This is a genomic window from Nonomuraea sp. 3-1Str, assembly GCF_031570565.1.
GTDB lineage: Bacteria > Actinomycetota > Actinomycetes > Streptosporangiales > Streptosporangiaceae > Nonomuraea.
Map to the genome: position 1 here is coordinate 1 of NZ_JALHBK010000034.1, position 106,421 is coordinate 106,421.

Annotated in this window: 92 protein-coding genes, 1 other RNA gene and 1 pseudogene; 38 read left to right on the forward strand and 56 right to left on the reverse strand. The window is 72.3% G+C overall.

What is annotated here, in order from left to right; all coding sequences use genetic code 11:
- Together MTP10_RS36205 and MTP10_RS36210 are read left to right on the forward strand one after the other, a co-directional pair.
- Positions 1-517 (forward strand): annotated as a pseudogene (locus MTP10_RS36205) (hypothetical protein); the annotation flags it as partial.
- A 53-nt stretch (positions 518-570) separates the two neighbouring features.
- Positions 571-1,959: a tetratricopeptide repeat protein gene (locus tag MTP10_RS36210; RefSeq protein ID WP_310715629.1), complete on the forward strand. Its 1,389-nt coding sequence runs from the start codon at positions 571-573 to the stop codon at positions 1,957-1,959.
- A gap of 39 nt (positions 1,960-1,998) precedes the next feature.
- Here MTP10_RS36210 and ald read toward each other — a convergent pair whose 3' ends face one another.
- Both ald and MTP10_RS36220 read right to left on the reverse strand, forming a co-directional pair.
- Positions 1,999-3,114: an alanine dehydrogenase gene (gene ald, locus MTP10_RS36215; RefSeq protein ID WP_310715631.1), complete on the reverse strand. Its 1,116-nt coding sequence runs from the start codon at positions 3,112-3,114 to the stop codon at positions 1,999-2,001.
- A gap of 60 nt (positions 3,115-3,174) precedes the next feature.
- Positions 3,175-4,557 carry an aspartate aminotransferase family protein gene (locus MTP10_RS36220; RefSeq protein ID WP_310715633.1) on the reverse strand — a complete coding sequence of 461 codons (1,383 nt, stop codon included), beginning with the start codon at positions 4,555-4,557 and terminating at the stop codon, positions 3,175-3,177.
- Between the two features lie 232 nt (positions 4,558-4,789).
- On the opposite strand from MTP10_RS36220, the gene MTP10_RS36225 reads away from it, so the two are divergent.
- Positions 4,790-6,145 (forward strand): dipeptidase, encoded by a 1,356-nt coding sequence (locus MTP10_RS36225; protein WP_310715636.1) that lies wholly within the window; start codon positions 4,790-4,792, stop codon positions 6,143-6,145.
- Between the two features lie 189 nt (positions 6,146-6,334).
- Positions 6,335-7,102, forward strand: a complete 768-nt coding sequence (locus MTP10_RS36230; protein ID WP_310715638.1) for an ankyrin repeat domain-containing protein — start codon at positions 6,335-6,337, stop codon at positions 7,100-7,102.
- 55 nt (positions 7,103-7,157) lie between these two features.
- Here the strand turns inward: MTP10_RS36230 and MTP10_RS36235 are convergent, their stop codons facing one another.
- On the reverse strand, positions 7,158-7,547 hold the full coding sequence (locus MTP10_RS36235) for a PPOX class F420-dependent oxidoreductase (protein WP_310715640.1): 390 nt from the start codon (positions 7,545-7,547) through the stop codon (positions 7,158-7,160).
- An 83-nt stretch (positions 7,548-7,630) separates the two neighbouring features.
- On the opposite strand from MTP10_RS36235, the gene MTP10_RS36240 reads away from it, so the two are divergent.
- Both MTP10_RS36240 and MTP10_RS36245 read left to right on the forward strand, forming a co-directional pair.
- Positions 7,631-8,137: a DinB family protein gene (locus MTP10_RS36240; RefSeq protein WP_310715642.1), complete on the forward strand. Its 507-nt coding sequence runs from the start codon at positions 7,631-7,633 to the stop codon at positions 8,135-8,137.
- A gap of 103 nt (positions 8,138-8,240) precedes the next feature.
- A complete protein-coding gene (locus MTP10_RS36245) occupies positions 8,241-8,693 on the forward strand; it encodes a hypothetical protein (protein WP_310715644.1) in 453 nt (150 codons plus the stop codon).
- Here the strand turns inward: MTP10_RS36245 and MTP10_RS36250 are convergent.
- A complete protein-coding gene (locus MTP10_RS36250) occupies positions 8,649-9,929 on the reverse strand; it encodes an acyltransferase (protein ID WP_310715646.1) in 1,281 nt (426 codons plus the stop codon). The genes MTP10_RS36245 and MTP10_RS36250 overlap by 45 nt on opposite strands.
- A gap of 139 nt (positions 9,930-10,068) precedes the next feature.
- Between MTP10_RS36250 and MTP10_RS36255 the strand changes: the two genes are divergently transcribed.
- Positions 10,069-10,707, forward strand: a complete 639-nt coding sequence (locus MTP10_RS36255; RefSeq protein WP_310715648.1) for an alpha/beta hydrolase — start codon at positions 10,069-10,071, stop codon at positions 10,705-10,707.
- A gap of 29 nt (positions 10,708-10,736) precedes the next feature.
- Here the strand turns inward: MTP10_RS36255 and MTP10_RS36260 are convergent, their stop codons facing one another.
- Positions 10,737-11,258: a cysteine dioxygenase family protein gene (locus MTP10_RS36260; protein WP_310715649.1), complete on the reverse strand. Its 522-nt coding sequence runs from the start codon at positions 11,256-11,258 to the stop codon at positions 10,737-10,739.
- Between the two features lie 116 nt (positions 11,259-11,374).
- Here MTP10_RS36260 and MTP10_RS36265 point away from each other — a divergent pair, with 116 nt between their 5' ends.
- Positions 11,375-12,235: a LysR family transcriptional regulator gene (locus MTP10_RS36265; protein WP_310715651.1), complete on the forward strand. Its 861-nt coding sequence runs from the start codon at positions 11,375-11,377 to the stop codon at positions 12,233-12,235.
- Between the two features lie 12 nt (positions 12,236-12,247).
- Here the strand turns inward: MTP10_RS36265 and MTP10_RS36270 are convergent, their stop codons facing one another.
- Positions 12,248-12,526 carry a hypothetical protein gene (locus MTP10_RS36270; RefSeq protein ID WP_310715653.1) on the reverse strand — a complete coding sequence of 93 codons (279 nt, stop codon included), beginning with the start codon at positions 12,524-12,526 and terminating at the stop codon, positions 12,248-12,250.
- A 91-nt stretch (positions 12,527-12,617) separates the two neighbouring features.
- Here MTP10_RS36270 and MTP10_RS36275 point away from each other — a divergent pair, with 91 nt between their 5' ends.
- Positions 12,618-13,253 (forward strand): LysE family translocator, encoded by a 636-nt coding sequence (locus MTP10_RS36275; RefSeq protein ID WP_310715655.1) that lies wholly within the window; start codon positions 12,618-12,620, stop codon positions 13,251-13,253.
- Here MTP10_RS36275 and MTP10_RS36280 read toward each other — a convergent pair.
- From MTP10_RS36280 to MTP10_RS36290, 3 genes are read right to left on the reverse strand one after another with little or no spacing between them, the layout of a single operon-like run.
- Positions 13,250-14,842, reverse strand: a complete 1,593-nt coding sequence (locus MTP10_RS36280; RefSeq protein ID WP_310715657.1) for an acyl-CoA synthetase — start codon at positions 14,840-14,842, stop codon at positions 13,250-13,252. The genes MTP10_RS36275 and MTP10_RS36280 overlap by 4 nt on opposite strands.
- Entirely contained in the window at positions 14,842-15,990 is a 1,149-nt protein-coding gene (locus MTP10_RS36285) for a thiolase domain-containing protein (protein WP_310715659.1), read from the reverse strand. The genes MTP10_RS36280 and MTP10_RS36285 overlap by 1 nt, the downstream gene beginning before the upstream one ends.
- A 1-nt stretch (position 15,991) precedes the next feature.
- A complete protein-coding gene (locus tag MTP10_RS36290; protein WP_310715661.1) occupies positions 15,992-17,011 on the reverse strand; it encodes a lipid-transfer protein in 1,020 nt (339 codons plus the stop codon).
- A 113-nt stretch (positions 17,012-17,124) separates the two neighbouring features.
- Between MTP10_RS36290 and MTP10_RS36295 the strand changes: the two genes are divergently transcribed.
- Positions 17,125-18,294, forward strand: coding sequence for an RNA-guided endonuclease TnpB family protein (locus MTP10_RS36295; protein ID WP_310715662.1), 1,170 nt, complete (start codon positions 17,125-17,127; stop codon positions 18,292-18,294).
- Between the two features lie 38 nt (positions 18,295-18,332).
- Here the strand turns inward: MTP10_RS36295 and MTP10_RS36300 are convergent, their stop codons facing one another.
- Together MTP10_RS36300 and MTP10_RS36305 are read right to left on the reverse strand one after the other, a co-directional pair.
- Positions 18,333-19,235 carry an OB-fold domain-containing protein gene (locus MTP10_RS36300; RefSeq protein ID WP_310715663.1) on the reverse strand — a complete coding sequence of 301 codons (903 nt, stop codon included), beginning with the start codon at positions 19,233-19,235 and terminating at the stop codon, positions 18,333-18,335.
- 44 nt (positions 19,236-19,279) lie between these two features.
- Positions 19,280-20,833, reverse strand: coding sequence for an acyl-CoA synthetase (locus MTP10_RS36305; protein ID WP_310715664.1), 1,554 nt, complete (start codon positions 20,831-20,833; stop codon positions 19,280-19,282).
- A gap of 242 nt (positions 20,834-21,075) precedes the next feature.
- Here MTP10_RS36305 and MTP10_RS36310 point away from each other — a divergent pair, with 242 nt between their 5' ends.
- Both MTP10_RS36310 and MTP10_RS36315 read left to right on the forward strand, forming a co-directional pair.
- A complete protein-coding gene (locus tag MTP10_RS36310) occupies positions 21,076-21,885 on the forward strand; it encodes a crotonase/enoyl-CoA hydratase family protein (protein ID WP_310715666.1) in 810 nt (269 codons plus the stop codon).
- Between the two features lie 43 nt (positions 21,886-21,928).
- A complete protein-coding gene (locus tag MTP10_RS36315; protein WP_310715668.1) occupies positions 21,929-22,081 on the forward strand; it encodes a hypothetical protein in 153 nt (50 codons plus the stop codon).
- Between the two features lie 21 nt (positions 22,082-22,102).
- On the opposite strand, the gene MTP10_RS36320 is transcribed toward MTP10_RS36315, so the two are convergent.
- Positions 22,103-23,209 carry a nitronate monooxygenase family protein gene (locus MTP10_RS36320; RefSeq protein ID WP_310715669.1) on the reverse strand — a complete coding sequence of 369 codons (1,107 nt, stop codon included), beginning with the start codon at positions 23,207-23,209 and terminating at the stop codon, positions 22,103-22,105.
- 193 nt (positions 23,210-23,402) lie between these two features.
- Positions 23,403-24,323 carry a DUF3068 domain-containing protein gene (locus tag MTP10_RS36325; RefSeq protein WP_310715670.1) on the reverse strand — a complete coding sequence of 307 codons (921 nt, stop codon included), beginning with the start codon at positions 24,321-24,323 and terminating at the stop codon, positions 23,403-23,405.
- Positions 24,324-24,480: 157 nt separating this feature from the next.
- Between MTP10_RS36325 and MTP10_RS36330 the strand changes: the two genes are divergently transcribed.
- Positions 24,481-25,206: a class I SAM-dependent methyltransferase gene (locus MTP10_RS36330; RefSeq protein WP_310715673.1), complete on the forward strand. Its 726-nt coding sequence runs from the start codon at positions 24,481-24,483 to the stop codon at positions 25,204-25,206.
- 104 nt (positions 25,207-25,310) lie between these two features.
- A complete protein-coding gene (locus tag MTP10_RS36335) occupies positions 25,311-26,474 on the forward strand; it encodes an acyltransferase (protein ID WP_310715675.1) in 1,164 nt (387 codons plus the stop codon).
- On the opposite strand, the gene MTP10_RS36340 is transcribed toward MTP10_RS36335, so the two are convergent.
- The 5 genes from MTP10_RS36340 to MTP10_RS36360 all read right to left on the reverse strand — a co-directional run bounded on the left by MTP10_RS36340 (position 26,395) and on the right by MTP10_RS36360 (position 34,413).
- Positions 26,395-30,579 carry an alpha-(1->3)-arabinofuranosyltransferase family protein gene (locus MTP10_RS36340; protein ID WP_310715677.1) on the reverse strand — a complete coding sequence of 1,395 codons (4,185 nt, stop codon included), beginning with the start codon at positions 30,577-30,579 and terminating at the stop codon, positions 26,395-26,397. The two genes, MTP10_RS36335 and MTP10_RS36340, sit on opposite strands and share 80 nt — an antisense overlap.
- Complete coding sequence (locus MTP10_RS36345; RefSeq protein ID WP_310715679.1) at positions 30,573-31,706, reverse strand: glycosyltransferase family 4 protein; 1,134 nt, start codon at positions 31,704-31,706, stop codon at positions 30,573-30,575. Before MTP10_RS36345 ends, MTP10_RS36340 begins: the two co-directional genes overlap by 7 nt.
- Positions 31,703-32,506 carry a glycosyltransferase gene (locus MTP10_RS36350; protein ID WP_310715680.1) on the reverse strand — a complete coding sequence of 268 codons (804 nt, stop codon included), beginning with the start codon at positions 32,504-32,506 and terminating at the stop codon, positions 31,703-31,705. Before MTP10_RS36350 ends, MTP10_RS36345 begins: the two co-directional genes overlap by 4 nt.
- 11 nt (positions 32,507-32,517) lie before the next feature.
- Positions 32,518-32,652, reverse strand: a complete 135-nt coding sequence (locus MTP10_RS36355; RefSeq protein WP_268959883.1) for a hypothetical protein — start codon at positions 32,650-32,652, stop codon at positions 32,518-32,520.
- 114 nt (positions 32,653-32,766) lie between these two features.
- Positions 32,767-34,413, reverse strand: a complete 1,647-nt coding sequence (locus tag MTP10_RS36360) for a hypothetical protein (RefSeq protein WP_310715683.1) — start codon at positions 34,411-34,413, stop codon at positions 32,767-32,769.
- A 99-nt stretch (positions 34,414-34,512) separates the two neighbouring features.
- Here MTP10_RS36360 and MTP10_RS36365 point away from each other — a divergent pair, with 99 nt between their 5' ends.
- Entirely contained in the window at positions 34,513-36,450 is a 1,938-nt protein-coding gene (locus tag MTP10_RS36365) for a hypothetical protein (protein ID WP_310715684.1), read from the forward strand.
- Between the two features lie 55 nt (positions 36,451-36,505).
- Here the strand turns inward: MTP10_RS36365 and MTP10_RS36370 are convergent, their stop codons facing one another.
- The gene (locus tag MTP10_RS36370; protein WP_310715686.1) at positions 36,506-38,710 is read right to left on the reverse strand and encodes an acyl-CoA dehydrogenase; all 2,205 of its coding nucleotides are present in this window, start codon (positions 38,708-38,710) and stop codon (positions 36,506-36,508) included.
- Positions 38,711-38,772: 62 nt separating this feature from the next.
- Positions 38,773-39,591: a hypothetical protein gene (locus MTP10_RS36375; RefSeq protein ID WP_310715688.1), complete on the reverse strand. Its 819-nt coding sequence runs from the start codon at positions 39,589-39,591 to the stop codon at positions 38,773-38,775.
- 719 nt (positions 39,592-40,310) lie between these two features.
- Here MTP10_RS36375 and MTP10_RS36380 point away from each other — a divergent pair.
- Positions 40,311-41,444, forward strand: coding sequence for a trypsin-like peptidase domain-containing protein (locus MTP10_RS36380; protein ID WP_310715690.1), 1,134 nt, complete (start codon positions 40,311-40,313; stop codon positions 41,442-41,444).
- Between the two features lie 20 nt (positions 41,445-41,464).
- Here the strand turns inward: MTP10_RS36380 and MTP10_RS36385 are convergent, their stop codons facing one another.
- Both MTP10_RS36385 and MTP10_RS36390 read right to left on the reverse strand, forming a co-directional pair.
- Positions 41,465-42,037, reverse strand: a complete 573-nt coding sequence (locus MTP10_RS36385; RefSeq protein ID WP_310715692.1) for an OmpA family protein — start codon at positions 42,035-42,037, stop codon at positions 41,465-41,467.
- Complete coding sequence (locus MTP10_RS36390) at positions 42,021-42,614, reverse strand: hypothetical protein (RefSeq protein ID WP_310715693.1); 594 nt, start codon at positions 42,612-42,614, stop codon at positions 42,021-42,023. The genes MTP10_RS36385 and MTP10_RS36390 overlap by 17 nt, the downstream gene beginning before the upstream one ends.
- 210 nt (positions 42,615-42,824) lie before the next feature.
- Here MTP10_RS36390 and MTP10_RS36395 point away from each other — a divergent pair, with 210 nt between their 5' ends.
- Positions 42,825-44,309 (forward strand): alpha/beta hydrolase, encoded by a 1,485-nt coding sequence (locus MTP10_RS36395; protein WP_310715695.1) that lies wholly within the window; start codon positions 42,825-42,827, stop codon positions 44,307-44,309.
- A gap of 10 nt (positions 44,310-44,319) precedes the next feature.
- Here MTP10_RS36395 and MTP10_RS36400 read toward each other — a convergent pair whose 3' ends face one another.
- Both MTP10_RS36400 and MTP10_RS36405 read right to left on the reverse strand, forming a co-directional pair.
- Positions 44,320-46,371, reverse strand: a complete 2,052-nt coding sequence (locus MTP10_RS36400) for an AAA family ATPase (RefSeq protein ID WP_310715697.1) — start codon at positions 46,369-46,371, stop codon at positions 44,320-44,322.
- Positions 46,372-46,609: 238 nt separating this feature from the next.
- Entirely contained in the window at positions 46,610-46,765 is a 156-nt protein-coding gene (locus MTP10_RS36405) for a hypothetical protein (protein WP_175587533.1), read from the reverse strand.
- A 215-nt stretch (positions 46,766-46,980) separates the two neighbouring features.
- Between MTP10_RS36405 and MTP10_RS36410 the strand changes: the two genes are divergently transcribed.
- Positions 46,981-47,823, forward strand: a complete 843-nt coding sequence (locus tag MTP10_RS36410; protein ID WP_310715699.1) for an alpha/beta hydrolase — start codon at positions 46,981-46,983, stop codon at positions 47,821-47,823.
- 37 nt (positions 47,824-47,860) lie between these two features.
- Here the strand turns inward: MTP10_RS36410 and MTP10_RS36415 are convergent, their stop codons facing one another.
- The 6 genes from MTP10_RS36415 to ftsE all read right to left on the reverse strand — a co-directional run bounded on the left by MTP10_RS36415 (position 47,861) and on the right by ftsE (position 53,986).
- Complete coding sequence (locus MTP10_RS36415; RefSeq protein ID WP_310715701.1) at positions 47,861-48,928, reverse strand: serine hydrolase domain-containing protein; 1,068 nt, start codon at positions 48,926-48,928, stop codon at positions 47,861-47,863.
- A gap of 225 nt (positions 48,929-49,153) precedes the next feature.
- Positions 49,154-49,537: a transfer-messenger RNA gene (ssrA, locus tag MTP10_RS36420) on the reverse strand.
- Positions 49,538-49,932: 395 nt separating this feature from the next.
- Positions 49,933-51,807 carry a penicillin-binding transpeptidase domain-containing protein gene (locus tag MTP10_RS36425; RefSeq protein ID WP_310715703.1) on the reverse strand — a complete coding sequence of 625 codons (1,875 nt, stop codon included), beginning with the start codon at positions 51,805-51,807 and terminating at the stop codon, positions 49,933-49,935.
- Positions 51,804-52,271: an SsrA-binding protein SmpB gene (gene smpB, locus MTP10_RS36430; protein WP_310715704.1), complete on the reverse strand. Its 468-nt coding sequence runs from the start codon at positions 52,269-52,271 to the stop codon at positions 51,804-51,806. The genes MTP10_RS36425 and smpB overlap by 4 nt, the downstream gene beginning before the upstream one ends.
- 99 nt (positions 52,272-52,370) lie before the next feature.
- Complete coding sequence (gene ftsX / locus MTP10_RS36435; protein ID WP_310715706.1) at positions 52,371-53,276, reverse strand: permease-like cell division protein FtsX; 906 nt, start codon at positions 53,274-53,276, stop codon at positions 52,371-52,373.
- 20 nt (positions 53,277-53,296) lie between these two features.
- Entirely contained in the window at positions 53,297-53,986 is a 690-nt protein-coding gene (gene ftsE / locus MTP10_RS36440) for a cell division ATP-binding protein FtsE (protein ID WP_185088544.1), read from the reverse strand.
- A 203-nt stretch (positions 53,987-54,189) separates the two neighbouring features.
- Between ftsE and MTP10_RS36445 the strand changes: the two genes are divergently transcribed.
- Entirely contained in the window at positions 54,190-54,381 is a 192-nt protein-coding gene (locus MTP10_RS36445) for a hypothetical protein (RefSeq protein WP_310715708.1), read from the forward strand.
- Here MTP10_RS36445 and prfB read toward each other — a convergent pair.
- A complete protein-coding gene (gene prfB, locus MTP10_RS36450; protein ID WP_310715710.1) occupies positions 54,378-55,493 on the reverse strand; it encodes a peptide chain release factor 2 in 1,116 nt (371 codons plus the stop codon). The genes MTP10_RS36445 and prfB overlap by 4 nt on opposite strands.
- 47 nt (positions 55,494-55,540) lie before the next feature.
- Here prfB and MTP10_RS36455 point away from each other — a divergent pair, with 47 nt between their 5' ends.
- Entirely contained in the window at positions 55,541-56,581 is a 1,041-nt protein-coding gene (locus MTP10_RS36455; RefSeq protein WP_310715712.1) for a hypothetical protein, read from the forward strand.
- 57 nt (positions 56,582-56,638) lie between these two features.
- Here MTP10_RS36455 and MTP10_RS36460 read toward each other — a convergent pair whose 3' ends face one another.
- The 3 genes from MTP10_RS36460 to MTP10_RS36470 all read right to left on the reverse strand — a co-directional run bounded on the left by MTP10_RS36460 (position 56,639) and on the right by MTP10_RS36470 (position 62,778).
- A complete protein-coding gene (locus MTP10_RS36460) occupies positions 56,639-61,582 on the reverse strand; it encodes an NAD-glutamate dehydrogenase (RefSeq protein WP_310715714.1) in 4,944 nt (1,647 codons plus the stop codon).
- Positions 61,583-62,026: 444 nt separating this feature from the next.
- Positions 62,027-62,224 carry a zf-HC2 domain-containing protein gene (locus MTP10_RS36465; protein ID WP_310715715.1) on the reverse strand — a complete coding sequence of 66 codons (198 nt, stop codon included), beginning with the start codon at positions 62,222-62,224 and terminating at the stop codon, positions 62,027-62,029.
- Positions 62,224-62,778 carry a sigma-70 family RNA polymerase sigma factor gene (locus MTP10_RS36470; RefSeq protein WP_310715716.1) on the reverse strand — a complete coding sequence of 185 codons (555 nt, stop codon included), beginning with the start codon at positions 62,776-62,778 and terminating at the stop codon, positions 62,224-62,226. The genes MTP10_RS36465 and MTP10_RS36470 overlap by 1 nt, the downstream gene beginning before the upstream one ends.
- Before the next feature lie 108 nt (positions 62,779-62,886).
- On the opposite strand from MTP10_RS36470, the gene MTP10_RS36475 reads away from it, so the two are divergent.
- From MTP10_RS36475 to MTP10_RS36500, 6 genes are all read left to right on the forward strand, one after another.
- On the forward strand, positions 62,887-63,531 hold the full coding sequence (locus MTP10_RS36475; RefSeq protein WP_310715717.1) for a DUF4142 domain-containing protein: 645 nt from the start codon (positions 62,887-62,889) through the stop codon (positions 63,529-63,531).
- Complete coding sequence (locus MTP10_RS36480) at positions 63,528-64,985, forward strand: DUF1996 domain-containing protein (protein WP_310715718.1); 1,458 nt, start codon at positions 63,528-63,530, stop codon at positions 64,983-64,985. The genes MTP10_RS36475 and MTP10_RS36480 overlap by 4 nt, the downstream gene beginning before the upstream one ends.
- Positions 64,986-65,210: 225 nt before the next feature.
- Positions 65,211-65,993, forward strand: coding sequence for a hypothetical protein (locus tag MTP10_RS36485; protein WP_310715719.1), 783 nt, complete (start codon positions 65,211-65,213; stop codon positions 65,991-65,993).
- Entirely contained in the window at positions 65,990-66,136 is a 147-nt protein-coding gene (locus tag MTP10_RS36490) for a hypothetical protein (RefSeq protein WP_310715720.1), read from the forward strand. Before MTP10_RS36485 ends, MTP10_RS36490 begins: the two co-directional genes overlap by 4 nt.
- On the forward strand, positions 66,133-67,629 hold the full coding sequence (locus MTP10_RS36495) for an NADH-ubiquinone oxidoreductase-F iron-sulfur binding region domain-containing protein (protein ID WP_310715721.1): 1,497 nt from the start codon (positions 66,133-66,135) through the stop codon (positions 67,627-67,629). Before MTP10_RS36490 ends, MTP10_RS36495 begins: the two co-directional genes overlap by 4 nt.
- A 161-nt stretch (positions 67,630-67,790) precedes the next feature.
- On the forward strand, positions 67,791-69,215 hold the full coding sequence (locus MTP10_RS36500) for an FAD-binding oxidoreductase (protein ID WP_310715722.1): 1,425 nt from the start codon (positions 67,791-67,793) through the stop codon (positions 69,213-69,215).
- Here the strand turns inward: MTP10_RS36500 and MTP10_RS36505 are convergent.
- From MTP10_RS36505 to MTP10_RS36515, 3 genes are read right to left on the reverse strand one after another with little or no spacing between them, the layout of a single operon-like run.
- Positions 69,183-71,171, reverse strand: coding sequence for an acetoacetate--CoA ligase (locus MTP10_RS36505; RefSeq protein WP_310715724.1), 1,989 nt, complete (start codon positions 71,169-71,171; stop codon positions 69,183-69,185). The two genes, MTP10_RS36500 and MTP10_RS36505, sit on opposite strands and share 33 nt — an antisense overlap.
- A 58-nt stretch (positions 71,172-71,229) precedes the next feature.
- Positions 71,230-72,087, reverse strand: coding sequence for a serine hydrolase (locus MTP10_RS36510; RefSeq protein ID WP_310715726.1), 858 nt, complete (start codon positions 72,085-72,087; stop codon positions 71,230-71,232).
- Positions 72,084-73,001 (reverse strand): LysR substrate-binding domain-containing protein, encoded by a 918-nt coding sequence (locus MTP10_RS36515; protein ID WP_310715728.1) that lies wholly within the window; start codon positions 72,999-73,001, stop codon positions 72,084-72,086. The genes MTP10_RS36510 and MTP10_RS36515 overlap by 4 nt, the downstream gene beginning before the upstream one ends.
- A gap of 86 nt (positions 73,002-73,087) precedes the next feature.
- On the opposite strand from MTP10_RS36515, the gene MTP10_RS36520 reads away from it, so the two are divergent.
- On the forward strand, positions 73,088-74,698 hold the full coding sequence (locus tag MTP10_RS36520; RefSeq protein ID WP_310715729.1) for a penicillin-binding transpeptidase domain-containing protein: 1,611 nt from the start codon (positions 73,088-73,090) through the stop codon (positions 74,696-74,698).
- A gap of 3 nt (positions 74,699-74,701) precedes the next feature.
- Here MTP10_RS36520 and MTP10_RS36525 read toward each other — a convergent pair whose 3' ends face one another.
- The 11 genes from MTP10_RS36525 to MTP10_RS36575 all read right to left on the reverse strand — a co-directional run bounded on the left by MTP10_RS36525 (position 74,702) and on the right by MTP10_RS36575 (position 83,555).
- Positions 74,702-75,394: a haloacid dehalogenase-like hydrolase gene (locus MTP10_RS36525; protein WP_310715731.1), complete on the reverse strand. Its 693-nt coding sequence runs from the start codon at positions 75,392-75,394 to the stop codon at positions 74,702-74,704.
- Positions 75,395-75,476: 82 nt separating this feature from the next.
- On the reverse strand, positions 75,477-76,103 hold the full coding sequence (locus tag MTP10_RS36530) for an HAD family hydrolase (protein WP_310715733.1): 627 nt from the start codon (positions 76,101-76,103) through the stop codon (positions 75,477-75,479).
- A gap of 94 nt (positions 76,104-76,197) precedes the next feature.
- Positions 76,198-76,647 (reverse strand): DUF2690 domain-containing protein, encoded by a 450-nt coding sequence (locus MTP10_RS36535; RefSeq protein ID WP_310715735.1) that lies wholly within the window; start codon positions 76,645-76,647, stop codon positions 76,198-76,200.
- Positions 76,648-76,746: 99 nt separating this feature from the next.
- Positions 76,747-77,328, reverse strand: a complete 582-nt coding sequence (locus MTP10_RS36540; protein WP_310715737.1) for a DUF6912 family protein — start codon at positions 77,326-77,328, stop codon at positions 76,747-76,749.
- A 54-nt stretch (positions 77,329-77,382) separates the two neighbouring features.
- Positions 77,383-78,030, reverse strand: a complete 648-nt coding sequence (locus MTP10_RS36545) for an HAD family phosphatase (RefSeq protein WP_310715739.1) — start codon at positions 78,028-78,030, stop codon at positions 77,383-77,385.
- Between the two features lie 158 nt (positions 78,031-78,188).
- Positions 78,189-79,550 (reverse strand): beta-N-acetylhexosaminidase, encoded by a 1,362-nt coding sequence (nagZ, locus tag MTP10_RS36550; protein WP_310715741.1) that lies wholly within the window; start codon positions 79,548-79,550, stop codon positions 78,189-78,191.
- A gap of 120 nt (positions 79,551-79,670) precedes the next feature.
- On the reverse strand, positions 79,671-81,398 hold the full coding sequence (gene ptsP, locus MTP10_RS36555; protein WP_310715742.1) for a phosphoenolpyruvate--protein phosphotransferase: 1,728 nt from the start codon (positions 81,396-81,398) through the stop codon (positions 79,671-79,673).
- Positions 81,395-81,652: an HPr family phosphocarrier protein gene (locus tag MTP10_RS36560; protein WP_310715744.1), complete on the reverse strand. Its 258-nt coding sequence runs from the start codon at positions 81,650-81,652 to the stop codon at positions 81,395-81,397. The genes ptsP and MTP10_RS36560 overlap by 4 nt, the downstream gene beginning before the upstream one ends.
- A 114-nt stretch (positions 81,653-81,766) precedes the next feature.
- Positions 81,767-82,213 carry a PTS glucose transporter subunit IIA gene (locus MTP10_RS36565; RefSeq protein ID WP_310715746.1) on the reverse strand — a complete coding sequence of 149 codons (447 nt, stop codon included), beginning with the start codon at positions 82,211-82,213 and terminating at the stop codon, positions 81,767-81,769.
- A gap of 11 nt (positions 82,214-82,224) precedes the next feature.
- Positions 82,225-82,461, reverse strand: a complete 237-nt coding sequence (locus MTP10_RS36570) for a glucose PTS transporter subunit EIIB (protein ID WP_310715748.1) — start codon at positions 82,459-82,461, stop codon at positions 82,225-82,227.
- Between the two features lie 59 nt (positions 82,462-82,520).
- Positions 82,521-83,555: an SIS domain-containing protein gene (locus tag MTP10_RS36575; RefSeq protein WP_310715750.1), complete on the reverse strand. Its 1,035-nt coding sequence runs from the start codon at positions 83,553-83,555 to the stop codon at positions 82,521-82,523.
- A gap of 118 nt (positions 83,556-83,673) precedes the next feature.
- Between MTP10_RS36575 and MTP10_RS36580 the strand changes: the two genes are divergently transcribed.
- The 3 genes from MTP10_RS36580 (at position 83,674) to MTP10_RS36590 (ending at position 86,672) form a co-directional block, all read left to right on the forward strand.
- A complete protein-coding gene (locus MTP10_RS36580) occupies positions 83,674-84,414 on the forward strand; it encodes a GntR family transcriptional regulator (protein ID WP_310715752.1) in 741 nt (246 codons plus the stop codon).
- A gap of 33 nt (positions 84,415-84,447) precedes the next feature.
- Complete coding sequence (locus MTP10_RS36585; protein WP_310715753.1) at positions 84,448-85,896, forward strand: PTS transporter subunit EIIC; 1,449 nt, start codon at positions 84,448-84,450, stop codon at positions 85,894-85,896.
- Between the two features lie 335 nt (positions 85,897-86,231).
- Positions 86,232-86,672 (forward strand): Rv3235 family protein, encoded by a 441-nt coding sequence (locus tag MTP10_RS36590; protein ID WP_310715755.1) that lies wholly within the window; start codon positions 86,232-86,234, stop codon positions 86,670-86,672.
- A gap of 87 nt (positions 86,673-86,759) precedes the next feature.
- On the opposite strand, the gene secA is transcribed toward MTP10_RS36590, so the two are convergent.
- Positions 86,760-89,552, reverse strand: coding sequence for a preprotein translocase subunit SecA (gene secA, locus MTP10_RS36595; protein WP_310715758.1), 2,793 nt, complete (start codon positions 89,550-89,552; stop codon positions 86,760-86,762).
- Between the two features lie 162 nt (positions 89,553-89,714).
- On the opposite strand from secA, the gene MTP10_RS36600 reads away from it, so the two are divergent.
- Both MTP10_RS36600 and MTP10_RS36605 read left to right on the forward strand, forming a co-directional pair.
- The gene (locus MTP10_RS36600; protein WP_310715760.1) at positions 89,715-90,038 is read left to right on the forward strand and encodes an HGxxPAAW family protein; all 324 of its coding nucleotides are present in this window, start codon (positions 89,715-89,717) and stop codon (positions 90,036-90,038) included.
- A 388-nt stretch (positions 90,039-90,426) separates the two neighbouring features.
- Positions 90,427-91,734 (forward strand): DNA glycosylase AlkZ-like family protein, encoded by a 1,308-nt coding sequence (locus MTP10_RS36605; RefSeq protein WP_310715762.1) that lies wholly within the window; start codon positions 90,427-90,429, stop codon positions 91,732-91,734.
- Here MTP10_RS36605 and MTP10_RS36610 read toward each other — a convergent pair.
- The 6 genes from MTP10_RS36610 to mtrA form a co-directional block, all read right to left on the reverse strand.
- Positions 91,727-92,425 carry a response regulator transcription factor gene (locus tag MTP10_RS36610; RefSeq protein ID WP_310715763.1) on the reverse strand — a complete coding sequence of 233 codons (699 nt, stop codon included), beginning with the start codon at positions 92,423-92,425 and terminating at the stop codon, positions 91,727-91,729. The genes MTP10_RS36605 and MTP10_RS36610 overlap by 8 nt on opposite strands.
- Positions 92,426-92,585: 160 nt before the next feature.
- Positions 92,586-93,263: a ribosome hibernation-promoting factor, HPF/YfiA family gene (gene hpf, locus MTP10_RS36615; protein WP_310715765.1), complete on the reverse strand. Its 678-nt coding sequence runs from the start codon at positions 93,261-93,263 to the stop codon at positions 92,586-92,588.
- 623 nt (positions 93,264-93,886) lie between these two features.
- Positions 93,887-94,582 carry a phosphoribosyltransferase family protein gene (locus MTP10_RS36620; protein WP_310715767.1) on the reverse strand — a complete coding sequence of 232 codons (696 nt, stop codon included), beginning with the start codon at positions 94,580-94,582 and terminating at the stop codon, positions 93,887-93,889.
- Between the two features lie 46 nt (positions 94,583-94,628).
- Positions 94,629-96,410 (reverse strand): LpqB family beta-propeller domain-containing protein, encoded by a 1,782-nt coding sequence (locus tag MTP10_RS36625; RefSeq protein WP_310715769.1) that lies wholly within the window; start codon positions 96,408-96,410, stop codon positions 94,629-94,631.
- Positions 96,397-98,139 (reverse strand): MtrAB system histidine kinase MtrB, encoded by a 1,743-nt coding sequence (mtrB, locus tag MTP10_RS36630; RefSeq protein WP_310715771.1) that lies wholly within the window; start codon positions 98,137-98,139, stop codon positions 96,397-96,399. The genes MTP10_RS36625 and mtrB overlap by 14 nt, the downstream gene beginning before the upstream one ends.
- A 21-nt stretch (positions 98,140-98,160) precedes the next feature.
- Positions 98,161-98,838 (reverse strand): MtrAB system response regulator MtrA, encoded by a 678-nt coding sequence (gene mtrA / locus MTP10_RS36635; protein ID WP_106236674.1) that lies wholly within the window; start codon positions 98,836-98,838, stop codon positions 98,161-98,163.
- Between the two features lie 267 nt (positions 98,839-99,105).
- Here mtrA and MTP10_RS36640 point away from each other — a divergent pair, with 267 nt between their 5' ends.
- Genes MTP10_RS36640 through MTP10_RS36660 form a run of 5 tightly spaced genes read left to right on the forward strand, consistent with a single transcriptional unit; the run spans position 99,106 to position 104,643 of the window.
- Positions 99,106-100,401 (forward strand): glycerophosphoryl diester phosphodiesterase membrane domain-containing protein, encoded by a 1,296-nt coding sequence (locus MTP10_RS36640; RefSeq protein ID WP_310715774.1) that lies wholly within the window; start codon positions 99,106-99,108, stop codon positions 100,399-100,401.
- Positions 100,402-100,412: 11 nt separating this feature from the next.
- Entirely contained in the window at positions 100,413-101,054 is a 642-nt protein-coding gene (locus MTP10_RS36645) for a DUF4129 domain-containing protein (protein WP_310715777.1), read from the forward strand.
- A 52-nt stretch (positions 101,055-101,106) separates the two neighbouring features.
- Complete coding sequence (locus tag MTP10_RS36650; RefSeq protein ID WP_310715778.1) at positions 101,107-102,300, forward strand: DUF4350 domain-containing protein; 1,194 nt, start codon at positions 101,107-101,109, stop codon at positions 102,298-102,300.
- Positions 102,290-103,270: a MoxR family ATPase gene (locus MTP10_RS36655; protein ID WP_310715780.1), complete on the forward strand. Its 981-nt coding sequence runs from the start codon at positions 102,290-102,292 to the stop codon at positions 103,268-103,270. Before MTP10_RS36650 ends, MTP10_RS36655 begins: the two co-directional genes overlap by 11 nt.
- The gene (locus MTP10_RS36660) at positions 103,270-104,643 is read left to right on the forward strand and encodes a DUF58 domain-containing protein (protein WP_310715782.1); all 1,374 of its coding nucleotides are present in this window, start codon (positions 103,270-103,272) and stop codon (positions 104,641-104,643) included. The genes MTP10_RS36655 and MTP10_RS36660 overlap by 1 nt, the downstream gene beginning before the upstream one ends.
- Before the next feature lie 35 nt (positions 104,644-104,678).
- Here MTP10_RS36660 and MTP10_RS36665 read toward each other — a convergent pair whose 3' ends face one another.
- A complete protein-coding gene (locus MTP10_RS36665; RefSeq protein WP_310715784.1) occupies positions 104,679-105,671 on the reverse strand; it encodes a stage II sporulation protein M in 993 nt (330 codons plus the stop codon).
- Positions 105,672-105,722: 51 nt separating this feature from the next.
- Between MTP10_RS36665 and MTP10_RS36670 the strand changes: the two genes are divergently transcribed.
- A complete protein-coding gene (locus tag MTP10_RS36670) occupies positions 105,723-106,379 on the forward strand; it encodes an RDD family protein (RefSeq protein ID WP_310715786.1) in 657 nt (218 codons plus the stop codon).
- Positions 106,380-106,421 lie beyond the last annotated feature (42 nt).

Here is a 106,421-nt window from a genome sequence, read left to right on the forward strand (position 1 = left end):
GAGGCGGAGGCCCCCCAGGCGGCCCACGGCCCAGCGGGGCCGGGCGAGGCGGGCGGCGGTGATGGCCGGGTTCGGGGCGGGCAGCGCGCCCGCGTTCGCGCTGCTCGGGTACGTCCTGCGGCGCGTCTCGCACACCCGCGTGGCCCGCCTCGCCGGGGTGGTGGCGCTGGCCGCCGGGCTGTGGACGGCCGGGTCGGGGCTCAACCTGGGCGGCTGGCTGCCCGGCGCCACGCCTCCGGCCGGCGCCGTCACCGGCGAGGAGGCGCCCGGCACGGGCCCCGTCACGGTGTGGGCCACGCGCGACGGCTTCCGTCCCGGGCTCGTGACGGCCCGGGCGGGCGTACCCGTGGAGATCGTGTTCAGGCTGGCCGACCCCGGCGGCTGCACTCGTACCGTCACCATCGAGGGCCGTGACGTGCCCCTCCCGGCGACCGTGCGGCTGCCTCCGCGACCACCCGGAACCCTGCGCTACGTCTGCGCGATGGGGATGTACACAGGCTTCATCAACTTCTCCTAGTGCTCTCGGCGATTACACTCCGCACCGACTCGATCACGTGCCACCCTGTGCGCATGGCGTGGTGGCAAGGTGAGGTGGCGGCACCGGCCGTTCCGGCGCCCCGGGTCGGCGACGAGCCCGAGCTGCTCCAGGCCGCGCAGGCGGGCGACCCGCAGGCCGCGCACCGGCTCGGCCGGCTCTGCGCCCAGCGCGGCGACCGCTCGGCGGCCCGGCACTGGTGGGAGCGGGCCGCGGTGAGCGGCAACGTCGACAGCGCCTACAACCTGGGGATCTGGCACGAGAAGCACGGCAGCCTGGAGGAGGCCGTGTCCTGGTACGAGCGGGCGGCGGGCCGGGGCGACGTCGAGGCCGCGGTCAACCTGGCCCCCCTGCTGCTGGAGCAGCGCGGCGACCCGGACGCCGCCCGCGGCTGGTTCGAGCGGGCGGCCCGCTCCGGCTCCCGGGCCGCGGCCCGCCGGCTGGCGCTGATCTGCGAGGACGCGGGCGAGCTGCCCGCCGCCCGGCAGTGGCACCGCAGGGCGGCCGGCGAGGGCGACCACGCCTCCGCGCACGACCTGGGCTTCCTCGCCTACGCCTGCGGCGACGAGGCCGAGACGGCCCGCTGGTGGGAGCACGCCACCCGGGGCGGCCACGCCGACTCCGCCTACCACCTCGGGCTGCTCCTCCAGGCCCGCCGCGACCCGGAGAGCGCCGAGGCGTACTACCGCCTCGCCGCCACCAGCGACCACCCGGGCGCGGCCTCGCAGCTCGGCGGCATCGCGCTGTCGCGCGGCGACCTGCGCACGGCCCGCGCCTGGTACGAGCGGGCCGCCAACGCGGGGCGGCTGGGCGACCAGCGCATGGCCGGGTTCGTGTGCGTGGAGCTCGGCGACCCGGCGGGGGCCAGCCACTGGTTCGGCCGGGCGGCGGCCGCGGGCGACGCCGGCTCGGCGTTCGGCTTCGGGCTGCTGCTCATCGCCGAGTACGGCGACCTGGCCGCCGGGCGGCACTGGTTCCGGGTGGCGGCGCTGGCCGGGCACCACCACGCGGCCGTGGAGCTGGGCGGGCTGCTGTCGGCCGCCGGGGAGTTCGCCGAGGCGGAGCGCTGGCTGTCCCACCCGCCGCCGCCCGGCTGGGACCGGGTGACCGAGCCGGAGCTGGCGGCGCGGGCCGAGCTGGCCGCCGCCGCGACCGGCCGCCGGGGCGGCGTGGCGCTGGCCGTACACGAGTTGTCGGAGCTGCTCGGCACGTGGGACCTCGTGACCAGGCCGCTGCGCGACCACACCGACGTCGTGCGGTGGCTGGTCGAGCGCAGCGGCCTGCACGCGAGCGCGGTCGAACACTTCGCGTCGGTCCGCGGCACGCTGCTGCGGCCCGGCAGCTCGCCCTGGCCGAGCCAGGGCGAGGTCGAGCACGTGCTGGCCACCGCCCGCGACCTGCGGCGCCGTCTCGGCGTCCGCTGATCGCCCGGCGCCGCCGCCGGCGGCTCCTCCGGCGGCTTCCTAGGAGGCGAGGACCTCGGTCACCGGCGTGTACGGCAGCCGCAGCGCCTGCGCGACCGGCGCGTTGGTGAGCTTCCCGTCGTGCGTGTTGAGGCCCGCCGCCAGGGCCGGGTCCTGGGCCAGGGCGTCGCGCCAGCCGAGGTTGGCCAGCTTCACCGCGTACGGCAGCGTGGCGTTCGTCAGCGCGTACGTGGAGGTGTTGGCCACCGAGCCCGGCATGTTGGCCACGCAGTAGAACACCGAGCCGTGCACCGTGTACGTCGGGTCGGCGTGCGTGGTCGGGCGGGAGTCCTCGAAGCAGCCGCCCTGGTCGATGGCGATGTCCACCAGCACCGAGCCCGGCTTCATGCGCGAGACCAGGTCGTTCGAGACGAGCGTCGGCGCCTTGGCGCCGGGGATGAGGACCGCGCCGATGACCAGGTCGGCCTGCAGCACCTCCTGCTCGATGGCGTACGAGGTGGAGACGAGCGTCTTGAGCCGGCCCTGGTAGATGGCGTCGATCTGGCGCAGGCGGTCGACGTTCGTGTCGAGCACGGTCACGTCGGCGCCCATGCCGACGGCGATCTGCGCGGCGTTCAGGCCGGAGACGCCGCCGCCGATGACGACGACCTTCGCCGGGGCCACGCCCGGCACGCCGCCCGGCAGGACGCCGCGGCCGCCGTTGAAGCGCATCAGGTTGTACGCGCCGACCTGCGGGGCGAGCCGGCCGGCCACCTCCGACATCGGCGCCAGCAGCGGCAGCGCGTTGCCGACCTGCACGGTCTCGTACGCGACGCCGGTGGTCCGCGCCGACAGCAGCGCGTCGGTGCACGGCCGCGACGCCGCCAGGTGCAGGTACGTGAACAGCACCAGGCCCTCACGCAGCCGGTGGTACTCCTCGGCGATCGGCTCCTTGACCTTGAGCACCATGTCGGCCTCGGCCCAGACGTCGTCGGCGCTGTCGAGCATCTTCGCGCCGGCCGCGAGGTACTCCTCGTCGGTGATGTGCGAGCCGAGGCCCGCGCCGCGCTGCACGGTCACCTCGTGGCCGTTGCGCACCAGCTCGTGCACGCCCGCCGGCGTGGCGGCCACCCGGTATTCATGGTTCTTGACCTCGGCAGGCACGCCGATCTTCATCGCGCAATCCTTTCGGGACGTGCTCCGGCACGGCGCGGGGCCGTGCCGGAGAGGGGGGTGTCAGAGGCGAGACCACGCTTCGGTGAGCACCGAGCGGAGGATCGAGCCGATCTCGTCGAACTCCCGCGGCCCCGCGATGAGCGGGGGCGCGAGCTGGATGACCGGGTCGCCCCGGTCGTCGGCGCGGCAGTAGAGGCCCGCGTCGAAGAGTGCCTTGGACAGGAAGCCGCGCAGCAGCCGCTCCGACTCCTCCGCCGTGAACGTCTCCTTGGTGGTCTTGTCCTTGACCAGCTCGATGCCCCAGAAGTAGCCGGAGCCGCGCACGTCGCCGACGATCGGCAGGTCCTTCAGGCCGTCGAGCGTGGCCTGGAACAGCGGCTCGTTCCTGGTGACGTGGCCGAGCAGGTCCTCGCGCTCGAAGATGTCGAGGTTGGCCAGCGCGACGGCCGCGGAGACGGGGTGGCCGCCGAAGGTGTAGCCGTGGGCGAACATGTTGTCGCCGTCCTTGAACGGCTCGAACAGCCGCTCGTGCGCGATCATGGCGCCGATCGGCGAGTAGCCGGAGGTCATGCCCTTGGCGCAGGTGATGATGTCGGGCACGTAGTCGAACTTCTCGCCGCCGAACATCGTGCCGAGGCGGCCGAAGGCGCAGATGACCTCGTCGGAGACGAGCAGCACGTCGTACTCGTCGCAGATCTCGCGCAGGCGCTGCCAGTAGCCGGGAGGCGGCGGGAAGCAGCCGCCGGCGTTCTGCACCGGCTCGGCGAAGACGGCGGCGACCGTGTCCGGGCCCTCCATCTCGATGGCGCGGGCCACGCGATCGGCCGCCCACAGGCCGTACTCCTCGGGCGTCATGCCCTTGACGCCGCTGATCTCGTCGGCGCGGTAGTGGTTGGTGTTGGGCACGCGGACGGAGCCGGGGACCAGCGGCTCGAACATCTGCTTGAACGCCGGGATGCCGGTGATCGACAGAGCGCCCTGCGGGGTGCCGTGGTAGGCGATCTGGCGGCTGATGACCTTGTGCTTGAGCGGCTTGCCGGTGAGCTTGAAGTACTGCTTGGCGAGCTTCCACGCCGTCTCGACGGCCTCGCCGCCGCCGGTGGTGAAGAAGACGCGGTTCAGCTCGCCCGGCGCCAGGGCCGCGAGCCGCTCGGCCAGCTCGACCGCCTTCGGGTGCGCGTAGGACCACAGCGGGAAGAAGGCCAGCTCCTGGGCCTGCTTGGCGGCGGCCTCGGCCAGCTCGCTGCGGCCGTGGCCGGCCTGGACGACGAAGAGCCCGGCGAGCCCGTCGAGGTAGCGCTTGCCGTGGATGTCGTAGATGTACGAGCCCTCGCCCCGGACGATCGTCGGGATCTCGGCCTGCTGATAGGCGCTATGCCTGGTGAAGTGCAACCACAGGTGGTCTTGCGCGGCCTTGTTGATGTCGTTGTCCGGCTGCGTCATGGTTATCTTCCCTTGCCTCTGACCTCCCCACAGTCTGCATGTTCACTTGGGGTTTGCCAAGCGAAAGCGTCGCGACACTCTGCAAGAAAACCGAGATCCGCAGAAGCTCTATGTAACCGCTACGAAATCCGCAGGTAGATTTGCGCGCGGGTCATGCCCGTTTCCCGCGGTGCGGGAGCGTCTGTGATCCAATGAGATGTTGACTACCGAAACGACCCCGGGGGACCGTCCCGTGACTCCTGACCAGATCGAGAACGCCGTCGCCGCGGCGATGCCGCAGGCCGTCGAGGAGCTCCGACGGCTCGCCGCCATCCCGTCCGTCGCCTTCCCCGGGCATCCCGAGGAGCCCGTGTACGCGGCCGCGGCCTACACCGAGGAGCTGCTGCGCTCGGCCGGGCTGCCGCGCGTGCAGCAGATACCCGTCGAGGGCAGCTTCCCCGCCGTGTACGGCGAGGCGCCCGCCCCTCCCGGCGCGCCCACCGTCCTGCTGTACGCCCACTACGACGTGCAGCCCGCCGGCGACCCCGCCGCCTGGCGCACCCCGCCGTTCGAGCCCACGCTCATCGACGGGCAGCTGTACGGCCGGGGCACCGCCGACGACAAGTCCGGCGTCATCTCCCACGTGCTCGCCCTGCGTTCCTTCCAGGGCCGCTTCCCCGTCGGCGTGAAGGTCATCATCGAGGGCCAGGAGGAGTACGCCGGGGAGCGACTCGAAGCCTTCGTCGACCGCAACCCCGACCTGCTGCGGGCCGACGCCATCGTGGTCGCCGACACCGGCAACCCGCGCGTCGGCGACCCCGCCGTCACCACGTCGCTGCGCGGCATGGCGGCGTTCACCATGGAGGTCCGCACGCTGCGCGAGTCCGTGCACAGCGGCCAGTTCGGCGGCGCCGCTCCCGACGCGCTCGCCGCGCTCATGCGCATGGTCACCTCCCTGCACGACGACAACGGCGACATCCGCGTGCCCGGCCTGCCGCGCGGCACGTTCCTCGGGCAGGGGCCGTCGGAGGAGGAGTTCCGCCGGACGGCCGGGGTGGTCGACGGCGTCTCGCTCGTCGGCTCCGGCTCGCTCGCCGACCGGCTGTGGGCGTCGTACGCCATCACCGTGACCGGCCTCGACGTGCCCACGGTCTCCGGGGCCATCAACGCGGTCCAGCCGATGGCCCGGGCCCGCGTCACCGTCCGCGTCCCTCCGGCCGGCGACCCGAAGACCACGGTCAACGCCGTCGTCGACTTCCTGCGCCAGGTGGCGCCGTGGGGGGCGCAGGTGTCGTTCGGCGACTTCACCGTGGGGTCCGGCTTCCAGGCCGACTCCGGCGGCAAGGCCCGCGCCGCCCTCAACCGGGCCATGGAGCGCGCCTTCGGCCGCCCGCCCCGCGACGTCGGGGCCGGAGGCTCCATCCCGCTGGTCAACACGCTGCTCAAGCAGTTCCCGGCGGCGGAGATCCTGCTCTTCGGGGCGGAGGACGAGGAGGCGGCGGTGCACGCCCCGAACGAGCGGGTGGACCTGGAGGAGCTGCGCCGCGTCGCCACGGCCGAGGCCCTGTTCCTGGAGGAGCTCGGCTCCCCGTCTGCGCTGGGCGTCTGACCCCGGGGTTCCTCGACCGTGGCTTGTGGGGGGGCTCCGCGCCCCCCACTTCCCCCTTGGCCACGGCGGTGTCGTCGTGCGGGACCGTGTCCGCCGGCAGGCGGGCGGCGACCACGCCTCCGTGAGGACGTAGTGCAGAGCGTTCAAACGAGTGGATCACGCGGGCGGTCTCGTACGAGACTGGCGCGCATGAGCGAGGATGCGGGTCTGGTGACGGCGGCGGCGCTGGGCGAGGCCGAAACGGTGCGGCGGCTGCTCCAGGGCGGCGCGCTCCCGGACGAGCCCGACGAGAACGGCAGCACCGCCCTCTACCGGGCCGCCGTGCAGGGCCACGCGGAGATCGTACGCGTGCTGCTGGAAGCCGGCGCCGACCCCGGCCGCGAGGGTGGGGACGACCACGAAGGGCTGCCGCTGTGCGCCGCCGCGGCCTGGGGGCACCTCGACGCCGTCGAGGCCCTGCTCGACGCCGGGGCCGACCCCGACCGGCGGGAGGACGTCGAGCGGACCGGGATGACGGCGCTGCACTGGGCCGCCGCGAACGAGCACCTCGCTGTCGTGCGCGCCCTCCTCGCCAGGGGCGCCACACCTGACCTGGGCGACTCGGCCGGCCGCACCGCGCTGTCCCACGCCGCCGGACACGGCTCGACGGCCGTGGTCAGGGCGCTGCTCGACCACGGGGCGAGCCCCGCCCACCGCGACGGCCAGGGCCGGACCCCGGCCGACCACGCCCGCCCGTACGCCGGGCGCGACATCGAGGCGGAGCTCCTGGCGCAGGCCGGGGCGGGACCGGGACGCCGTGTCACGGTCCGCGACGAGCGGTCGGAGGGCGGCGACGTGCGGATCGTGGCGGAGGTACGCGACGAGACGGGCGCGCTCCGCTCCGAACGCCGGCTCGGCACAGGCCACGCCGAGATCCTCCACCTGCTGGAGCCCCGACCGACCCCCGCCGACGAGTAGGCGCCGACCTGGTCGGGCCGGCGGGCCGAGCAGCGCCCGGTCAGTCGAGCGCCGATCACACCGTGCGGCTCGACCGAGCCCCGTCGAGCCCCCAAGAGATGATCTTGCTGGGGGTGATCTTGATGATCTCCCGTGAGAAGTACGGAACCGGCGGCTCGTGATCGGTCAGGGCCACCGCCGAGCCCCGGATCTCGATGCCGCGCACCACCCACGGGTCCACCGAGGCCAGGTCGTCCACGACGAGAGACACGGTGCTGCCCTGCTGGACGTTCCTGAACTTCTTCGACACCCCCAGCGCGTGCCCGCCTATGGTGATCGTGCCCGAGGCGGCGTCCACGAAGAACCCCACGGGATTGTTCTGAACGTGACCGGCGGGAGAGACGGTGGCCAGGCGGCCAAGATGCTGTCCGGCCAGATAGTCGAGTTCCGCCTGCGTGAAGATCATGCGGCCAAGTATGGAACCTTGACACTGACGTCAGTCAACGCACCGGATGCGCGGTGGGAGGGTGGCGGGGTACGTTGCCGCCCATGGCAGACAACCGTGTTGACCCGCCGCTGGCCGCCGATGAGCGGGTCACTTTGAGCACGTTCCTCGACTGGCAGCGTGACACCCTGGCGCTCAAGTGCGAGGACCTGACCGATGAGCAGTTGCGGCTGCCGGCTGTGGAGCCGTCCGGCATGTCGCTGCTCGGGCTGGTACGGCACCTGGCGCACGTGGAGCGGGCGTGGTTCCGGCACGTGCTCTGCGACGAGGACGTGCCGCTCCTGTGGGGCAAGGAGACCAACCGGGACGCCGACTTCGAGAACGTGGACGACACGTCCGCCGAGGAGGCGTTCGCGGTCTGGCGGGCCGAGGTCGAGCACGCGCGGGAGGTGTCGGCCGGGCTGCCCCTCGACGCCCTGGGCAAGCGGCTTCGCCACGGCGAGAGGTTCTCCCACCGCTGGATCCTCGTGCACATGATCGAGGAGTACGCCCGCCACAACGGCCACGCCGACCTGCTGCGCGAGCGGATCGACGGCACCACCGGGGAGTGAGGAACGGGTCGATCGGTGGTGGCCGTGCGCTCACCGGGGGCGGGTCCGGCCGGCGCCCTGACCCCGGGGTCGAGTCGTCGGCGGAGCTGGCAGGATCTCCGGCATGTCCACCGAAGTCAGCGGGATGATCGAGTGCCGACCGGGCGCCCGTCTTTGGGGCCCCGACGACGAGGACTCCGTCTGGCACGCCGCCATCGACCTCTCCCTGCTCAATACGGGCAACGCCTACGACGCCCTCGCGTGCCTCTTCGGAATCCGCAACTCCTTCGGCTTCCACCCTCTCGCCGAGGGCCGCGGATTTCCAGGTGACGCGTCCGAGAGGCTGAGCAGCGATCACGCCGCTCACGGCGGGCCTGCTGACATCCACGGCACAACGTGGATCACCTGGTCCGAGCTGGTCTCCGCCAACTGGCAGGAAACGGACGGCTCCGGCACGCGACGCCGCGACGAAGTGGCGGGAGACGACACCCACTGGGGGCCTGTCTGGAGCGTGATGCGCACACTGGGCGGACTACACGGCGCGGAAAACGTGCGGCTCGTGGTCTGGTTCTCCTGAGCCCCCCGCCGGGCCGGACCCCGCCCGGCGGGATTCGGCCCGGCTGATCAGGCGCCTGCCCAGCCGCTGCGCCGGCAGTTCCACCCATCGCCAGGTCAGCGCGCACAGGCCGAGCAGCGCCGCGTACACCGCCGCCAGCAGCGTCATGCGCGCTGCCAGCGGCACGGCCGGCGGGTCCGGCAGGAAGAACTCCACGCTCTCCAGCAGCAGCGGGTGCAGCAGGTAGATCGAGTAGGACACCAGGCCCAGCCAGGTCAGCCATGACGGCATCGTGCGGTGGCGCAGTGCCGTCCCGGCGGCGAAGGTGAGCCAGGCCGCCGCGATCGCCACCTGCGTCCCGAGCTCGGCGCGGGCCAGCCACAGTCCCGCCAGCGGTATCAGCGCCACCCAGGCGATGTGCCGGCGGCCGAGCCCCCGTGTCTCGACGCGATACAGCGCGGTGCCGGCGAACATGGTCGCCAGGATGAACAGCCCTTGCCACGGCCCGGGGTAGCTCTGGTTGACCGCCAGCAGCAGGAGGATCGTGCCGGCGATGACCACCGCGCCCACCTGCCGTACCCGCCTGCCGCCGGACAACGTCGCGGCCAGGCCGGCGGCCAGCACGGCGGTCACCACGACCACGACGGTGAGCATCCGGCCGGCCCCACCGGCCGACAGGAGCGCCACCGGCAGCAGCCCGGCACCCAGCACCGCGGCCGCCCCGAACGCGAGCGCGGCCGCGGTGCTGCGCCGGTGTACGCCCAGGCTGAACATCGCCGTCAGCAGCAGGTAGAAGGCCATCTCGTAGGACAGTGTCCACAGCACATTGGCCAGGTTCGGCACGTACATCAGGTTCTGCAGCATGCCGGCGTGCGCCAGGGCCAGCGCCACCGGCCGGCTGCCCCACCAGGTGTGCAAGCTGTCCCAGCCGACCGCCGCCAGCAGCATCATGCCGGCCACGCACACGGCGAACAGCGGCCACAACCGGAAGAACCGCGAGATCCAAAAGGCCCGCACGCTGCCCCGGCGCTCCAGCGACGCCGGCACGATGTAGCCGCTGACCAGGAAGAACACCAGCACGCCGTACCAGCCGGGATCGAAGACGGCCTTGATCGGCGTCCGCGCCTCCGGCCACAGCGGTTCGAGCGCGTGCTCGAAGACCACCACGATCGCGGCCAGCCCGCGCAGCGCGTCCAACCAGGCCAGACGCCGGGTGTGCGGCGAAGCTGAGGCGGCGGCGGGGGCGGCGGAAAACATCCGGAGATCATAGTAAGAAACTTCTTTTGCGGTTCTTTGATCACCGGATTGCTGATACTCCAGCTTCAATCGGGGCGTCGCGATGAGTTTCCGGGCCGCGGCGGGTCCAACGAGGAGAAGCGTTCAGGAGGAGGGTGACATGGCGACGTTCGCGCTGATCCACGGTGGTGGCGGGAGTGGCCGCGACTGGCGGCTGGTCGTGCCGGAGCTGCGCCGCAGGGGGCACGAGGCGGTGGCGGTGGACCTGCCGGTCGAGGACGAGTCCGCGGGGCTTCGCGACTACGCCGACACGGTCGTGAAAGCGGTCGCCGGCTGCTCCGATCTGGTGGTGGTCGGCCATTCCTGGGGCGGGTTCGTCGCGCCCCTGGTCTGCGACCGGGTGCACGCGGAGCTGTTGGTGCTGGTTACGGCGATGATCCCGGCCCCGGGCGAGCGGCCGGCCGACTGGTGGCACAACACCGGCTGGCGGCAGGGGGACGGGGAGGGCGTGGACCTCTTCCTGCAGGACGTCGAGCCCGATCTGGCGGCGGAGATGATGGCCGGCTCCAGGCAGCACGCGGGCACGGCGGACGCGGAGCCGTGGCCGCTGGACAGGTGGCCCGACGTGCCGACGCGGTTCCTGTTGTGCCGCGACGACCGGTTCTTCACGCCCGCGTTCATGCGGGAGGTCGTCCGGGCGCGGCTCGGCGTCACGCCCGACGAGATCCCGGGCGGCCACTGCCCCATGCTCGCCCGTCCGGCGGAGCTGGCGGACCGGCTGGTGGGCTACCTCGCCTGACCTCCGCACCGCCTACGGGGCGGCAGAAGCTAGCGGATCGGGAGGTCGTACGTGCGGCGGATGCTGCTGCCCAGCTTGCCGATGTCGGCGCCGTACACGTGCAGCGACACCCCGACCTCGCCGCTGGTGTTGCGGACGCGGTGGATGTCGCCGGGCGGCGCGAAGCCGCTGGCGTCGCCGGGAAGGTTGTCGGCGCGGCCGATCTCGACGAGGTGGTCGCCCATGTCGCGGTACAGCGTCTCGTGCTCGATGCCGCTGATCACGCCGAACGCGCACCAGGAGACGTGGTCGTGGACGACGGTCTCGGCGTCGGGCTGCCAGACCACGGCGGTGATGGAGAAGTCCTGCTGGGCGTGCAGGACGTGGGAGACGTAGCCGCCGGGCACGCCGGCGCGCTCCTCGGGCGTCAGGATGTCGGGGCCGGGCAGGCCGGCGCGCAGCAGCGCCGCGACCTCGTGGGCGGTGCCGCGCAGGAGGAGCCCGCGTGCGGTGATCCGTCCGATGCCGGTGACCAGGTCGCTCAGGCCGGGCCGTTCGGTGATGGCCGTCATTTTCATGGTATCCCCCTAGGGAATGCAGATAATCCGCCTTCCCCTTCTACGGTGCTACAGACAGACCGATAGGTCCAACAGAAGTCTTCTGCGTGACCCATAGATATGATTGATGGATGTTGGACGTCGTACGGCTGCGCGTGCTCGACGCGGTGGCCCGCAAGGGCTCCTTGACGGCGGCGGCCCGGGAGCTGCACTACTCGCAGCCCTCGGTCAGCCACCACCTCGCGCGGCTGGAGGCCGAGACGGGCGCCCGGCTGATCCAGCGCGCCGGCCGGGGCATCCGGCTGACCGAGGCGGGCCGGCTGCTCGCCGCACGGGCGGCCGACATCCTCGCCCGGATCGACGCCACGGCCGAGGAGCTCGCGGCGCACGTCGGCCTCCGTTCCGGCCGGGTACGGCTGGCGGCGTTCCCGTCGGCGCTCGGCACGTTCGTCCCCGAGGCCGCGACGCGCCTCGCCCGCGACCATCCGGGGCTGAAGCTGCACCTGACCGAGACCGAGCCGCCCGAGGCGCTCAGGATGCTGCGCGCCGGGCGCGTCGACGTGGCGGTGGTCTTCCGCTACGACGACACCGCGCCCGAGGAGGCCGGGGTCACCATGATCCACCTGCTCGACGACCCCAGCCTGCTGGTCTCCACCGGTGAGCCCGGCGACCTGACCGCGTACGCGGACGCCGACTGGATCGCCGGCTGTGACCGGTGCCGCAGCCATCTGCTCGACATCTGCGCCAAGTCGGGGTTCGAGCCGCGGCTGTCGTTCACCAGCGACGACATCGTGGCCGTCCAGGCGCTCGTCGCGGCGGGCATGGGCGTGACCGTGCTGCCGGGGCTGGCCCTGCGCGCGCACCGCCACCCGGACGTCTCCGTGGCCGAGATCCCCGGCTCGACCAGGCACATCTACGCCGCCGTGTACGGCGAGCCGCCCCACCCGCCCGCCACCGAGGCCCTGCTGGGAGCCCTCCGCGCCGGCCTCTGAGAGTCCCGGCGGTCAGAACTCGAAACAGCGGGCGAAGGCGACGGAGAACGCCAGAACGCCACCGAGGAAGGCCGCCGCGACGACGCAGAGAAGGACCAGGACCGACGCCACCGCCCCGGGCCGGTAGCGGAGGACGAGCGCTCCTCCGAGGAGGCCCGTACCGGCGACGTACGCGGTCACCACGAGGGGGAAGAGCCCGAAGCTGTCGCATCGGCCGAGGAAGAGTCCCAGTGCCAGGGCGACCAGGCCGAGACCGAGCACGCCCCAGAGCATCGGCGTCCTTCGTCCCACCGGCACTCCCTCCTCGCCGAGCCGCCCGACCGGCGGCTCACCTGCACGGCCCGGGACGAAAAGGCGTTGACCGCGTACCTACGATGACCATATGCCCGATATTGCGACGCTCGCTGTGTTCTGCACCGCCACCCTGGCGCTGCTCCTGGTGCCGGGTCCCGCGGTCCTGTTCATCGTCACGCGCAGCGTGTCCCAGGGCCGCTCGGCCGGCCTGGTGTCGGTTCTCGGCGTGCACGCGGGCTCGCTGGTCCACGTGGCCGCCGCCGCGCTCGGCGTCAGCGCGCTGCTGGCGGCCTCCGCCACGGCGTTCACCGTGGTCAAGTACGCGGGCGTCGCCTACCTGGTCTGGCTCGGCCTGCGCAAGCTGCTGCACCGGGCCAAGGACGGGGAGGACGGGGCGGGCGTCGCGGCCGAGCCGCACAGCCGGCGGCGCATGTTCTGGGAGGGGTTCGTGGTCAACGTGCTGAACCCCAAGACCGCGATCTTCTTCCTGGCGTTCCTGCCCCAGTTCATCGACCGCGACGCGGGGCCGGTCGGGCCGCAGATCCTCGTGCTGGGCACGCTGTGGATCACGCTCGGTCTGCTCAGCGACGGCGCGTACGCGCTGCTGTCGTCGGGGCTGGCGGGCCGGATGAAGCGGTCAGCACGCGCCCGCCGGCGCCTCGACGTCGGCACCGGCCTCGTCTACCTGGGCCTGGCAGCCGTCCTCACCGGCGAGAAGGCCTAACCCGACGAGGCCGCCGCCTCCGCGGTCTCCCGCGCCCACCGGTAGTCGGCCTTGCCCGCCGGCGAGCGCACCATCTCCGCCACGAACGCGTACGTGCGCGGCACCTTGAAGCCCGACAGCCGCTCCCGGCAGTGCGCGTCCAGCTCGGCGGCGGTGACCTCGACGCCGGGGCGCGGCTCGACCACCGCCGCCACCCTGCTCCCCCACCGCTCGTCGGGCACCCCGGTGACCACCGCGTCGAAGACCGCCGGATGTCCCTTGAGCACGGCCTCCACCTCCTCGGGGAACACCTTCTCGCCGCCGGTGTTGACGCACTGCGAGCCCCGGCCGAGCACGTTGACCGTGCCGTCGGGGTCCACCGTGGCGAGGTCGCCGGTCAGCAGCCACCGCGTCCCGGCGTCGTCCGTGACGAACGTGCGGGCCGTCTTGTCCGGGTCGTTGTAGTAGCCGAACGCGATCCGCCCCGCCTTGGCCATGGTGCCGAGCTGTCCCGAGCCGGGCTCCACCGGCCGCAGCCGCTCGTCGAGCACCGCGACCCGGGCCGAGGCGTTCGGCCGGTAGCGCAGGCCCTTCTCCGGGGACGAGCCGGGCACACCGGAGGCGGTGAAGCCGGACTCGGTCGAGCCGAAGTTGTCCAGGATCATGACGTTCGGCAGCAACTCCTGGAGCCGGTCGCGGACGGCGCCGCTGAGGATCGCCGAGGTGGAGCTGATCACGCCGAGCGACGACAGGTCGTGGCCGCCGCGTTCGAGCTCCTCGGCGAGCGGCCTGGCCATCGCGTCGCCGGTGATGTTCATCGTGAACACCCTCTCGCGCTCGACCGCCCGCCACACCCCGGCCGCGTCGAACCTGCGCACGTACACGACGGTCGCGCCCATCCACCAGCCGATGAACGTGGCCATCTGCGCGGCCCCGTGCATGAGCGGCGCCGTGGCCATCATCACCAGGGGTCCGGACCCGGCGGCCCCGGCCACGACCTCCTGCGGCGTGGCGCGCGGCTCGCCGTACGGGTTGCCGCCGCCGAAGGCCATGAACATGTCCTCGACCCGCCACATGGCGCCCTTGGGCATGCCGGTCGTTCCGCCGGTGTAGATGATGTAGACGTCCTGCCCGGAGCGCGGTGCGAAGCCCCGCTCCGCCTTGCCGCTCTCCAGCGCCATCCAGTACGGCACGGCGTCGGCGATGACCGAGGGGCCGCCCACGGCGACGAGGTGGCGCAGCAGGGGCGCGTCCTTGACCACGGCCGCGACCCGGGAGTCGAACTCCACGTCGTAGAACAGGGCCCGGATGTCGGAGTCCCGGTACAGGTAGAGCAGCTCGGACTCCACGTACCGGTAGTTGACGTTGATCGGCACGGCCCGGATCTTCAGCACGGCCAGCAGCCCGGCGAGGTACTCGACGCCGTTGTAGAGGTGCAGCCCGACGTGCTGGCCGGGTTCGACGCCGCGCTCCAGCAGGAAGTGCGCCAGCCGGTTGGCCTCGGCGTCCAGCTCGGCGTAGGTGCGGCGCTCGTCCCCGCAGACGACGGCCACCCGGTCCCCGACGACGTCGGCGACGCCCTCGAACAGGTCGGCGTGGTTGAACTCCATCAGGGCCGCTCCCGTCCGACGATCCACATCGCGAAGAACTGGGCGCCGCCGCCGTAGGCGTGGCCGAGCGCCAGCCGGGCGCCGTCCACCTGGTGCTCGCCGGCCATGCCGCGCACCTGGAGCGCGGCCTCGGCGAACCTGATCAGCCCGGACGCGCCGATCGGGTTGCTGGACAGGACGCCGCCGGAGGCGTTCCACGGGATGTCGCCGTCGAGGGCGGTGGCGCCGGACTCGGTGAGCTTCCAGCCCTCGCCCTCGGCGGCGAATCCCAGGTTCTCCAGCCACATCGGCTCGTACCAGGAGAACGGCACGTACACCTCGGCCACGTCGATCTGCCGGCGCGGGTCGCCGACGCCGGCCTGCCGGTAGACGTCGGCGGCGCAGTCCTTGCCGCCCTGCGGGTTCACGGTGTCGCGGCCGGCCCGGAAGATCGGCTCCGAGCGCATCGCGGTGCCGTGGACCCAGGCGGGCGTCCCGGTGACCGCGGACTCCGAGGCCAGCACCATCGCACAGGCGCCGTCGCTGGACGGGCACGTCTCCAGGTAGCGGATCGGCTCCCACAGCATGGGCGTCGACTCCACCATGGCCCGGTCGATGCCGGGGATCTTCAGGTGGGCGTACGGGTTCTTCAACGCGTTGAGCCGGTCCTTGACCGCGACGAGCGTGCCGATGTGCTCCGGCGCGCCGGTCCTGCGCATGTACTCCCTGATGTGCGGGGCGAAGTAGCCGCCCGCGCCGACCACCAGCGACGCGTTGAACGGCAGGTGCGTCGACAGGGCCCAGGTGGCGTTGGACTCCGACTGCTTCTCGAAGGCCACCACCAGCACCCGGTCGTGGACGCCGCCCTGCACCAGGCTCGCGCCGACCAGCGCGGTGGAGCCGCCGACGCTGCCCGCGGTGTGGACGCGCATCATCGGCTTCCCGGCCGCGCCGAGCGCGTCGGCGAGGTACGCCTCGGGCATCATCACGCCCTCGAACAGGTCGGGCGCCTTGCCGACGACGACGGCGTCGATGTCCTTGAACGTCAGGCCGGCGTCCTCCAGCGCACGCAGCGCGGCCTCGCGCACCAACCCGGCGATCGACACGTCCCGGCGCTTGGTCGTGTAGTGCGTCTGGCCGACGCCGATCACGGCGCAGCGGTTTCCCATGTCATGCCTCCAGGACCGTGACGAGGTTGTGCTGCAGGCAGGGGCCGCCGGCGGCGTGGCCGACCGTGCGCGACGCGGTGCCGTCGTGGATGCGCCCGGCCGCCTCGCCGATCCTGATGAGGCCGGCGGCCATGACGGGGTTGGCGGCCAGCGGGCCGCCGGACGGGTTGACCACCGTGTCGGCGGGCAGCTCCAGGGCCCGGCGCAGGACGATCTCCTCGTGGGCGAACTGGGTGTGCAGCTCGGCCACCTCGACGGGGCCCTTGCCGACCCCCGCGGCCCGTGCGGCGTCGGCCGCGGAGGCCGACCGGGTGAGGTCGCGCATACCCAGGTAGTGCGGCTCGATGCGATGCGCGATGCCCCTGATGTAGGCGGGACGCGAGCACAGGTCCGCGACGGCGTCGCCGGCCGCGAGCACCACCGCCGCCGCGCCGTCCGTGACGGGCGCGATGTCGCAGGTCCGCAGCGGCTCGACGGCCGTCTCGCCGGGGATCTCCTCCGGCAGGTCCAGCGCGTACGGGTTGTCCCGGCCGGCGGCGCGGCTGCGCCGGACGATCGCGTCCAGCTCCGCCCGGTCCGCATCGACGGCGGCGGCCTGGAGCGCGGCGACGGACACCTGGTCGAGGCCGAGCGGCGCCAGGTAGTACGGGTCGAGCTGGAGCGTCATGATCGAGCGCAGGTCGCCGAGCGAGGACTTGCCGAAGCCGTACACCAGCGCGGTGTCGACGTCGCCGTGCTGGAGCCGCACCCACGCCTCGTACAGCGCCCAGGCGCCGTCCATCTCGACGTGGCTCTCGGAGATGGGCGGCCAGGCGCCGAGCGCGTCGAGCGCGGAGACGAACGAGAACGGCGCGCCCGCGAGGTAGTCGCAGCTCCCGGAGCAGGTGAAGCCGAACCTCCTGAGCCCGGTCCGCCCCTTCACCTCCTCGATCACCGGCAGGATCAGCTCGGGCTCCGACACGCCGGTGTCGTGGTCGGTGTGCCGGGTCTGGGCGAAGGCGACGATGGCCACGTCTCTCATCGAAACTCCCTCAGCGTGGACACGCCCTTCAGGCGTGGATGGAAAAGCAGAGCCGCGCCACGGGATCGAACGTTTGCACGACATCCAGCTGATGGCGCGGCAGAATATGAGGGGTGACGCAAACCGTGAAGCGGGCCTACAAGTACCGCTTCCACCCGACCCCGGAGCAGATGGAAGAGCTTGCCCGGACGTTCGGCTGCGTCCGCCTCGTCTACAACAAGGCCCTGGAAGAACGCACTCGCGCCTACAGGCTGGAAGGCCGCCGCATCTCCTACGTCGAGTCCTCGGCTGCGCTGACAGCGTGGAAAGGTAGTGGTGACTACGCATTCCTGTCGGACGTGTCCAGCGTCCCCTTGCAGCAGGCGCTGCGCCACTTGCAATCGGCGTTCACGAACTTCTTCGCCAAACGAGCCAAGTATCCAACATTTAAGTCCCGCAAGAAGTCGCGCCTCTCGGCCGAGTACACCCGCAGCGCTTTCCGCTGGCGCCAGGGGCAGTTGACGCTGGCGAAAATGGACGCGCCACTGAACATCGTGTGGTCCCGTCCGCTGCCGAACGGCGCCGAGCCGTCCACGGTTACCGTGTCGAAGGACGCGGCTGGACGCTGGTTCGTGTCCATCCTGGTTGACGAGAACATCACGCCGCTCGTGCCGGTCGAGCAGACGATCGGTGTGGACGCGGGCATCACGACGCTGGTCACTCTCTCGACCGGCGAAAAGATCGCCAATCCCCAACATGCGCGGGCCGACCGCCGGAGGCTGGCCAAGGCACAGCGGGCGCTCTCCCGCAAAGCCATGGGCTCGAACAACCGCGCCGCGGCCCGGCTGCGGGTTGCCCGTATATATGCCCGGATCGCTGACCGACGCCGAGATTTCCTGCACAAACTGTCCACACGGCTCATTCGCGAGAACCAAGTGATCGTCGTGGAAGACCTGGCCATCCGCAACATGGTCAAGAACGGCAAACTGGCTCGCGCCATCTCCGACGCAGCCTGGCGGGACCTGCGGATCATGCTGGAGTACAAGGCGCAGTGGTACGGCCGCGAGGTGATCGTGGTGGACCGCTGGTTCCCATCGTCCAAGCTGTGTTCGGCATGTGGAACCCTGCACGACATGATGCCGCTGAACGTCCGGACCTGGCGGTGCGTCTGCGGCGCAGTCCACGACCGGGACGCCAACGCGGCGAGGAACATCTTGGCCGCCGGGCTGGCGGACAAGGAAAACGCCTGTGGAGCTGATGTGAGACCTCAAGAGGAGTCCTCCTCGGCAGGCAGTCGGCGGTGAATCAGGAATTCCCTCCCTTTACTTCAGGGAGGGAGCAGTCAAGTCAGCTCCGCGTCTTCCTCGCCGGTGGGGGTGAACCACCGGACGTTCGCCATGGACAGCGTCCGCTCGCTCTCCGGGACCCATTCGGCGCGGACCCGCATGCCCTGGCGCACCTCGTGCGCGGGCACGCCGCCGACGAGCGCGATCATGGGGATGTCCGCGCCGTCGAGCAGGATGTACGCCGAGACGAACGGCACCTCGGGGGCCCGCGGGTCGGGCAGGTTGTTGATGGCGAACGTGGTGATGGTGCCGGTGTCGGGCAGCTCGACCCGCTCCTCGATGCGGCTGCCGCACTCGGGGCAGGAGGCGCGGAACGGCACGTACACCTTCTCGCAGGTGGCGCACCGGCCGCCGAGGAAGACGCCGCGCCGGACGCCTTCGAGGAAGACCCGCAGCGCGCCGCCGGCCTGGATGCGGTACTCGGGGCGGACCGGCGAGACGATCCGGGACACCTCCGGTGCGAAGTGGGAGATGTCGGTGATGTGGCCGGTGCGCTCCGGCCGCCAGATCGGCCACACGCGGGTGCCGGGGGTCAGCGCCTTGGGGCTGCCGGCGTCCACGGCGTGGACGAGCGCGGTGTCGGCGCCGTCCAGCCTGATCAGCGCCCAGGCGAACGGCCGGTCGAGCGGGTGCTCGGGCCGGGGCTCCTGGACCCAGGCCGCGGCCGTCACCGTGCCGGCCGGACCCACCTCGACGTACTCGTCCGCGACGGCGTCGCCGGTCGCCGGGTCGTACTCCAGGGGCGGCACCAGCACCCGGCCCTCGGCGGTCCTGACCCCGACGATCCGGCCGGCGCGCAGCTCCGTGAGGAAGCGCCCGATCACCGGCCCTGTGGTCCGCGTGTACCCGCCGGGGAACTCCAGCACATGCCGGGCGACCAGCGGCTCGCTCGTCTCCACACGCCCTCCGCTCTGTGTTGTCGGATCATGCTCGGATGGCGCCCTCAGATGGCGCGGTCGCGCCCCTCCCAGTACGGCGCGCGGAGCTTGCGCTTCAGCAGCTTGCCGTTGGGCTCGCGGGGCATCTCCTCGATGAAGTCGATCGACCGGGGCCACTTCATCCGGGCCAGCCGCCCCTCCAGCGAGTCGAGGATCTCGGCGGCCAGCTCCGGCCCGGGCGCGGCTCCGGGCGCGGGCTCGATGACGGCCTTGATCTGCTCGCCCCACTCCTCGTCCGGGATGCCGAAGACGGCCACGTCGGCCACCTTGGGGTGGATCATCAGCTCGTTCTCGATCTCGGCCGGGTAGATGTTGGCCCCGCCGGAGATGATCAGGTCGGACTTGCGGTCGCACAGGTAGAGGTAGCCGTCGTCGTCGAGGTAGCCGATGTCGCCGACGGTGAAGTAGTCCTGGAGCCGGCTCTCCTCGGTCTTGGCCGGGTCGCCCTTGTACTCGAACCGGGCGCCGAGCATCTTCATGTAGATCGTGCCGGGGGTGCCGGTCGGCAGGGGCTGCCCGTCGTCGTCGACGATGAGCAGCTCGCTGATCGGCCACGCCTTGCCGACGGTGCCCGGGTGGGACTTCCAGCCCTCGGGTGTGGCCAGGGTGCCGCCGCCCTCGGTGGCCGCGTAGTACTCGTAGACGCAGTCGCCCCACCACGCGAACATGGCCTGCTTGACCGGGACCGGGCAGGGGGCGGCGGCGTGGATCATCCACTTCAGGGAGGACAGGTCGTAGCGGCGCCGGGTCTCCTCGGGCAGCGCGAGCAGCCGCTTGAAGTGGGTCGGGACCATGTGGGAGTTGGTGATCCGGTGGCGCTCGCAGAGCCGCAGCGTCTCCTCGGCGTCCCACTTGTCCATGTAGACAAGGGTGTGGCCCATGTGCAGGGCCGTGCCGCCGAACTGGGTGACGGCCGTGTGGTAGTTCGGTGAGGTGACCAGGTGCGCGTTCGGCCGGCCCGCCGTGATGCCGAACAGGCCGAGCAGGAACGTCATCATCTCGGCGGCGTCGTCGGGGTCGAGCCCGTTGAGCGGCCGCCGCACGCCCTTCGGCTTGCCGGTGGTGCCCGAGGTGTAGTGCATGGTGAGCCCGGCCGTGCGGCCGGCGGGCAGGGTGTCCGGCTGCCCCGCGATCAGGTCCGTCAACGGCCGGAAGCCGGGGACGGCCTCCCCCTCGGGCAGGGCGAAGCGGCGCTCGGGCGCGATGGCCTCGGCGCCCCGTACGCCCTCGGCGGCGTAGCGGGTGTGCACGAAGAACGCCTTGGCCTCGCTGTCGGCCACGATGTAGGCGATCTCGGGACCGGTCAGGTGCCAGTTGACGGGCGTGTAGTACCAGCCGGCCTGCAGCGCGGCCAGGTAGAGGACCAGCCCGTCGGCGCCGTTGGGCACCAGGCCGCAGATGCCGTCGCCCGGCCGCAGGCCCAGCTCGCGCAGGCCGTGGACGAGGCGGTTGGAGCGGGCGAGCAGGTCGCCCGCGCGGTGCTCCGTGCCGTCGGGGTCGACGGCGGCGATCCAGCCGGGATCCGCCTGCGCCAGCCTCCAGAATCCGAGCGTGCCCATGGGTACTCCTCGTCAGTGGTCGAGGCGCCGGGTGCCCGGAGGATCGCCACAGGACTCCGGCCTGCCAGGCGGAAACGAGAACTTGTTCTCGTTTGCCAGGGCAGCGTAACCCGGCCGGAGAGAGCAGAGCAAGCGCTTGATCGTAGGACGACGCCGGCGGGCGGAGGTCGTCGTCGGACGGGCCGCGCCGGGGTAGGATCACTGCCTACCAAGCGCTTGATACAAGCATCCTGGAGGCGTCCGTGGAGCTCCTGCCGATCAGCACCCCGCACTGCCGTGTCGAACGCGACGGCCACGTCGTGGTCGTCACCATGAACCGCCCCGAGGCCCGCAACGCGCTCTCCTCGGACATGCTGGTCGGCCTCGCCTCCGCGTGGGCGTACGTGTCGGAGGAGACGGGGGTCCGCGTCGCGGTCCTGACCGGCGCCGAGGGCACGTTCTGCGCGGGCGCGGACCTCAAGGCGATGGGCACGCCGTCCACGGACCCCGACGTGCAGGCGCGGGCCGCGCGCATCCCCAACTTCCACTGGAAGGGCCTGCTGCGCGAGGAGCTGCCCACCAAGCCGATCGTCTGCGCCGTGGAGGGGTACGCGGTGGCCGGCGGGACCGAGCTGCTGGTGGGGACGGACCTGCGGATCGTCGCCGAGTCGGCCACGCTGGGGCTGTTCGAGGCCAAGCGGGCGCTGTTCCCCATGGGCGGCAGCGCGGTACGGCTGCCGCGCCAGATCCCGTACTGCCACGCCATGGACCTGCTGCTCACGGGACGCGCGGTCACGGCCGCCGAGGCGCTGTCGATGGGCCTGGTCAACCGGGTGGTCCCGGACGGGCGGGCGCTGGAGACGGCCCTGGAGGTGGCGGCCGACGTCGCCGCCTCCGGCCCGCTCGCCGTCCAGGCCATCCTGCGCACCTACCGCGACACGCTCGGCATGCCGGAGGCCGAGGCGCTGAAGGTGTCGGACGACCTGGGTTGGCCGGTGATCGGCTCCGCCGACGCCCGCGAGGGCACCCGAGCCTTCAAGGAGAAGCGCCCGGCCACCTACGAGGGCCGGTGAGACCGCGTAGCCCCACGTGCTGCGCCGGGCAACAATGGGCTCCATGAAGCACACCGCCCTCAGCGCCGAGGAACTCATCGCCAAGCATCGCGGGCCGGCACGCGTCGATCACCACACGATGCGACATGAGGCGGATGAGTTCTTCGGCGACGAGGATCGCGTGGAAGGCGGTCCTCGCGAGGGTCACGACGCCTGACCACCGTGCCGGTGTCAGCGATCAGTCCCCGGTGATGCGGTCCAGCCGTTCCAGGGCCTCGCTGTACTCCTCCATCAGGGAGTACATGACGTCCCGGGTGGAGCGCACCTGGTTGGTCAGGCCGATGACCTGGCCCGCGGGGAAGGTGGCCAGCTCCGAGGCGTCGGAGCGGCCGATCCGGCGCAGCGCGTCCGAGACCAGCATGAACTGCAGCGGCATCGGCAGCGTCCCCGGCGACTCCTGCGACTCCCAGGCGTCGGTCCACTCGTTCCGCAGCAGCCGGGCCGGCTTGCCCGTCCAGCTCCGCGAGCGGACCGTGTCGCGTGAGGTGGCCTGGAGGATGCGCTGCTTGGCCATCTCGGGCGTGTCGGCCTCCTCCACGGTCAGCCACAGCGAGCCGGTCCAGACGCCCTCGGCGCCCAGCGCCATGCCCGCGGCCATCTGACGGCCGTTGCCGATCCCGCCCGCGGCCAGCACCGGCACGTCCACCGCGTCCACGACCTGCGGGATCAGCACCATGGTGGATATCTCGCCCGTGTGGCCGCCGGCCTCGGTGCCCTGCGCGACCACCACGTCCACGCCGACCTCGACCTGCTTGAGCGCGTGGCGCGGGGTGGAGGCGAGCGCGGCGACCTTGACGCCGTGGGAGTGGGCGAGCTCGACCACGTCGGCCGGGGGCGGGCCGAGGGCGTTGGCCAGCAGGGCGATCGGGTGCCGCAGCGCGACCTCGACCTGCGGCCGGGCGGTGGCGTCGGTCCAGCCGAGCAGCACCTTGCCGGCCTCGGCGTCGGCCGACAGCGCCGGCACCCCGTGGGAGGACAGCAGGTTCTCCACGAACGACCGGTGGCCTTCGGGGATCATCGACTGGAGCCGGCCGACCAGCTCCTCGGCCGGGAAGTCGGCCCCCTCGTAGGAGGCCGGCATGACGACGTCCACCCCGTACGGCTTGCCGTCGACGTGGTCGTCGATCCACTTGAGCTCCATCTCGAGCTCTTCGGGAGTGAAGTAGAGGGCGCCGAGGACGCCCATCCCGCCGGCGCGGCTGACCGCGGCGACGACGTCCCGGCAGTGGCTGAACGCGAAGATCGGCAGCTCGATTCCGAACATGTCCGTTACACGTGTCCGCATGGCCCGACAATACGACCGCATAACGGTCAACTGCAACGTGTTCTACTCTAGAACCTTTTGTCGGTACCCGCCAGTAACATCATATGAGAACGTGTTCTAGTAACACGTCGTGACGGCCACCGGGGACGGCCGGTTCGGAGGCCGGATGGCAAAAGGCCCGCGCCGGCGGCGCGGGCCTTTTCCGGGAGGCGGGTCAGGCGCCGGCCTCGGGAGTGCGGCGGCCGAGCAGGACGCCGGCTCCCACCAGCGCGACGCCCACGATGAGCAGCACCAGCGGGATGATGTTCCGCAGCAGGTTCATCTTCGACTTGCCGTCCTTGGCCTGCGCGACCAGGTCGCCCACCGTGCGGTCGGTCATCTTGACGTCCGCCACGAAGGCGGGCGATCGCTCGACGCCGTCCTGGGTCTTGAGCACCTCGTGCCGCTGCTGGTCCTGCCGGACCGGGCTGCCGGTGGTGGGCTCGACGTAGTACGTCACCTTGCCGTCGTACCAGCGGTCCACCTGCACCATCGCGGTCCCGGTCATGCCGAGCACGTTGGCGGGGGCGCTGCGGGTCTCGGTCTTGGTCGGCGGGACGGTCTGCTCGAAGACGTAGACGGGCAGGCCGTCGACGGTGTCCTCGCGGACGAACTGGGCGTCGAACGCCTTGCCCGCGGTGGAGTTGAAGGCCCGGTAGGTCTTCTTCTCCGTGTCGAACGGGAACTTGTAGATCTGGCCCTCCAGCGTCACCGGGGTCTTGCTGATGTTGACGCCGCAGCAGTTCATGCCCACGCCGGTGTACTTGTCGAAGGCGCTGCGCCGGTCGCTGATGACGATCTGCGGCCGGTGGTTGGTGACGTCGTTGACGACGGTGGCCTCGTCCCAGACGACCCGGTCGGAGTCGGCCTCCTTCACGTCGCCGCGCGTGGTGACGATGACGTCGAGGTCGGCCGTGAGCACCTTGAGGTCCTGGGTGGAGAAGTACTGGGCGCCCTTGGCCTCCAGCCGCGTGACGCCCCACTGGTTCGCCGGGGCGGAAATGATCTTACCCGCCGCCCAGAACTTCATGAGGGGCGCGAGGGCGATGAAGAAGGCACCGACCCCGATGAGGACGAGCGTGGAGATGCGACCCATCAAAGGCCTCCGCGATCCTAGAACCTGTTGTCGTCTTGCCGAAACATCCGGCATCAAAGTATGACAGTGAGTGACATACGTCACTGGCCGGTACGGAGCCGCAATCAAATTGATAGAAACAGGTTCTATCGTGGTTCTCCCTATGAAAGCGGCAAATATGCCCATGCGCGCTGACTTGGCGCGGTCCATCCGGCTCTTCCGGGCGTTCCGCACCGAGCAGGGCGACCAGCAGGGCTACTACACCACGCTCGCGGCCGACACGGCCGGGCTCCTGCTCCGGTACGTGGACCTGCGCGACCGGCTGGTGCTGGACGTGGGCGGCGGTCCGGGCTTCTTCGCCTCGGAGTTCCGCGGCCACGGCGCCCGCTGCGTCTGCGTGGACGTGGACGCCGGCGAGCTGGCCGGCCAGGGCGCGCCCAGCGGCGGCGTCCTCGGCAGCGCGCTCGACCTGCCGCTGCGCACCTCCTCGGTGGACGTCTGCTTCTCCTCCAACGTGCTGGAGCACGTGCCGGAGCCGTGGCGGATGGCCTCCGAGATGGTCAGGGTGACCCGGCCCGGCGGGCTGGTCTTCCTCGCCTACACCAACTGGCTCTCCCCGTGGGGCGGTCACGAGACCTCGCCCTGGCACTACCTGGGCGGCCACCGCGCCGCCCAGAAATATCAGGAAAAGTACGGCAAGCCGCCCAAAAACCACTTTGGCCGGAGCCTCTACCCCGTCTCCGTCGCCCACGGCCTGCGCTGGGCCCGCGGCGACCGGCGGGTCGAGCTCGTCGACGCGTTCCCCCGCTACCTGCCCTGGTGGTACCGCCCGATGCTCAAGGTCCCGATCGTCAGGGAGTTCGCCACGTGGAATCTGGTCCTGGTCCTGAGAAAGCGCCCGTAACGACACCCGCCGCCCCGAACGCCGGAGAGGCCCCTGCCGCCGCGGAGACCGCCGCCCCGGCGGGCGCGGAGGGACGGCCTCCGGGGCCGCCCGGAGAGCTGCGTGTGGCGCCGCTCGACGCCCCCGCCCGTCGCGACACCGCCCTCGACGGCATCCGCGCGCTGGCGGCCCTCGGCGTGTGGGTGCTGCACGTGGCCGGCAACACCGGCGTCATGTACCGCGACGGCATGTTCGCCTGGATGACGACCCGGCTGGGCATCGCGGTCCCGATCTTCTTCCTGCTGTCCGGCCTGCTCCTGTACCGGCCGTGGGCCCGCGCCGTGCTGGAGGACACGCCCGCGCCCGGCGCCGGCGGCTACCTGTGGCGGCGCGTGTTACGCGTCATGCCCGCGTACTGGGTGGTGACGACGCTCGCCCTGCTCGCGTGGAGCTCCCTGGACTTCGGCGGCTGGGCGAAGTGGCTGCTCCTGCTGCAGAACTACACCGAGCAGACCCGCGCCCCCGACGGCCTGTACCAGATGTGGACGATGCCGATCGAGATGGCCTTCTACCTGGTGCTGCCGGTCCTGGCCTGGCTGCTGCACCGCTGGGCGCGGCACGGCAACCGGCCCGTGCGGCTGCTCGGCGGCATCGCCGTGCTCCCGCTGGTGTCCTTCGGCAGCGCGGTGGCGGCCCACGTCTTCGACCAGCCGCAGCTCGCCCTGTGGCTGCCGCACCACCTCATCTACTTCGCCGCCGGCATGGCCATGGCCGTGCTCTCGGTGTGGATCAGGGAGAGCCGGGTCGTGGACGCGCTCGCGCCGCAGCTCCTCGTCCTCGCGCTGCTGCTGTACGTGGTGCTGAGCACCGAGGTGGCCGGCCCGCGCACGCTCGACCTGCCGAGCCTTTCGCAGTCGCTCTGGCGGATGATCCTGGAGGCCGCGGTGGCCGTGCTGGTCGTCGCGCCGTTCGCGCTGGCGGCCCGGCGCGACTCGCTCAGGCACCGCGTGCTCGGCAACCCGGTCACCGCGTACCTGGGCCGGATCTCCTACAGCTTCTTCCTCTGGCACGCGCCCGTCATCACCCTGTACTACAAGGTGACCGACACCCAGCCGTTCAGCGGCGACTTCGTCAAGGTGGGCATCCTGACGTTCGTCGGCTCACTCCTCGTGAGCGTGGCCAGCTACCACCTCATCGAGGAGCGGGCGCTCAAGCTGACCGGGCGCCGGTCAGCATCGGCTCCTCCGCCGGAAGCTCCGGCGGAGCGTCAGGCGGAGCCGGTTCGCTGACGAGCCGGCCGAACAGCACGCCCATGGCCGCGCAGGCCACGAGCTGCGGCACGTGGTCGGCGAGCAGGTCCACGTCGGCGCCGTAGTCGCGCAGCGCCATCGCCGCGGCCAGCGACGCCGTCGCCAGGGAGAACAGCAGCGCCGCCGCCCAGTGCGGGGCCGGCCACCACCTCGGCAGCGACCGCCGCGCCGGGGCCCAGAGGACCGCGACGACCGCGGCGAGGACCACGAGCATGCCGGCCCAGCCCGCCACCCAGGCGCCGAACGCCAGCCCCGCGGCGACGGCGTACGGCATGCGCCAGCCGGACAGCCGCGAGCGAGCGGCGGCGGCGGTCTCCAGCACGTGCTCGGGGCGCGGGCCGCGCATCACCAGGGCGAGCAGCGCGAGCACGGCGATGCCGCCCAGGCCGAGCGCGAGCGCCAGCCAGTACGCCCGGTCGGGCCCGTACTCCAGGCGCACGGTCCCCGAGGTGCCGGCGGGCAGCTCCCACGCCTGCTTCCAGCCGTCGATGCGGACCGGCCGCAGCGTCTGGCCGTCGAGGCTCGCCCGCCAGCCGGCGTTGTAGTTCTCGTTGACGACCAGGAACGAGTCCTTGGGCGCCGTCACGCGCACCTCGCGCTCCGACTGCGTCCAGGTGCCGGGGGCCGCGGCGCCCTCGACCGGGAGCGGCTGCTCGGGCAGTGAGCCGATCACCAGGTCGTCGACCGCGAACGGGTCCCAGCCGGCGGCCCGCACCCGGTTGTCGCCCGCCGACAGCGCCGCCCTCGCGCAGCCGGTGAAACGGAGGGGCCGCTGTTCGAGCAGGTCGGCGTAGGTGCCGGTGACGCGGGTCTGGATGACCTTGCCGTTGACCCGCAGCTCGGGGCCCTGGCCGCAGGGCAGCCGGAACGGGATGCCCTCGGGCCGGCTGGCCGGGGCGACGCCGGGGATGATCAGCTCGGTCACCTGGAGACGCCGGGACACGGGGAAGAAGCGCAGCTTGAGCTGGGTCGTGGTGAGCGGCTTGATCTTCAGGACGCCGCCCGCGTCCACGCGCCCGCTGCGGACCACGCCCTTGTCGCCGACGACGACCATGTCGAGCGGCTGTTTGTCGCCGCCGGGCCGGGCGACCTGGAGGCGGGAGATCGTGCGCTTCCCGTTCCAGCGCAGCGTGAGCGTGGGCTCGGCGTCGTTGGGCGAGGGCACCCACGTGGTCGCGGCGTCGGCGTCGAACGCGGACCTCGGCGCGACCACGGGGTCCTTGCTGACCTGCGAGGTGCCCTGGACGCGGGTGAGGTCGCCGCTGAGGCGGCTGTAGCGGTCGGCGAGCCCGGAGTCGCGCAGGACGGCGGTGCCCTGGACGGTGGCGGAGTGCTTGCGCTCGGCGGAGAAGGTGCGGTCGAACCCGGCGCCCTCCTCCCCCGGCCGGGCGAGCAGCGGGTTGCAGACCCACCGGTCGCGGTTGCGCATGCACTCCGGGCGCGCGTCGAGCCCGCGGTCCATCACGTACGCGTCGCCGCTCTCGCCGGGCAGCCTGATCGTGCGGCCCGGCAGCACGCCGGGGATCGTCATCTCGGTGATGCCGACCCGCTGCACGAAGCTCCAGTCGCTGTCGTACGTCGCGAGGATCGTGATCCGCAGCCACGTCGTCGTCCCGGGCGGGGCGCGCAGCGTCTGCGGCTCGTTGGTCTGCCGCACGTCCTGGACGAGCCGGCCGCCCTCGGTCTCCACGGCCACCCGCCTGATCGACTGGCCGAGCAGCACGTTGTTGGTGAAGGTCACCTTGAGGCTCGGGATCTCGCGGGGCTGGGGCAGGTCGACGCGCAGCCACTCGCCCTGCGGCCGGTGCCAGCCACCGCTCTCCCAGCCGGTCTCGTAGTCGCCGTCCATGGCGGCCCACGGGCCGCGGCCGGGGGTGCTCAGGCCGGAGATGGCGTCGGCGTCGGCCACGGAGGAGGAGGCGGTGATCGACGAGATGCCGTCGTACTCGGCGGTCGCTGTCTCCTCCAGCCAGCCGTCCTCCAGCAGGTCGAGCGCCCGTACGCCGGTGAAGTCGGCGCGCCGGTCGGCGGTCAGCGTGGGTGTCCAGTTCGTACGGATCTCGCCGAACTGCCGCTCGCGCAGCCGCAGCGCGTCGCTGACCACGGTCGGCACCTCGTACGTGCTCGCGTCGTCGTTCACCAGCACCGGGCCGGTGCCGAGCAGCCCGAGGTCGCCCATCGTGAGCAGCGAGTCGGGGCCGCCGCGCACGCGCACCGCGTCACCCGCGGACTCCACGCCGACCAGCTCGGAGCCGCCCGCCACCTCGTACAGCTCCAGGGCCGGCGAGGGCCAGTCGACGGAGTCGACCGCGTCGTCGGTGAAGCCGTCGCCCACCTCGCCGCCGAACGAGCGGATGCGGCTGATGCCGGGCGACTCGCGCAGCGTCTCCTGGATGCGGGCCGGCCAGGCGCCCTGGAGGTTGGCGCGCATCAGGTCGTTGCGGACGAGCAGGTAGTGGACGCCGAGCCGGCGCAGCACCTCGGTGAGCCCGGCCGAGCCCTCTCCGGAGGTGAGGCGCTGGTCGATGACGTCCAGCAGCCGGGTCAGGCCGACGGAGCCGGCGGCCGTGACCTGCCGGGTGGTCCAGCGGGCCTTGAACAGCGGCTGCATGGGGTCGTCCACCGGCCGGCCCCACAGGTACTCGCCGAACTTGGCGCCGGGGACGACCAGGACGCCGTCGTCGCCCGCGTTCTCGTTGATCCAGGCCGCCGCCTGCCGCCAGTAGAGCGGCACCTCCTTGAACGCGCCGGGCATGGCGAGCCCCTGGTTGAAGACGGGCAGCACGAGCCCGGCCAGGGCGACCAGGGCGACCACGCGCACCGGCAGGCGGACGTTCGCCCGCGGGCGCGCGACCGGCGCCGGACCGGGCACGGCCGACGGGGCGGCGGGTTCGGCGGGTTCGGCCGACGGGGCGGACGGGGTGACGGCGCGGGCGCGCTGGTAGCTGACGGCGAGCAGGTGGGCCAGGCCGAACGCGATCGGCAGCCGCACCAGCGGGTCGAACTTGCGCAGGTTGCGGAGCGGCGCGAGCGGTCCGTCGAGCAGCCACCGCACCGGCTCGGCGACGATCGGCTCCAGCGCGCTCGTGTGCCCGGCGACCAGCGCGATGACGCCGACCAGGAACAGCGTGACCACGAACCCCCTGGCGGGCAGGTCGCGCCGCACCAGGCCGGCCAGGCCGAGCGCGGCCAGCACGCCGGTGACGACGACCATCGCGGCCGAGGTGGCGATGGCGTAGCCGGGCGGCTGCTGGTCCACCCCGTTCACGGTCAGGAAGCGCACCCAGTCGGAGGTGCCGCGCAGCACGTTCGTCAGCGACGTGACCTGCGTCGTCGTGGACGCCGTCTCGGTGTACGGCAGGAACGAGAACGCGTACCGGCCGACGAGCAGCAGCGGCGCCCACCAGAACAGCGTGGCCACGGTGACCGCGCCGGTCCACCAGCCGAGCATCCGCCAGCGCGGCACCGGCCGGGGCCGGGTCAGGATGTACACGACGGGGGCGACGAGCACGGCCAGCACGGCGACGGCGTTCACGCCGCCGCACAGCGCCACGGCCAGCCCGGACCTGATCGCGCCCCGGGCCCGCTGCCCGGTCTCCGACGCGGTGAGCAGCGGGATGAGGATCCACGGGAGCATCGCGGCGGGCAACCACTCGATCGAGATCTCGCCGAGGATGGACAGCGCGCGGGGCGCGAGCGCGTAGGCCAGGGCGCCGGCGATCCGGGTGCCGGGCGTGCCGATGCCGAGCTGCCGGGACAGCCGCTCCACGCCGAGGAACGCCACGCTGAGCAGCAGCGTCAGCCAGAGCCGCTGCGTCACCCACGGCTCGACGCCGGTGATCTTCCCGAGGGCGAAGAAGGGGCCCATCGGGAAGAGGTAGCCGGCGGCCTGGTTCTGGAGCTGGCCGAAGTGCTGGAGGTCCCACAGGTGGGCGGCGCGCTCCAGCCAGCCGAGGGGGTTGAGCGCCAGGTCGATCTTGGTGTCGCCGATGATGCTGCCGGGCCTGGTGGTGAACGACAGCACCGCGAAGCCGAGGCAGCAGAGCAGCAGCCACAGGCGGTGCCGGACCGTGTCGCTCACCATCGCTCCTCCCCCAGGGGCGCAGGGGCGGTCCACAGGGGGACGGCCGCGGGACTGCCGCGCATGAGCGCGGCCATGCGCTCGGCGCTGCTCTGCCAGGAGAACCGGTCGGCCCACGCGCGGCACCGCGCCGCGTAGCCGTCGCTCCGGCCGCCGGCCAGCTCGTCGAGCGCGGCGGCGACGCCCTTGGCCAGACTTGTGCCCTCGGGCAGCAGCCAGCCGGTCTCGCCGTGCCGTACGGCGTCGCGCAGCCCGTCCACGTCGAAGGCGACCGTGGGGACGCCGAGCGCGGCGGCCTCCAGCACGCACAGCCCCCAGCCCTCGCCCTGGGAGGCGTTGACCTGGAGCCACGCTGAGGCGATGAGCCGTTCCTTGTCCGCTTCGGACAGGTATCCGTGCATGGTGACGCCCTCCGGCAGCCGGGCGCGCAGGCGCGCCTCCTCGGGGCCCCGGCCGACGAGGTCCACGGTCAGGCCGGGCCAGCGCTCCCTCAGCTCGGTCACCGCGTCGAGGAGCAGGTCCACGCGCTTGTGCGCGACGAGCCGGCCGACGCAGACGAGCCGGGGGGCGGCGCTCTTACGGATGTCCGCGGGCGTGCTGACGCTCACGCCGTTCGGGATGATCTGGATGGGCCCGGTCCAGCCGAGCCGCTCGCGCATGGCGTTCACCGTCGACGGCGACACGGCCACGCTCTGACGCCGGCGGTAGGTCCACCGGGAGACCGGCCCCTCCAGGAGGCGCCCGACCGCGGCGAGCCAGCGCGGCAGGTGGACGCCGAACTGCCGGTCGTGGACGTGGTGGACCACGCACAGCACGGTGGTGCGGCGGGGCAGCACCCACGGGGTGAAGAACGGGATGCCGTTCTGGCAGTCGAGCACCACGTCGAACCACGACCGGCGCGGCAGCAGCCAGGCCAGCACCCGGGGATAGACGGAGAACGGACCGCCCATGCGGACCAGCCGTACCCCGTCGATCTCCTCCCGGGCGGGCTGCCCGGGAGCGCGCGCGGTCACGAAGTGAACGCGGTGGCCCGCCGCCGCGAGGCGGCGGGCCATCTCCCACGCGTACGTCTCGGCGCCACCGGCGGCCGGGTGCCACGGATCCCGCCAGTTGACGACGGCGATGTTCACGGATATCCGACGGGGTCGAGCGGCGGCTCCCAGGCGGGCGCGGCGGAGGCGCGCGGCTCCAGGTGGAGCGTCAGCCAGATCCGGCCGAGCTCCACCAGGATGCCGGCGCTGTGCCGGGCCGGTGAGAACCGCGAGCCCGGCATGTCGCGCCACTGGACGGGGATCTCCAGCACGGTCGCGCCCTTCTCCGCGCACCGGGCGAGCAACTCGACGTCGAAGGCGAAGCCGGGTGTGCGCAGCCGCGGGGCGACCTCGCGGACGAGTGCGCCGTCGAAGAACTTGAAACCGCACTGGGTGTCGCTCACCCCGCGCACCAGCACCCTGGCCAGCGAGCGGAAGCCGACGGCGCCCAGCTCGCGGACCCGGCTGTGCCGGTTCTCCACGTCGGAGAAGGCGTGGGCGCGCGAGCCCACGACCACCCGCTCACCGGAGAGCAGCAGGCCGAACGCGACGTCGAGGGCGCGCAGGTCGGTGGCCATGTCCGCGTCGCAGAACCCCACGAACGGGGCGCGAGTCTGGAGCAGGCCGGCGCGGACGGCGGCCCCCTTGCCCGGGGTCGCGCACCGGGTCAGCCGGACCGGGACCTTCCCCCGCGGCCAGGTGCTGACGATCTCCGCGGTGGAGTCCGTGCTGTTGTTGTCGACCACGATGACGGCGGTCGGGAACGGCATGCGGGCAAGCTTCGCGCACAGCTGCAGGAGCCCCCCGGGGAGTCGCCCTTCCTCGTTGTAGGCGGGAATGACGATCTCGAGCAGTGGTGGTCGGCTCGCCCGCTCGTCCCCTTGACGGGAGGGCGGCATGGCGGTGGTGTCTACCGGTCGCCGTAGTTGTAGAGCGGCTGGTTCACGGGCGTCGCGGTGGCGCCGGTGAAGGAGACCGTCGTGACGGTCGCGACGAGGGCGGCCACGGCGATGCCGATGATCGCTGCTAAGAGGATCTTGATCACTGGGGGGTTCCTCCTGGGGCGCGGCACATTGGGGGACCGTCACCAACCTAGAACCAATTCTTGCTACTCGGAAGTAGCTAAACGAAATCTTAATAAAGCCACTGATCAATAGGCCTATTCGGACGAACCTTGAGCAATCGGTCCACCCAAACGGTACAGCCGCAGGTCGGAAGCGTCCACGAGCAGCTTCGCGCCCCTCAGCCACCGGTCGAACCCGGCCCGCTCGGCCGGGGTTCCCGCGTCCACGACCACGTACCGAAACCCCGCCCGGAGCAGGTCTGGCGACGGCATTTCTAGTACGTGTTCTAGATTTTGCGCCCGCTGGTCCTCGCTCGGGACGACCAGGTCGCCGACGCGCACGGTGTCGTTGGCGACCACCTCCCGCCCCCCGCCGCCGAAGAAGCGCTGCGCCGGGTCCAGCACCGCCCGTCCGCCGTTCCAGGCGAAGCGCCGGTACGACTCGAACGGCAGGACGAGCACGTCGCCCGGCTCGGGGTCGCGCCGGATCAGCTCGCGGGCGGCCGTCCAGCTCTCCGGGTACGGCACCGCGCGCAGTGCCCCGGTCGCGCCCCACGCCATCGTGGGCAGCACGGCGACCGGCACCAGGGCCAGGACCGCCACGGCCCACCGGCCACCGCCGGCGAGCGCCCTGGCCGCGGCCGCGGCGGCCAGTCCCAGCCCGACGGCCTCCAGCAGCGCCAGCGGGGCGACGAACTGCTGGGCGTCCCGGAGCACCGCGAACCCGCCCCACAGGTGGACCAGCCAGGTGAGCGCCGCCCTGCCCGGGGCCGTCACGCCGAGGCACGCCACCCCGAACCCGGCCACGGCCGCCACCACCAGGCCCCATCGCCACCCGAGGCCCCCCGCAGGCCCGGCGCCCGAGGCGGCCCGCCCGCGCCGGGCGAAGCCGGCGAGCGCGGCGAACCCCGCGATGCCGGCCAGGGACAGCAGCAGGCGGGCCACCGCGCCGAGCGGCGTGCCGTACCCGGCGGGCACCGCGTGCGCGTTCCAGATCCCACCCAGCGACAGCAGGCTCCCCACGGCGCCGAACGGCCCGTCCGCCCGCGCCGCGAACGCCTCCACCCCGACCCCGTCCCCGGTCACCCCCGCGGGCCGCAGCAGCGCCGGCACCAGCCACGGCAGGCTGAACACCACGAGCACGACGGCCACCGGCACCACCCGGCGCCACCGCCCGGCCGTCACCGAGCGGTCCGGGCTCAGCAGCGCCACGGGAAGGGCGGTCAGCGCGGTCACCGTCATGGCGGCGAACCCGCCCACCGCCGCGGGCAGCATCGCCACCGCCGGCCGCCACGCGGACCCCCTCCTGGCGGGCTCCCGGGCCACGGCGCCCACCACCCACGGCAGCCCGGCGTACCCAAGCAGCAGCGCCCACTGCCCCATCAGCAGCCGCTCGGCCACGTACGGGTTCCACACGTAGAACGCCCCCGCCACCAGCCGGGGCCCGAGCCCGTCCGACGGCACCAGCCGCGCCGCGCCCGAGCAGCCGAGCACGAAGACGCCCAGCAGGACGGCCTTCTGCACCAGCTCCCCCTGCAGCGCCGCCGACAGGGCCGTGACGACCGCGTCGCTCGGCACCACCCGCGGCGCGCCCCCCGAGAGCCCGAACGTGAAGCGCGAGAACTCGGGGTCCGGCACGAACACCATGTCCTGCACCAGCACGAACCCCCACCCCAGAGCGGGCCCGAGCGCGAGGCAGCCCAGCGCGAGGCCGAGCAGGGCAGCGGCCGGGGTCCGGGGCATTCCGCTATGACATCACAACCACACAACGGGCATTCCGCCTGAATCTGCTCCTGGATACGCTTCGCCAGACCGGGGGGACCGGGGGACCGGGAGGACTGGGTGACCAGCGAGTCGGGGGCGGCGGCCCGTACGAGCCCGCCCAGAGATGGGCGGGCCAGAGATGGGCGGCCCGGTGGTGGGCTGCACGTTGATGGGCAGCACGGTGATGGGCGGCACGGCGACATCGTGCTGGCCGCGGCCATCGCCCTGATCGCCGTCCAGCTCGTCTGGAGGTTCGACTTCGTCCGCCGCACGTACTTCCGCCAGGACGACTTCACCTTCATCGCCCGCGGCCTGGAGCACGACCTGACGTGGGACTACCTCATGCGGGTCGACTACGGGCACCTGGTGCCGGGGCCGTTCGCGATCCACTGGGCGATGGGCCGGCTCGGCGTCTACAACGAGGTGCTGGCCCACGCCGTCACGATGGGCCTGCTGGCCGCCGCCGGGTTCGCGCTGCTGCGGCTGCTGCGGCTGCTGTTCGGGACCCGGCCGGCGATCCTGGTGCCGCTCGGGTTCTACCTGCTGACGCCGCTGACCGTCTCGTCGCTGTCGTGGTGGGCCGTGGTCGTCGAGACGCTGCCGTTCCAGGTGGCGCTGGCGATGGCGCTGGGCTCCCAGGTCCGCTACGCCAGGACCGGGCGGTTCCGGCACGCGGTGGCCGTGGCGGGCTGGGCGGTGCTCGCCATGGTGTTCTTCGTCAAGGCGCCGTTCATCCTCGTGCTGGCGTTCGTGCTGACGATCGGCTGGTTCCCGCCGGCCAGGCGGCGCGCCGCCTGGCTGCTCTACCTCGCCGTCGTCGCCGGGTACGCGGCGGTGTTCTTCCGGCAGCTGTTCACCTCGGTGCAGCTCACCAACGACACGATCCGGCCGGCGCTCCCCGACCCGGCCGTGGCCGTGAGCTTCGCGTGGAAGCTGCTCACCGGCTCCCTGGTGCCGGGGACGCTGGGCGGGCCGTGGCAGTGGTACCCGATCAGCGAGGACTACGCCATCGCCGCCGCCCCCCGGCCGCTCATGTGGGCCGCCCTCGGCGTCGCGCTCCTGGCCGTGGGCGTGTCGCTGTGGCACCGCAGGCGGGCCTGGCTGGCGTGGCTGACGCTGCTCGGCTACTTCGCGCTGGCCGACGTGGTCCCCGTCATGATCGGGCGGGTCGTGCAGCTCGGCCCGGACCTCGGCGGGCAGGAGCTGAGGTACGTCTCCTCCACCGCGATGGTGCTGGCCGTCGTGATCGGCCTCGCGTTCGTCCCCGTACGGGGCGAGGTGGATCCCTGGCGGCGCCCCGCCCCCGGGCCCCGGCGGCTGCGGCGCCTGCGCGCCGGGCTCCGGTACGCCTGGGTCCCGGTGGCCGCCGCGTTCGCCGCCGGCTCGGTCTGGTCGGCCGCCGGGTACGCGCGGATGCCGCTCGGCGAGCACGTCAGGAGCTACGTCGAGACCGGCCGGACGGCCCTCGCGCGGGCCCCGCACGGCGCGGTCGTCCTCGACACGCACGTGCCCGCCAAGGTCGTGCTCCCACTGTTCTTCCGCGACTACGCGCTGACCTCCCGGGTGCTCGGCCCGATCGCGCCGAACCCGGTGACCTGGACGCGGACCCTGACCGGGCCGGTGCCCAACCCGCTGGCCTTCGACGACGCCGGCCGGCTGCGCCCGGTCGAGATCCAGGGCATGACCATCCCCCAGCGCGGCGGCTGCACCCCGGTCACGGGGCGGGAAAGACGCTTCGAGCTGCCCGCTTCCCTGCCGGACGGCGAATGGACCGTCCAGGTCGGCTACCTCAACCCCGTGCCGGCCACGATCGCGGTGCGGCTCGGCGGGGCCGTCACGACGGTCCCAGCGGGCAAGGACTTCGGCTGGACGTTCGCCACGGTCAAGGGCGGGGGCACCGACCTGGCCGTCCGCGCGCTGGACGGCCGTACGGTCTGCGTGGGCGAGATCAAGGTCGGCGTGCCGCGCCCCGCCGCCAACGGCACCCCGACCCCGCTCCAGCCCGTCAGCCCGTGAACCCCCGTAGGGGGCCGGTCGGCGGCCGGCCCCCACCTCTACGCGGCCCCCGCGGTCAGTGGCCGGGCTCGGGGTCCCGGGGCAGGCCGAGCATGCGCTCGCCGATGATGTTGAGCTGCACCTCCGTCGTCCCGCCGTAGATCGTCATGGCGCGCGTGGCGAGCACCGCCCGGTTCCAGTAGCCCGCGTCGCCGAGCGTCATGTCGGCCGCCACCACGGCCGCCGAGCCCAGCAGCGAGACCGCGGTCTCCGACACGTGCTGGGCGTGCGAGGTGGACAGCAGCTTGCGCACCGACGCGTCCGCGCCCGGCTCGGAGCCGGCGAGCTGCTTGAGCGTCACGCGCAGCGACAGCGCGTTGATCGAGTGCCCCTCGCAGATCACCTCGGCCACCTGGTGCGCCTCGACCGGGGTGAGCTCCCGGCCGAGCCGGCCGGCCAGCCCGACGAGGTCGGGCACGGACGCGCCGGTGCCGCCCGAGCCGGAGGAGAGCGAGACGCGCTCGTTGGACAGCGTGTTGCGCGCCACCCGCCAGCCGTCGCCCACCTCACCGACCACCAGGTCGTCGGGCACGAACACGTCGTCGAGGAACACCTCGTTGAACAGGTTCTCGCCGGTCATCTCGGTCAGCGGCCGGACCGTCACGCCGGGCGCCTTCATGTCGACCAGGAAGTACGTGATGCCCTCGTGCTTGGAGCCGGCCGAGGAGTTGCGGGCGATGCAGATGCCCCACTCGGCGACGTGCGCGACGGAGGTCCAGATCTTCTGGCCGTTGAGCCGCCAGCCGCCTTCGACCTTCTCCGCCTTCATCTGCAGCGAGGCCAGGTCGGAGCCCGCCCCCGGCTCGGAGAAGAGCTGGCACCAGATCGTCTCGCCGCTGAGCGTCCTGGGCAGGAAGCGCTCCTGCTGCTCCTGCGTGCCGTACGAGACGATCGACGGCACCACCCACGCACCGATGATCATGGCGGGGAGCCGCACCCGGGCGGCCTTCAGCTCCTGGGCGATCAGCACCTGCTCCAGCGGCGAGGCCGCGCGGCCCCACGGCTTGGGCAGGTGCGGCATGACGAACCCGCGCTCGGCCAGCGCCCGCCTCTGCTCCACGCCCTCCAGCGCCTTGATCTCGGCGATCTCGGCGCGGATCGACTCGCGCAGCCGCTCGGCGCCCTCGGGCAGGTCGATCTCCATCTCCCGGGACACGCCGCCCATGGCCAGGTCCGTGACCGTGGCCGCCCAGCCGGCCGACGCGCCGAGCAGCGCGCGCAGCGTCAGGGCGCGCCGGTAGTACAGGTGAGCCTCGTGCTCGAAGGTGTAGCCGATGCCGCCGAACGTCTGGATCGCGTCCTGCGCGCACCGCACGGCCGCGTCGGGCGCCATCACACCGGCGATCGCGGCGGCGTACTCCAGCTCGCCGCCCTCGGCGCGGGTGGCGTCCCAGACCGTCGCGCGGGCCTGCTCCAGCGCCACGAGCATCCGCGACAGCTTGTGCTTGATGCCCTGGAACTGGCCGATCGGGCGGCCGAACTGCACGCGTACCTTGGCGTAGTCGGAGGCGGCGCGCACGCACCACGCGGCCAGGCCCGCGGCCTCCGCCCCGAGCAGGACGGCGGCCAGGTTGCGCACGTCGAGCCCCTGCACGCCCTCCAGCACCCGGGCGGCGGGCACGGTGGCGTCCGCCACCTCCACCTTGGCCGACGACCTGGTCAGGTCCAGGGACTTGAGCGAGGTGACGCTCGCGTCCGAGGCGTCGAGCGCGATCCACACCTCGCCGCCGTCGGTGGACACGGGCAGGATCAGCACATCCGCGGACGCCCCGCCGAGCACCGGCTCGACGGAGCCGGACACGACCAGCGACCCGTCGGCGGCCCGCGTCCCCGTCAGCCTGCCGCCCGGACCCCCGACCGCGGCGCCTCCCGTGAGCGCCACCGCGCCCGTGAGGGTGCCGTCGGCCAGGCCGGTGAGCAGGTCGTGCCGCTTGGAGGCGTGGACGACCGCGCTCGCGAGCACGGTCGGCACGTACGGTCCGGGCGCCATCCGCTCGGCCAGCGCCTCGACGGCGACCGCGGCCTCCAGCAGCCCGTAGCCGGAGCCGCCGGCCTCCTCGGGCAGGTGCAGCCCCAGCAGGCCCTGCTCGGCGAGCCCCGACCAGAACGGGGGACGCTCATCCGTCGCGGATCGCAGCAGCTCGGCGGGGATGTTCCGCTCCGCCCAGCCGCTCACCGACTCCCGGAGCGCCTCATGCTCCTCGTTCAACCCGATCGCCATCGCTCATCCTCCAGCCGAGGTCCCGGTCATGCCAGAACCATATTCTAGAGGATGCTTCTGGCCTAGATGGGGGCGATCCGGTCGGCGATCGTGTTGAGGTCACGCCAGCGGCTCTTGCCGCTCTCGGGGACGGAGGCGAACAGCATCGCGGGCTTCGCCCGGCCCGTGTCCACGACCGAGACGAGGCCCTGCGCCACGCGCTGCCCGCCGTCCGCGTCGTACGCGACCCTGAAGGCCAGCGTCCACCCCTTGCCCAGGGGCGTACGCTCCGAGCCCGTCCAGGTGAGCGTGGCCCCGGCCGGGTACTGCGCGCCCAGCGCCCACGTCGCGGCACGCGCGGCGAGCTTGCGGTAGTCGGAGTCCTTCACCGGGCGGGCCGCCGGGGTGGCGCCCGGCAGCGGCGCCGAGCCGATCAGGGCGCCCGGGACGGCCGCCTTGCCGGCGCGCTGAGCCACCGAGAACGGCGCTGACGTCGCGCTCTTCCACGGCAGGCCGAGCCGCGGGTACGACAGGCCCGCCTTCGGGTCGCTGACCAGGCCGATGACGACGCTGGCCGTGCCCGGCAGCACGGCGTACTCCTTGGCGGCGGGCACGGGCGGCAGCGCGACACCGGTGGACGACGGCGTGGACGACGGCACGGCCGACCGGGCGAGCGTGGCGGCGGGCTCCTTCGCGGCTCCGGCGGGCGGGGGCGCGATCGAGCCCCCCTGCGGCAGGCTCTGGTCCTTGGGCACGTCACCCGAGAAGACGGCGAAGATCAGCAGCACGGCCACCACCGTGGCGATGATCGCGCCGACGAGGTACACAACCCGGATGGGGATGTCGCCGATGCGGCTCATCAGCCCGGACCCGGGCGGCGGGGGCGGCACGACCGGGGGCATGGGGTACTGCTGCGACGCGGGGCCCGGCCCGTGCCCCAGCCGCGTCGCGGCCCCGGCACCCGCCTGCGCTCCGCCCGTCTGCGCCCCGGAACCGTTCCCGGCCAGTGAATCCGCGTGCGGCACGGACGGCGGGACGGCTTGGGGCCCCGACTCGCGACCGGGACGGGCACCGTACGGCGGGGTGGTCAGCGGCCCGGACCGGGGCGTGGTCTGCGGCCCGGACTGCGGCGCGGCCCGTGGTCCGGACTGCGGCGTGGCCTTCGGTCCGGACTGCGGCGTGGCGGGAGGCTCGGAGGGCTGAGGGCCGGACGGCTGCGGGCCGGACGGCGGGCCCGGTCGGGGCCGGGCATGCGGCGGCGAGCCCTGCGGCGAACGCGACGGCGGCCCCGCGGTGCCGCCAGAGGGCTGAGGGCCGGAGGGCCGGGAACCGGGCGGCCGGGGGATCACGACCGTCTCGTCCGCGGGCACGACGATCTTCCGGAACGGGGTCGTGGGAGCATCGTGATTGGGCTGCTGGTCACCGACGTCCGCCATGACCTTGAGGTTACGTCACTTCAGACCGGGATATTTCCGCCATGTCCTGGCCAGAATATTGTTCTGGAACCCCTGGCCCCCACCCCCGTACCCCGCCATATCCTCAAACCCCTGCACACCCGCGCCGACCAGGACAAATGGTGAAAAAACGTATCTTTCACCGGTGGCAGGGAAGGTACCACCCCATGAGGAAGATCGTCGCGGGATTCGTCCTGACCGTCCTGCTGACCGGCTGCTCGGCGATCCAGTCCGCCACGACGACCGGCTCTTCGACGTCCGGTGCCTCAGCCTCCGGCGCCACGGCCACCTCGACGGCCGGCTCCCCGGCCGGCACGGCCACCGCGCCCGCCCGCCCGCCCGCGAGTCCCCCCGTCGTCCCCACGTCGCCCCAGTCCCTGGAGACGGCCTACGAGCAGGTCATCAAGGAGGTCCTCCCGTCGATCGTGCAGATCACCACCAAGGTGGGCCTCGGCTCCGGGATCGTGTACGACTCCGCGGGGCACATCCTCACCAACGCGCACGTGGTCGGCGAGGCCACGCAGATGCAGGTGACCCTGGCCACCGGCGGCGCCGGCCGGTCCGCCCGGCTGGTCAGGTCGTTCCCCGCCGGCGACCTCGCGGTGATCAAGGTGGACGACCCCAGAGGGCTGAGGCCGGCCCGGTTCGGCGACTCCGCCAGGCTGCGGGTCGGCCAGCTCGTGCTCGCCATGGGCAACCCGCTGGGCCTGTCGGGCAGCGTGACCGACGGCATCGTCTCGGCGCTCGGCCGCACGGTCAGCGAGCCGCAGGATCCCGGCTCCCCCGGCGCGACGATCGCCAACGCCATCCAGACCTCGGCCTCCATCAACCCCGGCAACAGCGGCGGCGCCCTGGTGGACCTGTCCGGCCAGGTCATCGGCATCCCGACCCTCGCCGCGACGGACCCGAACCTGGGCGGCGGCGCGGCCCCCGGCATCGGCTTCGCCATCCCGAGCAACACCGCCACGGACATCGCCGCGCAGATCGTCCGCGACGGCAAGGTCACCAACACGCACCGCGCCGCCCTCGGCATCAGGGGCAGCACGGTCGTCGGCGACAACGGCCAGACGACGGGGGTCGGGGTGGTCGGCGTCGAGCCGGGCAGCGGCGCCGAGAAGGCGGGCATCCGGCCCGGCGACGTGATCGTCTCCGTCAACGGCACCGAGACGCCCACGATGTCCGCCCTGTCCGAGATCCTGACCACCCTCAAGCCGGGCGACCAGGTCAAGGTCGGCCTCATCCGCGCGGACGGCACGCGGACCACGGTCACGGCGACCCTGGGCGAGCTGCCAGGCGACTGACCGGGCGTCCATCCCGCGGCTCACTGACGGGCGTCGAAGACGATCTCCACCCGGCGGTTCTTGGCCCGGTTGCGCTCCACCGGCTTGCCGTCGACGAGGTTGGGCAGCCTGGGCCGGGTCTCGCCGTACCCCTGCGCCTGGAGCGTGACGCCGGCGTCCCCGAGCAGCCCGCGCAGGCCCCGCTCGACGGCCTGGGCGCGCCGCTGGGAGAGGCGCAGGTTGTAGGAGTCGGAGCCCTGATCGTCCGTGTGCCCCTGCACCTTGACCACGCCGCCCGCCGCCTCGGCCCTGACCTTCTCCGCGACGCCCTGGAGCCGCTTCCTGGCGGCGCCGGTCAAGGCCCACTTGTCCACGGCGAACAGCACGTCGCTGGTGAGCGCGACCGTGACCTGGGCGCCCTGCTTCGTCTCGCTCTGGGTGCCGTCGAGCGACTCGACCTCGCCGACGATGTCCTCGACGGGCAGCACGAGGTCCTCCACGACCGCGTTCGCGTCCGACGGGACGGGCGGGGTGGTCGGACCGGCCGGCGGGTTCGCCGGCACCAGCAGCCCGGCGGCGACGCCCAGGGCGGCGACGCTAAGAGATCGGAACATCGGTGAGCACGCCGATCATCGGCATCTCCACGTTGACCTGCGTGACGTCCGCGGGCGGGGCCGCGAAGACGGCGTAGAGCGAGCTCGTCTGGCCCCCCTCCAGGAACTGCCCCTGGGTACGGGAGCAGACGCACTCGCTGTCGGCGGTCGCGCCGTTGCGGGCCACGCGGTAGCGCTTGGCGTTGACCGGGTCGATCAGGGAGACGGCCGAGACCGAGTAGTCCAGCGTCCCGGTGCTCATGCCGTTGTGCATGTTGACCTTGCCGTCGAGGGCGGTGACGGTCCAGTTGAGGGTGACGGTCCTGCCCTGCCGCTTCAGGCCGGTGATGTCGACCCGCGCCTTGCCGTTCTGGCCGCCGCTCGAGGTGCTCGCCTGCCGGCTCGCGATCGCCGCGGTGGCCTCGGCCGCCTTGGTCGCCTCGGTCTGCTGGGGCGCCGGGGCGGCGGTCGTGGTCTCGGCGCGGGCCGCGGTCTGCTGGGCCTGCCCGTCCCCGGCGCCGCCGGCCTGCCGGCCTGGAAGCACTCCGCAGCCGGCCAGCGCGACGGCCGCCACGGCCAACGCGATCGTCTTGCGCATGATCCTGGATCACCTTTCGAGAACGTCGCCGGAGTCCGCATCGGAAGCCGGGTCACTCCCCCGACAGACTCCCACAACCAGAACAAATGCCTCAACTTTCACCGTCGTCACAGGTCAGCGCTCGTCAAGAGCCTCGCAACCGGCACGTCCCAATAATCAAGGGCCAACCAGGCGAATCCACACACTCGGCCGCCAGACGAGGACACGACCATGCGACGCCTACCCAGCGTGATCACACCCGCACTCGCCGGCCTGCTCATCGCCGGCCTCACGGCCACCGCCCAGCCCGCGCGGGCCGCGGAGGCGGCACCGGCACCCGGCCGGCCAGCCGCGCTCGGCGCCCTCTACGGCCAGCGGCTGTCGTGGATCGCCTGCGGCGGCGGCTACCAGTGCGCCAAGCTGAAGGTGCCGCTGGACTACGCCAAGCCGGGCGGCGACCGGATCGACATCGCGGTGATCCGCCTGCCCGCCACCGGCCGGCGTGCCGGGGCGGTCGTCGTCAACCCGGGCGGTCCCGGCGAGTCGGGCGTCCAGGCGGCCAGGCAGGCCGACGCGTTCCTCTCCCCCGCCGTCCGCGCCCGGTTCGACCTGGTCGGGTTCGACCCCCGGGGCGTGGGCGCCTCCACCGCGGTGCGCTGCTTCACCGACGCCCAGCTCGACGGCTACTACGCCATCGACAGGTCGCCGGACACGGCCTTCGAGGTCAAGAACCTCGACCTGGCGCAGAAGCAGTTCGCCCAGGCGTGTCAGGCCCGCTCCGGCAAGCTGCTGCCCCACCTGGCCACCACCGACGCGGCCCGCGACATGGACGTGCTGCGCTCCGCCCTCGGCGAGTCCCGCCTGACGTATGTGGGCTACTCGTACGGCACCTTCCTCGGCGCCACGTACGCCGACCTGTTCCCCGGGAAGGTGCGGGCGCTGGTGCTCGACGGCGCCATGGACCCCACGCGAACCGGCGACGAGCTCGGCACCGGGCAGTCCGGCGGCTTCGACGTGGCCTTCGAGTCGTTCCTGCGCGACTGCTTCAAGGCCAAGGACTGCCCGTTCCCGACGCACCGGCTGGGCGCGGCGAACAAGAAGGTCGAAGCCCTGCTGACGCGGGTGGACAGGGCTCCGCTGCGCAACGTGTACGACGGCCGGCAGGTCAGCCAGGCGATCGCGGTGACGGGCGTCCTGTCGGCCCTCTACAGCGAGTCCGCCTGGCCCATGCTGCGGCAGGCGCTGGCCGACGCGTTCCAGGGGGACGGGACGAGGCTGCTGCTGCTCGCGGACCTCTACAACGAGCGCCGGGCGGACGGCACGTACACCAACAGCTTCGCCGCGCACGAGGCCATCGACTGCCTGGACCACCCGCCCACCCGCAAGGCCACGGCCAGGACCGGGACGACGCCGTGCGACTACTGGCCGGTCAGGAGGAAGAGGTCGATCCGGCCGCTGCGGGCCGACGGCGCTCCGCCCATCCTGGTGATCGGCACGCTGCGCGACCCCGCCACGCCGTACAAGTGGGCGCAGGCGCTGGCCTCGCAGCTCTCGTCGGGTGTGCTGCTGACCTTCGACGGCGACGGGCACACCGCCTACCGCAAGGGCTCGGCGTGCGTGGACCGGCTCGTGGACCGGTACCTGACGACACTGGCCGCCCCCTCGAACGGCACGAACTGCCCGAAGGTCAAGCCCGTCGGGGCATCCCGCCAATAGCCCCGTCCGCTCAGCCCTCGATCGCGTACGCGACCGCCCGGTCCAGTCCCATCCGCTCGCCGCTGTGGAACGCCGCCGTGTAGGCCCGCGCCCCCAGCGCCTCGCGCGCCCGTGCCACGCAGTGCTCGTGGTCGCGCATGTGCGGCCAGAGCCGGGACGGCGAGGCTCCCATCGCCTGCCAGAGCGCGTTCGCCACCCCCAGCATGCGGGCGGCGCGCTCGTGGCGGCCCTGCGCCCCGGCGATCCAGGCCAGGACCTCGACGCACTCCGCGAGCCCCCATCTGTCGCTGATGGCCCGCCTGACGGCCACCGCCTCCCGCAGCGTCTCCTCGGCCCGCTGCGGGTGGCCCCGGTGCCAGGCGGTGATGCCGACGGCGAACAGCGCGTACCCGCGCGAGGGCTCCGCGCGCCGCTTCACGCACAGCGTCAGGAACTCCTGGGCCAGGTCCCCGGCCCGTTCGGGATCCTCGCCCGCGCCGAACGAGACGTCGTAGAACAGGTTGATGGCCAGGGCGCTGAGGTCGCCGCGGTCCTGGTGACCGGCCCGCGCCTTCTCCATGAGGGTCATCCCGCTCCGCGCGTCACCGGCCGAGAAGGCGACCATGGCGGAGACCTGAGTCGCGAACGCCCGCGTCTCCTCGTCGCCCGCCTCACGGGCCAGCCGGTGCGACTCCTCCAGCATGTCCTCCACCTCGGCGCGGTCGCCCTGGAGCAGGGCGAGCATCGCCGACACCCACAGCGCGGTACGGCGGGCCCGGAAGCCGGGGGTCACCAGGCCCAGCCCGCGGTCCAGCCAGAGGCGGCCCTCCGTGACGGAGCCCGCGAGGATCCAGTAGCCCCACATCGCGGAGACCATGTCGAGCCCGCCCGCCGCCTCTTCCGGCCGGGAGTACAACGCGTCGAGCGCGACGCGGATGTTGGGCAGCTCCGTCGCCAGCAGCAGGTAACGGTCGAGCTGCTCGGGCACCAGCCGGTCCACCCGCTGCTCGGCGACGAGGCGCCGGTAGTGGTCGCAGTAGCGCCGCCGCAGCGCGTCCTCCTCGCCGCTCTCCGCGAGCTTCTCCCGGCCGTACGAGCGGATGCTGTCGAGCATGTGGTACCGGACGCGGTCCTTCTGGTGGTCGGCGACCAGGATGGACTTGTCCACGAGCCCCGCCAGCAGGTCGAACACGTCCCCACGGTCGATGCCGCAGCCGTGGCAGACCTCCTCGGCCGTGTCCACGTCCATGCCGCCCGCGAACATCGACAGCCGGCTCCACAGCCGCTGCTCCGCCCGCGTGCACAGGCCGAAGCTCCAGTCCACGGCCGCGTGCATCGTCTGGTGGCGGGGCGGCACGTTCCCGGCGCCTTCGGCGTTCAGCACCTCGAACCGCTCGTCGAGCCGGCGCTCCAGCTCCTCGACCGGCATGGAGTGCAGCCGTCCCGCCGCGAGCTCGATGGCCAGCGGGATGCCGTCGAGCCGGCGGCAGAGCCGGGCGACCAGCGCGGCGTCCGTGCGGTCCACGGTGAAGCCGGGACGCACCCGCGCCACCCGGTCGACGAACATCCGCACGGCCTCGCTACGCGCGATGTCGCGGGGCGCGGCGGCCTGGTCCGGCACGGACAACGAGGGCACCACGAGCACCTGCTCGCCCACCACACCGAGCGTCTGCCTGCTGGTGGCCAGCACCCGCAGGCGGCCCGCGCCGCGCAGCAGCCCGTCGACCAGCTTCGCGCACGCGTCGAGCAGGTGCTCACAGTTGTCGAGGACGAGCAGCAGGTGCTGGCCGGAGAGGTAGTCGGCGAGCACGGTCATGGGGGACGCCCCCGCGTCGCGGACGCCGAGCGCCGTCGCGACGGCCGGCACCAGCAGGTCCGGGTCCTCCAGAGAGGTCAGCTCGACGATCTCCACCCCGTCGTCGAACGCCGGTCGCAGCGTCTCGGCCACGCGCAGCGCCAGCCGCGTCTTGCCGACCCCGCCGGCACCGGTCAGGGTCAGCAGGCGTCCATGGGCCAGCAGCCGCCGGGCAGCCGCCACCTCGCCGCGGCGCCCGATGAAGCTGGACGTCTGAGCAGACGTCATCACTGGATTTAGCACGGCCCGTGCACGCTCTCGCCGCCCCCTGCCGGCTCCCCTTGCCGGTATTGCGGCCACCCGACCACCGGCGACCGCGGCCGGTGCCGCGGTCATTCGACCACGGCGACCGCTCCTCCAGGTTAAGCGCAGACCGTGAAGAGCGCACCCGTGAAGCGGGTGCGCTCTTGCCGTCCACTCGGTCGCCGGCGTGGCGGGCGCCCGCCCGCCACGCCGGCGACCGACCTCACCACCAGTACCGCCGCCCACCGACGGGACGCCCGACCGATCCGAGGACGAGGAAGACGACGCCGATGAGCAGCAGGATGCCGCCGATCGTGTAGAGAATCGAGATGCCGAGCAGCCACCCCAGCACCACAAGAATCAGACCGAGAATGATCACATTGCCCTCCATGGACAACCGGGACTGACCCGGACTCGGCTCTTCCACTTCCCCACCACCGATCTCTAATCACCCTCGTTCCAGATAAGTCTTCGACCTGGGCTTTCATCGATGAATCCGGCGGAACCCCCGCGCCGGCACGCCCTCCGCGGCGGAAGATCCGCCCAGAACGAAACCATGTGAGCCATAAGTCCGGCACCGGCTAGATTGCCGGAATGCGCGAAGTGATCACCGTGGACGGCCGCACGCTGGCCGTCGAGGAGTGGGGCGTGCCCGACGGGACGCCGGTCATCTATCTGCACGGCAGCCCGATGAGCCGGCTGGCCCGCCACCCCGACGACTCCCTGTTCACCGGCCTCGGCATCCGCCTGATCACCTTCGACCGCCCCGGTTTCGGTGGCTCCACCCCCCTGCCCGGTCGGCGCGTGGTGGACGGGGCCGACGACGTCGCCGCCGTCGCCGACGCCCTCGGGCTCGACCGCTTCGCCGTGTACGGCGTCTCCGGGGGCGGGCCGCACGCCCTGGCGTTCGCCGCCCGCCATTCCGGCCGCGCCCTGCGCGTCGCCTCGATGGCCGGACTCGCGCCGCGCGACGCCGGGGGGCTCGACTGGACGGCCGGCATGATGGACGGCAACGTCCGCAGCGCAGGGGTCGCCCTGCGGGACCGGGCCGCCATGGTGGCGTACCTCGCCGCGGAGAGCTCCGGCTCATCGGGGCCTCCGCGGCTCCCGGCCACCGAGGCCGCCGTCCTCGGCCGCCCCGAGATCGGCTCCATGCTCGCCGCCGCGTACGCCGAGGCGGTCCGTCCCGGCCTCGACGGCTGGGTGGACGACGTGTTGGCGCTGTTCGGCCGCCCGTGGGGCTTCGACCCGGCCGCCATCACCGTGCCGGTGCTGCTCTGGCACGGGGAGCTGGACCCGGTCGTACCGGTCGCCCATGCGCGCTGGCTCGCCTCCCGCATCCCCACCGCGACGCTCACGGTGCAGCCGGACGCGGGCCACGCCGGCCACTTCGACGCCACCCCGGCCACGCTCGCCTGGCTCGCCGGAGGCGGATGAGCCCGGCCGGTGCCGCCGCTAGCGGTTGATGGCCCGGTCAGCGTGAGGGCGCGCACAGGGCGGCGTCGAAGGCGTCGAAGAGGTGGTCGTCGCTCTTCGGGGTGCCCGTGACGTACACGGTCGCGGCCCGGCCCGCGCGGTCGCGCCCGCTCAGCACCCGCACGCCCGGCAGACCGCCGTCGTGCATCCAGACCGAGCCGCAGCTCAGCCGGTAGGCGTAGACGCCCAGGCCGTAGCGAGCTCCCTCGGGGTCGTCGGCGCGGACCGCCCCGGCGAGCATGGTCCGCAGGGTGCTCTCCGGAACCGACTGCCAGAACCGGTTCAGGTCTTCCGGGGTGGAGACGAGACCGCCGCCCGCGCCGAACACGTACCCCGGCAGCAGCGTGAGGTCCTTCTCCCCGGCCTTCGGCGCGGTGGGGTCGACGCCGTACGTGTGCGCGTGCCCACCCCGGATGCCCAGCTCGCCGCTCTTCGGCCAGTACGTGTCGCGCAGGCCCTTCAACACACCGTCCGCGGTGACCTCGCGGAAGTCGTCTCCGGTCACCTTCTCGATGAGCATGCCCGCGACCAGGTAGTTGGTGTTGGAGTAGAACCAGCGCTTCCCCGGCTTCGCGACGGGCTTGCGCGTCAGGGCCAGCGCGAGCTGGTCGGCGGGCGTGGCTGGCTTGGTCCAGTCGATCAGGTCGACGTACTCGGGGAGGCCGCTGGTGTGCTGCAGCACCTGGCGGACCGTGATCGGGGCGCCCCGCAGCGCGCCCGGCAGGTAGTGCTCGACCCGTTCGTCCAGCTCCACCTTCCCGTCGCGGGCCAGCTCCATCATCGTCACGGCGACGACGGACTTGGTGACACTGGCCGCGCGGAAGCGGCCGTCATCGCCGACCATCGGCTCACGGGTGCCACGGCGGGCGGTCCCCGAGGTCCAGGTGGTCGTACGGCCGCTCGTGTCGCGCACCGAGAGCACCGCACCGGCCAGGCCGTCGCGCGTGGTGAGCCGGTCGAGCCGGGACTGCACGGTCTCGCGTGGGGTCACGGTGGCCAGGGCGGGCGAGGCAGCGCCCAGCAGGACGACGGCGGCGGTGGCGGTGGCGAGGCACTTACCCAACATGTTGGACATCTCCATCTATAAGGGGTGATGTCCTTATCTTTGACTCTCAGGCCTTCATGATCAGTCATGCGGTCAGGCCTCTTGCAGGGGGGCCAGCACCACCATCGCCACGCCCCGGCGTGTTGCACCCGGGCGCCCCGGAACCACACGGACAACGCAAAAACGGCGGTGCCCGTGAGGACACCGCCGTTGCTGACACCACGACGCCGCAGCGGCGTCGTACACAGGTGGAGGTGGCGGGAATCGAACCCGCGTCCTTCAACCCCAAGACAGGGCTTCTCCGGGCGCAGCCTGCTGTGCTTTTCTCAGCCCCGGCGATCACGCAGGCGAGTCGCCGACGGGCTCAGCCACTGTGAGATTTCCCGATCGCCCCCGTGGCCGGGTTGATCGGTTGAGCCTTCTAACGATGTCAGACACCGGGCCGAAGGCGCTCCCGGGCTGACAGAGGTTTCGCTACTTAGGCAGCGAGAGCCAGGGAACCCTGGCCGACCTCAGTGCGCTTGGAATTGGCACTTGTTGTTTGCGGTCACAGGATTAACGAGGTTATGTCCGCAGTCCTCGGCCCGCTTCACCTGACTTGCAAAGTCGAAGTCGAAGCCAGTCACCCCCTGTGCAGTTGTCAACACGATCCCCGCTCTCGCGGCGACCGCGCAACATGAAGATACCCTTGATAACGGCTCCGATGCCAACTTGATTCCCGGAGTCCGCCGCGTGTTCACCGCCGAAAGCGCGTGACACCCGCCCGAAGGCGCGCGAAACCCCCGGGGGCGCGGCCTGAAGCGCACGCCCCCGGGGGCCGACCGGCAGGGTCGAGCCGGTCCGACGGCAGGACTTCCCCCGAGATGAAGTCCTGGTCTCATCGCGATGACTGGAACCGCAACCCCCCGAGCGGCCCAGTCACTCTGTAAGACGCCACCGGAGGCCCGCCGGGTTGCTCCCTCGTGTCAGCGTTGCGCCAGCACCTGGTCACGGAACGACATGAGCGCCCTCACCGGGGCGGGCGATCAGGTCTGCTCGCGCAGGGCGCCGAAGAACTCGCCCGCGATGGCCGCCGGGTCGTAGCTCTTGGCCAGGACGGCGATCGCCAGGTCGCCCTGCCAGCCGACGAACCACCGCTGCCGGCTCTCCTCCTCGCCCGCGGGCGCGGTCACGCCGTACACGGTGCCGTCGCCCGCCTGCGCGGGCGTGCCGGCCGCGCCGGCCCGCATCATCGCGGTCAGCGCCGTGCGGACCTTCGGGTCGAGCGGCACCGGCCGCGGCGCGGGTACGGGCGTGATCTCGCCGGCCGGGTCGGGCGAGACAGGGTCGGTGACGAGCACCGGCGGCCGCCATGTGCCGGAGGCCACGGCCCCCGCGACGAGCGCCATGGACAGCGGGCTGACCTGCACGTTCTGCCCCGCGATGGCCCTGGCCTTGTCGGCGTCGCTGCTGAGCTCCCCCAGCGAGCCGCTGAACGACTTGAGCGGGAGCTGCCACGGCTGCCCGATGCCGAACGCCTGGGCGCTGCGCGCGAGCGCTTCGGCGTCGACGCGGCGGGCGAGGGAGGCCAGCGCGGTGACGCAGCCCTTGGCGAAGTTCTCCTGGAACGTCGGCGCCGCCTCTGACACGCCGCTCACCTGGCCGGTCTCGACGAACCGGGCGCCCCCGACCGTGCGCTCGGCCGGGCACGCCAGCCGCAGCCTGGTGCTCACGCCCGCCTTGACGAGGGCGTCGGAGGCCACGATGGAGAACGCGGTGCCTGCCGGGTACTTGCCGGCCAGCGCGTCCTTCTCCTGGTTCATCCCGCTCGTGGCGACGGCCCGGATCTCCCCCGTCGACTTGTCCACCGCGACGAGGGCGCCCGCCTCGCCCCCGGAGAGCGCCCGGTCGGCGGCCTCCTGGACGGAGCTGTCGATGGTGGTCTTGACCGGCTGGTTCTTGCGGCCGGGCCACTCCTTGAGCAGCGTGACCTCCTTGCCGGTCCTGGAGTCGAGGATGACCACGCGGGTCTGGGTGGAGCCGGTCAGGTAGTCCTGGTACGCCTTCTGCAGGCCGCTCTGGCCGACGGAGTCGCCGGCGCGCTGCGGCCCGCCGAGCTTCTGCTCGGTCTGGGGCGTGAGCGCGCTGACCTTGCCCACGATGTCCTTGGGCTCCTTGGGCGCGAACGGCTGCTCCTGCGGCTGGACCGTGAGCTGCGCGATCTGCCCGAGCCTGTCCTTCAGCTGCTGGTAGCGCTTGCTGCCGAAGTGGGCGAGCGGCACGAACTCGTTGGGCGGCGACGACCGGATGCGGTTGAGCAGCCGGTCGTGGGCGAACCCCGTCTCCTTCGACAGCTGCTGGACGACCTCCTCGGCCCGCGCGCCGAGCTGCGACGGGCGCACCCCGGCCACGTACACCACCTGGGAGGTCTGCAGCGACTGACCGGTGCGGTCGTCGATCGGCTTGCGCTGGATGGCCTGCGGGTCCACCGCGAACCGCTGCCCCTCCTTGAGCTGCGGGTGGATGACCGAGGGCGACCAGCGCACCTTCCACACGCCGTCGACCAGGTGCAGCGGCAGCCTGCCGTCGTAGACCCAGAGCGGGCTGTTCTCGCCCAGGTCGACCTCGGCCCGGAAGTCGGCCTGCGACTCGTCGCCGTTCAGGCTGACACGCTTGATCTTGAAGCGGAAGGACGCGGCGTCCAGCTCCACCTTCACGTCCGAGAGCGTCTTGCGCACCGCCGCCTCGTCGCCGTCGGTACGGCGGGCGGCGAGCGTGTAGTCACCCGTCTGCCAGCCGACGAGGAAGTCGCGCAGCGCGTCATGCGGCGACGACTCGTCGAGGCACCCGGTCAGGGTGGTGGACGCGGCCGCGACGGCGAGCGTCGCGGACAGCGTACGGCGAAGACGGGAACGGCTCATCGGTTGCGGTGGCGCAGTGCCCTGGCCATCTCCCGCTTGGCCTGCTGCTCGGCCAGCGACTGCCGCTTGTCCCAGTCCTTCTTGCCCCGGGCCACGCCGATCTCGACCTTGGCCCGGCCGTCCTTGAAGTACAGGGAGAGCGGCACGATCGTCAGGCCGCCCTCCTTGGTCTTGGCGGCCAGCTTGGCGATCTCCTTGCGGTGGAGCAGCAGCTTGCGCTTGCGGCGCGCGGCGTGGTTGGTCCACGTCCCCTGGGTGTACTCGGGGATGTGGACGTTGAGCAGCCACGCCTCTCCGTCGTCGATGCTGGCGTAACCGTCGACGAGCGAGGCGCGTCCTTCGCGCAGGGACTTGACCTCGGTGCCCTGCAGCACCAGACCCGCCTCGAAGGTGTCCTCGACATGGTAGTCGTGCCGAGCACGCTTGTTCTGGGCGATGACCTTCCGCCCCGTCTCACGTGGCATGCCTCGACCTTACCGGCGTCCGGAGCGACGAGCAGGACCGCAGAGAGCGAGCCTGCGATGCCAACGGAGGTCCGTCGGGAGTGCGACCATGAACACGGCTCAGACCCTGAGATAGCGGCGGAGCGTCACGAAGGAGGCCAGCACACAGATCACCACGCCGATCACCATGGTCAGCGTGATGGCCTGCGCCACCTGGTCCCAGCCCAGCTCGGCGCCGATGGCGACGAACCGGCTCAGCTCCTCGAACATGAAGACCTTCGCCACGATGAGCATGACCGCGGCCAGCACGCCGCCGATCAGGCCGGCGATCATGCCTTCCATCACGAACGGGAGCTGGATGTACAGGTTCGAGGCGCCGACCAGGCGCATGATCCCGGTCTCGCGGCGGCGGTTGAAGGCCGACAGCCGCACCGTGTTGCCGATCAGCAGGGCGGCGGCGAGCACCAGGATGATGGCCACCGTGAGGGCGCCGGATCTGAGCGTGTCCAGCATGCCGAAGAACTTGCCGATCAGCTCTTTCTGGTTGATCACCTGAGAGACGCCCTGCTGTCCCTGCATCGCCTGGATGACAGGTTGGTAGATGTCGGGGTCCTTCAGCTTCACCCGGAACGAGGTCGGCATGTCCTTGACCGTCGTGGCCGCGAGCAGCGCCTTGTTGGAGGCGTAGGTCTGCTTGAAGTTCTCGTAGGCCTGCGTCTGGTCCTCGTAGATGACATCGGCGACGCCGGTGGTCTTGAGGAGCTTGTCCTTGAGCGCCGCGGTCTGCTGCGGAGTGATGGCCTTGCCGCCGCACGACTCGGCGGGCGAGGTCTTGTCACAGAGGAAGACCGAGATCTCGACCTTGTCGTACCAGAAGTCCTTCATCATGCCGACCTGGGCGTTGATCATCAAGCCGACGCCCAGCATCGCCATGCCGACCGCCACGGTGATCACCACCGCGATCGTCATGGTCAGGTTGCGACGGAGGCCGATCCAGACCTCGGAGAAGATGAAATTCGCCCGCATGGTTTGCCTGCTGCTCCCTGTCAGTACGCCTGGCCGTAAACGCCACGCGACTGGTCGCGGACGATCTTGCCGTCCTCCAGCTCCACGACACGCTTGCGCATGGAGTCGACGATGGCCGCGTCGTGCGTGGCCATGACGACAGTAGTGCCGGTCCGGTTGATCCGGTCGAGCACCTTCATGATGCCGATGCTCGTCGCCGGGTCGATGTTGCCCGTCGGCTCGTCGGCCAGCAGGATCATCGGCCGGTTGACGAACGCGCGGGCCATGGCGACGCGCTGCTGCTCGCCGCCGGACAGCTCGTCGGGCATCCGGTGCGCCTTGCCCTCCAGGCCGACCAGCTCGATGACCTCGGGCACCACCTTGCGGATGAACCGCCGCGGCTTGCCGATGACCTCGAGCGCGAACGCCACGTTCTCGTAGACGTTCTTGTTCGGGAGCAGGCGGAAGTCCTGGAACACGCAGCCGATGCGGCGGCGCAGGTGCGGCACCTTGAAGTTGGAGAGGCGGCCCAGGTCCTTGCCGGCGACGTGGATGGCGCCGGAGTTGGGTCGCTCCTCCTTGAGTACCAAGCGCAGGAACGTGGACTTGCCTGATCCCGAGGGACCGACGAGGAACACGAACTCGCCCTTGTCCACGTCAACCGAGACGTGGTCGAGCGCGGGCCGGTTCTGGTTCGCGTAGACCTTGGTGACATTATCGAAATGGATCACGAGAGCATCACGGCATGCCAGTCTAGGGGTCAGGACGGAAGCGAGGGTGGCACATGCCCACTTCCCGCCGCGCGGCTATCGGGGACGCCAGGTTTTACCAATGATCGACGTTCCGATTGGCCAGAGGACAGTCTAGGGGGAAGACTGGCATGGAACGTCCATAACGGAAACAAAACGATTGTGCGGCTACACTTGGGGCTGACATGAGTTGCCAACACCTCGTCTGCGCGCAGTGCGCCCACCCCGTCATCGAGGGGCGCTGTGCCTTGTGCCGCGCCAATCGCGAGCGGCTGCACAACCACGGCTTCGCCGGGCTGTCACCCGCTCTCATCGTCGGGCTGCTGCTCGCGCTGCTGCTCCTGACCCTGGTGCTCGAGCACCTGAGCCGTCTCTAGGCGGTCTCCGACTCCTGCCGGCGCATCCACCGGATCTCCGACTCGATGAACCCGTCGAGGTCGCCGTCCAGGACCGCCGTCGGGTTGCCCGCCTCCGTGCCCGTGCGCAGGTCCTTCACGATCTGGTACGGGTGCAGCACGTAGTTGCGGATCTGCGTGCCCCATGACGTGGTGGTGGCGCCGCGCAGCTCCGACATCTTCTCCGCCTCCTCCTGGCGCTTGCGCTCCAGCAGCTTGGCCTGGAGCACGACCATGGCCGTCGCGCGGTTCTGGAGCTGGGAGCGCTCGTTCTGGCAGGAGACGACGATGTTGGTCGGCAGGTGGGTGATGCGGACCGCCGAGTCGGTCGTGTTGACGCCCTGGCCGCCGGGGCCGGAGGAGCGGTAGACGTCGACGCGGATCTCGTCCTCGTTGATGTCGATGTGGTCGGTCTGCTCGACGACCGGCACGATGTCCACGCCGGCGAACGAGGTCTGCCGGCGGCCCTGGTTGTCGAACGGGCTGATGCGCACCAGGCGGTGGGTGCCGTGCTCGCCGCGCAGCGTGCCGTAGGCGTAGGGGGACTTGACCGTGAACGTGGCCGACTTGATGCCGGCCTCCTCCGCGTAGGAGGTCTCGTAGACCTCGGTCGGGTAGCCCTTGCGCTCGGCCCAGCGCAGGTACATGCGCAGCAGCATCTCGGCCCAGTCGGCGGCGTCGACGCCACCGGCCTGGGAGTTGATCGTGACGAGCGCCTCGCGCGCGTCGTACTCGCCCGACAGCAGGGTGCGGACCTCGAGCGCGCCGATGTCGGAGCGCAGCGTGGCCAGCTCCTTGTCGGCCTCGGCCCGCGTGTCGTCGTCGGCCTCCTCGGCGGCCAGCTCGTAGAGGACGGTCAGGTCGTCCATCCGGCGCGCCAGCCCGTCCACCCGGTTGAGCTCGCTCTGCAGGTGGGACAGCTTGCTGGTGACCTTCTGGGCCTGCTCCGGGTCGTCCCACAGGTCGGGGGCGGCCACCTGCTGCTCCAGCTCCTCGATCTGCTTGCGCATCCCGTCGAGGTCGAGGACGTCCTGGATGCTCCGGAGCGTGCCCGCGAGCTCGTTGATCTCTTCTGCCGGATCGATGACTGCCACGTCTCCCAAGGGTACGCGACCCTCGCGCGCCCGAATAACATGGCGAGGTGCGTGCATACGGTCGGCTGAAGGCGCTGGCGCTCGCCGGCGGGCTGCTGGCCGGTGCGGTCGCCTGTTCGAGCGGTCCGGCCGCGCCCATGCCGGCCCTCACGGGCGCGGCTGTCACGTCCTCGGCGTCCGCCGCGCCGGCGCTGCCGCTGCCGGCCGTCACGCCCGCGCAGGCCGGCGAGGTGTTCTCCACGCTGACGGCCACCGACGACGTGCTGCGGGCCGCCGCGCCCAAGCTGCGCGACGGCACGCTGCGCGACGCGCTCGACCTCACCCGCGACGCCGAGGCCCAGCTCACCACCGCCGCCTACCAGTCCACCGGCTTCCGCCCGCGGCGCTACGAATGGGGCTCGCCCGTCCTGTACGTTCCGCGCTTCCCGACCGGCCCGGGGGCGCCGGCGCCGTGGTTCACGGCGCTGGTGGCCCGCGACGGCCATCCGACCCTGGTGACCTTCGCCAAGGGCGCCGAGTGGCAGATCAGCGCGGTCACCCGGCTGCTCGACGGGCAGGACCCGCCGCCGGTCCAGCTCGACGCCGAGGGCTACGCGACGGCGCTGGCCCTGGGCGACAAGAGCGTCACCATCAGCCCGCAGTACATGGGCCCGCTGCACGCGACCGTGGCCGAGGCGGGCGCCACCGGCGTGACGGCCGGCCTGATCGCGCCCGGCCCTTACACCACCGACCTCGCCGAGGAGATCAGCCATGAGCGCGAGCAGGCCAAGGGGTCCGGCTTGAGCTACGACTCGATCTTCAGCGGCAACGACTACCCGGTCTACGCGCTGCGCACCCGCGACGGCGGCGCGCTGATCCAGTACTCCCTGTCGCGCAACACGACCACGACGACGCGGACGGACGAGAAGGGCCCCGGCATCCCGGTGCCCGACGACGCCGAGTGGGCGGTCGACACCAAGACGGTCCGGCGCACGCTGAAGCTGACCGAGACCCACCAGTACGCCACGGTCGTCCCCCCGGCTTCAGCTCCGGCCGCGGCCCGGGTCATCGCCCATGAGGGCTCACTCACCCGCGCCTCGGGCGAGTGAGCCGGGGCGGTCGAGGCGGTACGGCCCGCCCGCGGCGGGACGGGCCGTACCGGTGAGTCAGGACTCGGCGTGCGGGAGGTTGCTGGTGGCGACCAGCGTGCGGACGGCACGCAGCGCGACCGAGAGCGTGGCCAGGTCGAAGTTGTCGCTCTCCCAGATCTCCGACAGCGTCTGCCTGGCGCGGCTGACGGCGGCCGAGTTGGCCTCCGTCCACAGGGCCAGCCGCTCCTCCGGCGACAGGCCGGATGTGCTGTGGGCCAGGACGTCGCGGGTGAGCGAGGCGTGCGCGGCGTAGAGGTCGTCGCGCAGCGCCGAGCGGGCCATCGCGTTCCACCGGTTGTCACGCGGCAGGGTGATGACGCGCTCCCGGAGCCGGGCGAGCTGGAGCCGGTCGGCCAGGTCGAAGTAGACCTCGGCCACCTCGTTGGCCGGCCGCTCCGTCACCGCGGAGACCTCCACCAGGTCGAACGTGGAGTAGGCCGGCACCATCGCCGCGACCCGCTCGGCCAGGTCCACGGGCACGTCCCGGGCCACGAAGGAGTCGCGGCGCTCCTCGAAGGCCGCCAGGTCGGGGCCGGTGAGCAGCTTGGGGATGTGCGCGAGCAGGCCGTTGACGCCCTTGAGGAAGAAGCCGGCCGAGCCCGCGAGGTCGAGCGGCGGGCGGCGGTTGGTGAGCAGCCAGCGGGTGCCGCGCTCGGCCAGCTTGCGGGCCTCCAGCAGCATGGCGATCTGCGTGCTCGTGTCGACGACGTTGTCCAGCTCCTCCACCTGGCGGTAGAAGCTGGGCAGGTCGAAGACCTCGCGGGCGACCAGGTAGGCGCGCACGATGTCGGGCGTCGAGGCGCCGGTCTCCTCCGCGAAGCGGAACATGAACGTGGTGCCCATGGAGTTGACCAGCTCGTTCACCACGCAGGTCGTGATGATCTCGCGGCGCAGCGGGTGGGCGTCCATGTACTCCCGGAACCGCTCGCGCAGCGCCGACGGGAAGTACGACACGAGCCAGGACGCGAGGTACGGATCGTCGGGCAGGTCGGAGGCGAGCAGCTCGGCGTCCACCACCAGCTTGGTGTAGGCGAGCAGGACCGAGAACTCGGGCGCGGTGAGCCCGAGCCGGGCCTGGCGGCGCTCGGCCAGCGTCTTGTCCGACGGCAGGAACTCCAGCTCCCGGTTGACCAGCCCCTCGCGTTCGAGCCGCCGCAGGTAGCGGGCGTGGATGTGGAGCATCTCCACGGCCTGGGCGCGGGCGGCGGCGAGCACCACGTTCTGCGCGTGGTTGTCGCGCAGGACGAGGTGCGCGACCTCGTCGGTCATCGAGGTGAAGACCTCGTTGCGCTGCGTGTCGGTGAGCCGGCCGTCGCGGACGACCTGGTCGAGCAGGATCTTGATGTTCACCTCGTGGTCGGAGGTGTCGACGCCCGCGGAGTTGTCGATGAAGTCGGTGTTGACCAGGCCGCCGTTGAGCGCGAACTCGATGCGGGCGAGCTGGGTGAAGCCGAGGTTGCCGCCCTCGCCGATGACCTTGCAGCGCAGGTCGGCGGCGTCGACGCGGAGCGGGTCGTTGGCCTTGTCGCCGACGTCGGCGTTGGACTCGGCGCTCGCCTTGACGTAGGTGCCGATGCCGCCGTTCCACAGCAGGTCGACCGGGGCCTTGAGGATGGCGCTGATCAGGTCGTTGGGCGCCAGGGAGTTGACGCCGGCGGGCAGGGCGAGCGCCTCGCGCATCTGCGGGGTGATAGAGATCGACTTGGCGGTGCGCGGGAAGACGCCGCCGCCGGGGGAGATCAGCTCGGGCGCGTAGTCGGCCCAGGAGCTGCGGGGCAGCTCGAACAGGCGCTGCCGCTCGGCGAAGGAGGCCGCGGCGTCGGGCGTGGGGTCGATGAAGATGTGGCGGTGGTCGAACGCGGCTACCAGGCGGATGTGCCGTGACAGCAGCATGCCGTTGCCGAACACGTCCCCGGACATGTCGCCGACGCCCGCCACGGTGAAGTCGGTGCTCTGGACATCCACCCCCATGGTGCGGAAGTGGTACTTGACCGACTCCCAGGCGCCGCGGGCGGTGATGCCCATGACCTTGTGGTCGTAGCCGATGGAGCCGCCGGAGGCGAAGGCGTCGCCCAGCCAGAAGCCGTACTCCTTGGCCACGCCGTTGGCGATGTCGGAGAACGTCGCGGTGCCCTTGTCGGCGGCCACGACCAGGTAGGGGTCGTCGCCGTCGTGCCGGACGACGTCGGCCGGCGGCACGACCTTGCCGTCGACGAGGTTGTCGGTGACGTCGAGCAGGCCGGAGATGAACATCCGGTAGCAGGCCACGCCCTCGGCCAGCACCTCCTCGCGGGAGCCGGACGCCGGGGGCCGCTTGACGACGAACCCGCCCTTGGAGCCGGTCGGCACGATGACGGTGTTCTTCACCATCTGAGCCTTGACCAGGCCGAGGACCTCCGTCCGGAAGTCCTCCATCCGGTCCGACCAGCGCAGGCCGCCCCGGGCCACCTTGCCGAAACGCAGGTGGACGCCCTCGACGCGCGGCGAGTACACGAAGATCTCGTACTTGGGCCGCGGCAGCGGCAGCGCGCTGATCGCCTGCGAGTCGAACTTCAGTGAGATGTACGGCTTGCGACGCCCGTCGACCGTCTGGAAGTAGTTGGTGCGCAGCGTCGCCCGCATCATCTCCAGGTACGCCCGCAGGATCCGGTCCTCGTCGAGCGAGGCGACCTCGTCGAGCGCGCCCAGGATCTCCTCCTCCAGGGCGCCGGCCAGGTCGGCGCGCGCGTCCTCGGAGCGCCGCGGGTCGAGCCGGGCCTCGAACAGCCGCACCAGCAGGCGCGACAGCCGGACGTTGCCGGTCAGCACCCGCTCCATGTACCGCTCGGAGTAGGCGCTGCCCGCCTGGCGCAGGTACTTGGCGTAGACCCGCAGGATCTCGACCTGCTCCCAGGTCAGGCCGGCGCGCAGGATCAGCGCGTTGAAGTTGTCGGCCTGGATCCGGCCGCTCCACAGCGCGACGAGGCCGTCCTCGAACAGGCGCTTGACGTCGTCGCCGGCGGCCTCCTCCGAGGCGGTGAAGCGCAGGCCGAAGTCGTAGATCCAGCAGTTGCGGACGTCCTCGCCGGGCCCCCCGGAGTTCTCCTCCAGGGTGACGCCGGTGGCGGAGTCGGGGACGGCCGTCCGGTACGTGTCGATCTCGTACGGGCGCTCGTCCACGACCTCGACGCCGAGCCGCTGGATGAGCGGCAGCGCCTTGGACAGCGAGATCGGGCGGCCGACCTTGTAGATCTTCAGCCGCCGCTCGCCCTCCTCGGCGTCGTCCGGCACGTACAGGTCGATGTCGATGGCGTCGTCGTCGCCGGCGGCCAGCCGCTCCAGCCGGCGCACGTCGGCGACGGCCGTCTCGGGCGAGAAGTCCGCTTTGTACCCCTCGGGGAACGCCTGCTGGTAGCGCCTGACCAGGCGGGGCGCCTCCTCCTCGGAGGACGTCTCGGTCAGCGCCACGGCCAGGTCGTCGGGCCAGGAGCGGGTGATCGCGGCCAGCCGCGCCTCCAGCTCCTCGACGTCCACCTCGGGCTGCGGCAGCTGCTTGCCCCGCTCGCCGCGCACGACGACGTGCAGCCGGGCCAGGGCCGACTCGCCGATCATCGCGCTGTAGTCGAGCGACCTGCCGCCGAGCGCCTTCAGCAGCACCTCCTGCATCTTCAGCCGTACCTGCGTGGTGTAGCGGTCACGCGGCAGGTAGATGAGGCAGGAGATGTAGCGGCCGTAGTCGTCGCGGCGCAGGAACAGCTTGACCTGCTTGCGCTCGCGCAGCCGCAGCACGCCCAGCGCGATCGGCAGGAGCTGGTCGATCGAGGTCTGGAACAGCTCGTCGCGCGGGAACGTCTCCAGGATCTCGATGAGGTCCTTGCCGTCGTGGCTGTCGGCGGTGAACCCGGCGCGCTCCAGGACCGCGCCCAGCTTGCGCCGCAGCACGGGGATCCGGGAGATCGACTCGTTGTAGGCCACGTGGGTGAACAGGCCGAGGAAGCGGCGCTCGCCGATGACCTCGCCCTCGGGCGAGAACAGCTTCACCCCGATGTAGTCGAGGTAGGCGGCCCGGTGGACGGTGGCGCGGGAGTTGGCCTTGGTGATGATGAGGAGCTGCTTCTCGCGGGCCTTCGCGCGCACCTCGGGCGGCAGCACGGAGAAGCTGGTGGAGCCGATCTTGTCGTCGCGCAGGATGCCGAACGCCGTGCCGGGCAGCGCGCGCAGCGCGTCGCCCTCGTCGGTGCTCTCCAGGCGGTACTCGCGGTAGCCGAGGAACGTGAAGTGCCCGTCGGCGAGCCAGCGCAGCAGGTCGAGGCTGTCCTCGACCTCGGCCGGCTCCAGCGGCGGCGGGTTCATCGACAGGTCCTCGGCGGTCTGCACGGCCAGGGCCCGCATCTTCGAGAAGTCCTCGACCGCGTGCCGGACGTCGGCCAGCACCCGCTGGAGGTCGCCCTCCAGCCGCTTGAGCGCCTCGGGGTCGGTCTGCCGGTCGATCTCCAGGTGCATCCACGACTCGACCATGAGCTGGCCGGTGACGTCCTCCTGGCCGCGGCCGAGCATGCGGCCCGTCATGTCGCGGCGCACCCTCATCTGGGGGTGGACGAGCAGGTGGATGCCGATGTCGTGCCGGTCGAGCTCCATCGTGACGGAGTCGACCAGGAACGGCATGTCGTCGGTGACCACCTCCACCACCGAGCGGCCGGGGTCCCAGCCGTGCTCGGCCACCGTGGGGGTGTAGACCCGGACCGTCGCGCGGCCCTGCGGGCGCACCGCGGCCAGCCGTCGCTGGGACATGGCCGGGCCGTACACCTCGACGGGGCCGCGGTCGAGCAGGTCCTCCGGCGCCACGTGCCGGTAGTACACCCGCAGCAGGGCCAGTGCCTCCTCGGGACTCATGTGGTCGCTCACGGCCGCGTACCTCTGCGCGGCTCGCTGGAGCAACTCGTCCTTGGCCTCGTCGAGCTTGGCCTCGTCGAGCGGCATGTCGCTCTCACTCCTTTGTGAGGGTTTGCCATACATGTTCATAGCCAGGCCTCTGGTTCCCACGGGGGCGGGAAGTAGTACGCGCGCGTCATCGCCCGCGAACGGCAAGGGCCCTTCGGACCGCCCGTGCCCGGACCTTCTGTGTCCGGCACGGCGCCGGTCCGCATGCGGGGGCCGCCGCGGTGAAGCGGCAGGCCACGCTGGGAAAAGGCGGTGCCACCAGCATCCCACAAGGCGGGCGCGCCCGCCTTGGAGAAGGGAGTGACGTGCCGACGCGGCGGAGCGCCGCGGGATGGCGGGCCGTCTTCTTCGCCGGCCCATCCGTACGGGAGGATGGGCGCAGCCGTGTCGGGCCCCACCGAACACCTCCCCCAGATCGCCCGGCCTTCGGCCGGCCGGACGCATGCCTTGCCGTACCGATATCACCCGAAAAGGGCGAAGACGTCAACGTGACATCGACATGGGGGGATCGTCCTCGGAGGCGGAGGGGTGGTGCTTCAAGTCGTCGAGCTGGTCGGGGAGCGTGGCCAGCTCCTTGAGCTCCTCCTGGCATGACGCGCACGCGTCGAGGTGACGCTCGAACGCCTCCAGCTCCTCTTCGTCGAGGACGCCAAGGACGTAAGCGGCCACCTCTTCGTGCATCAGCCGGCTACCCCCTTGTCCCGCAGAAGCTCGCGCAGAGCGCGGATCCCGTAATACAGCCTTGACTTCACCGTACCCGGTGGGATCCCCAGTATCTCCGCCGCCTCGCTTATCGTACGGTCCCGGAGATAGGTCTGCTCGATGACTTCGCGGTGCTCCTCCGACAGGCTCCGCAGCGCGTCGGCGACGACGATCGCCGACAACGCCCGCTCGGACCCGTCGGGGACCGCCAACATGTCGACTTCGGGGGGTTCGACCTCATGGGGCCGGACGCTCTTGCGCCGGCGACCGTCGATCACGATGCGGCGGGCCACGGTCAGCAGCCACGCCCAGATGAGACTCGGTTCCCATTGCAGTCTTGCCGAGTTACGCCAGGCCCTGACGAGCGTCTCCTGTACGACGTCCTCAGCCCATTGAAGATCGTTACCGGTCGACTTGCGTATGTGGCGCAGCAGAGGGCCGCCGAACTCCTGGTAGAGCACCGCTATGCGATGCTCCGCCTCGGCATCCGCACTCTCGAACCTGCCGTCGAGGTGACTTAGCACGGGGCACATCTTTACACCTTCGTTATGCGTCCGGTAGCCACTCCGATAACTCCAGTCATTTCTGACTATTCGCCGCTATGAGTGAACCGGTCCTGGAGGCTCCGCGTACCTCCGGTCATGCACAGGCTTCTACGCGGTGAGGTCCTCATGTTCGGCGGCTTCGCCGTGGCCGCGGTGGCGACGATTTTCCTGGTCATGCCATCGTCGGCCGCGCCCGTGTCCGCCGAGTGGACGGTGCTGCCCTCCGGCCCGCTGGGGCCGGCCGACCGCGACCTCCTGGTCAAGGTACGGCAGGCAGGGCTCTGGGAGATACCCGTCGGACGGTACGCGCAGGAACGCGCGGGGTCCGATCGGGTCAAGGACGTCGGCATGCATCTGGTGGAGGACCACACCAAGCTGGACGTGGTCACCCGCCGGCTCGCGGCCAAGCTGGGCGTGCCGCTGCCCGACCAGCCCAATCCCGACCAGCAGAGCTGGATGGCTCAACTGGCGGCCGAGAACGGCCCCGCCTTCGACCGGGACTTCGCCAACCTGCTGCGCGCGGCGCACGGGAAGGTCTTCACCGTCGTGGCGGGCGTCCGATCCGGGACCCGGAACGGCGAGGTACGCAAGTTCGCCCAGCAGGCGGTGAACGTGGTCATGAAGCACATGACGCTGCTGGAGTCCACCGGCCTGGTCGACTTCGACGAGCTGCCCGAGCCCCCGACCCCCTCGGCCACTCCACCCGCCCCCGCGGCGGTCGAAACGAGGAGACAACCATGAGTAAGTCGAGACGCATGGCCGCGGCCATGTCCGCCCTGGCCGTGGTGGCCGGCGGTCTGGTGTCCGCGGCCGTCTTCAGCGTCAGCCCGGCGCTCGCCGACCACTGCGACCCCGCAGAGCAGGGCCACCAGGAGCAGACGACGACGAGGGCCCAGCGCCAGGGCCAGCCCACGCAGGCGCCGGACGGCCAGGACCAGGACAACCAGGACCAAGGCCAGCAGGACCAAGGCCAGCAGGACCAAGGCCAGCAGGACCAGGGTCAGGACCAGAACAACCAGAACCAGGACCAGGACCAGGCCAACCAGCCCCCCGACGGCCGGCAGCAGAACACGAACCAGCGCAACGGCGACCAGCAGCAGCAGAACACCGACCAGCAGGGCGACGGCGGCGGTGCGCTCTCCCCGGCGCCCGACCCGAACGGCCAGGACCAGGACGGCCAGGACCAGGGCGACCAGCAGGCGGCCCAGCCCACCCAGTCGGCGAACCCGCTGTTCCGCCGGCGCGGCCGGGGCAACCAGCAGCAGCCGACCCGGCGGCCCACCGCCACGCCGTCCCCCACGGCCACCGGCGGCGGCGAGGCGGAGTGCGCCGACCTGGGCCCGTTCCTGACCGACTTCGTCGACATCCGCCAGGTCCAGCAGACCTCGATCGACCCGCCTCGTGGCGGCCGGGGCGGTTCGCGTGGCACGTTCGTCTCCGCGTGCGGCACCAACCGCAACGGGCACAACAACCCGGACAACTTCATCGTCGCGCCGGGCGTGTCGAACGGCGCCCACCACCTGCACGACTACGTGGGCAACCTGTCCACGAACGGGTTCTCGACCGACGAGAGCCTCTCGGCGGCGGGAACGACGTGCCGGTTCGGCGACAAGTCGACGTACTTCTGGCCGGTGCTCCGCGACCGCAAGGTGGACGTGAACGTCAACGACCCGGACGGCAACGTCGGCCAGGTGCTGCGTGCCCGCTCGGTGACGCTCCAGTTCCGCGGCAACCCGGCGTCCCGGGTGACGGCCATGCCGCGGTTCCTGCGACTGATCACCGGTGACGCCAAGGCGGCCACGAACGGCGGGGCCAACGCCCGCGCGGCCTGGAGCTGCACCGGCTTCCAGAACCGAATCACCACGAAATATCCGCTTTGCCCGCGGGGTAGTCAGGTGCTGCGTATTCTGAACTTCCCGAGTTGCTGGGACGGGCAGAACACCGACAGCGCCAACCACCGCACGCACGTGGTCTTCCCTGACCAGAGCGGTGCCTGCCCCGGAGGTATGAAGGCTGTTCCGCAGCTGCGGATGACCCTCTCCTACAGCGTTCCGCAGGGTCCCTCGTTCGCCGTGGACGCCTTCCCCGAACAGCAGCACAACCCCATCACCGACCACGCGGACTTCGCCAACGTCATGTCCGACCGGCTGATGTCCTTCGTGGTCGACTGCATCAACCGGGGCCGCCGCTGCTGACCTGATCACGCGCCATCCACCGGGTCGCCCGCCGGCCCCGCCACCCGACACCGCCCTCCCGCCGTACCGCGCACGAGCCCGCCATCCCGGGCCGGGCGCGGCGGCAAGCCGGAGCGGCGGTCACGGGCCGGCGGGCGCCGGACGGGCGATCTGGGTGGACGGCGAAAGATCAGAACGGCCCGGACCCTCCCGAGGCGCACCCTCAACTGACCTTGGAGGGAAAGAATGCTCCACAGACGACACCCCCGGCACGCGCCGGCCAAGCTGGACACCAGGAACGTCCGGCTCGGCTTGAGCGCGGCCATCATGGCGCTGGCCCTGTCGGCCTTCGCCCTGACCAGGACCGACCGCGGCATGTCCGTGTTCGGCCAGGGGGTGAGCTTCCTCGAGTTCTACGCCGGGGTCTTCGCCCTGGTGCTGCTGACCGCCACCGTCGGGCTCGGCCTGCTCACGACCGAGCGCGTCTTCCTCTCCCCGTCGAACCGCGTCAGGGCCCAGCTCGCACACCGGGCCACCGCCGCGATCGGCATGGGTTACATGGTCACCCACATCGGCCTCATGGTCAGCCTCGGCCACGTCCCGCCGGCCGCGGCCGTGATCCCCGTGGCCGGTGTCTGGGTGGGCTTCGGCGCCCTCGCCTCCAACCTCATGATCGCGGTCGTGGTGACGGGCGTCATCCGGGGACGCTTCGCGGTGACGGGCAAGCCGTGGATGTGGCGGACGATGCACGCCGGCGCCTACCTGGCCTGGCCGGTGGCCATCCTGCACGGGCTGACCGCCGGCCGCAACGCCGCGGCCTGGGTCACCTGGTCGTACTCGGCCTGCCTGGCGGCGGTCGGGTCGGCACTGCTCGTCCGGGTGCTGGCCACGGTCCTGCGCCCGGCGGTACGGCCGGAGCTCGTGCCCACTCCCGCGGTCTCCGACGCGCCCGCGGCTCGCCGCCTGAAGGAGGTCGACGCCCCGGTCAGCCTGGCCGCCGCACGGCGGAAGTACAGGGAGGCGGGATGATCCCGCCCCGCGCCTCCCAGGAGACCCCCGCTCCCACGGGGCTCCCCGTCTTTCCGGAGACCCCCGCTCCCGGGGACCTCCGCATCACCAAGGAGATCTCTCTCCTCGCCCCCCAGGAGACGACCATCCAGGAGACGTTGTGATCCCGCACCGAGCACCGGATGTGCTGCGGCTGGGCCCCGCCCGGCTGACCGCCGGGCTGGACCACACCAGGCGGCTCGACCTGCCGGCGCACCGCACGCTGCACGGCGAGCCCGCCCCCCGCGACGTGGAGACCCTCATCGCGGAGGTGAACGAGGTCGACATGCGCGGCCGGGGCGGCGCCGCCTTCCCCTTCGGCCGCAAGCTGCGCGCCGTCGCCGACGCCGCCGGCTCCCGCGAGAGCGTGGTGCTGGTCAACGGCGCCGAGGGCGAGCCGGCCAGCTCGAAGGACGCGATGCTGCTCATCCGCGCCCCCCATCTCGTCCTCGACGGCGCCGTGCTGGCCGCCGAGGCGCTGAACGCCCGCGAGGTGATCGTCGCCACCGCCCGCGGCGAGGTGGCCGAGTCCTCCATCGCCGCCGCCGTGGCCGAGCGGCGCGCCGCCAAGGTCGCGGGCGCGACCGAGAGCCACATCCCGATCCGCGTGGTCGGGATCGAGGAGCGGTTCATCTCCGGCGAGGGCGGGGCACTCGTCCGCGCCGTGAACGGCCTGGAGGGCATCCCGCCGGGCCGCAAGAAGCGAGCCGCGACGAGCGGCGTGGACGGCCTGCCTACCCTGCTGTCCAACACCGAGACCTTCGCCCAGCTCGCCCTGCTCGCCGAGCTGGGCCCGGAGAAGTACGCCGAGGTGGGCACCAGCAAGGAGCCCGGGACCGTGCTGCTCACGGTCAGCGGCGGCGCCGCGACCAACGTGGTCATCGAGGCGCAGACGGGCACGCTGCTGGCCGACGTGCTCGACCTGTGCGACGCCGAGCCGGGCGAGGGCGTGCTGATGGGCGGCTACCACGGCGCCTTCCTGACGCCCCAGGCGGCCGTGTCGGCGGTCATCTCCCGCGAGGGCATGAAGCAGGCCGGCGCCGACCTCGGCGCGGGGATCATCGTGCCGCTGGGCGAGGCGACCTGCCCGCTGGGCGAGGCGGCCCGGGTGGCCGCCTACCTGGCCGCGCAGTCGGCCGGCCAGTGCGGCCCGTGCCGGCTGGGCCTGCCGGACGTCGCCCGGCAGCTCCTCGCGCTGGCGGACGGGACCGGCTCGACCGACGCCGTGCGCCGGGCGGTGCGGGCCGTCGAGCGGCGGGGCGCGTGCTTCCACCCGGACGGCACGGCCAAGTTCGTGCTGTCGGCGCTGGACGCGTTCGAGAGCGACATCGCGCTGCACCTGGAGTTCGGCTCGTGCGGCCGGCCGGTGCTCGGCGTGCTGCCGCTGCCGGAGCAGGAGGTGGAGCCGGAGTACCGGCTGGACGTGGACTGGACCCGCTGCCAGGGGCACGGGCTGTGCGCGCACCTGCTGCCGGAGTTCGTGGAGCTGGACGAGTACGGCTTCCCGTCGTTCCGGACCGTGCCGGGCTGGATGGCGAAGGAGGCGCGCCGCGCGGTCGACATGTGCCCCGCGCTGGCGCTGCGCCTGGCCGAGTCGTCGATGGCGCGCACGGGCTGAGCGGCCCGCGGGCCCGCCGGGAGGGGCTCCGGCGGGCCCGCGGGCTCCCCGCGTGCGCCTGCGACGGCGTGTCCTGCGCGCATACATCAGATCGTGATGAACCCGCACGTCCACGGCGGCATCTCACCGGATGTACCGACGATGACCGCTGGGAGCCGACCATGGACCGCCGCCACTTCCTCCGCGCCGCGGCGCTCGCCCCTGTGCTGGCTCCCGTGCTCTCCACCGGGCACACCCGGGCGCCGGACTGGGCGAAACTGCGGCGCGGCCTGTCGGGCACGCTGGTGCTGCCCAGCGACTCCGGCTACGGCTCGGCCCGCCGCCTGTTCAACCCGGTCTTCGACCGGATCAGGCCGCGCGGCGTCGCCTACTGCGCCGGCCCGGCCGACGTCGCGCGCTGCCTGGCGTTCGTCCGCGCGAACGGGCTGCCGGTCACGGCCCGCTCCGGCGGCCACTCCTACGCGGGCTGGTCCACCGGCACCGGCCTGGTCGTGGACGTCTCCCGGATGAACAAGGTCGGCTACGCGGACGGCCGGGCGACGGTCGGGGCCGGGGCCAAGCTGATCGACGTGTACTCCACGCTGGCCCGGCACGGGGTGAGCGTCCCGGCGGGCACCTGCCCCACGGTCGGGGTGGGCGGCCTCGCGCTGGGCGGCGGCATCGGCGTGCTGTCCAGGAAGTACGGCCTGACCTGCGACACGCTGGAGTCCGTACGGATCGTGACGGCCGACGGCCGGGTGCTGGACTGCGACGAGCGGAACCACCCCGACCTGTTCTGGGCGTGCCGGGGCGGTGGCGGCGGCAACTTCGGCGTCGCCGTGTCGTTCACGTTCCGCACCCACGCGACGAGCGACCTGAACGTGTTCTTCCTGCGCTGGACCTGGGCGAAGGCGGCGGCCGCGCTGGCGGCCTGGCAGGAGTGGGCGCCCGCCGCGCCCGACGAGCTGTGGTCCACGCTGCACCTCACGCGCGACCCGGGCGGGCCGGAGGTGCGGATCACCGGGGTGCACCTGGGCGGCAAGGCCGAGCTGGACCGGCTGCTCGCCCCCGTCGTGGCCCGGATCGGCCGCCCGGCGTCCCGCACCGTCTACCGGACCTCGTACCTCCAGGCGATGAAGGTGATGGGCGGGTGCTCGTCGCTGACCGTGGACCAGTGCCACCCCTCGCCGCACGGGCGGCTGGGCCGGGCCGCCTTCGCCGCCAAGTCGCACCTGGCCTACCGGCCGCTCACCCCGGACGGGGTGCGGGCGCTGGTGGCCGAGGTGAGCCGCCCCGGGCCGCACTCGGTGCTGTTCGACGCCATGGGCGGCGCCGTCGCCCGGGTACGGCCCGACGCGACGGCCTTCCCCCACCGGGCGGCGCTGTACAGCGTGCAGTACTACCAGGAGGGCAACGACCGCGCCTGGCTGCGCCGGATCCAGAGCGCCATGGCCCCGCACTTCGGCGAGCACGCCTACGTCAACTACATCGACCCGGACCTGAAGAACTGGCGTACCGCCTACTACGGGGCGAACGCCGCCCGCCTGGCCCAGGTCAAGGCCGCCTACGACCCGTCACGCCTGTTCCGGCTCCCTCAGGGGGTCTAGCCTGAAGTGCTCCAGGACCTCCGGGTTGGCCATGGCGTCGGGGTTGGCGGCCTGCTCGACGGGGGTGCCGAGGAGGATTCTGCGGACCGGCACCTCCAGCTTCTTGCCCGACAGGGTGCGCGGGATCCCGGGGACCGCCCGGATCTCGTTGGGCACGTGCCGGGGCGACAGCTCGTCGCGCAGCGCCACGCACAGGGCGCGCGTCAGCTCGTCGGTCAGCTCGGCCCCCTCGGCCAGGGTCACGTACAGCAGCAGCCTGCCCTCCTGGCCGAGCACGCCGGTGTCGATGACCAGGCTGTCGGCGATGTCCTCGAACCGCTCGACCACCCGGTAGAACTCGCTCGTGCCCATCCGGACGCCGCCCCGGTTGAGGGTGGAGTCGGAGCGGCCGTAGATGACGCAGCTCCCGTCGTCGTCGATCTTGATCCAGTCGCCGTGCCGCCAGACGCCGGGGTAGACGTCGAAGTAGCTCTCGCGGTAGCGCTCGCCCTCGGGGTCGTTCCAGAACATGACCGGCATCGACGGCATCGGCCGGGTGAGCACCAGCTCCCCCACCTCGCCGACGACCGGCCGGCCTTCGGGGTCGTAGGCGTCCACGGCGGCGCCCAGCGAGCGGCACGGGATGACGCCCGCCCGGATGGGGTGCAGCACGGTGGCGCCGACGAAGCCGGTGCACACGTCCGTGCCGCCCGAGAACGAGCCGATCGGCACGCCCGGCAGCTCCTCGTGCACCCAGGCGAAGCCCTCCGGCGGCAGCGGCGAGCCGGTCGAGCCGACGCCGCGCAGCCGCTCCAGCCCCTCGGGGTGGAGACCCGCCTTGAGGGAGGCCATGATGTACGGCGCGCCCACCCCGAAGTAGGTGACGCCCTCCGAGGCGGCGATCCGCCACAGGGTGGCGGGTGAGGGATGCGTGGCCGAGCCGTCGTACAGCACCGGGACGGCCCCCACCAGCAGGGCGCCGATGAGGTAGTTCCACATCATCCAGCCCGTGGTGGTGTACCAGAAGAACACGTCCCCCTCGCCGAGGTCCTGGTGGAAGGAGAGGGACTTCAGGTGCTCCAGCACCACGCCGCCGTGCCCGTGGACGATGGGCTTGGGCAGGCCGGTGGTGCCGCTGGAGTAGAGGATCCACAGCGGGTGGCCGAACGGCACCCGCTCGAACTCCAGCGGGCCGCGCTCCGAGCGCAGCCCCTCCCAGCCGATCACCTCGCCGTGCGGGAGGGACCGCGCCGGCCCGGGGGCGGGCTCGGCCTGCTGGGGCGGCAGGCCCTCGGCCGCCGCCGACAGGTACGGGATCCACACGGTGGCGCGCAGCGACGGCAGGGCGGCGGCGATCTCGTTCACCGCGGTCGAGCGGTCGTAGGCCTTGCCGTTGTAGCGGTAGCCGTCGACCGCGATCAGCACCTTGGGCTCGATCTGCTTGAACCGGTCGACGATGCTCGCCACCCCGAAGTCGGGCGAGCCGGCCGACCAGATCGCGCCGAGGGAGGCGGTGGCGAGGAAGGCGACGAGCGCCTGCGGGATGTTCGGCAGGTAGGCGGCGACGCGGTCGCCGCGGCCGACGCCGAGGCGCACCAGGCCGGCCCGGACGCGGGCGACCTCCTCGCGCAGCTCCTCGTGGCCGATCTCCTGGCGGGCGCCGTCCTCCGAGACGAACACCAGGGCCGTGCCCCCGGAGTGGCGCAGCGCGTTCTCCGCGTAGTTGAGGCTGCTTCCGGTGAACCATTCGGCGCCCGGCATCGTCCCGGAGATGACGGGCCCGTCACCACGCTCGCCGACGACCTCGAAGTGGTCCCAGATCGACGTCCAGAAGTCCTCCGGACGCTCGACGGACCACCGCCACACCTCCTCGTAGCCCGCCCCCGCCCGGCCGAGCCACTCCAGGTACCGGGTGAGCTTGGCCTGCTTGACGATCTCTTCGGTCGGCTCCCAGAGAAGTGCCCCTTCAACAACCATGTGCCCCATCCTGTCGCCCGTGTGGCCGGAAGTCATACCCGATCCGCCACACAACTAGCTAGCGCCTCAGGTGGTCCACCGCCATACGCGCGGCCGTGCCGATCACGGCGTCGGCGCGCGGCTGGTTGACCGCGGGGCTGAAGGACCGGGTGAACACCGCCACCGCGTACCGGCCGCCGTCGGGGTACTCGACCACGCCCGCCTCGCTGCGCAGCGTCGGCAGCGTGCCGGTCTTGCCGCTGACGTCCACGTCGTCGTACGGGAAGCCGGAGGCCAGCCGGTGCGGCCACACCTGCTTGTTCAGCACGGCCCGCATCCAGGCGCAGGAGGAGGGGGAGGCGGCCTCGTCCCGCCAGATGAGCCCGAACAGCGTGGCCATCTCGCGCGGCGTGCTGCGGTTGGTGCGCCGCGGGTCGAGCACGCGCAGCCGGTCGATCTCCTCCAGGTCGAGGTACGGCCAGTTGTGGCCGGCGTCCTCGGCCATGCTCGCGTAGAGGTCGGCCGCCTTCTGCCGGACCCGGGTGCCCGTCAGCCCGAACCCGGCCAGCATGGCGTTGATCGCCTCGAACCCCACCTGCTCCGACAGCACGTCCGCGGCGGTGTTGTCGCTGACCGCGATCATCAGGTAGGCGAGGTCCCGCAGCGACATCGTGACGTCGTCCAGCATGGCCGACAGCCCCGTGGGGCCGAAGACCCGCTCACCCGCCCGCACGGTCACCGGCGCGGCCGGGTCGAGCAGCCCGGCGTCGGCCTGCCGGCAGAAGGCGACCAGCAGCGGCACCTTGAACACCGACGCCGTCGGCACCGGGTCGTCGGAGCCGTGCCCCACCTGCCTGCCGGTGTCGATGTCGGTCGCGTGCAGCCAGCCGGTGACGCCCGCCGCGCGGAACACGCCGCCGAAGTCCGGCCCGCTCATGCCAGCACTCCCGGCCGCCGGCTGACCCGCCGCACGGGCGCCGCGCCCTCGTCCACCATCCCGGCGCGCTCCTTCAGGGTTCGTACGGCCATCGCGGAGAACGCGGCGACCGCTTCGCTCTCGGCCCGCCAGGCTGTGGAGACCCGACCGGCGATCGGCGAGCCTAGCAGCGGGCGCCAGGCCAGCCCCGGCAGCTCCGCCCGCGGCCCGAACGCGACGGCCGCGCCGGCGAGCACCAGGCCCAGCCCGGCGCCCTCGTGGACCTGCGGCGGCACGTACCCCTGGCGGCGGCATTCGGCCAGCACCTCCGCGTGGACGCCAGGCTCGCCCTCGCGGGGCGGCATCAGCAGCTCGCGGCCGGCCAGGTCGGCCAGGTGCAGCTCGCCGCCCCGGGCCAGCGAGTCCTCCTCGGCCAGCAGCACACCCTGCGGCTGCACCAGGGCCGGGCCGAACAGCAGGCCGGGCGCGGTGACGGGGTGGCGCACGATGCCGACGTCGATGGCGCCCTCGGCCAGCGCGGCGACCTGCTCGGCCGTCCAGATCTCGGCGGGCGCGAGCCGTATCCCGGGGTGGCTCTCCCGGAAGCCGGCGACGAGCCCGGCGATCACGGCGGGCGCGAGGTCGGGCGGGACGCCGACGCGCAGCACGGCGCCCTGGCCGTGGCGGGCCAGCTCACGCAGCCGGTCGACCCGGGCGACGATCTCGCGGGCCTCGCCGAGCAGCAGCCGGCCGGGCTCGGTGAGCCGGACCTGCCGGGCGGAGCGGTCGAACAGCCGCACGCCGAGCTCCTCCTCCAGGCGCTTGATCCGCTGGCTGAGCGGCGGCTGTGCCATGCCGAGCCGGATCGCGGCGTTGCCGAAGTGGAGTTCCTCCGCCACCACGATGAAGTAGCGAAGGTGCCGGACGAGGTCCATGAGCAGCAACTATATCTGAACTCATATGACTTCTTCGCCCATATCAGTATTGGACAGGGCGCAGGTCATTCTGGTCTTCTCACCTCATGGCACCACCAACGGGGACAATGTACGCCCATCTCAGGGAGGAGAGCCCACGGCCGCGCAGGCGGCGCAGGTGGCCGTGGATCACCGCGGCACTTCTCGTCCCGGCGCTCGCGGCCGGCGGCACGCTCTGGGCGCTGCGCACCGAGGGCTCGCCGGAGCGGACCGCCGACGCCTACCTGAACGCGTGGTCGGCACAGGACTACGCGGCGATGCGCCGTCTCGTCGCCGACCCGCCCGCCGACTTCGAGGACTGGCACCGGCGGTTCCTCACCGATCTCCAGGCCGAGCGCGCCTCCTTCCACCGCGACGTACCGAACGGGGTCTTCGCCCAGAGCGTGGGGGACGACGGGACCGTGTCCTTCGACGCCGGGCTCCAAGGAGTGAAGGACTGGGACTACGACGGTGAGCTCAAGCTCGTCGAGCGCGGCGGCACGTGGAAGATCGCCTGGAGCCCGGCCACCATCCACCGCCTGCTCGGGAAGGGCAGGTCGCTGCGGACGATCACCCGGCCGGGCGAGCCGGCGCACGTCCTCGCCGCCGGCGGCGAGCGCATCGACACCCCGGGCACGCCCGGCTCCGTGCAGCAGCTCGTCGAGGGCCTCAAGCAGACGTACCCCGACTGGTTCGCCCCGTACAAGGAGAGCACGATCGAGCTCTACGAGGGTGAGGAGCCGGTCGAGACCCTCGTCAAGGCCACGGGGAAGGAGTCGCTGAAGACCACGCTCGACCTCAAGGTGCACCGGGCGGGCGCCCGGGCGCTGGAGGGCGTGGACAAGCCGGCCTCGCTGGTCGCGCTGCGGCCCTCCACCGGCGAGATCCTCGCCGTGGTCAACAAGCCCGGCGGCTTCAACCGGGCGCTGCTCGGCAAGTACCCGCCCGGGTCGACGTTCAAGGTCGTCACCGCCTCCGCGCTGGTCGCGGACGGCGCGAAGCCCGACGCGCAGGTGAACTGCCCCGCCGAGCAGAACATCGGCGGCTTCCCCTTCCACAACGCCGGCTTCAAGGACTACGGCGCGCTGCCCTTCCGCGACGCCTTCGCCCACTCGTGCAACACCACCTTCGGCGCGATGACGGTGGACCGGCTCGGCGCCGACCGGCTCGCCAAGGTGGCCGCCGACTTCGGGTTCGGCGCGGCGATCACGCCGGGCGTGCCGGCCGTGAAGGCGGAGTTCCCGGCGCCGAAGGACGACACGGACCTCGCCTCCGCCGCCATCGGGCAGGGCCGGGTGCTGGCCAGCCCGCTCAACATGGCCTCCGTAGCCGCGGCCGTCGCCGCCGGCGCCTGGTGGCCGCCCCGGCTGGTCCCGGAGGAACGGATGCCGGACCACACGCTCCGGCCCCGGCCTCTGGAGCAGAACGTCGTGCGGGCGCTGCGCGACCTCATGCCGGCCGTCGTGACCGACGGCACGGCGCACGACGTCAGCTTCCCGGAGGGCACGGCCGGCAAGACCGGCACGGCGGAGTACGGCTCGGGCAAGGAGCCGCCCGCGCACTCGTGGTTCGTCGGCTACCGCGGCGACCTGGCGTTCGCGGTGATCGTGGAGGGCGCCGGAGCCGGGTCGGCCGTCGCCGCCCCGGTCGCGGCCCGCTTCCTCAAGGCGCTCGCCTGAGCGTCACGCCGGGGTGGTGAGGCGGGCGACGGCGGCCACCACCTCGGCGGCGTCGGACAGGTCGGGCAGCACGATGTCGGCCCCGGCCTCGCGCAGCTCGGCCGTGGTCGAGCGGCCCGAGGCCACCGCGATCATCGCCGCGCCGCCGATCCGGGCGGCCTGGACGTCGCGCGCCGAGTCGCCGATGACCACCGTGTTGGCGGCCGTGAACGGCGTGCCCAGCCGCTGCCTGGCCCGCCCCTGCGCGACCTGGAGCAGCGTCGCCTTCGGGTAGGCCTCCTCGCCGTAGCCGCCGAGGTCGAAGTCGATGTGCTTGTCCAGGCCGAACGCCTTCAGCTTCAGGACGGCGTTGCCCTTGATCGTGCCGGTCAGCACGGACTGGACCACGCCGTCGAGCCGGGCCACGGCCTTGAGCGCGTCCTTGGCCCCGGGCATCGCCCGGCCCTCCTTCGGCAGCCGGCCGCGCCGGTCGGCGAAGGCCGAGGCCAGCGCCGCGAGGAACTTGGGCAGGTGGGCGTCCTCGGCCACGACGCCGTTGACGGCGAGGGTCTCGAAGACGATCTCGGAGTCGGGGCGGCCCAGCGCCGGGGCGAGCTTGACGAGCGGGCGGCCGGTCACGGCGCGGAACGCCTCGGCGTAGGCGTCACGGGTGACGATGGCGACGTCGACCAGGGTCAGGTCGATGTTCCAGAGCACTAGGCGGTTGATGGCGGCCTCCTGGGGGGACCCTGCAAGGGTACGGCCGGGGGAACCGGCGTGGCTCCCGGACCCGCGGCCGTCAGATGTGGTCGAGGGCCTGGGCCAGGGTGTCGACGACCGGCAGGCCCGTGGCCTCCAGGTCCGCCCGCGAGGTCATGCCGCCCGTGTAGAGGACGGCCCGCGCCCCCACGTGGCGGGCGGCGATGCCGTCGTCGACGCTGTCGCCGATCACCAGCACCTGGCCCGGCTCCACGTCGAGCGCCTCGATGTGGGCCGCCATGTGCTCGGCCTTCTCGCCGCCGGTGACCCCGACCAGCCCGTCCACCCGGGTGAAGTGACCGGTGATGCCGAACGACTCGACGATCGGCACCAGGTGGGAGTGGGGGGCCATCGAGCACAGCGACTGCGTGCCCGTCCAGCTCGCCAGCGTGGCCAGCGCGCCCTCGGCCAGGCCGCAGGCCACGCTCAGCCGGAAGTAGTGCTCGTGGAAACCGGTGTCGAGCGTCTCCCACTCGCCCTCGGTCAGCGGGCGGCCCAGCAGCCGCTCGTAGGCCAGCCAGATGGGCCGGGTGTAGACGGCGCGGAAGCCGTCGGCGGTGAGAGGGGGCAGCTGGTAGGAGCTGAAGACCTCGTTGGTCGCTCCGACGACGGCGTCGATGTCGTGGAAGAGCGTGCCGTTCCAGTCCCAGATGATGTGCTTCGTCATGGCCGTTCCAGACTAGCGGCCGGCGGTGACATCCCGGTGGACGGACGGGCCGCGGCCCACTGGACCGCGGCTACGCCCGTACGGGGGCAGGCTGCTACTTGCAGGCCTGGCCGGTGCCGCCGGAACCGCGCTGGCCGCCCTGGCCGCTGCCCCACTTCACGCTGGCGCTGCCCCAGGCGCAGATGTTGTTGCCGTTCACCATGTTGCCCCAGTGGCGGCCGCCGTTGCCCTTCTTGAACTGGAAGGTGTCCACCGTGCCCCTGGCGTTCTGGACGGTGATCGAGCCGTAGCCGGCGGTGATCGTGCTGATCTCGACCCAGTTGGTCTTGCACCGGAACGAGTACTTGAGCATGACGGTGCCGATCTTGCCGTCAAGCTGGCTGTTGATATTCCCGGTGCGGACGGTGCGGGCAGAGTTGCCGCACCCGGTCTGGTAGGGGTCCTTGTGGTCGTACCCGCGGGCGGAGGCCGCCTGGGCGGGGGACGTCACGATGAGGGCCGTGGCCAGCGCGCCCACGGCGGTCACCACTGCTCGAAGCTTCACAGAAACCGACTCCTTCTGTCACGGACAAGTCCAGCCTGTGATCTTAGCCAGTCCGATCAAGAAAGGGGCAAGGCACTTTACCCGGTATTTAACATGTCCCTAATGATCGTCCCGGAGCAGGTGCGGGATCTCCTGCGTGGCGTACCACATGAGCTCGTGCGCCTCGGCGCCGTCCACGGTGAAGCGGGCGTCGTCGTCGCCCGCGTCGGAGGCGGGCAGCGCTTCGATGGCCGCCCCGATGTCGGGCACGGCGTACAGGTCGTCCACGTGCACCGCGGCGACCTTGGACATCGGCACCGGGCGGGTCAGCCGCACCGTGGCCCGCTCCTCCAGGTCGGCGCCGGCCTTCAGCGTGTCGTCGGGCACCTCGGCGGCCACCACCACCCGCCGCGGCGCCCACGCGTGGCCGTCCTCGTCCTTCTCGGGCCGCGGCTCGTCGCCTGCCGGCGGCTCGTCCCCGGGCTTCACGGGCTCGGCGGGGCGGTCCGCGGCCAGCAGCCTCAGGGAGGCGCGGGCGGCCTCGGTGAGCGCGACGTACTCGAGCTCCTCGGTGTCGCCCGAGGCGTACCACTCGGTCAGCGCGGGCGTCACCGCGTAACCGGTCAGCGGGGCCGGGCCCAGCTCGCCCGCCTCCACCGCGCGGGCGAGGGCGGGCAGCGTGCACGGCAGGTAGACGCGCATCAGGAACCTTTCAGAGCGTGCGGAAGCACCGGTCGGCAGGGTGCGAGGGCACCATCATGCCGGTCGGAGGGGGATCTGGAGGAGCGACTCGAGGGACGCGATGGTCGTCTCGGGGTCGCGGTGGTGGATGCCGTGGATGCCGAGGGCGCGGGCCGCGGCGATGTTGGCCTCGATGTCGTCGATGAACACGCACGACTCGCCCGGCAGCGCCAGCAGGTCGAGGGCGTGCCGGAAGATGCGGGGCTCCGGCTTGCGCATGCCGACCTCGCCGGAGATCACGACCGCGTCGAAGATCTCGTCCCAGTCGTCGCGCGGGTAGGTGTTGGACCACGAGTTGGACAGCAGGCACGTGCGCAGCCCGTGCCGCTTGACCGCGCGCAGCATGTCGTACATGGCCTCGGCGCGCTCGAAGCCGACGAACATCCGCTCCAGCAGGCCCTCCGCCTCCGGCGGCACCCCGTCGAGGGTCAGCAGCCGGGCGGCCAGGTCACGCTCGAAGACGGAGCCGTCCAGCTCGCCGCGCTCCAGCGCGTGGACGACCGTCTCCTCCTCCGCGTCGCCGTACGCCTGGTGCACCATCTCGCTCATGACCGCGTGATAGTGGGCGTGGTCGATGCGGTCGGCCGCGATCCACTTCGCGATGGAGTCGGACATGCTGGTGGTCAGCACCCCGCCCCAGTCGATCAGAACACCCGCTACCACACCGCCTCCTCGGACCGCTCCCGCTCCTGCTCCCGCTCCAAGCGTAGAGCGTCGCACGTGTGGCGATGATGGGCACTATTCCGGGATAAAGGATCACCGGATTACCTGGTTGAATCCTTCCAGGGGGTCGGCCAGCCGGCCGTGGCTCCCAGGGACGGTCACCCGCCCTCGCGGGCGACACGGGCGGCCAGGCGGCGGTGCTCGGCCGAGCGCAGCACGCCGGCCGCCTCGGCCGCCGAGGCCCGCGGCGCCGCGCGCAGGAAGCCACGGGCCTGCCGCAGGGTCAGCAGCCGCGTCACGGACTGGTCGAGCCGGGCGCGGCTGATCCGTCCCGACTTCACGGCGGACAGGACCGCGTCGTACGCCTTGGGCAGGTCGTTGGGCATGAGCAGCAGGTCGGCACCGGCCAGCACGGCGCGCACGGCCACCTCGCCGTCGCCGTACTTCTTGCGCACGCCCTCCATGTTGAGCGCGTCGGTGGAGATCACGCCCTTGAAGCCGAGCTTCTCCCGCAGCAGCCCGGTCAGGATGGGCTTGGACAGCGTCGCGGGGTCGCCCGACGGGTCGAGCTTCGGGAACACGATGTGCGCGCTCATCACCGCGTCCACCCCGGCCGCGATGGCCGCCCTGAACGGCGGCGCGTCGATCCGCTCCCACTGCGCGCGCGTGTGCTTGATCACCGGGAGCCCGGTGTGGCTGTCGACGTCGGTGTCGCCGTGGCCGGGGAAGTGCTTGGCGGTGGCGGCCACCCCGGCGTCGCCGAAGCCCTTGACCGCGGCCGAGACCATCGTGGCGACCTTCGCCGGCTCGTCGCCGTAGGCCCGCCGGCCGATGACGGGGTTGTCCGGGTTGACGTTGACGTCCGCGACGGGGGCGAAGTCCAGGTTGACGCCGACGGCGCGCAGTTCCTCGCCGGTCGCCTTGGCGACGGCCCGCGCCCGCGCCGGGTCCCGGGTGGCGCCCACGGTGGAGGCGCCCGGGAACGTCGTCATCAGCGCGCCCATCCGGGACACCAGGCCGTTCTCCTGGTCGGTGCCGATGATCAGCGGCACGCGCGGGGACGCGGCCTGCAGGCCGTTGGTGAGGGCGACGACCTGCGAGACGCTCTTGATGTTGGCGGGGAAGAGGATGACACCGCCGAGGTGGTACCTGGCGATGACCTTGGCCGGGGTCTGGGCGCCGTACCTGGCCTGGTTCTCGCCGGACACCGTGCCTGCGGCCGTGCCGTACAGGAGGGGCATGAAGAGCTGGCCGACCTTCTCCTCCGCGCTCATCCGGGCCAGCACCCGGCGCACGTCGCCGCTCGCGGCGGGGACACGGCTCGGCGCGGAGGCCCCGGACGTGCTCGCCGGGGTGTCCTCACCGGCCGGGGCGGTGGCCGTGGGGGAGGCCGCGGGGGAGGTGGGCGCGGCGGGTGGGGCGGCGGCGCGGGTGCCCGGTGTCGCCCCCGCCGTGCCGCCTCCCCCGCACGCCGTCAACGCGAACACGAGCAGCCCTGCCATGCCGATCCGTCCAGACATGCCTCCAACCGTATCCACGCCACGGCCCCCTCGGCGCCGCGCGCGGCTACCGGCCGCCCGCGGGGGACGGGCCCGGCGCGCCACCGCGAGTCACAAGCCGCAGGTCACGAGGCCGTCCGGTCACAGGCCGAGGGCGGTGAGGGCCGGGAGCTCGGCGCGGGCGGCGGTGCGGGCCTGAGCCGGGGTCATGGCCGCGCGTGCCGCCTCGGCCGCCCGCCGGCACTGGTCCAGCGTGTGCTCCCCCAGCCCCGCCCGCACGGCCGGCAGCGCGGCGGCCCCCATGGACAGCGACGTGACCCCGAGCCCCACCAGCACGCAGGCCAGGGCCGGATCGGCCGCCGCCTCCCCGCAGACGCCGCACGGCCGTCCCGCCCCCGACGCGCCGGCGGCGGTCAGGTGGACGAGGTCGAGCAGGGCGGGCTGCCACGGGTCCTGGAGGTCGCCCAGCGTGCCGAGCTCCCGGTCCGCGGCGAACGCGTACTGCGCGAGGTCGTTGGTGCCGATCGACAGGAAGTCCACCTCGGCGGCCAGGCTCGCGGCCCGCAGCGCCGCCGCCGGCACCTCGATCATCACTCCCGCCCGGGGCAGCCCCCTGGCCCGGCACGCCTCCGCGAACCACGCGGCCTCCTCGGCCGTGGCCACCATGGGCGCCATGACCTGGAGCTCGGCCGTCTCGGAGGCGGCGGCCCTGGCGAGCGCCCCGAGCTGGACGTCCAGGACGTCCCCGAACCTGCGCAGCAGCCGCAGGCCGCGCTCCCCCAGCGCCGGGTTCGGCTCCTCGGCGGGAGGCGGCAGGAAGGCCAGCGGCTTGTCGGCGCCGGCGTCGAGCGTGCGGGCCACCACCGTGCGGCCGGGGAAGGCCGCCAGCGCCGCCCGGTAGGCCCGCTCCTGCTCCTCGGCCGGCGGCGCCTGCCTCCTGCCCAGGAAGAGGAACTCGGTCCGGTAGAGACCCACGCCCTCCGCCCCGTGGTGCAGGGCGGCGTCCAGGTCGCCGGGGCCGCCGATGTTGGCGAGCAGCGGCACGGGGTGGCCGTCACGGGTCCGGCCGGCCTCGCCCGCCCGCTCCACGGCCGCCCGGCGGGCCCGGGCGGCGCCCGCGACCCTGGCCAGCTCCTCGCCGGTCGGGTCGGGCCGTACCTCGCCGGAGGTCCCGTCGACCAGGACGGTCGTGCCGGGCGGGATCGCGGTCGCGCCGGCGCAGCCGACGACGGCGGGCACGCCCATCGCGCGGGCGAGGATCGCGGTGTGGCTGGTCGGCCCGCCCTTCTCCGTGACGAACGCGGCGACGACGGCTCTCGACAGCAGCGCGGTGTCGGCGGGGGCGAGGTCGCGCGCGATCAGCACGTACGGCCGGGGCGCTCCGCCGGGCTCGGCGGGCGGGGCCGGCTCGCTGGGCAGGCCCGGCAGGGGGTGGCCGGTGAGCAGGGCGATCGCGCGGTCGCGGACGTCGTCGAGGTCCGCCACCCGCTCTCCCAGGTAGCCTCCGGCGCCCGCCAGCGCCGCCCGGTACTTCGCGAAGGCGGAGAAGATCGCCCGCGGCGCGGCGACCCCCTCGTCGACGAGCGCCTCCACCCCCACGGCCAGCCCGGGATCGGCGGCCATGAGCGCCTGCGCCCGCAGGATGTCGGCACCCTCGCGCCCTGGAGCGTCGGGGTCGGCCTCCAGCCGGTCCGCCCGCGACTCCAGCTCGCCTGCCACCTGGTGGAGGGCCGCCAGGGCGCGCTCCTTCTCGGCGTCCGCGTCGCCCGTGTGGGCGGAGTCCTCGGGGGGTTCCGGGACGGACGCCGTCAGGATGTACGCGGGCCCGTGTCCGGCGCCCGGGCTCACTCCCGCCCCCGCCAGGCTCATGGCGATCCGGCGATCTTCGCGAGCTCGTCCAGGACGGCGTCGGCGCCGTCGCCCTCGGCCTTGATCACGACTGTCTCGTCCTGCTGCACGTCCAGCGCGAGGATCTGCAGGATGCTCTTGGCGTTGACCGGGTCGCGGCCCGGCTTGGCGATCGAGACGTCCATGGGCGCCTTGACCGCCGCCCGCACGAACGTGGCCGCCGGGCGGGCGTGCAGTCCCACCTCCGCCACCACGGTGACCTTGCGTTCAGGCATGAAAAACTCCTTCTTCCTGTGCCGGTCCAGACCGTGCTGGACCTCCTACCATCATCGATGCCGGAAAAGGTGCGAAGCCACGCGGGTCATCACCGCCCGGTCAGACCAGACGGGTCAGAGCCAACGGAACAACTCCTCCCCTACCCGGACGGTTCCCGCCGCGACGCCGCTGACCGAGCCGGCGTCCGCGTCGAGGGCGACGACCGGGCAGACCGGCGACCGCCCGCCCGCCTCGATCGCGGCCGGGTCCCAGGCCACGACGGGCTGCCCGGCGTTGACCCGGTCGCCCTCCGCCGCGAGGAGCTCGAACCCCTCGCCCTTGAGCTGCACAGTGTCGATGCCGAGATGTACCAGCACGCCTCTGCCGTCGTCGCCGACGATCACGTAGGCATGCGGGTGCAGTTTCATGATTCTCCCCGATATGGGGGCCACGGCCTTGCCGGGCTCCCTCAGCGGGTCGATCGCCGCTCCGGGACCCACCATCCCCGCGGAGAACACCGGATCGGGGACGGCCGCCAACTCCACCGCCGACCCCTGGACAGGGGCGAGAACAGTCGTCATGGTCTCGCCCTCTAGCCGATGAGGTCCTCGATGTCGCTGGCGATCGTGTCGGCCTCCGGGCCGACGACGACCTGGACCACGTTGCCGGCCGCCATCACGGCGTGGGCGCCCGCCGCCTTGAGGGCGGCTCGGTCGACCTTGGACGCGTCGCGCACCTCGGTCCGCAGCCGGGTGATGCAGGGCTCGATGTCGATGATGTTCCCGGCACCGCCGAGCCCGGCGATGATCGCGCTCGCATCCGCCGCCATCCGTCCTCCTCCTTACCGTCCGACCAAGGCTAGACGACCGTCCGTGACCGCCGTCCCGCTCAGTCGGTCTGCGTCACCTTGTTGAGGCCGCGGGGGGCGTCGGGGTCGACGCCGAGCCGGCGGGCCAGGGCCTCGGTCAGGAGCTGGCCGGGGATGATCAGCCCCATCGGCGCGACCCATTCCGGCAGGTCCGGGCCGTTGAGCGAGGCGGTTCCGGCCGCGGCGAGCGCCGGGCCGCCGCCGATCGTGAACGCGGGCGCGCCGGCCGCGACGACCCGCTCGGCCAGGGCGACGGTCCCGGCCAGCGTGGGGCTGTTCTCCGCGGCGAGGAGCAGCGCGGGGGTCTCGGCGTCCACGACCGCGATCGGGCCGTGCAGCAGGTCGGCGTACGACAGGCCCATGGCGTGCAGGTAGCACGCCTCCTTGAGCTTGAGCGCGGTCTCCAGGGCGGTGGAGAAGGCCAGGCCGCGGGCCGAGACGACGGCGCCGTGCTTGTCGGCCAGGCCCTCGACGACGGCGTCCAGGTCGCCCGGCGCGTCGATGAGCCCCTCGACGGCGTCCGGCACCCGCTGGAGGTCCTTCTCGTCCACCTCGGCGCCGAGGCCGAGCGCGAGCACGGCCAGCGCGGCGAGCTGCGTGGTGTAGGTCTTCGTGGCCGGGACGGCCTTCTCCTCCCCGGCGAGCGTGCACAACGCCAGGTCGGCCGCCTGCGCGAGCGGGCTGTCCGGACCGCCGTTGGTGATGCCGACGGTCTTCGCGCCGCAGTCGCTCGCCCAGGCCAGCGTCTCCACGATCTCCTCCGTACGGCCGGACTGGGAGATCGCCACGGCCAGCACGCCGTCGAGGTCCAGCCTGCGGCGGTACGTCGTCGCGATGGACGGCGCGGCGAGCGCGGCCAGCCTCCCCGCGCGCGACTCGATGAGGTAGCGGCCGTAGACTGCGGCGTTGTCCGACGTGCCGCGGGCGATGAACAGCAGCTGGCGGGTCCGCTCACCCAGCGCCCGCACCTCGCCGACCCGGGGGAGCAGGGAGTCGAGCGTGGCCCTCAGCGCCGCGGGTTGCTCGGCGATCTCGCTGCGCATCTTGCTGGTCATCTCACGCTCGCAATCGTTACCGTTCGGACTTGACCCTGTTTTGCGACATGTGGTCTAGTCCGGACTAGACCAGTACGAACCATAGCCCATTGCCCAGGTCAGATCGAGGGGAGGATCCGTGGCCCACATCGATCCGGACAGCCCGGTGCCCAAGTACTTCCAGCTGCGCGAGATCCTGCTGGACCTCATCGACAGCGACGAGCTGAGCATCGGCGCGGCCATCCCGTCCGAGCGGGAGCTCTGCCAGCGCTTCGGCCTGTCCCGCATGACCGTCCGGCAGGCGGTGGACCACCTGGTGTCCGAGGGGCGGCTGCACCGCGTGCCCGGCAAGGGCACGTTCGTCGCCCGCCCCAAGATCGAGCTGGCCCTCCAGCTCACCTCGTTCAGCGACGACATGCGCGCCCGCGGCATGGAGCCCGGCTCGCGCGACCTCGACCGGCGGATCGTGCGCGCCAGCGCCCACCTGGCCAAGGAGCTGGGCATCCAGCCGGGCGAGGAGGTCCACTTCATCGAGCGCCTGCGCACCGCCGACGGCGAGCCGCTGTCCATCGAGCGCGCGCACATCCCCGTCCGGCTCGCCCCCGGCCTCGGCGACCTGGACCTGTCCGGCAAGTCGCTGTACGAGCTCCTGGAGAGCCGCTACGGCCTCGTCATGGACGCGGGCGAGCTGACCATCGACGGGGGCATCGCCGACCCGAGCGACGCCGACCTGCTCAAGCTGCCGCGCGGCGGCGCCGTGCTCCTGCTCCAGCGCAGGTCCTTCGCCGGCGGCGTCTGCGCCGAGCTGGGCGTCTCGACCTACCGCGCCGACCGCTACCAGTTGCGTACCATCCTGGAAATGCCCGCCAGACGGGGCTGAGGGCCCGGCTCCCACCCTCAGGAGGAACGCCCGGTGAACGAGACCACCGCCCGGCCTTCGCCGCCCGCCCGCGCCCTGAGCGCCCTCCGGCCGCGGTTCGCGCGGGTCATGACCGTACTCCAGCGGCTGGGCCGCTCCCTCATGCTGCCCATCGCCGCCCTGCCGGCCGCCGCGCTGCTCATGCGCTTCGGGCAGTCCGACATGCTCGGCTCCAACGGCCCCGCCCCCGGCGGCCTGGCCGACGTGGCCGGGTTCGCGTGGATGGCGCAGATCGCCCAGGTGCTGGAGGCGGCCGGCGACGCCCTGTTCAAGAACCTGCCGCTGCTGTTCGCCGTGGGCGTGGCCATCGGCTTCGCGCGCAAGTCCGACGGGACGACCGCGCTGGCGGCCGTCGTCGGCTACCTGGTGTTCGACCGGGTGTCCAAGGTGATGTTCCTCGGCTCGTCCATCCGCGACACCGTGCTGCTGCGCAAGGTCGAGGACGGCGGGATCAAGGAGGTCGTCGACTACGGGCTGCAGAACCCCACCCAGGTGCTCGGCGGCATCATGATGGGGCTCGTCACCGCCGTGCTGTGGCAGCGCTTCCACCGCATCAAGCTGCCGTCCTGGCTGGCGTTCTTCGGCGGGCGGCGCTTCGTGCCCATCGTCACGGCCATCGCGGCGCTGCTGCTCGGCGTGGTCATCGGCTGGATCTGGCCGTTCCTCGGACAGTGGATCAGCGACGCCGGCCAGGCCCTGACCACGCTGGGACCGCTCGGGACCGGCATCTACGGGCTGATCAACCGGCTGCTCATCCCGCTCGGGCTGCACCACTTCGTCAACTCGATCGTGTGGCACGTGGTGCCGCAGTGCGAGGTGGGCGGGCGGGTCCTCGGGGGTGACTGGAACTGCTACTTCGGCGGGGCCGAGCACTCCGGGCAGTTCATGGCCGGCTTCTTCCCCATCATGATGTTCGCGCTGCCGGCCGCCGCGCTGGCCATGTGGCGGGCCGCGCCGCCGCACCGGCGCCGGGCCGTGGGCGGCATCATGCTGTCGGCCGCGCTCGCGTCCCTGGTCACGGGCATCACCGAGCCGATCGAGTTCGCGTTCATCTTCGTGGCGCCGCTGCTGTTCGTCGTGCACGCCGTGCTGACGGGCGTGGCGGTGGCGGTGACGACGCTGGCCGGGGGGCAGCTCGGGTTCGGCTTCTCGGCCGGGCTCCTCGACATGCTGCTCAACGCCAGCAAGTCCAACACCCGCAACCTGCCGGCGATCCTCGCGATCGGGGTGGTGTACGGGGTGGTGTACTACGTGGTGTTCAGCTTCCTCATCCGCCGGCTGAACATCATGACGCCGGGCCGGGAGCCCGAGCCTGACGTGGACTCCGGCGAGCCCCGCACCCCTCCGGAGGCCCCCGCCCCTCCCGAGGCCCCCGCCCCTGCGGAACCGGCCACGGAGGGGCCGCCGAAGACGGCGCCGCCGGAGACGCGACCCCTCCCCTAGGACCGTTTCGCTCGCCGCCGTTTCGCCCGGGCCGTTCCCGCCGGCGTCCTTTCGCCGGCGACCCTTTCACCGGCGTCCTCTTCGCCGGCGTCCTTTTCGCTGGGGCCGTATCACCGCTCGACGGCGGTCCGGAAATCTTCCGGACGGCCGGATCCACGTCGCCGGCGACCGGAACGCCGCGCGGGACGGCCGGACACCACTCCAACTCCCGGTGATCTTCTCCGCCAACTCCCCCGAACCACCGCCCCCACCTGAGAAGTTGGCGGCCGAGGTATCCGGGGGCCGGGCCGAAAACTCCTTGTAGCGATCGTCTCCCCCGCGATTCTGGAGGGCCCATGCCATCCCTTCCCCGCACGCGCGCCGCGCGCCTCACCCCGGTCCCCGCCCGCCGCCCCGAAGCGGAGCCGCCCGCGGTGGCGGGGTCACTCGCCCTGGACTCGCTGCCGCTGGTGTGGGGTCCGCCGGGCGCCCCGCCGGACGAGCGGAGCCTGCGCCTGCTCGGTCAGGCGGTGGCCGAGGTCCTCGCCGGACGCCGCCCGCCCGAGTCGGTCGCGGACCGGCTCACCGACCACGCGTACCGGGGACTGGTGCGGGCGGGCCGCATGCTGGACACGCGCCGCCCGCCGTTCGCCGCCGTGCCCCACGTGACGGAGCCCGCGGACGGGGTGGTGGAGATGTGCGTGCTGCTGCACTGCGGCGAACGCAGCCACGTCCTGGCCATGCGCCTGGAACGACGCGGCGTCCAGTGGCTCGTCACGGACCTCGAAACCGCCTGACCCGGAAGAACGACGCCTCACCCCCGGAAGCCGAGCGGCCCCGCTCCCCTCGCGTGAGCGAGAGGGGCGGGGCCGTGGAGCCTCGGGTCAGGCCGCGTTGCGCGGGTCGCCGTGGCAGCGCTTGTACTTCTTGCCGGAACCGCACGGGCACGGCGCGTTGCGCTCGACGTTGCCGTAGGCCGCCCGCTCCGCCGCACTGGTGCGGACCCGGGTGTGCTCGACGTCGCCCTGCTCGCCCGGCGCGGTGTACTCCAGCTCCGCGGGCCGCTCGGGCCCGCGCAGACCGCGCGCGATGATGGAGCGGGTCTCCGCCATCACCGAGTCCTCTTCCTCCTCGACGATCGGGTTCTGCTGAACCTCGACCTCGATGTTGAACAGGAATCCGACGGAGTCCTCCTTGATGCCCTCGAGCATCGCGGCGAACATCTCGAAGCCCTCGCGCTGGTACTCGATCTGCGGGTCCTTCTGCGCGTAGGCCCGCATGCCGATGCCCTCGCGCAGGTAGTCCATCTCGTACAGGTGCTCGCGCCACTTGCGGTCGAGGACGGACAGGATGACCCGGCGCTCGAACTCGCGCATCGCCTCGGAGCCGAGCTCCTGCTCGCGCCGGTCGTACGCCTCCAGCGCGTCCTTCTTGACCTTCTCGCTGATGAACTCGCGGGTGAGCTCCTCGCGCGAGCCGGCCTCCTTGACCAGGTCGTCGACCGTGATCTGGATCGGGTAGAGCTCGCTGAACGCCTTCCACAGCTTGTCGAGGTCCCACTCCTCGGCGAAGCCCTCGGAGGTGGCGCCCACGACGTAGCCGTCGATCACCTCGCCGACGAAGCCGCGGACCTGCTCGTGCAGGTCGGCGCCCTCCAGCACCCGGTGGCGCTCGGCGTAGATGACCTTGCGCTGGCGGTTCATCACCTCGTCGTACTTGAGAACTTCCTTGCGGATCTCGAAGTTCTGCTGCTCGACCTGGTGCTGCGCGGAGGCGATGGCCTTGGAGACGATGCCGGACTCGATCGGCTGGTCGTCCGGGATGTTGAGCCTGGTCATGATCATCTCGACGCGGGCCGAGTTGAACAGGCGCATCAGGTCGTCGCCGAGCGAGAGGTAGAAGCGCGACTCGCCGGGGTCGCCCTGACGGCCGGAGCGGCCGCGGAGCTGGTTGTCGATGCGGCGCGACTCGTGGCGCTCGGTGCCGAGGACGTAGAGGCCGCCGATCTTGGTGACCTCGTCGTGCTCGGCCTTGACCGCGGCGTTGGCCTTCTCCAGCGCCTCCGGCCAGGCCTTGTCGTACTCGTCGGGCGTCTCGACCGGGTCGAGGCCGCGCTGGCGCAGCTCCAGGTCGGCGCGGAACTCGGGGTTGCCGCCGAGCATGATGTCGGTGCCGCGGCCGGCCATGTTGGTGGCGACGGTGACGGCGCCCTTGCGGCCCGCCTCGGCGATGATCGCGGCCTCACGCTCGTGGTTCTTCGCGTTGAGCACCTCGTGCGGCACGCCCCGGCGCTTGAGCGCCCGCGACAGCCGCTCCGACTTCTCGACCGAGGTGGTGCCGACGAGCACCGGCTGGCCCTGCTCGTAGCGCTGCCTGATGTCCTCGACCACGGCGTCGAACTTGGCGTCCTCGGTCTTGTAGACCACGTCCGCCTGGTCCTTGCGGATCATCGGCCGGTTGGTCGGGATGGGGACCACGCCGAGCTTGTACGTCTTGTGGAACTCGTTGGCCTCGGTGACGGCGGTGCCGGTCATGCCGGACAGCTTCTCGTAGAGGCGGAAGTAGTTCTGGAGCGTGACGGTGGCGAGAGTCTGGTTCTCGTCCTTGATCTTCACGCCTTCCTTGGCCTCGATGGCCTGGTGCATGCCCTCGTTGTAGCGACGGCCGTGCAGGATGCGCCCGGTGAACTCGTCGACGATCAGGACCTCGCCGTCGGAGACGATGTAGTCCTTGTCCTTCTTGAAGAGCTCCTTGGCCTTGAGCGCGTTGTTGAGGAAGCCGACCAGGTGGGTGTGCTCGGGCTTGTAGAGGTTGTCGATGCCGAGCCAGTCCTCGACCTTGGCGACGCCCGCCTCCAGCACGCCGACCGTGCGCTTCTTCTCGTCGACGACGTAGTCGCCGGTGCTCTCCTCGCCGGGGTTCTTCGCCTCGACGCCCTTGCGCAGCCGGGGCACGATCTTGGCGAACTCGGCGTACCACTTGCCGGACTGCTCGCCGGGGCCGGAGATGATCAGCGGCGTGCGGGCCTCGTCGATGAGGATGGAGTCGACCTCGTCGACGATCGCGAAGAAGTGGCCGCGCTGCACGCACTCGTCCAGCGACCAGGCCATGTTGTCGCGCAGGTAGTCGAAGCCGAACTCGTTGTTGGTGCCGTACGTGATGTCGGCCTCGTACTGCTTGCGGCGCTCGTCGGGCTGCTGCCCGGACAGGATCACGCCGACCTCGAGCCCGAGGAAGCGGTGGATGCGGCCCATCTTCTCGGCGTCGCGCTTGGCGAGGTAGTCGTTGACCGTGATCACGTGCACGCCGTTGCCCGCCAGCGCGTTGAGATAGGCGGGCAGGGTGCAGGTCAGGGTCTTGCCCTCACCGGTCTTCATCTCGGAGATGTTGCCCATGTGGAGGTTGGCGCCGCCCATGATCTGGACGTCGTAGGGGCGCTGGCCGAGCACGCGGCGCGCCGCCTCACGCACGGTGGCGAACGCCTCGGGAAGCAGCTCGTCGAGCGATTCGCCGTCGGCGTGGCGCTGCTTGAACTCGTCCGTCAGCGCGCGCAACTCCGCGTCGGACAGGCTCGTGAAGTCGTCCTCAATGGAGTTGACCTGGTCTGCGATCCGCTTGAGCTTGCGGAGGATCTTGCCCTCGCCGGCACGCAGGATCTTGTCGAGAATGGCTGCCACTTTATGTAAAGCTCCTCGCAGGTCTACCCCGGCGGCGCCGCCAGGAGGAGAGGCCGAGACAAACTTCCCCGTTGCCATGGTAGGCGGTTCCGCCAGCGGACACAGCCACCGCGGCAGCGAGGGCGCAGGTGATGTCTGGGAGAATGGGGTCAGGCAGAGGGTATGCCGGTTGACAGCCGGCTCGCACCAAATAGCGGGATATCCGGCAAAGGGAAGGATTTTGTCATGGTTGAAGGCCAGAAGACGGAGCAGACTGAGAATCTCGGCAGTCACGGCGGTCGTGCGTCTTCGTGGCTGGCGGTCACCGTCATGCTGATCGGGTTCATCGTCGGCGGAGTCGGCATGACCATGGCGACCTGGACGCTCATCTGGATCGGCGTCGGCCTGGTGGTCGTGGGCGGCATCCTCGCGCTCGTCTTCGACATCTTCACCGACGTCGTGATCGACGCGCCCCGCGTCGGCATGTCCACCGAAGACCACCGCTGACCCCGTCCGTCCGGGCACCGGAGCGGCGCCACCCAGGGATGCCGCCGCTCCCCCGCCCGGACGAGCCACGGACCCGGACGGCCCGAGGGGCGCGGACGGGCGGTCGGGGTCCGGCTGGGCGTCCCGGATGGCCGGGCCCTCCGGGGGTTTCCGGAGTGCGGGGTCCTTCGGGCGCGTCGGCCACGTGTTGACGGCGTGCGCGCGGCCACGGACCGGCCCCACGGCAGCGTCCCCAGACGACCGTGTCGTACCGGTTCAGGTATGACACTCCCACCTTGGGCGTAAGCCGGTGGACTGGGTGTGGTTTCTCCGCTCTCCGCCGCCGACCCGTTCTGTCGGTGGGCGGCGCTAGCATGCGCGGCATGCTTCGCCGTACGGAATCGTCGACATGACGGACCTCACCGCTGACGAGGCGCGCCGGATCATCCTGCGCGCGCAGGGACTGCTCGGCGCCGAGGGGCGCCGGGGCGGCGTGCGGGGCATGCTCCGCAGGCTCGGCGCGGTGCAGCTCGACACGATCTCCGTCCTCGCCCGCTCCCACGAGCTGGTCGCCTACGCGCGCCAGGGAGCGGTCGGCAGGCCGGCGGTCGAGCGGGCCTACTGGGACGACCCCGCCCAGAGCTTCGAGTACTGGTGCCACGCCGCGTGCATCCTGCCGATCGAGCACTGGCCGCTCTACGCGTTCCGCCGCCGGGCCTACCAGGAGCGCAAGTTCCGGTGGCACCAGGTTCCCACCGGCCATGTCGAGGAGCTGCTGGAGCGGGTGCGTGCGGCGGGTCCGGTCACGACGGCCGACGTGGGCGGCGCCCGGGCGGCCAGGCGCTCCGACGGCGACGGGCAGGCCGGCGAGTGGTGGGACTGGTCCGAGTCCAAGATCGCGCTGGAGTGGCTGCTCGACATCGGCGAGCTCGTCTGCACGCGGCGCGTCGGCTGGCGGCGGGTCTACGACCTCGCCGAGCGCGTGGTCCCCGCCGATCTCCTGGCCGAGGACCTCACCGACGAGGAGTGCGTCGTACGGCTCGCGCGTGTCGCGGGGCGGGCGCTGGGCGTGGCGACCCGGGGCGACCTGATCGACTTCCTGCGGCTCAAGGGCAGGTACGCCGCGATGCTGGACGAGTGCCTGCTCAGCGGCGCGGCCGGGCTGGTGCCCGTCACCGTGTCGGGATGGCCGGCACGGGGCGCGTCCAACGGCGCCACCACCGCGAGCGGCGGCAACGGCAAGGTGGCGGTCGCCGTCAACGGCCAGGGCGCGGCCAAGGGGAAGGGGGCGACGGGCAGGGGCGCGGCGGCGTGGGCCGATCCCGAGGCGCTCGCCGCCGAGCCGCGCGGCCGTCACCGCACGACGCTGGTCTCGCCGTTCGACTCGCTCATCTGGCACCGCGGCCGCACCGAGCGGGTCTTCGGCTTCTCGTACACGCTGGAGCTGTACGTGCCGCGCCACAAGCGCATGCACGGCTACTTCACCATGCCCGTGCTGGCCGGCGGCCGGCTGATCGGCCGGGTCGATCCGGCGCGAGAGGGGTCCACCCTGGTGGCGCGTCAGCTCAGCCTGGAGCCCGGCCTGAGTGGCGCGAAGTGGGCCGACGCGCTGCGTGACGCCCTGTGGTCGGCCGCCGAGTGGGTGGGCTGCGACGCCGTGCGGGTCGAGCGCGCCGACCCGGGCCTCGCCGCCCACCTGGAGACGGCCGTCAGGTGATCTCCAGCATGCGCTCGCGCACGGCGTAGACGACCGCCTCCATGCGCGAGTGCAGCTGCAGCTTGTCCAGGATGTTGCGGACGTGGTTCTTCACCGTGTTCTCGCTGATGAAGAGCTGCTTGGCGATCTCCCGGTTGTTCATGCCCTTGGCGACCAGGCGCAGCACTTCCATCTCGCGCTCGGTGAGCCGCGGGACCGGCAGCTGGGGCGGCCGCTCGGCCTCCTTGCGGCTCATGTTCGCGAACTCGGTGATGAGCTTGGCCGCCATGGCCGGGTTGATGAGCGACTGGCCCTCGTGGACGCCGCGCACGGCCGCCGGGACGTCGTTGATCTGGACGTCCTTGAGCAGGTAGCCCGTGGCGCCGGCCTTGATGGCCTCGAAGAGGTCCTCCTCCTCGTCGCTCACCGTGAGCATGATGATGCGGGTGCTCGGCACCGAGGCCTTGATGCCCTTGGTGGCCTCGATGCCGTCCTGCCGGGGCATGCGCACGTCCATCAGCGCCACGTCGGGCATGAGGCGGTCGGCCAGTTCGACCGCCTCATGACCGTCGCTCGCCTCTCCGACCACGTCGATGTCGGGCTCGGCGGCCAACGCCAGAGCCAGGCTCCGCCTGATCAGCTCGTGGTCGTCCACGATCAGCACGCGGATCGGCTCGCCGCCGGGCGCGCCGCCCTCACCGGGCTCGGTCACAGGGCCTCCTCGGTCAGCCTCGCGACCTCGCTTCGCTCGCTCACACACACCTGACTGAGCTCGCTCACGTCTCCTCCTCGTCGGGGGGCCAGAGCCGTTGGACCGATGATGACACGAGTGCCCGATCCTCGGTTGGTCGAGAAGATCCTTTAAGACGCTATCAGGGCTCGACGAGCCGCAACACGCCGTAGTTGTACCCGCGCCGGTTGTAGACGACGCACGGCTGGCCGCTCTCCTTGTCACGGAACAGGTAGAAGTCGTGCCCGACCAGCTCCATCTCCAGGAGGGCCTGGTCGATGGTCATGGGTTCGGCGCGGTGAAACTTCTCCCGGACGATGAGCGGGCCGTCACCTTCCATCTCGATGGGGACGATGTCGTCGTACTGCTGGTCGTCGTACTGGGAGTCCTCGGGCAGGTCGTCGTTCTCGGGCTCGGCCTCGGCGGTGACGAGCGGGGACGGGGTGGGCGCCAGGTCCGCGGCGTCAGGGAGCGTCGCGGTGAGTTCCGCCACGGAGGGCGGGCAGTGGTTGCCGTGGTGGACCTTGCGCCGGTCGGCGAGCCTGCGCAGGCGGCCTTCCAGCTTGTCCAGGGCGATGTCGAGGGCGGAGAAGCGGTCGTCGGCGGAGGCCTCGGCCCTGATGGCGGGTCCCCGGGAATGGATGGTCAGCTCGACGCGCTCGCGTTGTGCGGCGAGGCGCGGATTGCGTTCCTTCGACACCTCCACGTCTACTCTGATCAGCTTGCTGTCGAGACGCTCGATTCTGGCCAGCTTGGTCGTCACTTGGTCTCGGAACCGGTCACTCACTCCTGTGTGCCGGCCCTTGACGATGATGTCCATGCAACAGCCCCCCTTCGCCTAACGACTGAGATAGAGCGCCCGGCGACGCGCCTGCCGAGCGGGGTCCTCTGTTCGCCTCCTGTTCACCGTTCCCCGCTTTTGGCCGTCCATCACCGGGGTTTCGGATGGCACCCGTCCGGCCGACCTGGTCTTCGACCCCACATCCGCCTGCTGAGGGTTTCGCGGCTCTGATGCCACTACTGCCCTTCTCTCCTGACGAGGGACATCTGGACCCTCGGGAAGGCAGGACTTACCCCTAAGCCGCACCGTGATCGGTCGACAAAGAGTCGCCTTACGTGGACCGTTTCGCCTGCGGCTGGCATCGGCTAGCAGAGCCGGGACTCCCGGCTCTGCGCAACCACGGACCCGAACGGGTGCCATGTCAGAACGCTATCCGGATCGGACCCGAATGTCAGCCGGAGGATTACCTAAATGATCACTTTCTGTGATTTTCGCTTGGGGTGACCTGGGGGAAGGTTGCCCCGGTTTAGGATCTCCCTACCTTTATGTACGGCGAGATGATCTCTCTGAGCTGGTCTCATGCCGTACACCGGGTAGTCGGATGTGACCCCGCCGTGAGCGCGGCCGGGCACGCAGCGTCACCACGATGACCGTAATCCTTGTTAGAACCTTCGGCGTGTCGCCGCCACGGTCGCCGCGCACACCACCTCCGCGCCCGACCCGCGCAGCGCCCTCGCGGCCTCGGCGAGCGTGGCCCCGGTGGTCACCAGATCGTCCACGACCACCACGGGACTCCCCAGAGGGCCCGGAACGGTCCTGTGCGGGCTCCGGGGCGCGGCGGTGACGCGCAGGGAGCCGGCCAGGTTGGCGGCCCGCTCGGCCGCGCCCAGCCCCGCCTGGTCGGCCACCCGCCGCGCCGGGGTCAGCGCGCGGCACAGCACGGCCGGATGGCCCAGCCGCCGCAGCGCGCGCACGGCCCGCTCGGCGAGCCGGTCCATCGGGTCGTGGCCCCGGGCCCGCACGGCGCGGCGGGCGCTCGGCACCGGCACGACCAGGAACGGGCCCTCGACGCGGTGAGCCTCAGCGAGGGCCGAGGCGACGGTCAAGGCCAGCAGAGCGGCGAGCGGGGCCGCCAGGCCGGTCTGGGCGCGCTCCTTGTAGGCGATCACGGCCCGCCGCACCGGCCCTTCGTACCGGGCCCCGGACCAGCACCCGGGAAGGCCGGCGGGACACGGGACCGGCATCCGGGGGGCCGGGGCGACGAGGGGCCCGAGGCACTCGCCGCACAACGGCTCGCCGGCCGCGCCGCAGCCCACGCAGGCGCGCGGCAGGAGCACGTCGAGTACGGCGTTCAGCACGCGGCCCAGCATGCATGACCGCACCGACATTCCCGCCGGGGACGGGTCAGCCGAGGGAGAAGACCGGGTTCTCGGCCTCGCCCGTGGCCTTGGAGACCCACGCCTGCTTGTCCTGGTTGAGCTCCAGGATCTCCTTGCTGTCCGCCGTGGCCGCCAGCACCCGCACCCCCAGGGCACTGATCGAGGAGAGCCGCTTGACCGGCGGGAGCTGCGTGGTCTGCCCGTCGCCGACGTAGATCTCCCTGACGCTCTGCACGTTGTCGCTCTGCACCAGCACCAGCAGCCGCTCGCCGTCGCGCCAGGCGATGTCCTTGATCTCCTCCTCGTCGGCCACCGTCGTCAGCGTCTGGAAGTTGCCCAGCATGGGCGCCCCGCCGCCCCCGGTGATCGCGCCCACCCGGACCTCGTTCTTGCCGATCGTCACCGCGACCCGCACGCCGTCGCGGGAGATGCGCAGCCGCGTGACGTCGAGCCCGTCGAGGCCGGGCGCGGCGACCCGCTCGGGGCCGCGGCCGGCGCCCGGGTCGCAGCGCAGCACGGCGTCGTTGGCCCGGTCGTAGGTCCACAGGGTGCCGTCGCGGTGCCAGGAGGGCGGGGTCAGGTCCGCCTCGCGGCCCTCGATCCAGCGCTGCCACCGGCCGTCGGGGGCGATCCGGGCGACCCAGATGCCGCCTCCGGCCGCCTCCGTTCCGCGCCCGGCGACCATGGCGCCGCCGTCGGCCATCGCCAGGCTGCGGTACAGGTCGTTCGGCTGGCCCGCCGGGCCCTGGACGGCGTTGCCGGGCCGCTCGTCGCCGAGGGAGCGCACCGCGCCCCGGCTGACGTAGTAGGCGGGGCTGACGTTGCTGCCCAGCCAGTCCTCGCGCATGTCGTCGGCCCGGATGACCAGCGGATCGGAGGAGTAGAACGGCTCGCCGTCGATCTGCACCTCGATGGTGCGGCCGTTGGCCATGTCGTTGTTGTTGAGCGTCCACTTGAGCTGCGCCTTCAGCCCGTCGGTGTAGAGCTCGTCGGGCTCGATGGGGCCGTGCAGGTCGACCACGACGCGGTCGTCGTCGGACCTGACCGAGCGGACGCTCATGCCCTGCGGGAAGACACTGCCGACCGCGCCGTGCAGCGCCTTGCTCGGCCCCTCCAGGAGGCGGCGGACGATGGTCTGCGCGAAGTTCTCGGCGGGCTTGATGCGCAGCCAGACCCGGTCGACGATGAGCCGCCGCTCGGCGAACGCCTGGCTGACCCCGGGCGGCCCGGCCAGGTAGTACAGCTTGGTCGGCCGGTAGGCGCGGGCCACGTCGTCCATGGTGAGCAGCAGCCCGGCGCCCCGCTCGATCGACTGGACGTGGTAGGCGCCCTGCGCGTCCTTGACCAGCGTGAAGTCGACGGAGATGTCGCCCGCCGAGGCCGCGAACGGCATGTACGTGTCGTCGGACTCGATGCGGGCGACGGGGGTGCCGGTGAGCCGGATGACGACCTGGTCGCCGTCGCTCTTGCCGACGTAGTCGTACTTGGGACGGTTGGCGATGACGGTGACGGGCCCGTCCGGTTTCCAGGTCTTCGCGGTCGCGGGCGTGAGGTAGGTGAGCAGCACGTCCGGCTCGTCGGCGTACGCCGCCATCGCCGCCTGGAGTCCCTGGACGACCTGGAGGGGCGCCCACGCCGGCTGCGGCCTGACGGCGATCATGCGCTGGAACGGCTTGCTCATCGGGTCGCCGCCGCCGGCCTCGTCCACGGGGAACGGCCCGCCGACCGGGATCACCGCGCAGCCGCCGCCCGCCCACGCCGCGACGGCGACGGCCAGGACGGCGGCGAGCCGCCTATGCCTCCTCATGCACGGCCCCGTCTCCCGACGCCGGCAGCAGCACCGGGGTCATCTGGCCTCGCCAGGTGCGGCGCATCTCGATCTCCGGGGGCACCAGCGGCAGCGGGGACCCCTTGAGGTCGGCCCCCGCCGTCCTGGGCAGCGTGAGCCTGAACTGGGAGCCCTCGCCCGGCTGCCCCCACGCCTGGAGCCAGCCGCCGTGCAGCGTGGCGTCCTCGCGGGAGATGGCCAGGCCGAGCCCGGTGCCGCCGATGGTGCGCGCCCGCGAGGGGTCGGCGCGCCAGAACCGGTCGAACACCATCGTCTCCTCGCCGGCCTTCAGGCCGATGCCGTGGTCGCGTACGGCGACGGCGACGGCGTCGCGGTCGGCGCCCACGGTGACCACCACGTCACGGCCCTCGCCGTGCTCGATCGCGTTGAACAGCAGGTTGCGCAGGATCCGCTCGACCCGCCGGTTGTCCATCTCGGCCATGCACGGCTCGTTGGGCAGCCGGAGCTCGAAGCGGGTGGCGTGGCGCTCGGCCAGCGCCTCGGAGTCGGCGATGGCGCGCAGCACGACGTCACGCACGTCGACGGAGTCGAGGTCGAGGGTGGCGGCGCCGGCGTCGTAGCGGCTGATCTCCAGCAGGTCGGCCAGCATCGACTCGAAGCGTTCGAGCTGGGCCTGCATGAGCTCGGCCGAGCGGGCGGCCATCGGCTCGAAGTCCTCGCGGGCGTCGTAGAGCAGGTCGGCGGCCATCCGCACGGTGGTCAGCGGCGTGCGCAGCTCGTGGGAGACGTCCGAGACGAACTGGCGCTGCACCTGGGAGAGCTCCTCCAACTGGTGGATCTTGAGCGCGAGGTTGCCCGCCATCTCGTTGAACGAGGTCGCCAGGCGGGCCAGGTCGTCCTCGCCGCGTACCTTGAGCCGCTCGTCGAGCTTGCCGGCGGCCAGCCGCTCGGCGGCCTGGCGCGCCAGCCGGACGGGAGTGACGACCTGGCGTGCCACGAGGTAGGCGATCGCGGCGAGCAGCAGCACCAGCCCGAAGCCCACCACGACGATGGCGAGCCGGACGTTGGAGAGCATCTGCTCTTCGTCGTTGAGCGGGAAGAAGTGGTAGACCTCGTAGGCCGGCTGGGCCTCGGGCGGGACGAGGCCGCCGATGACCAGCGTCAGCCGGGGCTGGCTGTCGCCGCTGAAGCGGATGAGCGCCTGGTGTCGCAGCGGCTTGTCGTAGCGCATCTTCTGGGCCTGGCGTTCGAGGCCCTGCCGGAGCGCGACCGGCACGTCCTGCGGCGACACCTTGCCGGAGGCGCGCGAGGCGCCGGGGGTGGTGGTGTTGAGGACGAGCACCTCGTAGCGCTTCTTGGAGCCGTTCTCGCCGGAGCCGGTGATGGTGTTCATCACGGCGTCGAGCGGGTCGGCGGGCGCGCTCTTGCCCGTCTCGGAGGGTTTGGCCTGGTCGTCGGGCTCCTGGCTGAGCGCGGCGGCGATCTGGACGCGGTCGGCGAACGCCTCGCTGGCGGCGGACGCCTGGCTGCTCGCGATGACCGACTTGTTGATCTGGTCGGAGAGGAACACGCCGAGCACGACCACGACCGTCACGGAGATGACCAGCGTGCTGGTGACGACCTGAAGCTGGAGCGAGCGCCGCCAGGCCCGGCGGACCGCCCCCACCGCACGCCGCGCCCGCCGGCGGACCCCGCCCAGGATCTGGCGGAGCGTCCGTCGACGGAGACCGTTCCTCGTCGGGGGCATGGCGTGGGGGAAGGGACCGCGCTAGGCGGGTCCGGCCTTGTACCCCACGCCGCGGACGGTGACCACGATCTCGGGGTGCTCCGGGTCCTTCTCGATCTTGGCCCTGAGACGCTGCACGTGCACGTTGACCAGGCGCGTGTCGGCGGCGTGCCGGTAGCCCCAGACCTGCTCCAGCAGCACCTCGCGGGTGAACACCTGCCGCGGCTTGCGGGCGAGGGCGACGAGCAGGTCGAACTCGAGCGGCGTGAGGTTGATGGTCTCCTCGCCCCGCTTGACGGAGTGGCCCGCGACGTCGATCGTGATGTCGCCGATCTGCAGGATCTCCGGCGTCGGCTCGTCGGTGCGGCGCAGCCGCGCCCGCACGCGCGCCACCAGCTCCTTCGGCTTGAACGGCTTGACGATGTAGTCGTCGGCGCCGGACTCCAGCCCCAGAACGATGTCGATCGTGTCGCTCTTGGCCGTGAGCATGACGATCGGGACCCCTGACTCGGCCCTGATCCTGCGCGCCACGTCGATGCCGTCGGCCCCCGGCAGCATCAGGTCGAGCAGCACGAGATCCGGGCGCGTGTCCCGGAACGCGTCAAGCGCCTTGTCGCCGTCGGAGACAAAGGATGGTTCGAAGCCTTCCCCGCGCAACACGATGCCCAGCATCTCGGCGAGAGCGGCATCGTCGTCGACGACCAGCACGCGACCTTTCATGGCCCCTCATTCGTTCTACGCATTCTGGGACATACCAGCACGATCGCTGAAGGTTACCCTTGGTCGGCTCATGTGTGGGACACGAGACCTTCAAATGACGAATTTTAGACTCGCACCACGATCGCCGTCTCAGTCTGCGGTAACCGACCGCCTTTCTGCCATCCCCCGGCGAGATCACCCCGCTTGAATCACCCGCGAATGCGGGCAAGTACGCACCGAAAGCCCTCCCCGACACCACGGCGTCCCCCAGCGTGCCAGGATTGGGATATGTCTGACGGTCACGGCCCCTCACCCGAGACGCCACCAGGCTGGGCGGCCGAGCAGCCCCCACCCTACGGCGCTCCGCAGCCTTCGCCGTGGACCGCCCCCGGCTCCGCCCCGGGAGCTCCGCGCGGCGACGGCCCGGAGACTCCCCACCAGCAGGCCGCTCACTCTCCGTACACGACCCATCCCCAGCAGCCGCCGGGCGGCCGGCCCGACGGGTACGGGCAGCAGGGCTACGGGCCGCAGGGATACGGGCCCCAGGGCTACGGCTACGCGCCGCCGGCGGCCCCGCGGCCCGGCATCATCCCGCTGCGCCCGCTGCGGCTCGGCGACATCCTCGACGGCGCCATCAAGCTGGTCCGCTCCAACCCCAAGGCGGTTCTCGGGCTGTCCGCCGTCGCCGCGCTGCTGGCCTCCGTGCCGGTCGCCGTGGGCCAGGCGTTCCTGCTCGGCTCGATGCGCACGGCCATCCGCGACTCGTTCACCGACCCGACGGCCGTCGGCACGACCGGCCTGTACGACGACTTCCTCGCCCAGTACGGCGGCACGCTCGCCTCGCTGGCCATCAGCTTCGTGGCCGTGACCATCCTGACCGGCGTGCTGACGCGCATCCTCGGCCGGGCCGTCTTCGGCGGCTCCATCACCGCGGGCGAGGCGTGGCGGCTGACCCGGGGGCGGCTGCCCGCGCTCTTCGGCATGGTGGGCCTGCTGGCGGTCGTCATGGTCGTCCCCGTCCTCGTCTTCGCCCTGATCCTCTGGGCGCTGGCCGGCGCCGGGTCCCTGTCCGAGGGCGGGCTGATCGGCGTCGTGCTGCTGATGGCCCTCCTGTACCTGGCGTACGCGTTGTACTTCCGCACCGTCTTCGGGCTGGCGTCCCCGGCCGTCGTCCTGGAGGGCCTGGGCCCGGTCGCCGCCCTGCGGCGCTCCTGGGAGCTCGTCCGCGGCGACTTCTGGCGCGTGTTCGGCATCCTGCTGCTCACCTCGCTGATCGTGGGCGTGGTCGCGAGCATCCTGCAGGTGCCGTTCACCATGGTCGGCACGGTGCTGGGCGTCCTCGGCAGCGGCGCGGGCTCGGCGATCGTGGCGGCGGTGCTCATCGCCGTCGGCGGCACGCTGGGCGCGATGATCAGCTATCCGATCGAGGCCGGCGTCGCGGGCCTGCTCTACGCCGACCGCCGCATGCGCAGCGAGGCGTTCGACCTCGTCCTGCAGACCGCGGCCGTCGAGCAGCAGCGGCAGGGCTGGGTGCACGCGTCGGCGGACGACCTCTGGCGTCCCACCGGCACGCCGCGGCCGTGAGCCTCGCGCCCGTGATCCCGCCCGTTATCCTTTCCGCGAGCCCGATCGGCAGGGACGAGGCGGCCCGCCGGGCCGCCGAGGAGCTCTCCGGGCCCGCGTACGCCCACGAGTCGCTGATCGACCTGGTCTACCGCCGCTTCCTCCAGTTCGTGGAGGACCTCATGGACGCGGTGACCGGCGGCGGCACCACCGGGGGCGTCATCGCGGCCGTCCTCATCACGCTGGTCCTCGTCGGGCTGGTCGCACTGGGCGCCTGGCGGATGCGGCGCGCCGCGCGCGAGAACGCGCGGGCCCTGCCGGGCGTGTTCGGCGAGCGGGTGATGACCGCCGCCGAGCACCGGCAGGCGGCCGAGCGCGCCGCCGCCGAGGGGCGCCACGGCGAGGCGATCCGGGAGCGGCTGCGCGCGATCGCCCGCGACCTGGAGGCGCGCGCGCTGGTCGACGGGCAGCCCGGCCGCACGGCCGACGAGCTGGCGGAGGAGGCGGGCCGGGCACTGCCGGGCTTCGCCGCCGACCTGGCCGCCGCCGCGCGCTCGTTCGACGACGTGACGTACGGCGGCGTGAGCGGCACCCCCGGGGCCTACGCGGCCATGCGCGACCTCGACGAGCGCCTCCGCCAGGCCAGGCCCGCCGCGCTGGGAGCACCGGCATGAGCGCCCGCCACGACCTCCGGGCACCGCTCGGCCGGCGCGGGGAGGGCCCGGCATGAGCCTCGCGACCGGTTCCGGCATGGGGCCCGGCCAGGCCGGGGAGTCGTCGTCCACCTCGCCGACCGTCCGCTCCGCCTGGCGCGCGAGCCGGTGGGCGGCGCTGCTCGGCCTGATCATCGTGGCGGCGGCGGTCCTGAGCGTGGTCATCGGCGGCGGCGGAGAACCGTCGCGCCGGCTCGACCCCGACGACACCTCCCTCGACGGCTCCAAGGCGCTGGCCGAGCTGCTGCGCGAGCGCGGCGTGACCGTGGACCGGGTGGACTCGGTGACGCGGGCCCGGGAGCTGGCGCAGCAGGGCGACCGGCTGCTGCTGGTCACCAGCACGAGCCTCGTCCTCGACCCGGCCGCGCTGGCGGCGATCCGCGGCGACCGCGTCGTGGTCGGCGACGTCTACCGCGTCGACCTGCTCGCCCCCGGCGTCCGCGTCGCCTCGGAGGCCCCGCGCGAACGCTCGCGCGAGCCGGAGTGCTCGCTGCCCGCCGCGACGGCCGCGGGCAGCGCCTTCATGGGCGGCTCGGCCTTCACCGCCCCGCGCGGCGCCACCGGCTGCTACCCGGTCGCCGGCGACGCGGGCTGGACACTCGTCAGCCTGCCCAACGCGGGCGGCACGACCACGGTCGTCGGCGGCGGCGAGTTCATGACCAACCGGCGCCTGGCCGAGGACGGCAACGCGGCGCTCGCGCTCAACCTGCTGGGCTCGGCCAAGGCCGTGACCTGGCTGGTCGAGCCGCCGCGGGACGAGACACTGGCCGGCCCCGCCGGCGAGTCGGTCTACGACCTGATGCCGCCCGGCGTCCCGTGGGCCGTGGGCATGGCGGTGGTGGCCGTGCTGGTCACCGCGTTGTGGCGGGGCAGGCGGCTCGGCCCGGTGGTGACCGAGCGGCTGCCGGTCGTCGTGCGGGCCGCCGAGACGGTCGAGGGGCGCGGACGGCTCTACCGGGCCAGGCGCGCCCGGGGCCGGGCGGCCGACGTGCTGCGGGCCGGCGCGATCGACCGGCTCGTGCCCCGGCTCGGGCTGACGGCCGACGCGGGCCGGCACGAGGTCGTCGCGGCCGTCGCCGTACGGACCGGGCACGATCCGCGGCAGGTCGGGGCGGCGCTGTACGGGCCGGAGCCCGCCGACGACGCCGGGCTCGTCGCCCTGGCCCAGTACCTGGACTCCATCGAAAGGACGGTCGGTGAACACTGAGGAGACCACCCGCGTGGCGGACCGCGGTGAGGCGGCCCGCGAGGCGCTGGCGGCGCTGCGGGCGGAGGTGTCCAAGGCCGTGGTCGGCCAGGACGCGGTGGTGACCGGGCTGGTGATCGCGCTGCTGTGCCGGGGGCACGTGCTGCTCGAAGGCGTGCCGGGCGTCGCCAAGACGCTCATGGTCCGCACGCTGGCCGCGGCCCTGGACCTGGAGTTCAAGCGGGTGCAGTTCACGCCCGACCTGATGCCGGGCGACGTGACCGGGTCGCTGGTGTACGACGCGAGGACGGCGGAGTTCGAGTTCCGCGAGGGGCCGGTGTTCACCAACCTGCTGCTCGCCGACGAGATCAACCGCACCCCGCCGAAGACCCAGGCGGCGCTGCTGGAGGCCATGGAGGAGCGGCAGGTCAGCGTCGAGGGCGACGCCCGCCCGCTGCCCGACCCGTTCGTGGTGTGCGCCACCCAGAACCCCGTCGAGTACGAGGGCACCTACCAGCTCCCCGAGGCCCAGCTCGACCGGTTCCTGGTCAAGCTGACCGTGCCGCTGCCGCCGCGCGAGCAGGAGATCGCGGTGCTGGAGCGGCACGCGCACGGCTTCGACCCGCGCGACCTGTCGCACGTGCGCCCCGTGGCGACGGCCGCCGACCTGGCCGCCGGGCGCCAGGCGGTGGCGGGTGTGCACGTCGCCCCCGAGGTGCTCGGCTACATCGTGGACGTGTCCCGCGCCACCCGTAACTCCCCGTCGCTCCAGCTCGGCGTCTCGCCGCGCGGCGCGACCGCGCTGCTGGCCGCCTCGCGCGCCTGGGCGTGGCTGTCGGGCCGCGCGTACGTCACGCCGGACGACGTCAAGGCACTGGCCCGGCCGGCGCTGCGGCACCGGGTGCAGCTGCGGCCCGAGGCCGAGCTGGAGGGGGCGACCGCCGACGGGCTGCTCGACGGCATCCTGGCCTCGGTCCCGGTCCCGCGCTGATGGCTCTGACGGGACGCGCCGCGCTGGTCGCCGCGCTCGGCGTCGTGGTGGTGCTGGTGGCGCCGCGGCCGGGGGCGGCGCTGACCGGGGTCTGCCTCGTGCTGGCCGCGGCGATCCTCGTGGACCTGGCGCTGGCCGGCTCCGTGCGCCCCCTGCGCCTCCACCGCTCCGGCGAGACGCTGGTGCGGCTCGGGCAGCGGGCCACGGTCGAGCTGGTCGTGGAGAACCCGGGCTCCCGGCGGGTCCGCGGCGTGCTGCGCGACGCCTGGCCGCCCTCGGCGGGGGCGTCCCCCCGCGTGATGAAGCTGGACGTGCCGCCCGGCGAGCGCCGCCGGCTCACCGTGACACTCACCCCCACCAGGCGCGGCGACCGGGCGTCCGTGGCGGTGACCGTGCGCTCCGTCGGCCCCCTCGGACTGGCCGCGCGCCAGGGACGGCACCGCTCTCCTTGGGCGGTGCGGGTGCTGCCGCCGTTCCTGTCGCGCAAGCACCTGCCGGCGCGGCTGGCCCGGCTGCGCGAGCTGGAGGGCCGGCACCCGGCGCTGGTGCGCGGGCAGGGCACGGAGTTCGACTCGCTGCGCGAGTACGTGGTGGGCGACGACGTGCGCTCGATCGACTGGCGGGCCACCGCGCGCCGCCACGACGTCGTGGTACGCACCTGGCGCCCCGAGCGGGACCGGCGGGTGCTGATCGTCCTCGACACCGGCCGCACCTCGGCCGGCCGGGTGGGCGAGGCGCCGATACCGCTGGCCGGGGCCGCCGCGAACGGCGGCGGGCCGCTGGTCCGGTCCGGCACGCGACCGGTGCCGGGCTGGCCGCGGCTCGACTGGTCGATGGACGCGGCGCTGCTCCTCGCCGCGCTGGCCGCCCGCGCCGGCGACCGGGTCGACTTCCTCGCCCACGACCGGGCCGTGCGCGCCTGGGTGTCCGGCTCCTCCCGCACCGAGCTGCTGTCGTCGCTGGTCAACGCGATGGCGCCGATCGAGGCCGAGCTGGTCGAGGCCGACTCGCAGGGCATGGTGGCCGCGATCCTGGCGCGGGCCAAGCGGCGCTGCCTGGTCGTGCTGCTGACCGACCTCAACGCGGCCGCGCTGGACGAAGGGCTGATGCCGGTGCTGCCCCAGCTCTCCTCGCGCCACCTGGTGCTCGTCGCGGCCGTCTCCGACCCTCGGGTGGCGGCCATGGCGGCGAGCAAGGGCACGGCCGAGGAGGTGTACGACGCCGCGGCGGCCGAGCGCACCCGGCTGGACCGGAGGCGCATCACCGCGCGGCTGCGCCGGCACGGGGTCGAGGTGGTGGACGCGCCGCCGGACGACATCGCGCCCGCGCTGGCGGACGCCTACCTCGCGCTCAAGGCAGCCGGCCGGCTGTAGCCGCCCGTTCCGCGTGACGGCCCGTCGTACCCCCGTCAGGCGCTGGGGGCGACGTCGGGGGCGTGCTCGATGTCGCCCGTCTCGTCGCGGCGGGCGGCCCGCCGCCCGAACACCAGCACGTACGCGAGGAACGCGACCTCCGCGAGCACCCCGATGGCGATCCGCCCCCACGTCGGCAGCCCCGACGGGGTGACGAACGCCTCGATCAGCCCCGACACGAACAGCACCACGACCAGCCCGAGCGCCACGGCCATCACCGCGCGCCCCTGCTCGGCCAGCGCCTCGGCGCGCCTGCGCGGCCCCGGGTCGACGACCGTCCAGCCCAGCCGCATGCCGACGGCCGCCGCGAGGAACACCGCGGTCAGCTCCAGCAGCCCGTGCGGCATGATCAGCCCGAAGAACACGTCCAGCTTGCCGCGCGAGGCCATGAGGCCGCCGGAGACGGCGACGTTGGCCGCGTTGGTCCACAGCACGTACGGGATGGGCAGCCCGAGGAAGATGGCGTAGACGATGACCTGCGCCGACACCCACGCGTTGTTGATCCACACCCGGCCGGCGAACGACGCGGCCGGGTTCTCGGAGTAGTAGTCGGCGAAGTCGTGCTCGACGAGCCGCCGGATCTCGTCCGGGGACGCGATCGCCGTCTGCACCTGCGGGTCGCCGGCCACCCACGCGCCCATCACCCACGCCACGGCCGTGAACGCCACGGCGGTGGCCAGCCACCACCACCGCGCCCGGTAGGCCACCACGGGGAACGACACCGTGAAGAACCTCACCAGCTCCCGCCACGCCGGGGCGTGCGCCCCGGTGACCGCCGACCGGGCGCGGGCGACCAGCGCCGACAGGCGGCCCGCCAGGATCGCGTCGGCCGAGGACGAGCGGACGATCGACAGGTGGGTGGACACCCGCTGGTAGAGGTCGACCAGCTCGTCCACCTCGGCGCCGGTCAGGGACGAGCGGTGCTTGGCGAGGTGCTCGAGCCGGTCCCAGGCGGGGCGGTGCGCCGTGACGAACGCGTCGATGTCCACCCGACCATTGTGGCCGGTCGATCAGCGGGCCATTGCCGTTAGGCTCCACATATGTCTGAGGTCGTGACCGGGGACGCCGTCGTCGTCGAGGTACGGGTGGCGCAGCTTCCGACCCGTGCGGTGGCGCTCGTCATCGACATGGTCGTGCAGGTGACGCTGCTCGTCGCCGCTCTCGTCGCGGTGCAGGCGTTCGCGCTGGTCAGCGATCCGGCGATGATCGCCGCCGTCATGATCGTGTTCATGGTGCTGGTGATGGTCGGCTATCCGGTGATCTTCGAGTCGGTCACGCGGGGGCGCAGCCTCGGCAAGCTGGCCATGGGCCTGCGGGTGGTGGGCGACGACGGCGGGCCCGAGCGGTTCCGCCAGGCGCTGTTCCGCGGGCTGGCGGGGATGGTGGAGATCTGGGCGTTCACCGGGGCGCCGGCGCTGATCTCCTCGCTGATCTCGCAGCGGGGCAAGCGGCTGGGCGACGTCTTCGCGGGCACGATCGTGATCGCCGAGCGGGGGCCGCGCGACCAGGGCCACCTCATCGTCATGCCGCCGCCGCTGGCGTCCTGGGCCGCGCGGCTGGAGCTGTCGCAGCTGCCCGAGGAGGCGGCCACGGCCGCCCGGCAGTACCTCCTGCGCTGGCCGAGGACGCGCGGACCCACGAGCTCGGCATCCACGTCGACGTCAGAGGGGACCAGCTGTTCCTGCGCGGCCAGGTGAGCGGGAGCGATCAACGCGTACGACTCGGGGAGGTGGCGCACG

Excerpts from the sequence above, each read along its gene's own strand:
- mtrB (WP_310715771.1), bottom strand. The coding sequence starts at position 98,139 with ATGCCCCCGACGAGGAACGGTCTCCGTCGACGGACGCTCCGCCAGATC.
- MTP10_RS36560 (WP_310715744.1), bottom strand. The coding sequence starts at position 81,652 with ATGCCTGAACGCAAGGTCACCGTGGTGGCGGAGGTGGGACTGCACGCC.
- MTP10_RS36505 (WP_310715724.1), bottom strand. The coding sequence starts at position 71,171 with ATGGTTGTTGAAGGGGCACTTCTCTGGGAGCCGACCGAAGAGATCGTC.
- MTP10_RS36465 (WP_310715715.1), bottom strand. The coding sequence starts at position 62,224 with ATGCACGAAGAGGTGGCCGCTTACGTCCTTGGCGTCCTCGACGAAGAG.
- MTP10_RS36445 (WP_310715708.1), top strand. The coding sequence starts at position 54,190 with ATGAGTTGCCAACACCTCGTCTGCGCGCAGTGCGCCCACCCCGTCATC.
- MTP10_RS36260 (WP_310715649.1), bottom strand. The coding sequence starts at position 11,258 with ATGACGGCCATCACCGAACGGCCCGGCCTGAGCGACCTGGTCACCGGC.
- nagZ (WP_310715741.1), bottom strand. The coding sequence starts at position 79,550 with ATGTCTGGACGGATCGGCATGGCAGGGCTGCTCGTGTTCGCGTTGACG.
- MTP10_RS36350 (WP_310715680.1), bottom strand. The coding sequence starts at position 32,506 with ATGCCGCCCTCCCGTCAAGGGGACGAGCGGGCGAGCCGACCACCACTG.
- MTP10_RS36280 (WP_310715657.1), bottom strand. The coding sequence starts at position 14,842 with ATGGAGTTCAACCACGCCGACCTGTTCGAGGGCGTCGCCGACGTCGTC.
- MTP10_RS36515 (WP_310715728.1), bottom strand. The coding sequence starts at position 73,001 with ATGGACCTCGTCCGGCACCTTCGCTACTTCATCGTGGTGGCGGAGGAA.
- hpf (WP_310715765.1), bottom strand. The coding sequence starts at position 93,263 with ATGGACATCATCGTCAAGGGCCGGCACACAGGAGTGAGTGACCGGTTC.
- MTP10_RS36590 (WP_310715755.1), top strand. The coding sequence starts at position 86,232 with ATGCCATCCCTTCCCCGCACGCGCGCCGCGCGCCTCACCCCGGTCCCC.
- MTP10_RS36285 (WP_310715659.1), bottom strand. The coding sequence starts at position 15,990 with ATGGGAAACCGCTGCGCCGTGATCGGCGTCGGCCAGACGCACTACACG.
- MTP10_RS36395 (WP_310715695.1), top strand. The coding sequence starts at position 42,825 with ATGCGACGCCTACCCAGCGTGATCACACCCGCACTCGCCGGCCTGCTC.
- ald (WP_310715631.1), bottom strand. The coding sequence starts at position 3,114 with ATGAAGATCGGCGTGCCTGCCGAGGTCAAGAACCATGAATACCGGGTG.
- MTP10_RS36475 (WP_310715717.1), top strand. The coding sequence starts at position 62,887 with ATGCACAGGCTTCTACGCGGTGAGGTCCTCATGTTCGGCGGCTTCGCC.
- MTP10_RS36415 (WP_310715701.1), bottom strand. The coding sequence starts at position 48,928 with ATGTTGGGTAAGTGCCTCGCCACCGCCACCGCCGCCGTCGTCCTGCTG.
- MTP10_RS36235 (WP_310715640.1), bottom strand. The coding sequence starts at position 7,547 with ATGATCTTCACGCAGGCGGAACTCGACTATCTGGCCGGACAGCATCTT.
- MTP10_RS36625 (WP_310715769.1), bottom strand. The coding sequence starts at position 96,410 with ATGAGGAGGCATAGGCGGCTCGCCGCCGTCCTGGCCGTCGCCGTCGCG.
- MTP10_RS36290 (WP_310715661.1), bottom strand. The coding sequence starts at position 17,011 with ATGAGAGACGTGGCCATCGTCGCCTTCGCCCAGACCCGGCACACCGAC.
- MTP10_RS36650 (WP_310715778.1), top strand. The coding sequence starts at position 101,107 with ATGAGCCTCGCGACCGGTTCCGGCATGGGGCCCGGCCAGGCCGGGGAG.
- MTP10_RS36380 (WP_310715690.1), top strand. The coding sequence starts at position 40,311 with ATGAGGAAGATCGTCGCGGGATTCGTCCTGACCGTCCTGCTGACCGGC.
- MTP10_RS36240 (WP_310715642.1), top strand. The coding sequence starts at position 7,631 with ATGGCAGACAACCGTGTTGACCCGCCGCTGGCCGCCGATGAGCGGGTC.
- MTP10_RS36305 (WP_310715664.1), bottom strand. The coding sequence starts at position 20,833 with ATGGGCACGCTCGGATTCTGGAGGCTGGCGCAGGCGGATCCCGGCTGG.
- MTP10_RS36370 (WP_310715686.1), bottom strand. The coding sequence starts at position 38,710 with ATGGCGATCGGGTTGAACGAGGAGCATGAGGCGCTCCGGGAGTCGGTG.
- MTP10_RS36220 (WP_310715633.1), bottom strand. The coding sequence starts at position 4,557 with ATGACGCAGCCGGACAACGACATCAACAAGGCCGCGCAAGACCACCTG.
- MTP10_RS36460 (WP_310715714.1), bottom strand. The coding sequence starts at position 61,582 with ATGCCGCTCGACGAGGCCAAGCTCGACGAGGCCAAGGACGAGTTGCTC.
- MTP10_RS36480 (WP_310715718.1), top strand. The coding sequence starts at position 63,528 with ATGAGTAAGTCGAGACGCATGGCCGCGGCCATGTCCGCCCTGGCCGTG.
- MTP10_RS36640 (WP_310715774.1), top strand. The coding sequence starts at position 99,106 with ATGTCTGACGGTCACGGCCCCTCACCCGAGACGCCACCAGGCTGGGCG.
- MTP10_RS36600 (WP_310715760.1), top strand. The coding sequence starts at position 89,715 with ATGCCGGTTGACAGCCGGCTCGCACCAAATAGCGGGATATCCGGCAAA.
- MTP10_RS36570 (WP_310715748.1), bottom strand. The coding sequence starts at position 82,461 with ATGGCGGCGGATGCGAGCGCGATCATCGCCGGGCTCGGCGGTGCCGGG.
- MTP10_RS36250 (WP_310715646.1), bottom strand. The coding sequence starts at position 9,929 with ATGTTTTCCGCCGCCCCCGCCGCCGCCTCAGCTTCGCCGCACACCCGG.
- MTP10_RS36340 (WP_310715677.1), bottom strand. The coding sequence starts at position 30,579 with ATGGTGAGCGACACGGTCCGGCACCGCCTGTGGCTGCTGCTCTGCTGC.
- MTP10_RS36500 (WP_310715722.1), top strand. The coding sequence starts at position 67,791 with ATGGACCGCCGCCACTTCCTCCGCGCCGCGGCGCTCGCCCCTGTGCTG.
- MTP10_RS36360 (WP_310715683.1), bottom strand. The coding sequence starts at position 34,413 with ATGCCCCGGACCCCGGCCGCTGCCCTGCTCGGCCTCGCGCTGGGCTGC.
- MTP10_RS36325 (WP_310715670.1), bottom strand. The coding sequence starts at position 24,323 with ATGGGTCGCATCTCCACGCTCGTCCTCATCGGGGTCGGTGCCTTCTTC.
- ptsP (WP_310715742.1), bottom strand. The coding sequence starts at position 81,398 with ATGAGCCTGGCGGGGGCGGGAGTGAGCCCGGGCGCCGGACACGGGCCC.
- MTP10_RS36470 (WP_310715716.1), bottom strand. The coding sequence starts at position 62,778 with ATGTGCCCCGTGCTAAGTCACCTCGACGGCAGGTTCGAGAGTGCGGAT.
- MTP10_RS36315 (WP_310715668.1), top strand. The coding sequence starts at position 21,929 with ATGAAGCACACCGCCCTCAGCGCCGAGGAACTCATCGCCAAGCATCGC.
- MTP10_RS36210 (WP_310715629.1), top strand. The coding sequence starts at position 571 with ATGGCGTGGTGGCAAGGTGAGGTGGCGGCACCGGCCGTTCCGGCGCCC.
- MTP10_RS36275 (WP_310715655.1), top strand. The coding sequence starts at position 12,618 with ATGCCCGATATTGCGACGCTCGCTGTGTTCTGCACCGCCACCCTGGCG.
- MTP10_RS36410 (WP_310715699.1), top strand. The coding sequence starts at position 46,981 with ATGCGCGAAGTGATCACCGTGGACGGCCGCACGCTGGCCGTCGAGGAG.
- smpB (WP_310715704.1), bottom strand. The coding sequence starts at position 52,271 with ATGCCACGTGAGACGGGGCGGAAGGTCATCGCCCAGAACAAGCGTGCT.
- MTP10_RS36320 (WP_310715669.1), bottom strand. The coding sequence starts at position 23,209 with ATGCGGACACGTGTAACGGACATGTTCGGAATCGAGCTGCCGATCTTC.
- MTP10_RS36540 (WP_310715737.1), bottom strand. The coding sequence starts at position 77,328 with ATGCGCGTCTACCTGCCGTGCACGCTGCCCGCCCTCGCCCGCGCGGTG.
- MTP10_RS36375 (WP_310715688.1), bottom strand. The coding sequence starts at position 39,591 with ATGCCCCCGGTCGTGCCGCCCCCGCCGCCCGGGTCCGGGCTGATGAGC.
- MTP10_RS36485 (WP_310715719.1), top strand. The coding sequence starts at position 65,211 with ATGCTCCACAGACGACACCCCCGGCACGCGCCGGCCAAGCTGGACACC.
- MTP10_RS36230 (WP_310715638.1), top strand. The coding sequence starts at position 6,335 with ATGAGCGAGGATGCGGGTCTGGTGACGGCGGCGGCGCTGGGCGAGGCC.
- MTP10_RS36660 (WP_310715782.1), top strand. The coding sequence starts at position 103,270 with ATGGCTCTGACGGGACGCGCCGCGCTGGTCGCCGCGCTCGGCGTCGTG.
- MTP10_RS36245 (WP_310715644.1), top strand. The coding sequence starts at position 8,241 with ATGTCCACCGAAGTCAGCGGGATGATCGAGTGCCGACCGGGCGCCCGT.
- MTP10_RS36520 (WP_310715729.1), top strand. The coding sequence starts at position 73,088 with ATGGCACCACCAACGGGGACAATGTACGCCCATCTCAGGGAGGAGAGC.
- MTP10_RS36390 (WP_310715693.1), bottom strand. The coding sequence starts at position 42,614 with ATGCGCAAGACGATCGCGTTGGCCGTGGCGGCCGTCGCGCTGGCCGGC.
- MTP10_RS36385 (WP_310715692.1), bottom strand. The coding sequence starts at position 42,037 with ATGTTCCGATCTCTTAGCGTCGCCGCCCTGGGCGTCGCCGCCGGGCTG.
- ftsX (WP_310715706.1), bottom strand. The coding sequence starts at position 53,276 with ATGCGGGCGAATTTCATCTTCTCCGAGGTCTGGATCGGCCTCCGTCGC.
- MTP10_RS36565 (WP_310715746.1), bottom strand. The coding sequence starts at position 82,213 with ATGACGACTGTTCTCGCCCCTGTCCAGGGGTCGGCGGTGGAGTTGGCG.
- MTP10_RS36400 (WP_310715697.1), bottom strand. The coding sequence starts at position 46,371 with ATGACGTCTGCTCAGACGTCCAGCTTCATCGGGCGCCGCGGCGAGGTG.
- MTP10_RS36490 (WP_310715720.1), top strand. The coding sequence starts at position 65,990 with ATGATCCCGCCCCGCGCCTCCCAGGAGACCCCCGCTCCCACGGGGCTC.
- MTP10_RS36330 (WP_310715673.1), top strand. The coding sequence starts at position 24,481 with ATGCCCATGCGCGCTGACTTGGCGCGGTCCATCCGGCTCTTCCGGGCG.
- MTP10_RS36265 (WP_310715651.1), top strand. The coding sequence starts at position 11,375 with ATGTTGGACGTCGTACGGCTGCGCGTGCTCGACGCGGTGGCCCGCAAG.
- MTP10_RS36510 (WP_310715726.1), bottom strand. The coding sequence starts at position 72,087 with ATGAGCGGGCCGGACTTCGGCGGCGTGTTCCGCGCGGCGGGCGTCACC.
- mtrA (WP_106236674.1), bottom strand. The coding sequence starts at position 98,838 with ATGAAAGGTCGCGTGCTGGTCGTCGACGACGATGCCGCTCTCGCCGAG.
- MTP10_RS36425 (WP_310715703.1), bottom strand. The coding sequence starts at position 51,807 with ATGAGCCGTTCCCGTCTTCGCCGTACGCTGTCCGCGACGCTCGCCGTC.
- MTP10_RS36255 (WP_310715648.1), top strand. The coding sequence starts at position 10,069 with ATGGCGACGTTCGCGCTGATCCACGGTGGTGGCGGGAGTGGCCGCGAC.
- MTP10_RS36605 (WP_310715762.1), top strand. The coding sequence starts at position 90,427 with ATGACGGACCTCACCGCTGACGAGGCGCGCCGGATCATCCTGCGCGCG.
- MTP10_RS36670 (WP_310715786.1), top strand. The coding sequence starts at position 105,723 with ATGTCTGAGGTCGTGACCGGGGACGCCGTCGTCGTCGAGGTACGGGTG.
- MTP10_RS36575 (WP_310715750.1), bottom strand. The coding sequence starts at position 83,555 with ATGACCAGCAAGATGCGCAGCGAGATCGCCGAGCAACCCGCGGCGCTG.
- MTP10_RS36530 (WP_310715733.1), bottom strand. The coding sequence starts at position 76,103 with ATGACGAAGCACATCATCTGGGACTGGAACGGCACGCTCTTCCACGAC.